The 101,548-nt window shown below is 60.5% G+C and carries 96 protein-coding genes, 2 tRNA genes and 1 pseudogene; 46 read left to right on the forward strand and 53 right to left on the reverse strand.

All coding sequences use genetic code 11. The features are described 5' to 3' along the window. The 5 genes from BN32_RS25750 to BN32_RS23050 form a co-directional block, all read right to left on the reverse strand. A partial coding sequence (locus tag BN32_RS25750; RefSeq protein ID WP_156947016.1) for a putative bifunctional diguanylate cyclase/phosphodiesterase occupies positions 1 to 1,729 on the reverse strand: 1,729 nt, incomplete at its 3' end. Between the two features lie 784 nt (positions 1,730 to 2,513). Beyond that, on the reverse strand, positions 2,514 to 3,377 hold the full coding sequence (speE, locus tag BN32_RS23035) for a polyamine aminopropyltransferase (RefSeq protein ID WP_019200111.1): 864 nt from the start codon (positions 3,375 to 3,377) through the stop codon (positions 2,514 to 2,516). Continuing rightward, complete coding sequence (gene speD, locus BN32_RS23040) at positions 3,374 to 3,832, reverse strand: adenosylmethionine decarboxylase (protein ID WP_051488587.1); 459 nt, start codon at positions 3,830 to 3,832, stop codon at positions 3,374 to 3,376. Before speD ends, speE begins: the two co-directional genes overlap by 4 nt. Positions 3,833 to 3,928: 96 nt before the next feature. Then, positions 3,929 to 4,135 carry a hypothetical protein gene (locus tag BN32_RS23045; protein ID WP_019200109.1) on the reverse strand — a complete coding sequence of 69 codons (207 nt, stop codon included), beginning with the start codon at positions 4,133 to 4,135 and terminating at the stop codon, positions 3,929 to 3,931. 44 nt (positions 4,136 to 4,179) lie between these two features. After that, entirely contained in the window at positions 4,180 to 4,875 is a 696-nt protein-coding gene (locus BN32_RS23050; RefSeq protein WP_019200108.1) for an MgtC/SapB family protein, read from the reverse strand. Positions 4,876 to 5,599: 724 nt separating this feature from the next. Here BN32_RS23050 and BN32_RS23060 point away from each other — a divergent pair. The 9 genes from BN32_RS23060 (at position 5,600) to BN32_RS23100 (ending at position 13,910) form a co-directional block, all read left to right on the forward strand. Beyond that, positions 5,600 to 5,791, forward strand: coding sequence for a hypothetical protein (locus BN32_RS23060; protein WP_019200106.1), 192 nt, complete (start codon positions 5,600 to 5,602; stop codon positions 5,789 to 5,791). 479 nt (positions 5,792 to 6,270) lie between these two features. After that, positions 6,271 to 6,450 (forward strand): hypothetical protein, encoded by a 180-nt coding sequence (locus BN32_RS27040; protein WP_152343752.1) that lies wholly within the window; start codon positions 6,271 to 6,273, stop codon positions 6,448 to 6,450. Positions 6,451 to 7,249: 799 nt separating this feature from the next. Then, on the forward strand, positions 7,250 to 7,735 hold the full coding sequence (locus BN32_RS25755) for a GreA/GreB family elongation factor (RefSeq protein WP_019200104.1): 486 nt from the start codon (positions 7,250 to 7,252) through the stop codon (positions 7,733 to 7,735). 153 nt (positions 7,736 to 7,888) lie between these two features. Then, positions 7,889 to 8,401, forward strand: coding sequence for a PTS sugar transporter subunit IIA (locus tag BN32_RS23075; protein ID WP_162161335.1), 513 nt, complete (start codon positions 7,889 to 7,891; stop codon positions 8,399 to 8,401). A 1,160-nt stretch (positions 8,402 to 9,561) separates the two neighbouring features. After that, a complete protein-coding gene (locus tag BN32_RS23085) occupies positions 9,562 to 9,987 on the forward strand; it encodes a GreA/GreB family elongation factor (RefSeq protein ID WP_162161336.1) in 426 nt (141 codons plus the stop codon). 496 nt (positions 9,988 to 10,483) lie between these two features. Further along, on the forward strand, positions 10,484 to 10,678 hold the full coding sequence (locus BN32_RS26525) for a helix-turn-helix transcriptional regulator (protein WP_082773487.1): 195 nt from the start codon (positions 10,484 to 10,486) through the stop codon (positions 10,676 to 10,678). A gap of 1,190 nt (positions 10,679 to 11,868) precedes the next feature. Further along, the gene (locus BN32_RS23090) at positions 11,869 to 12,138 is read left to right on the forward strand and encodes a hypothetical protein (RefSeq protein WP_040427525.1); all 270 of its coding nucleotides are present in this window, start codon (positions 11,869 to 11,871) and stop codon (positions 12,136 to 12,138) included. A 135-nt stretch (positions 12,139 to 12,273) separates the two neighbouring features. Then, positions 12,274 to 13,224 (forward strand): DUF4357 domain-containing protein, encoded by a 951-nt coding sequence (locus BN32_RS23095; RefSeq protein ID WP_019200096.1) that lies wholly within the window; start codon positions 12,274 to 12,276, stop codon positions 13,222 to 13,224. A 362-nt stretch (positions 13,225 to 13,586) separates the two neighbouring features. Continuing rightward, positions 13,587 to 13,910 (forward strand): hypothetical protein, encoded by a 324-nt coding sequence (locus BN32_RS23100; RefSeq protein ID WP_019200095.1) that lies wholly within the window; start codon positions 13,587 to 13,589, stop codon positions 13,908 to 13,910. A gap of 9 nt (positions 13,911 to 13,919) precedes the next feature. On the opposite strand, the gene BN32_RS23105 is transcribed toward BN32_RS23100, so the two are convergent. Continuing rightward, positions 13,920 to 14,144: a hypothetical protein gene (locus BN32_RS23105; RefSeq protein WP_019200094.1), complete on the reverse strand. Its 225-nt coding sequence runs from the start codon at positions 14,142 to 14,144 to the stop codon at positions 13,920 to 13,922. A gap of 471 nt (positions 14,145 to 14,615) precedes the next feature. Continuing rightward, positions 14,616 to 15,221 carry a hypothetical protein gene (locus tag BN32_RS23110; RefSeq protein ID WP_019200093.1) on the reverse strand — a complete coding sequence of 202 codons (606 nt, stop codon included), beginning with the start codon at positions 15,219 to 15,221 and terminating at the stop codon, positions 14,616 to 14,618. Between the two features lie 144 nt (positions 15,222 to 15,365). Between BN32_RS23110 and BN32_RS23115 the strand changes: the two genes are divergently transcribed. Further along, on the forward strand, positions 15,366 to 16,976 hold the full coding sequence (locus BN32_RS23115) for a hypothetical protein (protein ID WP_019200092.1): 1,611 nt from the start codon (positions 15,366 to 15,368) through the stop codon (positions 16,974 to 16,976). Positions 16,977 to 16,993: 17 nt separating this feature from the next. Continuing rightward, complete coding sequence (locus BN32_RS23120; RefSeq protein ID WP_019200091.1) at positions 16,994 to 18,220, forward strand: hypothetical protein; 1,227 nt, start codon at positions 16,994 to 16,996, stop codon at positions 18,218 to 18,220. 519 nt (positions 18,221 to 18,739) lie between these two features. Here the strand turns inward: BN32_RS23120 and BN32_RS23125 are convergent. The 3 genes from BN32_RS23125 to BN32_RS23135 are packed head-to-tail and all read right to left on the reverse strand — an operon-like array spanning position 18,740 to position 24,658. Continuing rightward, positions 18,740 to 20,980 (reverse strand): DEAD/DEAH box helicase, encoded by a 2,241-nt coding sequence (locus BN32_RS23125; protein ID WP_019200090.1) that lies wholly within the window; start codon positions 20,978 to 20,980, stop codon positions 18,740 to 18,742. Then, complete coding sequence (locus BN32_RS23130; protein WP_019200089.1) at positions 20,949 to 22,280, reverse strand: ATP-binding protein; 1,332 nt, start codon at positions 22,278 to 22,280, stop codon at positions 20,949 to 20,951. Before BN32_RS23130 ends, BN32_RS23125 begins: the two co-directional genes overlap by 32 nt. After that, the gene (locus tag BN32_RS23135; RefSeq protein WP_019200088.1) at positions 22,277 to 24,658 is read right to left on the reverse strand and encodes a tellurite resistance TerB family protein; all 2,382 of its coding nucleotides are present in this window, start codon (positions 24,656 to 24,658) and stop codon (positions 22,277 to 22,279) included. Before BN32_RS23135 ends, BN32_RS23130 begins: the two co-directional genes overlap by 4 nt. A 316-nt stretch (positions 24,659 to 24,974) precedes the next feature. On the opposite strand from BN32_RS23135, the gene BN32_RS23140 reads away from it, so the two are divergent. Both BN32_RS23140 and BN32_RS23145 read left to right on the forward strand, forming a co-directional pair. Beyond that, positions 24,975 to 27,659 carry a PD-(D/E)XK nuclease family protein gene (locus BN32_RS23140; RefSeq protein WP_019200087.1) on the forward strand — a complete coding sequence of 895 codons (2,685 nt, stop codon included), beginning with the start codon at positions 24,975 to 24,977 and terminating at the stop codon, positions 27,657 to 27,659. Further along, positions 27,659 to 30,805, forward strand: coding sequence for a UvrD-helicase domain-containing protein (locus tag BN32_RS23145; protein WP_019200086.1), 3,147 nt, complete (start codon positions 27,659 to 27,661; stop codon positions 30,803 to 30,805). The genes BN32_RS23140 and BN32_RS23145 overlap by 1 nt, the downstream gene beginning before the upstream one ends. 377 nt (positions 30,806 to 31,182) lie before the next feature. Here the strand turns inward: BN32_RS23145 and BN32_RS25760 are convergent, their stop codons facing one another. The 6 genes from BN32_RS25760 to BN32_RS27045 all read right to left on the reverse strand — a co-directional run bounded on the left by BN32_RS25760 (position 31,183) and on the right by BN32_RS27045 (position 35,342). After that, the gene (locus BN32_RS25760; protein WP_019200085.1) at positions 31,183 to 31,542 is read right to left on the reverse strand and encodes a helix-turn-helix domain-containing protein; all 360 of its coding nucleotides are present in this window, start codon (positions 31,540 to 31,542) and stop codon (positions 31,183 to 31,185) included. An 893-nt stretch (positions 31,543 to 32,435) separates the two neighbouring features. After that, a tRNA-Met gene (locus tag BN32_RS23160) sits at positions 32,436 to 32,512 on the reverse strand. Between the two features lie 147 nt (positions 32,513 to 32,659). Then, positions 32,660 to 33,028 (reverse strand): hypothetical protein, encoded by a 369-nt coding sequence (locus tag BN32_RS23165; RefSeq protein ID WP_040427617.1) that lies wholly within the window; start codon positions 33,026 to 33,028, stop codon positions 32,660 to 32,662. A 125-nt stretch (positions 33,029 to 33,153) separates the two neighbouring features. Beyond that, complete coding sequence (locus tag BN32_RS23170) at positions 33,154 to 33,792, reverse strand: class I SAM-dependent methyltransferase (protein ID WP_019200082.1); 639 nt, start codon at positions 33,790 to 33,792, stop codon at positions 33,154 to 33,156. 81 nt (positions 33,793 to 33,873) lie between these two features. Next, complete coding sequence (gene mnmA / locus BN32_RS23175; protein ID WP_019200081.1) at positions 33,874 to 35,052, reverse strand: tRNA 2-thiouridine(34) synthase MnmA; 1,179 nt, start codon at positions 35,050 to 35,052, stop codon at positions 33,874 to 33,876. A 116-nt stretch (positions 35,053 to 35,168) separates the two neighbouring features. Then, a complete protein-coding gene (locus BN32_RS27045) occupies positions 35,169 to 35,342 on the reverse strand; it encodes a hypothetical protein (RefSeq protein ID WP_156947018.1) in 174 nt (57 codons plus the stop codon). 13 nt (positions 35,343 to 35,355) lie between these two features. On the opposite strand from BN32_RS27045, the gene BN32_RS23180 reads away from it, so the two are divergent. The 8 genes from BN32_RS23180 (at position 35,356) to flbD (ending at position 43,503) form a co-directional block, all read left to right on the forward strand. After that, on the forward strand, positions 35,356 to 36,885 hold the full coding sequence (locus BN32_RS23180) for a flagellar hook-length control protein FliK (protein ID WP_019200080.1): 1,530 nt from the start codon (positions 35,356 to 35,358) through the stop codon (positions 36,883 to 36,885). 12 nt (positions 36,886 to 36,897) lie between these two features. Further along, positions 36,898 to 37,602 (forward strand): flagellar hook assembly protein FlgD, encoded by a 705-nt coding sequence (locus BN32_RS23185; protein ID WP_019200079.1) that lies wholly within the window; start codon positions 36,898 to 36,900, stop codon positions 37,600 to 37,602. A 272-nt stretch (positions 37,603 to 37,874) separates the two neighbouring features. Beyond that, positions 37,875 to 38,150 (forward strand): CtrA inhibitor SciP, encoded by a 276-nt coding sequence (gene sciP / locus BN32_RS23190; protein ID WP_002714638.1) that lies wholly within the window; start codon positions 37,875 to 37,877, stop codon positions 38,148 to 38,150. Between the two features lie 196 nt (positions 38,151 to 38,346). After that, complete coding sequence (gene fliF, locus BN32_RS23195; protein ID WP_019200078.1) at positions 38,347 to 39,951, forward strand: flagellar basal-body MS-ring/collar protein FliF; 1,605 nt, start codon at positions 38,347 to 38,349, stop codon at positions 39,949 to 39,951. A gap of 6 nt (positions 39,952 to 39,957) precedes the next feature. Beyond that, complete coding sequence (fliG, locus tag BN32_RS23200; protein ID WP_019200077.1) at positions 39,958 to 41,061, forward strand: flagellar motor switch protein FliG; 1,104 nt, start codon at positions 39,958 to 39,960, stop codon at positions 41,059 to 41,061. Next, on the forward strand, positions 41,061 to 41,708 hold the full coding sequence (locus tag BN32_RS23205) for a FliH/SctL family protein (RefSeq protein WP_019200076.1): 648 nt from the start codon (positions 41,061 to 41,063) through the stop codon (positions 41,706 to 41,708). Before fliG ends, BN32_RS23205 begins: the two co-directional genes overlap by 1 nt. Continuing rightward, the gene (gene fliN / locus BN32_RS23210; RefSeq protein WP_019200075.1) at positions 41,705 to 42,058 is read left to right on the forward strand and encodes a flagellar motor switch protein FliN; all 354 of its coding nucleotides are present in this window, start codon (positions 41,705 to 41,707) and stop codon (positions 42,056 to 42,058) included. Before BN32_RS23205 ends, fliN begins: the two co-directional genes overlap by 4 nt. A 68-nt stretch (positions 42,059 to 42,126) precedes the next feature. Beyond that, on the forward strand, positions 42,127 to 43,503 hold the full coding sequence (gene flbD / locus BN32_RS23215) for a sigma-54-dependent transcriptional regulator FlbD (RefSeq protein WP_019200074.1): 1,377 nt from the start codon (positions 42,127 to 42,129) through the stop codon (positions 43,501 to 43,503). A 35-nt stretch (positions 43,504 to 43,538) separates the two neighbouring features. On the opposite strand, the gene BN32_RS23220 is transcribed toward flbD, so the two are convergent. The 4 genes from BN32_RS23220 to BN32_RS23230 all read right to left on the reverse strand — a co-directional run bounded on the left by BN32_RS23220 (position 43,539) and on the right by BN32_RS23230 (position 46,185). Continuing rightward, positions 43,539 to 44,090 (reverse strand): SRPBCC family protein, encoded by a 552-nt coding sequence (locus tag BN32_RS23220; protein ID WP_019200073.1) that lies wholly within the window; start codon positions 44,088 to 44,090, stop codon positions 43,539 to 43,541. Between the two features lie 162 nt (positions 44,091 to 44,252). Next, positions 44,253 to 45,500, reverse strand: a complete 1,248-nt coding sequence (locus BN32_RS23225) for an aminotransferase-like domain-containing protein (protein ID WP_040427619.1) — start codon at positions 45,498 to 45,500, stop codon at positions 44,253 to 44,255. A gap of 127 nt (positions 45,501 to 45,627) precedes the next feature. Next, positions 45,628 to 45,786 carry a hypothetical protein gene (locus tag BN32_RS27300; protein WP_019200071.1) on the reverse strand — a complete coding sequence of 53 codons (159 nt, stop codon included), beginning with the start codon at positions 45,784 to 45,786 and terminating at the stop codon, positions 45,628 to 45,630. A 6-nt stretch (positions 45,787 to 45,792) separates the two neighbouring features. Next, positions 45,793 to 46,185, reverse strand: a complete 393-nt coding sequence (locus tag BN32_RS23230) for a DUF4345 domain-containing protein (protein ID WP_019200070.1) — start codon at positions 46,183 to 46,185, stop codon at positions 45,793 to 45,795. Positions 46,186 to 46,363: 178 nt separating this feature from the next. On the opposite strand from BN32_RS23230, the gene BN32_RS23235 reads away from it, so the two are divergent. From BN32_RS23235 to BN32_RS23250, 4 genes are all read left to right on the forward strand, one after another. After that, positions 46,364 to 47,473, forward strand: a complete 1,110-nt coding sequence (locus BN32_RS23235; RefSeq protein WP_019200069.1) for an ATP-dependent DNA helicase — start codon at positions 46,364 to 46,366, stop codon at positions 47,471 to 47,473. Positions 47,474 to 47,654: 181 nt separating this feature from the next. Further along, complete coding sequence (locus BN32_RS23240; RefSeq protein WP_019200068.1) at positions 47,655 to 49,340, forward strand: glycosyltransferase family protein; 1,686 nt, start codon at positions 47,655 to 47,657, stop codon at positions 49,338 to 49,340. Between the two features lie 166 nt (positions 49,341 to 49,506). Continuing rightward, positions 49,507 to 49,914 (forward strand): BA14K family protein, encoded by a 408-nt coding sequence (locus BN32_RS23245; protein ID WP_019200067.1) that lies wholly within the window; start codon positions 49,507 to 49,509, stop codon positions 49,912 to 49,914. A 162-nt stretch (positions 49,915 to 50,076) separates the two neighbouring features. Beyond that, on the forward strand, positions 50,077 to 51,414 hold the full coding sequence (locus BN32_RS23250; protein ID WP_019200066.1) for a serine hydrolase domain-containing protein: 1,338 nt from the start codon (positions 50,077 to 50,079) through the stop codon (positions 51,412 to 51,414). A 107-nt stretch (positions 51,415 to 51,521) separates the two neighbouring features. Here BN32_RS23250 and BN32_RS23255 read toward each other — a convergent pair whose 3' ends face one another. The 5 genes from BN32_RS23255 to BN32_RS23280 form a co-directional block, all read right to left on the reverse strand. Continuing rightward, on the reverse strand, positions 51,522 to 51,800 hold the full coding sequence (locus tag BN32_RS23255; RefSeq protein ID WP_019200065.1) for a hypothetical protein: 279 nt from the start codon (positions 51,798 to 51,800) through the stop codon (positions 51,522 to 51,524). A 124-nt stretch (positions 51,801 to 51,924) separates the two neighbouring features. Next, a complete protein-coding gene (locus BN32_RS23260; protein WP_040427625.1) occupies positions 51,925 to 52,404 on the reverse strand; it encodes an SRPBCC domain-containing protein in 480 nt (159 codons plus the stop codon). A gap of 51 nt (positions 52,405 to 52,455) precedes the next feature. Continuing rightward, positions 52,456 to 52,803 carry an ArsR/SmtB family transcription factor gene (locus BN32_RS23265; protein WP_019200063.1) on the reverse strand — a complete coding sequence of 116 codons (348 nt, stop codon included), beginning with the start codon at positions 52,801 to 52,803 and terminating at the stop codon, positions 52,456 to 52,458. 576 nt (positions 52,804 to 53,379) lie between these two features. Beyond that, the gene (locus tag BN32_RS23275; protein WP_019200062.1) at positions 53,380 to 54,876 is read right to left on the reverse strand and encodes a sensor domain-containing diguanylate cyclase; all 1,497 of its coding nucleotides are present in this window, start codon (positions 54,874 to 54,876) and stop codon (positions 53,380 to 53,382) included. 144 nt (positions 54,877 to 55,020) lie between these two features. Continuing rightward, positions 55,021 to 56,673 (reverse strand): outer membrane beta-barrel protein, encoded by a 1,653-nt coding sequence (locus BN32_RS23280; RefSeq protein ID WP_152343792.1) that lies wholly within the window; start codon positions 56,671 to 56,673, stop codon positions 55,021 to 55,023. Between the two features lie 246 nt (positions 56,674 to 56,919). On the opposite strand from BN32_RS23280, the gene BN32_RS23285 reads away from it, so the two are divergent. Continuing rightward, positions 56,920 to 57,933 (forward strand): KpsF/GutQ family sugar-phosphate isomerase, encoded by a 1,014-nt coding sequence (locus tag BN32_RS23285; RefSeq protein WP_040427627.1) that lies wholly within the window; start codon positions 56,920 to 56,922, stop codon positions 57,931 to 57,933. Between the two features lie 9 nt (positions 57,934 to 57,942). On the opposite strand, the gene BN32_RS23290 is transcribed toward BN32_RS23285, so the two are convergent. Further along, a complete protein-coding gene (locus BN32_RS23290) occupies positions 57,943 to 58,488 on the reverse strand; it encodes a carboxymuconolactone decarboxylase family protein (protein ID WP_019200059.1) in 546 nt (181 codons plus the stop codon). A 140-nt stretch (positions 58,489 to 58,628) separates the two neighbouring features. Between BN32_RS23290 and BN32_RS23295 the strand changes: the two genes are divergently transcribed. Continuing rightward, positions 58,629 to 58,907 (forward strand): winged helix-turn-helix transcriptional regulator, encoded by a 279-nt coding sequence (locus BN32_RS23295; RefSeq protein ID WP_019200058.1) that lies wholly within the window; start codon positions 58,629 to 58,631, stop codon positions 58,905 to 58,907. A 5-nt stretch (positions 58,908 to 58,912) separates the two neighbouring features. Here BN32_RS23295 and BN32_RS23300 read toward each other — a convergent pair whose 3' ends face one another. From BN32_RS23300 to BN32_RS23325, 6 genes are all read right to left on the reverse strand, one after another. Beyond that, positions 58,913 to 59,356, reverse strand: coding sequence for an NfeD family protein (locus BN32_RS23300; protein WP_019200057.1), 444 nt, complete (start codon positions 59,354 to 59,356; stop codon positions 58,913 to 58,915). A gap of 13 nt (positions 59,357 to 59,369) precedes the next feature. Continuing rightward, positions 59,370 to 60,353, reverse strand: coding sequence for an SPFH domain-containing protein (locus BN32_RS23305; RefSeq protein WP_019200056.1), 984 nt, complete (start codon positions 60,351 to 60,353; stop codon positions 59,370 to 59,372). A 138-nt stretch (positions 60,354 to 60,491) separates the two neighbouring features. Then, on the reverse strand, positions 60,492 to 61,529 hold the full coding sequence (hemH, locus tag BN32_RS23310) for a ferrochelatase (RefSeq protein ID WP_019200055.1): 1,038 nt from the start codon (positions 61,527 to 61,529) through the stop codon (positions 60,492 to 60,494). 49 nt (positions 61,530 to 61,578) lie between these two features. Beyond that, the gene (locus BN32_RS23315) at positions 61,579 to 62,715 is read right to left on the reverse strand and encodes a nickel/cobalt transporter (protein ID WP_019200054.1); all 1,137 of its coding nucleotides are present in this window, start codon (positions 62,713 to 62,715) and stop codon (positions 61,579 to 61,581) included. After that, entirely contained in the window at positions 62,715 to 63,368 is a 654-nt protein-coding gene (locus BN32_RS23320) for a DUF1007 family protein (protein WP_019200053.1), read from the reverse strand. The genes BN32_RS23315 and BN32_RS23320 overlap by 1 nt, the downstream gene beginning before the upstream one ends. 14 nt (positions 63,369 to 63,382) lie before the next feature. Continuing rightward, positions 63,383 to 65,485: a M3 family metallopeptidase gene (locus BN32_RS23325; RefSeq protein ID WP_019200052.1), complete on the reverse strand. Its 2,103-nt coding sequence runs from the start codon at positions 65,483 to 65,485 to the stop codon at positions 63,383 to 63,385. A gap of 128 nt (positions 65,486 to 65,613) precedes the next feature. On the opposite strand from BN32_RS23325, the gene BN32_RS23330 reads away from it, so the two are divergent. The 7 genes from BN32_RS23330 (at position 65,614) to BN32_RS23360 (ending at position 71,603) form a co-directional block, all read left to right on the forward strand. Continuing rightward, on the forward strand, positions 65,614 to 65,874 hold the full coding sequence (locus BN32_RS23330; RefSeq protein WP_019200051.1) for a hypothetical protein: 261 nt from the start codon (positions 65,614 to 65,616) through the stop codon (positions 65,872 to 65,874). Positions 65,875 to 66,506: 632 nt separating this feature from the next. Beyond that, positions 66,507 to 67,649 carry a type III PLP-dependent enzyme gene (locus tag BN32_RS23335; protein ID WP_019200050.1) on the forward strand — a complete coding sequence of 381 codons (1,143 nt, stop codon included), beginning with the start codon at positions 66,507 to 66,509 and terminating at the stop codon, positions 67,647 to 67,649. Positions 67,650 to 67,766: 117 nt separating this feature from the next. Further along, a complete protein-coding gene (locus tag BN32_RS23340) occupies positions 67,767 to 68,363 on the forward strand; it encodes a GNAT family N-acetyltransferase (protein WP_019200049.1) in 597 nt (198 codons plus the stop codon). Between the two features lie 73 nt (positions 68,364 to 68,436). Then, entirely contained in the window at positions 68,437 to 68,826 is a 390-nt protein-coding gene (locus tag BN32_RS23345) for a RidA family protein (protein WP_019200048.1), read from the forward strand. Positions 68,827 to 69,117: 291 nt separating this feature from the next. Next, the gene (locus tag BN32_RS23350; RefSeq protein WP_040427633.1) at positions 69,118 to 69,603 is read left to right on the forward strand and encodes a GreA/GreB family elongation factor; all 486 of its coding nucleotides are present in this window, start codon (positions 69,118 to 69,120) and stop codon (positions 69,601 to 69,603) included. Between the two features lie 11 nt (positions 69,604 to 69,614). Further along, a complete protein-coding gene (rnk, locus tag BN32_RS23355; RefSeq protein ID WP_040427635.1) occupies positions 69,615 to 70,010 on the forward strand; it encodes a nucleoside diphosphate kinase regulator in 396 nt (131 codons plus the stop codon). A 156-nt stretch (positions 70,011 to 70,166) separates the two neighbouring features. Beyond that, entirely contained in the window at positions 70,167 to 71,603 is a 1,437-nt protein-coding gene (locus BN32_RS23360; protein ID WP_019200045.1) for a homospermidine synthase, read from the forward strand. A 50-nt stretch (positions 71,604 to 71,653) separates the two neighbouring features. On the opposite strand, the gene BN32_RS23365 is transcribed toward BN32_RS23360, so the two are convergent. The 13 genes from BN32_RS23365 to BN32_RS23420 all read right to left on the reverse strand — a co-directional run bounded on the left by BN32_RS23365 (position 71,654) and on the right by BN32_RS23420 (position 81,387). Then, complete coding sequence (locus tag BN32_RS23365; RefSeq protein WP_019200044.1) at positions 71,654 to 71,986, reverse strand: hypothetical protein; 333 nt, start codon at positions 71,984 to 71,986, stop codon at positions 71,654 to 71,656. Positions 71,987 to 72,128: 142 nt separating this feature from the next. Then, positions 72,129 to 72,845 carry an MgtC/SapB family protein gene (locus BN32_RS23370; protein ID WP_019200043.1) on the reverse strand — a complete coding sequence of 239 codons (717 nt, stop codon included), beginning with the start codon at positions 72,843 to 72,845 and terminating at the stop codon, positions 72,129 to 72,131. Between the two features lie 16 nt (positions 72,846 to 72,861). Further along, entirely contained in the window at positions 72,862 to 73,878 is a 1,017-nt protein-coding gene (locus tag BN32_RS23375) for a WD40 repeat domain-containing protein (RefSeq protein WP_019200042.1), read from the reverse strand. Continuing rightward, a complete protein-coding gene (locus tag BN32_RS23380) occupies positions 73,878 to 74,933 on the reverse strand; it encodes a CobW family GTP-binding protein (protein WP_019200041.1) in 1,056 nt (351 codons plus the stop codon). The genes BN32_RS23375 and BN32_RS23380 overlap by 1 nt, the downstream gene beginning before the upstream one ends. 51 nt (positions 74,934 to 74,984) lie before the next feature. Continuing rightward, positions 74,985 to 75,872 carry a metal ABC transporter substrate-binding protein gene (locus tag BN32_RS23385; protein ID WP_019200040.1) on the reverse strand — a complete coding sequence of 296 codons (888 nt, stop codon included), beginning with the start codon at positions 75,870 to 75,872 and terminating at the stop codon, positions 74,985 to 74,987. Between the two features lie 27 nt (positions 75,873 to 75,899). Then, entirely contained in the window at positions 75,900 to 76,769 is an 870-nt protein-coding gene (locus BN32_RS23390; RefSeq protein ID WP_040427637.1) for a metal ABC transporter permease, read from the reverse strand. A 4-nt stretch (positions 76,770 to 76,773) separates the two neighbouring features. Beyond that, positions 76,774 to 77,529, reverse strand: a complete 756-nt coding sequence (locus BN32_RS23395) for a metal ABC transporter ATP-binding protein (protein WP_019200038.1) — start codon at positions 77,527 to 77,529, stop codon at positions 76,774 to 76,776. A 2-nt stretch (positions 77,530 to 77,531) separates the two neighbouring features. Continuing rightward, a complete protein-coding gene (locus BN32_RS26535; RefSeq protein WP_173405805.1) occupies positions 77,532 to 77,732 on the reverse strand; it encodes a hypothetical protein in 201 nt (66 codons plus the stop codon). 111 nt (positions 77,733 to 77,843) lie between these two features. Then, positions 77,844 to 78,341, reverse strand: a complete 498-nt coding sequence (locus tag BN32_RS23400) for a hypothetical protein (protein WP_019200036.1) — start codon at positions 78,339 to 78,341, stop codon at positions 77,844 to 77,846. Next, on the reverse strand, positions 78,338 to 78,919 hold the full coding sequence (locus tag BN32_RS23405; RefSeq protein ID WP_019200035.1) for a permease: 582 nt from the start codon (positions 78,917 to 78,919) through the stop codon (positions 78,338 to 78,340). Before BN32_RS23405 ends, BN32_RS23400 begins: the two co-directional genes overlap by 4 nt. Positions 78,920 to 78,950: 31 nt before the next feature. Then, the gene (gene crcB / locus BN32_RS23410; RefSeq protein WP_019200034.1) at positions 78,951 to 79,325 is read right to left on the reverse strand and encodes a fluoride efflux transporter CrcB; all 375 of its coding nucleotides are present in this window, start codon (positions 79,323 to 79,325) and stop codon (positions 78,951 to 78,953) included. A 76-nt stretch (positions 79,326 to 79,401) separates the two neighbouring features. After that, a complete protein-coding gene (locus tag BN32_RS23415; protein WP_019200033.1) occupies positions 79,402 to 80,001 on the reverse strand; it encodes a superoxide dismutase in 600 nt (199 codons plus the stop codon). A gap of 144 nt (positions 80,002 to 80,145) precedes the next feature. Beyond that, the gene (locus BN32_RS23420; RefSeq protein WP_019200032.1) at positions 80,146 to 81,387 is read right to left on the reverse strand and encodes an MFS transporter; all 1,242 of its coding nucleotides are present in this window, start codon (positions 81,385 to 81,387) and stop codon (positions 80,146 to 80,148) included. Between the two features lie 107 nt (positions 81,388 to 81,494). On the opposite strand from BN32_RS23420, the gene BN32_RS23425 reads away from it, so the two are divergent. Beyond that, positions 81,495 to 82,019, forward strand: a complete 525-nt coding sequence (locus BN32_RS23425; RefSeq protein WP_019200031.1) for a GNAT family N-acetyltransferase — start codon at positions 81,495 to 81,497, stop codon at positions 82,017 to 82,019. A 99-nt stretch (positions 82,020 to 82,118) separates the two neighbouring features. After that, positions 82,119 to 82,262, forward strand: a complete 144-nt coding sequence (locus BN32_RS27055) for a cupin domain-containing protein (protein ID WP_019200030.1) — start codon at positions 82,119 to 82,121, stop codon at positions 82,260 to 82,262. A 457-nt stretch (positions 82,263 to 82,719) separates the two neighbouring features. Here the strand turns inward: BN32_RS27055 and BN32_RS23430 are convergent, their stop codons facing one another. After that, positions 82,720 to 83,439: a Crp/Fnr family transcriptional regulator gene (locus tag BN32_RS23430; protein WP_019200029.1), complete on the reverse strand. Its 720-nt coding sequence runs from the start codon at positions 83,437 to 83,439 to the stop codon at positions 82,720 to 82,722. A gap of 256 nt (positions 83,440 to 83,695) precedes the next feature. Here BN32_RS23430 and BN32_RS23435 point away from each other — a divergent pair, with 256 nt between their 5' ends. Continuing rightward, entirely contained in the window at positions 83,696 to 86,917 is a 3,222-nt protein-coding gene (locus tag BN32_RS23435; protein WP_244438266.1) for an ATP-binding protein, read from the forward strand. Positions 86,918 to 86,960: 43 nt separating this feature from the next. Here the strand turns inward: BN32_RS23435 and BN32_RS23440 are convergent, their stop codons facing one another. From BN32_RS23440 to BN32_RS23455, 4 genes are all read right to left on the reverse strand, one after another. Further along, the gene (locus BN32_RS23440; RefSeq protein WP_244438267.1) at positions 86,961 to 88,328 is read right to left on the reverse strand and encodes a Dyp-type peroxidase; all 1,368 of its coding nucleotides are present in this window, start codon (positions 88,326 to 88,328) and stop codon (positions 86,961 to 86,963) included. Between the two features lie 104 nt (positions 88,329 to 88,432). Then, complete coding sequence (locus BN32_RS23445; RefSeq protein ID WP_019200026.1) at positions 88,433 to 88,927, reverse strand: hypothetical protein; 495 nt, start codon at positions 88,925 to 88,927, stop codon at positions 88,433 to 88,435. Between the two features lie 49 nt (positions 88,928 to 88,976). After that, positions 88,977 to 90,500 carry a hypothetical protein gene (locus BN32_RS23450; protein WP_019200025.1) on the reverse strand — a complete coding sequence of 508 codons (1,524 nt, stop codon included), beginning with the start codon at positions 90,498 to 90,500 and terminating at the stop codon, positions 88,977 to 88,979. Continuing rightward, positions 90,497 to 91,996, reverse strand: coding sequence for a cytochrome P450 (locus tag BN32_RS23455; protein WP_244438268.1), 1,500 nt, complete (start codon positions 91,994 to 91,996; stop codon positions 90,497 to 90,499). The genes BN32_RS23450 and BN32_RS23455 overlap by 4 nt, the downstream gene beginning before the upstream one ends. Before the next feature lie 410 nt (positions 91,997 to 92,406). Here BN32_RS23455 and BN32_RS23460 point away from each other — a divergent pair, with 410 nt between their 5' ends. After that, positions 92,407 to 92,694 (forward strand): hypothetical protein, encoded by a 288-nt coding sequence (locus BN32_RS23460; RefSeq protein WP_019200023.1) that lies wholly within the window; start codon positions 92,407 to 92,409, stop codon positions 92,692 to 92,694. Between the two features lie 73 nt (positions 92,695 to 92,767). On the opposite strand, the gene BN32_RS27060 is transcribed toward BN32_RS23460, so the two are convergent. After that, positions 92,768 to 92,908, reverse strand: coding sequence for a hypothetical protein (locus BN32_RS27060; protein WP_019200022.1), 141 nt, complete (start codon positions 92,906 to 92,908; stop codon positions 92,768 to 92,770). Continuing rightward, positions 92,890 to 93,120, reverse strand: a complete 231-nt coding sequence (locus BN32_RS25765; protein ID WP_244438275.1) for a flavin reductase family protein — start codon at positions 93,118 to 93,120, stop codon at positions 92,890 to 92,892. The genes BN32_RS27060 and BN32_RS25765 overlap by 19 nt, the downstream gene beginning before the upstream one ends. Positions 93,121 to 93,161: 41 nt before the next feature. On the opposite strand from BN32_RS25765, the gene BN32_RS23470 reads away from it, so the two are divergent. Both BN32_RS23470 and BN32_RS23475 read left to right on the forward strand, forming a co-directional pair. Beyond that, the gene (locus BN32_RS23470) at positions 93,162 to 93,761 is read left to right on the forward strand and encodes an FAD/NAD(P)-binding protein (RefSeq protein WP_019200020.1); all 600 of its coding nucleotides are present in this window, start codon (positions 93,162 to 93,164) and stop codon (positions 93,759 to 93,761) included. 198 nt (positions 93,762 to 93,959) lie between these two features. Then, positions 93,960 to 95,021 (forward strand): ketopantoate reductase family protein, encoded by a 1,062-nt coding sequence (locus tag BN32_RS23475; protein ID WP_019200019.1) that lies wholly within the window; start codon positions 93,960 to 93,962, stop codon positions 95,019 to 95,021. Positions 95,022 to 95,093: 72 nt separating this feature from the next. On the opposite strand, the gene BN32_RS23480 is transcribed toward BN32_RS23475, so the two are convergent. Continuing rightward, a tRNA-Met gene (locus BN32_RS23480) sits at positions 95,094 to 95,170 on the reverse strand. A 320-nt stretch (positions 95,171 to 95,490) separates the two neighbouring features. Here BN32_RS23480 and BN32_RS23485 point away from each other — a divergent pair. The 6 genes and pseudogenes from BN32_RS23485 to BN32_RS27065 form a co-directional block, all read left to right on the forward strand. Continuing rightward, entirely contained in the window at positions 95,491 to 96,921 is a 1,431-nt protein-coding gene (locus BN32_RS23485) for a coniferyl aldehyde dehydrogenase (RefSeq protein WP_019200018.1), read from the forward strand. A gap of 65 nt (positions 96,922 to 96,986) precedes the next feature. Continuing rightward, positions 96,987 to 98,594, forward strand: coding sequence for a GMC family oxidoreductase (locus BN32_RS23490; RefSeq protein ID WP_019200017.1), 1,608 nt, complete (start codon positions 96,987 to 96,989; stop codon positions 98,592 to 98,594). A gap of 111 nt (positions 98,595 to 98,705) precedes the next feature. Further along, positions 98,706 to 99,491, forward strand: a complete 786-nt coding sequence (locus BN32_RS23495) for an SDR family oxidoreductase (RefSeq protein ID WP_040427533.1) — start codon at positions 98,706 to 98,708, stop codon at positions 99,489 to 99,491. A 93-nt stretch (positions 99,492 to 99,584) separates the two neighbouring features. Next, positions 99,585 to 100,442, forward strand: a complete 858-nt coding sequence (locus BN32_RS23500; RefSeq protein ID WP_019200015.1) for an MBL fold metallo-hydrolase — start codon at positions 99,585 to 99,587, stop codon at positions 100,440 to 100,442. Between the two features lie 126 nt (positions 100,443 to 100,568). Then, entirely contained in the window at positions 100,569 to 101,411 is an 843-nt protein-coding gene (locus BN32_RS23505; RefSeq protein WP_040427641.1) for a fumarylacetoacetate hydrolase family protein, read from the forward strand. Between the two features lie 68 nt (positions 101,412 to 101,479). Next, a pseudogene (locus BN32_RS27065) lies at positions 101,480 to 101,548 on the forward strand (glutathione S-transferase); the annotation flags it as partial.

Raw genomic sequence — 101,548 nt, forward strand, 5'->3', positions numbered from 1 at the left:
CGCTCCTGAATTGCGCGGCCGACAGATTGACCGCTACTTTAATATTCTGCGGCCATGACGCAGCGTCCTGGCACGCCCTTTCCAGAATCCATTGTCCAAGCGGCTCCATGAAGCCAGTTTCCTCGGCAAGCCAGATAAATCGATCCGGCGCCATGAGGCCCGCAACCGGATGGCGCCATCGAACCAGAGCTTCCGCACCGCAGGGCCGCGATGTCTTGGCATCGAACACCGGCTGATAGTGGAGTTCGAATTCATTTCTGGACAGTGCAGCTCGCATGTCGTTGGCAAGCTGGAGACGCGAGGTAGCGTCCTTGCTCAACTCCTTGTCGAAGAAGCTGAAACTGTTGCGGCCTTCGGATTTCACCCGGTACAGCGCGAGATCGGCCTTCTTCAACAATTCTCCTGTATCGGCCCCATTCTCCGGAGCGAGCGCGATACCGATACTTGTTCCTATCGCCGTATTGTGACCGTCCAGATCGAAGGGTCTGGAAATGACTTCAAGCAACCTGATCGCCAGAGCGATCGCTGCCTCGCGCTGATTCGTCTCGGCACACTGGACAATCGCAAACTCGTCGCCGCCGAGCCGCGCCAGGATTTCGTTTCCACGCAACGAGTTCTTCAGGCGAAGCGCCAACTCGACGAGCAGCCGGTCTCCCGCGGCATGCCCAAGCGTATCGTTGATATACTTGAAGCCGTCGAGATCCAGCATGAAAACCGTGAAGGCCTCGCCTTTCTGGCGCAGCCGCCCCGCGGCTTCATCCATCTTCTCCTTCAACACCGCGCGATTGGCGATCCCGGTCAAAGAGTCGTGGCGAGCCGCGTAAGAAATCCGAGCCTCTGCCAGCTTTCGCGCCGTGATATCGACGCGGATCGCGATATAGGCGATCGGTTTGCCATTCGGCCCGAGTTGCGCGGTGATGACTGTATCGACCCAGTAAAGCGAGCCATCCTTTGCCTTATTGCACAGCTCGGCGCGCCAAACCTCGCCTTTTCCGATCCGGCGGTACATCTCACGAAAGACGGCCGCGGAATGATAGCCTGAGTTCAGGATACGATGGTTCTGTCCCAGCAGTTCTTCGCGGCCGTATCCGCTGATCTGACAGAAATTGTCGTTCGCATAGGTGATGCGCCCCTTCAGATCGACAACCGCGACAATGACCGCCTGATCCATGGCGAACTGCATCTCGAGCAGTTCCTGCCGCGCCGCATCGGCCCACGCTTCCGTCAGGTGGATGTTGGTGATGTCTTGGTGTATCTCGATCAATCCGCCGTCTGGCAAGGGCTGCCTGTTGATCGCAAATACGCTGCCGTTACTCAGTTCATTGACGACATAGCTTGGCTCCGGCAAGCCCGCCCCAGCGAGGTGATCCGCCACGTATGCCTTGACATCATACGCACAATGATGCGCCGCAACATGCGCATCCAGAATATCAGACAGCTTCGCTCCCGATTTCGTCCGTTCAGGAGCGAGGCCATACATCTCGCCATAGTGCTTGTTGCTGACGATCACGTTTCTGTTCGAGTCGAACATGCACACCCCATGCGGCATGTTTTCGAGAACAGTCTCGAGCAGCTTCTTCGATCGCGCGAGCGACGATGCGCTCAATGCAAGCTTCCGGGTTTCAACAATACGAATGGCGATAGCGGCCAGCGACAGAATCGCCAGCGGGATACCGATCCAGGTCAGAGCGAATGCCGCTGCGTTGAGAAATGTACTGAATGGAGACAAATCTTTCGACCTCGCGTTTGCAGAGGAAGGCGCCCACTTGATCTTGCGTTGTTTCGGACGGTTTGGAAAATTCGATTACAATTCGGAGAAACTGACGATTTAACGATACCGAAAACCTGAAATCTGCCTGCACAGATCCGGGGGCATAGCATTGCTGCCGCGAACTGATATTGATTTTGATTTAAGGTTCCGTACTGACGAACTGATGTAGATTGTTAATCTAGATCAATCTTTCGGCCTTGATGAGGAGCGCACCGGTTCGTGGCGGCTGCGCCTCCAGAGTACCACCCGCGGGGGCCTGTCATCAGCCTGTTGCTGGTAGAGCCAATCGTGGTGGCGTTACCGAGCGGGCATATCCTGGCTCGGAGCAATGGCAACCTTGGTTCGACGGACAGTCCTCTATCGACATCAAGGCGCAACAGCAATATTGGCTGCTCCCCAAAAAAGGGGCTTCAAACCTTCGCAATCAATGTTGCGATCGTCAGGCCGCGCGAACCGCACCTACGAACTTGGCGACCTCTTGCTTGAGGCGATTGTGATCTGCGACAGTAACTGCGCCAATGCCAGCACCTGTGATGATATCCGCAGGACAACATCACCTTCGAGGACGCTCGCCCGAGCGGTCGTTGGGTCCGCAGTTTTGTTCTGAATGGTGGCAATTTGGCGCGCCATTCAGAATAAAACTGCGAACTCATACATGATTCAAATTGTCCTGGTCACCCCCGACGCGGGCTTGAATCGCAAACTGACCGCCGTTGCTATCACTCCCCGAAACACCTGAGCATCAGAACGAGGCCTGCTGGCCGACGGTAACCATGTCGCGGCCTCCCCGCAACAATTCAAACGCCGCCCGGTGCGTCCCCGGCTCATAATACCTGGTCGTGATTGCCTGCTTTTCGACACGCGCACGGATCGTCTCAATACATGGCGATAGCGAATCACCTGCCAGCGACGCGCCCCTGAGGGCAATCATCCCCATCGGATAGCTGGGCACCGGAGCAATGTAATCCTGCAACTGCCTGAACACTGACATGAACGGCCGTGCGTCAGCCTCCGTCGATTCAGTCCGAAACGGAGGTGAACCGCTCTGGATCACGATCATTCCCGAGCTGCGAAGCCGTAGGAAACACCTCTGATAGAATTCTTGGGTAAACAGTTTCGCTGCGGCCCCAATGGGATCGGTCGAGTCAATCAGGATGAGATCGAAGCGCCGCTTTTCCTCGGCCAAATATCTGTAGGCATCATCAATCAGAATATCCGCGCGATCGTCCAGGAATGCACCGCCGGATACCTCGGGGAAGAAACGCCGCGACAGTTCGACGACCTCGCTATCGATCTCAACCATTGTGACTGAATCAACCGGATGCTTGAGCGCTTCTCGCAGGCAGCCGCCATCCCCGCCTCCCACGATGAGAACGTCTTTGACGTCGCCGTGAGCGAACATCGGAACATGCACAAGCATCTCATGATAAATGTGATTGTCCCGCTCGGTGACCTGGATTGCGTTGTCGAGCGCCAGCACCTTTCCGAACACGGGTGTTTCGAAAATCTGGATCTTCTGAAATTGCGTCTGCCTTTCAAGCAGGCAATCCGTGACGGCGATACACTGGGAGAATCCTGGATAGAGCTGTTCCTGAAACCACTTCATTGCTGAATCCCCCGCCGGTGCTCACTGATCGAAATGAACTCGGGCCGCAGCGCGTCCCTCAACACTTGAGCCGCCTGATAGGGATGGGCGCCACCACACATGAATATGTCGGCGGCCGCGAATGAATGCTCGGGCCAGGTATGAATCGAGATATGGCTCTCCGCCAGCAAGGCCAGACCGGACAGCCCTCCGCCACACGTGAAACGATGGAAATGAAGATTGAGAAGGGTGGCGCCGGCGGCATCCACCGCCGAGCGGAATGCCTGCTCCATGGCCTCAACATCATCCAGCGACCGGGCGTTCCACAGATCGAGCAAAAGATGCGTGCCCGCAAAACGGAAACCGTCGCGCACAACCGGCGCGCCCGCATCGAACGGAGGTATTGCACCTTTTGCCCGTAGGGTCTCCCGGTCATCAAACCCAATGCGTTCGGTAAAGTTCAACGTATCCTGCACATTTCTCTCCTGTGATAATCCCGGATTTTGTTGCGACCTGCGCTGCAGGCGGGTCAGGGAAGCCCGCTTCATCCAGCATTCGCGCAAGCTGCTTGCTCACGTCTTTGCTTTTTGTGATTTGCGTCGCATGGCGAGCGAGCGACGGATCGAAGCGCGGCGAGGCTTCCGCATCTGCATCTTTGTGGGCGGTGCGCCCGAAATCGCAGCCCCTGCCATGTATGATGGAGGATCGCTGGCTGGGAATGACGACATCGCACCCTCTATGAAAGAATCCTCGGTGGTGACAATCAGATCATTCTTCATAGACGAACCTCCACGATTGATGACGTTGGAACGCACGCGCGCCTCTACTCGTTGACGGGCACAATCCTGAACTCCAGGATTTCCCTCACCCCTCTCAAATGCCGCGACAGCTTCTCGGTATTGCGAAGATTCTTGCCCTTGATGATCATGCGGTACTCGAACGTCTGACCATCGTTCATGAGATGCTGCGAAAGATTCGCGATCTTGAAGCCGTGGGCTCCAATCAACTCATGCACCGAGGCTTCCGTGATCACATTTTCACGTTTGAACTTGATCTTGTGATCGACATAGAATTCGCGCGGCAGATATTTTTCGAGCGCACGGAATCCAGAGAGTACGATCAGCGTGACAACGGCTCCAGCAATTGCTGGAACGTAGAATCCGATTCCTACAAGAATGCCGATCGCTGCGGTGACCCAGATCGATGCCGCCGTCGTCAGGCCACGCACCGTGGGGCTTTCCTTGAAAATGACGCCCGCGCCGAGGAATCCGATCCCGGTCATGATGCCCTGCGCCATGCGCGTCGGGTCCGTGCGAATTGCACCGGCGGGGACATTCGTAACCCACCCGGTCTGGAATACGGTAACAAGCATCAGAAGCGCGGACGCGACGCAGACGAGCGTGTGGGTCCGGAAGCCGGCAGGGCGACCGTGAAAACTCCGCTCGAAGCCAATTGCCGCGCCGATCGCAGACGCGACCAGAATCCTCGTCAAAATGATCACCGTTTCGTCGAACATCATGCCTCATGTCTTACCGCAACAGCGCCGCTCAACGGCACAAGCGCCGTCAACTGGAATGCAGATGCGATGCCAGTTGTCGGCGTCTTGATGTCATCAACGATTGCAAACAACGGCGGCAGTGCGGCTGTCAGTCCAGAAGTCGCGGCGTTGCCGGATCGGCAACTTGGCTTCCGACCCGAAGGCGGACCGCGATCAGTTGAAGGCTCCCGACGCCGCCAGATACAGAAGCGTGACGCCACAGATGGCGAGCGCCGACAGAACCATTAACAGGGTGTCGAAATTCTTCCGACGCGGAGTCGCTACATGCGCCGACGTGTGCGTGCTACGCATAGTCGTGATCCTTTGCATGAAATAGCGATGCCAAACGCTCTGGAATTCCAGAGGTTCGGTTGTCATGGATGCGGATGCAGAAGCACTGACGTGCCGATCCGCTCAACGAACGCTGTATTGGGAATGGAACTCTCGACCCCGGGCGGCTTAAAGCCTGCCCGGGTCACCTGCCAATTTGCAGGCAGCCCGCGCGATAAATACGCTTTTGATGATGGGCCAGAATGCTCATAGCGTTAAGGTGGTGGGATTCAGAATTAAATCAAGTCAGCCGGCGAGCACCGCGCCGTTTTGCCGCTGCACGTTGCTTCAGGCCTGGTCCCAACGACCGCCATTCGCAAATTCATCCCAGCCAGAAACGCAGCATCGAGATTTTCCGTTCGCGGCAGGTATCTAGGTGGCAGCATCGGCGATCAAGATCGCGATGATTGAAAACCTGCTGTCAGAACATGACATCGCGCTAAACGTCATTGCCAAAGGCAAGCAACTGGCCCTGACGAAAATTTCAGTTGTTTGGCGCAACGTGCCGGCATCACCGAAAGGACAATTCTTTCCTCGCGAGAAAATGGGATCAATACATCTCGTCTGATCGACGCACGCAGCGGACACCCGCCCCGTTTCGATCATGCGATCGAGTAACGGTATTGGTCACGTCATCCGACTAAACTGTTTCGTTAGTCGCCGCTGCGGCCGAATGGCACAAAGTGCATGGGAACAAATAGAGATGGAACGAAGCGGAAACGGTGCTATGAACAAACGTTTTTGCTCGACCGACGCAGTAAGGCCGTCTCAGTTGGCCGGCCACCGCCGGGTACGGTCCTCATGCCAGAAACTACTTTCCCACGGCCAAGGCTCGCCATCGGCTTAAACACGAAACCAGGACGACCAGAACGAAACGAAGTGCCCAGTCATTTCGCCAGCCCACGTTTCCTGCACGTCAACGCGAACGCCATTTTAGGTTCTCACAGGTTTGACGTTGCGTTCCATGACCTGAAGAATAAGCTTAATCCTTCCACGCTGTAGTCCATTCACAATTGGAATTCGCTCAGATTTTTGTCGGAGGAGAAAATGACCCGAATTTGTAGCCTGCCGTTTAACGAAGAACCGCGTGAACCTGCCACAGCAGAAGAGGGTCTTCGCATGATTAAAACCTTTGAAAGCATCCCTCGCAAAAGTGATCGTGATGCTGTCCTTTCCTTCGCTGAAAGATTGGCGCAGTTTAGTTTCAAACTCGATCATATCCATTGATCGGCCGGCGTAACTTATTTGCGGTTCCCAATGGAGGGCTGTGTCTAACGAAACCCTGGCGGCCTCAAACCTTCTGCGCGTTATGGGCCGGCGCATTCGAAGAAGGCCAAGCCGCCCCGTGCCGCATTGTGACCGGCTCCGAAACCAAGACCTTAGGACCACGACAGGTTGAAATCTGCAACTAGGTCTCATCCGACGACCTAGTCTTTTGACAAAATTCTTCAGGTATCAAGGTGCTTCGTAATCGCCTCGCGATCTCCACACGCGGCAGGTATCTAGGTGGCGATTTCCAATAGTTGCATCGACGGTCAAGATTGACTTTTCTTCATCAGACCATAGGTTTTGCGAATGGTCCGCGATTCACATTGTTGGCAATCACATTTGCGCGCTGGTCAGTTCCTGTCAGGACGCTGACCCGGCAGCGCGCACGTTCGCGCTGTCCGGGATAGACTAAGAACCCAACTCCAAACTCTTGATCCAATCACGCATGTGGCTTCAGCCACAAGGCATTGGCGTGCGAGAATCCGGCGGCATCGTCATTCAATCGATGTTGACGCCTCAAGCATTCTCGCCTGCTGGAGCCAGCAACCGGCGAAGGGAGGAAAACACCATGAGCGTCATGATCTGCGCGGCACTGCTGCTCACAGCCTGGGTCGCATTTGTTTTCAGCAGGTACAACCTGGACCGAAGAATCCCGTCAGGCAGCGCACGTCCCCCCCGCCCGAAGCGAGCGCCGCATCGCTGGTACCGATAGCTATGTCGAGAGTTTCAAAGATCGCACCGACGCGAGGAGAGTAAGATGAACGTCGTCCACTGGGCCCCGCCTCCCCTGCATATCTGGGTACCCGACTTGCAGCGTCTTCAGCGGCTTGCCGATTCAGCAGAAAGCGCCGGTCATCCCGCCGCATATTTCCTGCTTTCGGAGCTGAACCGCGCCAATCCCTATGATGACAGTGAGCCGCCTGCATTCGCAGTCTCCGTCAACAGCTGGGTGACATTCTACGTCGACGATTCGAACACCGTCCAGCGGCGGCTTCTGGTTCTGCCGGAAGATTGCGTCGATGCCGGCACCCAATTGTCTGTGTTGTCGCCAATCGGAGCGGCCCTCGTCGGACTGCCTGAGGGTTCGCGCATGCCGTATGTCGATTTTGACGGTGAAATAAAAGTTGTGACCGTCAAAACTGTTCGTGCCAATAGAAAATCAAGACAACGAGAAATCACGGCCGCAATATGCACCGCGCTTCTCTTGATTGTTTGGATCGCGCTGGCAAGCATTTACAAATGACCTGCGAACTTGATTCTCGTGTGGGTGGCATTTGTGTTTCGCAAGTGCATCCAGATCGGAAGATTGCACGTGCAAAGCGCGTGCACCGTCCAAAAATGGGGCATGTCACCCCAGCCTCTGACGAGCGCTGGGGACGTCCGCATGGAGACCGCTATGATTGAAAACCTGCTGTCGGAACATGATATCGCGCTGAACATTATTGCCAAAGGCAAGCGACCGGCCCTGACGAAAATTTCAGTTGGTTTGGCGCAACGTGCCGGCATCACGGAAAAGACAATTCTTTCCGGCCTTCTCGCTCGCGAAAAAGTGGGATCAACCGCCTTGGGTAAGGGTATCGCCGTCCCTCACGTCCTGCTCAATAATCTCTCACATCCGGTCGCTTCATTGACGCGGTTGTCCGCGCCGATTGACTTTGACGCGCCGGACGACAGTCAGGTCGATCTGCTTTTCGCGCTGCTCTGGCCTCGGCGCGACACCCAGCAGTTCCTGCCAACCCTGGCCAGCGTCTCCAGAATGTTTCGCAGCAAGTTCTTGCGCGAGGCGCTGCGTGAGGCGCGCTCACCTGCGGAAGCCTATGCAATCATGTGTCTTGAGCCGATGCGTTTCACGATGGCCGCTCACTCCAAAATACCGCGCAATACTCGCGCCGCTATTCCGACGCAATAGACCACATCCAACGCAGCCACGGCGATGCTCACAAGACGTCTTGTCTTGATCGACGCGCGCAGCAGACATCCGACCCATTTCGATCATGCGATCGAGAAACGGTCGGCAACGTCATCCGGCTCAATTCATCCGATCTCAGAAAGGCATCGCCTCCAAGTACAAATCTGTCTCATTTGCAGAGACTAAAGCGAGAGCGACAAATTGGACGCTTGTCGCACTGTTTCTCTACTGCGTGCTACTTAGTGCATTCGCTGCTGTGTTCGCAGCTACTGTTGCAATGACACCATACTGGCTCTGACCTGAATGGTGAAATCGTTCGTTTTCTGACGCCAACCTCGCAGGCCCAATGACACTGGCGCACGCTATCTGACTCCGTCCGCAAGCTTTCGCGAGAATTGATGTAGGCTCTAGTTGCAGTGGGCTGATGAATCACCAAACCAGCAAAACAATCACGACATCTCCAACATCGATAACGTCATCACAGCTACAGTGACAAAAGGGTGCGCTTTCCAGCGCAAGGCTTGATTATTCACGCGGCTTCGCCAAATGTTGCTCATGGTCACCTTTCTGCTTCACCGAATAATTTGTTGTCGAGCGGACCAACTGCAAACGGTCCCCACGCCCCGGCCGGCCTGAGGTCATCCGGGGCGAGACTACCTATCTACTACATACGAAACCGCATCATCCGCCCGCTCTGCGTGCCGGAGAGCAGCTCGTTGCTTCAGAATCAGTAATCGGTCCGACGCCGCTTCTGCGGATGCCGAACTTTCTTCTATCTGGGTAGCGAGGAGACAAACAGTGATCGAACCCATACTCCTCACGCCGGACATGTCGTCAAAATCTGACGCCTTCGCGCGTGATTTCTCCGGTCTATTTCTTGCTTACGGCCTTCGTCATATGAACTTGGCGACCAGTAACACGTTGCAGTCTTTTGAACATGTAACTCGTCTCCTGCATGCGAACACACATTCCGAAGTCATAGAACTATCCCATGACTACTGTCAGACGCAGATGGACATCCTGAATCGCCATGCGAGCTGCACCACCGACTTTATCTGCGAGATCACCCTTCAGACTGCGGAGCCATTCAGATTAAAGGCGATTCTCCCGTGTAGCGTCGTTCTTTGACATACCTCACAAGACAGATGCAGGAGCCACTCATGCGCGAAATCCTCCCTCCGATCATCCTGCCGTTACAGGATCACCTGTGTCTTGAAGCACTCGTCGCCGACGCTTTGAGAGATCGGCATCCTGTGAGTTCGTTCTTGATGTCTGAGGTCGATCGCGCCCACGTGTGCGATGACAGGGACGTGCCGTCTGATGTTGTCCGACTCAACAACTGGGTGACATATCGCCCAAGCAACCATCCGAGGAGCGAAAGCAAGGTACTGGTGTTGCCGCAAGACTTTAGCAACGAGCGGATTCATCTATCAGTGTTGTCGCTGCTGGGCGCCGCCGTTCTTGGGCTGCGCACAGGCGATCGGCTTCAGTTTCTCGACTTCAAGGGTGACTCCACCCTTGTCGCCATTGAAAGCATAGGGGTGCAGCCTGATGCGTCCGCAATATTGTCGATGCGCCAGGGGTAGGTACCGATATTCGGGGGCGTTTCAGGGAGCGCGTCACGGGCCAGTTTGGTGGCTCAGGATCATGTTTACCCAGCTCTTTAGAAAGAACCCGGAATCGATCCCGGCCTCGATCAGCCGTTCAGGCAAGCCTTCCGATTTAAGACTTTCAGTTAGGTTTTCCTGCATCAAACCTCCCTTTGAGCCGACCGGTTGTACCTAAACTCACACTTGCTGGCTGGGTGACGTTGTATGGACTAAGCTAAACCAACAAAAATCTAGGCGCGCTTGAGCAGCCATTTGGCGGTGTAGAGTTTTTGTCATGCCGCAGCCAATCGACTGCGAATCCTTGATCCTGAATGAACATGCTGTAGTCGGAGGATCTGAAACGTAGCAGGTTAGCTGTGGTGTCGATCCCATCACACCATCTTTCGAGAAGACGGTTCAAGGATTCCGGAGGAGCCGCTATAGAATCTGAGTCCTTCAATCCGAAAAGCGCTCGCAATACTATCAAGATAATCTGGGCCGGAAGGTCGAGGAATTGAGGCTTTCCTCGAAATTGTCCCAGACGGATTTAGCGGACGAAGCCGAAACCCGTCGGGCCCTGATCAGCGAGATCGAGCGAGGAGAAGCGAACCCGACGCGCGACACGATCGTAAGCATCGCAATGGCGTTGGGCGTCAACCCAGCCGAACTCTTTGACCAACCGCGATGAGAAATTCGCCTGACTAAGCGAGGCAATCCGTCTCCACGTTCCGGTGGAGACGCCGCAAGCTTTCCATGCATGCCGCCATAGCTTTGACGCACTTTTGTGTACATTAAAAACCTACATTCGTATTTCTATTGGTCACAGCAATCGTGAGCGTGAGCGATGCGGCTTTCCCGCTAAAATATCCAAACATCATCGTTATCGCATTGCCGAGCAGCGCACAGCGTGAATGGCTGCTCAATCGGGCCCGTCATCATTGCGACGGACCGTAGCCGAATCTTGCTTACGAGCGAAGTTGGCTCATGAGCTTTCGATCCTGGGAGGATTACGCCAATCCTGCTCGTCGCAGGCAACTGTAGGAGCAGGCGCTGGGGGCATAGCGATTTTTCGCGAGCTACCACTGCGGCGATCGACCTAGAGCTATGTTTTGGCTTCGGAGCGATTGGCGTGGCACGGTTTTCAGATCGTGCCACAGAGATATTATTGCAGAGCCCCTCTATCGTTGGCCTGATCACGAAACGCATAGCTCGTTGCCATACGCAGGCACGCGAACTCATCGCTGCGAACCAACAGACAGTCGAAGCTGTGACACTTCGATTGGAACAGACAGGGTATCTGGATCGTGCTGCGATCGACGAGCTTCCGAAAACGTATCCCGTGCGCAGCTCGAAAGCTGATCCGTCCGATAAGAGCGATGGAGGCTGCCGATGATAAGTATAACTGTGGCGATTCTTCCGGGAGGATATGCCGAGATTCGGCGCACCATCGGCCTCGTGCATCTTGCCAATCTGTCCGATCTGGCCCGCCGAAACGACCGCTGGATGAGATCGTCGATCAGCAAGTCCGCTTGCCGGAAGGGAGGCGTCGGCTCGCACCGTTTACCTGCGCGGCCATGACCGCTCTACTAGGCGACGTCCTTTGCGGCGGGTGGTCAGTTTCTGTTCCGCTTTCCAAGCCCGAACCATAGGGGCCAAGTCCCAGTTCACTAGATTCGTCGCGACGCAGCGCGCTTCCAAGGGCCTCGACACGCGACGTACACCCTCTCTTACCAGGCGGCACTGGTCGCGGTGCGGACCGACGGAGAACGTGGCGCTCGCGCTGCGCAACAAGAGCCCTCTCTCCGGAGACGCCGTACGCGCAATGTTCGAAGCCACCTCGTCAGGAAAGTGCGGTCCGAAACATGAGGAGAAGGTTACATGCTGAAGGTGACGATCGATTTGATACCAGGAGGATGCTCTGCGCCACGCCGGACGATCGCCACAATGTGTATCGCGAACGAAAGCGACTTGGCGGATCTTTCGGACTATAGCGTCGAGGCGATGGAGGGGCCCAACCATCTCACCGGCGATCCCGCGCGCAACAGAGCATGCATGGTGCTTGCGCACGATCGTCGGCAGAGCGTCTGGATCCTGCTGGAGAAGGCCTGCGCAGAAATCGCAGAAGCGGATTTCGTTGAACTCTCGTAGAAATCGGCCAGCCATCCGATCGAGCGCCCCAAGTGGCTTCCAGCTTCGCCACTTAGTTAGACCCGTCCGCGACCGAAAGGACTGGGACGGGAGTGATCCACGGCGGCCTCCCAAACTCCCGGAGACTGAGCACCGATGTCCATCGCAACCAATGCCAACGCTTCCGACACTCCCTCGACGAGCATCCTGCATCGTCCCTTCGGAGGCATCACCGGGTATCGTAAGATTTCCGATCGCGCCAGCCGCGTGGGCGTCCAAGCGTTCCCCATCTCGATGGTCCAGCAGTTATCCGCGGCAGGGCTGCTCGCCACGCCCGGTGCTTATGTGCTCACGGACAATCGCACCGCTTATGTCGGCGAGAGCATTCGGCCTGCCCGTCGCCTCGCCGACCATGCCGCGGACCCGCAGAAGCGGGCATTCGCGCGCGACGTCTTCGTCATCGCGGGCTGCGACGGATGTGCATTCGACAAGGCGATCGTGATGGATCTTCAGTTTCGTCTCACCAATCTTGCCGTCGATGCCGGGATTGTCACGGTAATGAAGGGGACGAACCCGACGGACTTGGATCTTCCGGACGCCGATCGCTCGACGCACGACCGCATCTTCGGGGACGCTCTCCGCCTACTCTACGACGCAGGTTGCCGTTTCTTCCACCCCACAGAGGATACCGTTGTCGGGCTCAAGGCGGAATCGTTCTCTGCAGACGACATGACGGATATCGCCGATGCCGGCCCGATGGAGATCGGCGTGACGACAACGCCCCTCGGCGCCGAGGAGTTTGAGTTGAACTATGACGATGTCTGGGCTCGAGGCTACTGGTCGGCTGGCCACTTCATCGTAGCGGCGGGCTCCGAGGTTCGCACCCAAACGAACGGCTCCGTCAACGGCGTCACTAGGGCTCGCAGGGACGAACTATTCCGAGCCGGCGTTCTGTCCAGTATTCCAGGTGTCGCTGATCGACGCCGCCTGATCGCGGCTCTTGCATTCCCGTCGATCTCGATCGCGGCGAAAGTCATCTGCGGCGCGCACACGGCGGGTCGCTGGACGCCGCTGACCCGTTCGCGCGCTGCGATCCTGGCGGCGTGAGGGAGGGCATCATGGTTCACATCGGCAGCATATCATCACCGTGCCTGCGCTTGCGGGACAGCATGCTTGAACCGCCGGACATCGTCGAGTTTTATGTCGCTGCTAAGTTAATAGGTGTTTTGGCGACTGGCGGGACCTACCTAGTGGAGGTGATCAAATATCGGTTCGGCAGGGCGTGGCCCCGGCGAGGCTTGGCACCATCAGGCGTGGCAAAGGCGGGAGAGCCCGTAACAGGGGCTGCTCCATTTGAAATCAACCGACTGAACAGCTCCGGAAGGACCAATGCTGAGACGATCAACAGTGACGTCCGGGCGACGACGGAAAGATTGTGTCGCCCTACTTGCATGAGGAGGGCTTGCGAAATGACCGACAAGCGGCGCGACCGCGTCGCCCAGCGGCCGGACCCTGCCGCTTGGGGTGAAGACGAACTCATGAGTCTTGGCGAAGCTGCCCGTCTGCATTGGCCGGACGGGCCGATAAGGGAACGCACACTTCGCACCGCCGTCCGCGACGGACGGCTTCCGATTTCCATACTGGCCGGCAAATTTTTCGTTACTAGGCGGGCATTGGCGGCATTGTCGAATTGCGAGCCGGCGCCGACGTCGCGCCCTGCGCGGGATGCCGAAGCCACGACGGGCCGCTTCGCGGACGACCTCGCAGCGGTCCGAAGCATGCGCGGCCGCTAGGCGACACCGCTACGGGTTGCGGGCGACGGCATCGAAGGTATCGATCGTGACGATCCTGATCCGGACCAGACCCGAAGCAGAACCGCGCGGTTGCATGGCGAAGCCCGCTTTCCCAATGGGCTTCCGCCAGTCCGGCGGATCGAAGCTGATGGCTGCCTTCATTTCGCGGCCCGCCTCCGGGATCGCGAAGCGCGGATGCCGCTCCTTATCGTTGCACGCGGCCGAAATGAGCATGAAGCGATGTTTGTCACCTCCAGCAGCTCGCGTTCTCCGCCGCCATGGGATGCGGCGACGATTCCCGGGAGCCCGGTCAGTGATCGAGAAGAATCACCTGCGGAGGCGGACGATCGAAGGCGCGTAGCGAAGATCACGGACGAGAGGCTCGCCGACAAGAACCCTACTGACGATCGAAACGGGGCACCTCGCTCGGGCACGGTTTCAATCCGGACTAATGATAACGTTCCAATTTCTGATCCCTTGCCGTTCGCGAGCTATCGAATCGACCACCGTCGGAAGAGGACCTCTGGCGTTTACCGCGCCGAGGTCGGCAGCACCCGGCACACCGTCGGTTATCGGCGATGTCGCAAGGCCGCCGTCGCCTCGGAAAGATATATGGGTGGTCCTGCGATGAAGGATTCGCCGCTGCCGGGATCGCCTTCAAACGGAGCCTGCCTCGAAGGCATGATCCGGTGTCGGTTCCGAGGATCACAACGATGCGGCGACCTGCTCGAGCGCGCGCAAGGAGATCGCGCGCGTCGTGGTCATTCGCACACCCCGATATTCCTGCATGAGACGGGCCTCGTCGTAATAGCCCTTGGCCAAGGATTCGGAGGCGAAGGTCCGTTGCGTGTGTCCGCCGCCCGGGAGGAAATGACGCACCGTGGCGATCCGCGGGCGTTCCTCCCCGGTCGCCCCGTCCACCCAAGTAAGTTTGAGGCAGGCTTCCGCCAGCACGTTCCGGTGGCCGGGGAACTCCGGTGCGCCGGAAGGGGGCCGGAAGCTGTCGCCGACACGCAAACGCTCGATCAGCCACTCGAGGTGCCGGTCGAGGGTAACCGCCGCTCCGGAAAGCATCTTCAACCCGGCGAAGTCCCGGTAGGTCGTGGCCGCGTTCGCGGCGTAGGCGCTCCCGGCGACAGCGATCACCAGACCGGCGGCGTCCCGCGCAGTCATGGCCGCGGCCCCCTTGCCATGGCCCTTGAAGGTGATCGCGCCAGCCGGCCTCACGTGCTTCAGATGCAGAAGGACCGTCTTCTCCGCCAGTCCGAACGCCGCGGCGACCGCGCGCGCCAATTCGACCGATGTCGCCATGCTCGCCCCAGGTTCGCGACTCCGCCTCTAGCATTAACCACTTTCCCGGGACGGTTCAACGGACAAATTGCGCTTTTAACGGGTGGACGCCATATAGCGCCTACAAAGGCAGATTTTATCCGTTGATGGAAAGCGCGAGGAACCGTGAGCAAGGGACCGTACAAGAGAGAAAAGGATACGCATCTTCCGTGGCCCCAGGACGCCTGGGGTTCGAGAAAGCTCGACAGGCTGTTCCTTAACGAGACCGGCCTCGATCCGATCAGCCTCCTGCAGAAGCTCGACAAGGAATTCGATATCGGAGGGGCCGTCCCCTACCTGACAATCCGCGGTGTCGAACCCGGAAGGTCGGCGATGATCGTTGTCCGGAATACGTGGGACGGGAGCGAGAAGTCGACCGGCGTTGCGGCCGACGGCATGACGGAAGCGCAGGCCAGATTGCATCCCACCGCGCGAGCCGAACTCGTCAAGCATGCGGCAGAAAAAGTGCTTCGTCTGCAGGCCCGTCACGCGCCCACCACGATCCGGTACTCGCGCATCTTACGCTGGTGGCTCGATAAACGACTAAAGCGTCGTGGCGCCGCAAGGGACAAGCCCGAAGCGATCCTCGATCGAAAGCGCGGAAACTTCGCCACCCAGGATACGGACAACCGGGACGGCCATCGGGTCGAGACCTGGATGGAATTCCTCGAGGAGCGGACCCTCGCTTCGCACACCGCCAACGTCGGCGACAATTTCAACGATTGGTTCCGCAAACACCTGGTGGAGGCCGGAGCACCGATCGTCGGCGATCAAGTCAAGGGAGGGCAGGACGGCACGGTCGCGAACTATCACTCCTGCCTGTCTCAGGCACTCGGCGAGTTCGCCGAGGAGTACCGGCTGGCGGTCCGGCTCAGCTTCAATAAGACGCGTGGCGAACAGGACTACCAGCAGAAGCTCGCGGCCGGCATCACTTGGACTGACATCGTCAAGGTGGTCTTCTTCTGCCTTGGCTACCATTGGAACGGCGATGGATTCGCCTGGGAATGGGTGGAACGCAACGGAAAGATGCGTCAATGGCCATTGCGGCTGTCGGGCAAGCAACTGGCCGAACACCTCGCGTTCTACATGCCGGTGATCCGTCTCGTGATGGTCTACGTCATCACTGGGACGCGATTGCAGCGCATCGCGCTGCTCGGCTGGGAGAAGCACGATACCCGAGGGTGGATCGATCTCGCCCGACGGATGATCATCCGCAACGGCCGCCTCGGGCCCGACTACGAGCACAAGCCGCGTCGCCCATCGCGGCTGCTGCGGCCGGCGGTGCGCCTGTTCGCCCGCTGGTTCAGAGACGACCAGGCGCGGCAGCGCGCCGAAGCGTGGGACGACGTGGAGGACGGCGGTTTCTATGTCGTCCACGACGGCTGCGGCAGCCGGGTCGACAACATCGCATATCGCGCCAAGAAGGCGTTCGTCGCGGTGGGTATCCCGAATCGACGACACGACCTCAAGGCCTCCGCCGTCGGCATCTTCTGGGAGGCGGGTTTCGGCCTCAGCCGCATCGGACACCTGACCGGCAACGACCCGGTGGTGATTAAGCAGCATTATCTGTTCCTCGAAGCGGATAGCGAAGGCATGACCCGGCCTAAACCCGACGAGAGCAAGCTGACGTTCCTTGGCTTCATGGATCCGAAAAAGCTCTGCCGGCGGCTTCCGCGCGCCTCGCGGCCCGGACCACCCCCGCCGAACCCTCGCCGCCAAAAAAGCGTTTGGAAATGAGTAGCGGACGGCCAAGGATGACGATGCCCCGCCTGGCGCCGTCGGTGCATACGCCGCGCTTCACGCGCGGCGACGTGCTCGCGACGATCGATCCCGACACCTGGATCAATTCAGGATACCGGACGCTCTTCTATCGACGGATGTGGGCGGCGTTCGCGGCCTTGGCGGCCTGCGCACGGATCACGCCGAGCCGGGCCACAACCTTCACGCTCGCCCAATACGACACGGACCAATTGAGGGCGGCCACGACGTGCGGACATTCCTATCCGGTCTTGCTCCTCCCCGTCGTCGTGGCTGCGATCGAGCGCTACCTGAAGCTGCGCCGCAAGCTCGGCGGCACGGCGCTGTTCGTTTCGGAGGACGGGTCGCCGCTCGACAATTCGACCGGCAGGTACGCATTCCAGCATCTCGCCGCCCAGTACGGTCTGCACGGCGGCCAAATCCTCGCACGACTGTACGGGTTCTTCGACCGCTGCTTCGTCGAGGAAACCGATCGGGCCGCCATCATGGCGCTGCGCCACCGCCGCACCGCGAACGACCTGGACGTGCCGATGTCCGAAATCGTCGCCGCGAGGGACGACCACGAGCGCCTTTGGAAGGTGCTGAATCGCCGCCACAAGCTCGCGGGCGAGGCCGGAAGATGGATCGGTGGCCACGGCAAGGCCAAGATCGCGCGCGAGATGCGCCTCTTTAAACCCGTGCGCTCGAAGACGCCGATCACGAACTTCATGCGCACCGATCCGGTGTGCGCCTCGCTTCTGCGCCAGGCCTGGACCGGACGAAAACTGAACGCACAGCGCGCCATGCTGATCGAGAAACACCTCCCGTACCTGTCGTTGCTGCGGGACCGCGGGCTCCTGACGACCCGGCAGATCGCCTATCTGCTGAACTGCACAGCCGACAGCATCCGCCTCCGCCTGTTCGCACGCCGGCGCGCCGCCGAAACGCCCGCGGAGCGGGAAGAGCGCGAACGGCTCGAGCGGTTCTGGGACGTGCGGATCCTGGAGCTTTACCGGGAGCGAACCGACGGCGAGACGCCCGGCGCCTTCTTCGAACGGGTGAGGAAGCCCGACCCCAGCTACCCGTTCGACCGGCTCCGGCTGCTCCGAACCCTGCAGAAGGGCGGTGTTGCGCCGGCGCAGCTCGCCGCCAAGTCCGGGAAGAGGCCGCGAGCAAAGACTGCGAAAAGTCGAAAAAACGAGTCCGATGGTGGAGGAAAGCGAACGGTATCGGCCGCCACGTGATCGCTCAGGAGGGCAAAAAGTGGCGCAAAACGGTATCGGAATGCATCAAAGCGTGCCGAAGAACGGCTTTCGACGATCCCTTGGTGCCCGGAAAGAGACGTGGATTCCACTTTGTTCTCAACTGCTTGACAACAATGGGCTGCGCTACGGTGGAGGGGAAACCTCGAAATCCGCCGGCAAGCAGATGCATGAGAACACATGGGACCGAGCGTAACGCGCTTGATCGAAAAGCACGTGCGTTCAATCTCGAAGAGCAGATGCGTTGGCGTAAACAAAAGGCCGTCGCGGAATTGGAAGCCCTCGCAGGGACCAGGTACTACGATCCCGAACTAGCAAGCTTGTGGATGAGAAGTTCGAGGCGTGAACTTGGGGGAATGTCGCCGGCGGAGTTCACCCACGACGACGCGACGCGCGACAAATGCGCCAGTTATCTGCCAGTAAAACGATCGCGCCGATGAACATGCCCGGCCCGATCAAAATCCGCGGGCTTTGGTCCCGTCCCAAACCGATAGACCCGGCTTAAGAAAGAGCTTGAGCTGCCGTCGCTGGCATTGACGCTATCAAGGAAGCATTCTGGACTGCCCATTGGATTCGAGCGAGCCCGTCAGGAACATAATCGCGGAATTTTCCTCCGCTGATATTCTCGACAAATGCGGCGACGTCTGCCGGGTCTATCGCCGGCATGTTAGCGAGCTTCTGCAAAATCGGCATTGCTTCGTCAGCGGTCGTCTTATCAAGCGTCACTCCGAAATCATGAACCTCGGCGGCTAAGCCAGCCATGGCGAGCGCCGCGCTGAAGACCGCCGTTGCCTGCGACCCCCGCCACAGAAAAACATGAAGATCTCGGTCCTCACTGACGAGCGACCTCCGATCAAGCTCAAGAGCCCGGAAGGTTTCCCTGCCCTCGGCCAGCAACTCCCTGGCTTTCTGATCCAGATATGGTGGCACGTCGGACGAAAGGTAAACTTCTCGCATCTCGGCACCCAAGCGATCAGCAGCCGGTTCGATATTGACTCGTTCGAACCGCGGGACAACCCCGCCCGGATGTGGCGAAACGACTAACGTCTTCGTCGGTTCATCGAGATCTTTGACGATCCATCGTTGACCGGCAAAAACAACCAAGCTGTCCTTGTGAACCGGAAATGAGATCGGCAAGGTTCCCAACGTGCGTCCGCCAACAGTCAGTCTCCACTCATCGGCCGCCTCGAAAACCGCGAAGAAGCTCCTCGACTGAACAATCTTTTCGCCCTCTTGAGCAAGCATCAGGATGCCATCCGGCGCTTGCTCTATGAGTTTGACGGTTGGACTACCGATGTGACGGAGCAGATCCGAGAAATCCGTTGCTGTGATCGACAAAAACGGCCCGGGTCCGCAAAGTAAGTCGAACAATGGTTTTGGACGAATCCCGCCCCGTTCCGTGATCACGGAAAGTATCTGATGAATGAGAGTGGAGGCGACCTCCGGTATCGGACCCGACGACTCGACAAATGCCGCAAGCAACAGCCTAACAACGGCAACCGCTCTGATCGTACCTGGATGAAGCCGATCGAGCATTCCTGACTTGATCCCGATGTAGGGCTCACGCACGTAAATTCGCAACACTGATGGTGTTCCTCTACGCCTGCCCGTCCTTCCTAGACGCTGACGAAGAGAAGAAAGCGAGCGAGGTGCACCAATCTGCGCGACAGATTTTACCGACCCGATATCCACACCCAACTCCAAGGTCGATGTGCAGATCGCCGTCGTCGGCAACTTCCCATCTTTCAGGCGATCCTCGAGCTCTTCGCGAAGCACTTTCGACAGACTGCCATGATGCGGGTAAAACTCATTAGGGACGCTCGCCTTTTCGGAGCGTCTGCGCAGACGGTCTGCCGCCGATTCAACCGTCCGGCGTGATCCGCCGAATACGAGATTATTTGAGCCTCTTAAATTTTGAAACAGGTGGTCCGCTATGACATCCAATGCGATGCGTTGCGCGGTCTCACCGTCCTCACCGGCTCCTTCGGCGTGGTCCGGATCGTCGAGGTCGGGAGGCTCCACATAACCGCGCACTTGGAGCCGCAATTCCGGCGCATCGGATTTTGCCTCAAGAATTTCAACGGTGGATGGACTAGCGGGCCGCAGCCACGCCGCCGCCTGCCCAAGATCACCAATCGTCGCTGAGAGCCCAATACGTCGGGCCGGCACTTCCGCCATCGCATCGATACGCCGCAAAAGACTGGCAACGTGGAGGCCCCTCGGCCCCTGCAGAAAAGCATGTAGTTCGTCGATGACAATAAAATCAGCTGACGAAAGAAGTCGGCGGGCGTCGGCGGGCCGTCTCGTGAACATTGCCTCGATCGACTCAGGCGTAATCAACGCAACGCCGTCGGGCTTCGCCAGTGCTTTCTTCTTTCCCGCCTGTGAGGCGTCCCCGTGCCACTTAACGACGGGAATCTCCATGCTTTCGCAGAGCTCGTCCAGGCGTCTGAACTGATCATTGATCAGCGCTTTCAACGGACTGACGTAGAGGACCGAAAATCCAGGTTTGATCCGCGCAGCTATCGAGGTGAGCACAGGTAGAAATGCTGCCTCAGTTTTTCCCGCGGCAGTGGTCGCCGCAATAATGATGTCCTGTTTGCGGTCCAGAACAGAAATAATAGTACGGGCCTGGATCTCACGCAGTTCCTCCCAACCCTGGTCGCGAATCCAGCGCCGGATCTTGGGATCAAGGCGATCATAAACGCCTTCAAGATCCGATGCGGAGATTGCTGAGCTCATCACCACTGCCGTTCTGCCCGCTGCTTGGTTCGTCTTCTGTGGCGAGATCTGGAGCGTCTTCGGCAATCTGAACTGCGCCGAGCAACTCCCGCCAACTCGAGCCCGGGTTCTGCTCCAAAACCGAAAGCAGTTGCACAAAGGCTTTGACCGTCGTGCGCGGTGTTCGAAAGTAGGCTTCGCCGATCCGTTTGTTGCAATGATCCATGAACGCCGTCAGAGCTTCGTCAGGAACTAGATTCTTGGACGGATCGCCGGACGCGAAGACCGACCGGATATTTGACAGTAGAACAATGAGATCCTCCGGCGTAAGGCTCTTCAGCTTCATGACCGGGCCGGAAAGATCGACAAGGCCTGCGGTCGCAAACTGGTTCTCCGCTAATCGCGACTGGAGCGCTTCGTAGCTATACAAACCACGCCTGGTATCCAATAGAAATTCCGGCGTACCGCACATCACGAAGCCGATACCGACGGTGTTGCCCTGAAGCCCATCGTTCACGATTCGGAGAAGCTGTTCATAGTTCTGATTTCTGGCCTGAGAATTCTGCAGCTTGTAGATGTTGACCATCTCGTCGAACATTACCAACATCCCCGCATATCCGGCGACACGAACCAAGCAAGCCATCGATTTCAGGGAATCGTACACGCTGTCGTCGTCAATGATGGTTCGGACTCCGAGTTCTTTTCGGGCTTCGGTTTTGGTAGAGAACTCACCACGAAGCCACCGTAGTGCGGAAGTCTTCAGCACCTCATTCGAGGTCTCACTGCCCCGCCAATACGCTTTTAGCACAGTGGCAAAATCGTATCCTCCCACGAAATCCTGAATTGGCGCGAGCTTTTCGTCGATCACAGTCTCCACGCCAATTTTGCGATCAGAGCCTTCTTTTACCGCATCCGTCACGAGTCGCTCAACGATACTTGCAAGGGCGTTGCCTTCGGGCTTATTTCTCGTCGCCATGTTTCGGATGGCCTCGGAATAGAGCCCCCGGGCCTGCCCTCCACTTGCGTGTACACGCCGATCCGGAGCTAAATCCGCGTGAACCGTGACGCACTTTCTTTCCAAAGCAATCAACCGAACGAGGTTCGCGAAGAAAGTCTTTCCAGCGCCGTACTCGCCGATAACAAACCGAATGGCAGAACCTGCATCCGCGATCCTATCAATGTCGCGCAGTAGCGCCGATATCTCAGCCGCGCGTCCAACTTGAATATGCGGCAGTCCTATACGCGGCACGACACCCGCGGAAAGCGCCTGAATGATGGTATCGCGATCACGCGCTTTGATCGTCTTGGCAGGTTTACTCATGTCGCTGCTTCTCTCAATTCCGCGAGCCGACTACGCAGTCGTGCATCCATTATAACTTGTTCACCATCCTCGAGGAGTGGCTCATCAAACCTGTCGAACGCCCAATCGTTGATCTTTTCAATGGCTCCATCCGGCAGAAGTTTTAGATATCGCGCGCGCTCTTCAAACTCCTGTCGGGTAATTTGAACTTTTATTTCCAAATACTCCACTAGTTCTGCATGCGCTTCGTCCAACCCCCAGAACGCCGATGCACTATCTACAGCGAGGTCTGCTGGGCTGGAATTGGTCGCCGTTTCAGCATCCTCGACAAAGATCTGGGTAAGCAGATCGGAAACAGCTTGTGTCTCCTTCTGAACTTGGGCCAAACGGCCAGCGTCTATACGGACACTAGCGGCGGCAATTGCCGCAGTTTCCGTTTGTTTGGGAATCGGGATTCCGCTAACCCGCTTTTCTACCGTAATTGGCACCGGCTCGTCGGGCGCCTTTGTCGTGCGATGCAGCCCCGAATACACACCATCGGATGGCAAGCCCAAAGATTTATGCAGCCGCTCGAGAAACCGGACTTCATCCTGTTTGACATTCTCGCCCGCGCCGACCGCGGCAATCGCGGCATTTGCAATCGCTTGCTTCTCCTCGACCGTTCGGTCGGTCAAACGGCGCAGTACGCGAGCCTGTTTCGGCGGGCTTTCAAAAATCGTAACCGCGAAAGCAATAAGCCGTGCCTGCTCAACGCCGGTGAGGGCGACACCGGCTCGGATCACGGCGATTACTTCTCTAAGCTCGTCACTCGAAGCTTCTCCATCCGCGGCGGCAGCCAAAACCGAGACTTCCACTTGAGCTTTCATCGATCTGTACGGCGGACGATCCTGGTCAACAGGCCCCCCACCAGCAGCTTTGAAAAGAAAAACCTTGTCGTCTAATTGCGGAGTGCCGCTGCCGTACCGTCGGTCGGGCTCGATCGCAACATCGATCCGATCAAGTATATTTCCCAACTGGTCGCCAAGTGCTGACGTCACCTTTCCGTCTGCGGGAACGTCAAAGCCGACCATTTTAATGACTTCGCGCATTGTTGTACTGGCGCGACCATGAGTACCAATGACGGCATCTATGCGCTCGCCGAAGCTGCGAAACGCTCCCACTGATTTGTCCTGCAGAAGATCGTTGGGCAACAGAATAGCAGCCTGCATCGTTGCGCGAGCCTCCGGCTTTCGCCCGACGAACCGACTGAAGGGTTCGAGTTCCTCTGTGCATGATTGGACAAGTGTCACCAAAACATTCGTCGAGGTTTTGACTGCCGCTATATCCGGGTATTGCTCATGCTCTCCGGGCACCTCAACTTCAAATGCGCCGCTTGCAGCCCGATACCGAAAGTCGATCGTCTTCGTCGGCACCTTGACCGCGAAGCCCTTTGGATATTTCTGATTAAACCGCAACGCCCACAGAAGGGCGAACTCATCGAAACATCTAACCGCCGGAGTGCGGAGATAGACGTCTGGCAGCGCGAGAACCCAGAGGAGGGCATCTTCTGCGGCGAATGTGTTCGTTATCGCGAGACGCCGTCCGAGATAGATGCGGGTCTCCGCGTCAATTCCGTTTGAACCTGATCCCTCAACAGCGAACCGTGGCGGCCCCAGTGATACGCCGGCGGCCAGTTTTGCGAAGGTCAGGAATGAATTCGCATATCCATTAAAGGAATTGTTGCTTCCATAGATCAAAAGAAGCCGCTCGACTTCAGCCACCAACGGCTCCACGCCTTGGAAATCCCGATCGATGAATAGTCGATGCTCGATTCCATAGAAAAACAGGAAAACGTATCCAATTCCATATGATGGATTGGAACGCCCACCCGCCATCCATTCAAGAAATGCGCGCCGCGCTTGCGGGGTGATGCTGGCATATGATGGCCAATAGGACATCGAGGCCCCAGCGGTGTCCGATTGTCCCCGTGCAACGGGCAGTTTGCCATTTATCGCGTATTGGCCGGACGCATTAGACCGATCCAAAGCAACGGACTCGCCAAAATAGAAAAGACCGTCAGAAATCTGAAAGTTCTGGATCGAGATTTGCTGCCCTGGAAGGATCCAAGTTGCCTTTGCTTTTCGAGTTGTCGAAGAGAAACTTGCGAACCGCTCAATTGATATTGGCGTCGCACTGGGTTCAGACGTGAATTGAGATTGGAGTTGTTGCCCTTTTGACTTTCTGCTGAAAATTAGAAAGCCCAAAAGAGCGACGATGCTCCCAACAGCGAGAAATGCGATGATCGCAGCGGAGTTCTCGACAGCGAAGCGGTATGCCGCACCGAACAGAGCGAGAATTCCGCCCAGCAGTATCAGAACTCCAAATCCTGCCGACGACCCGCCAGACTTTCGTCGCCCCATCAATATACCCCGGACCCACTCCGATCATTCAAACATTGAACATCTGAGCCTGCCTGCGCCTGCTACTCATATTTAGCATTATCGTCCGTTCCGAGTCGATACGACGCGGCGGGCTTCCTTGAGAGGTCAGCGAGACGATCCCTTCGGGCCAATACTACCTCGCCGACTGCGCGTCTGGTGTTGTGGGGAAGCGATCGCTATCGTGCAAAGCGATTGCCTTCCATAGCGTTCGCGGGGGTGCTCCGCGGACCGAATTCAATTCATCGAGAAGCATATCGGCGACTAGCGCCGAATACAGCCTTTAGGGAGGCCGATCATGGAGCTCTTCTTCGGGATCGCAGCGGACGGACGAACCTACCCCGATGCACCTGCACCGGGCGGTGCCGTGGACATCGCGATCGTCGGTCCTGCGGGACTGACGGAGGCGTTAGAGGTGCAACTCGGGCTTGCCGGCCCAGCCGCATCACCCGCGGTTCGGATAGCGGCCTATGTCGCAAAGATCCGGGCCGCCGGTGCCGCACCGCGCTTCTGGTCGGATTCCTTTTCTAAGGATCCCTGGTCGACTGCGATCGAAGTTCTCTCTCTGCGCGACGTCCTCGTCGCCGGCGGCTGGGCGCGCGTTCCCGTGGGTGTCCAACGGATCGACGATCTCGTCGAGGTCGAGAACAATGGAGCTACGCTACCTTGGGGACTCGCCGATCGTGCGGCGGCCCTGCTACCTGCATTGTCGTCACGGCCGGGGCTGCGGCTCGTCAAACTCTCTCTTCTCGAGTCCAGAGCCGCACTCCCACCGTTATGGCATCGAGTGATGGACGCTCTCGAAGCTGCAGGCGTAACGATCGTCGAGCACGCTGGCCGTATGCCCGCCATAGACGGCACGGATCTTCGGCGGCTGCAGACGGCTTTGGACGGCAATATGCCCGAGCCCCTCGTCGGCGATGGTACCGTGGTGCTCGTAGAAGCCGACACCGCACTAATGGCGGCCGAAGCTGTGGCAGATTGGCTGGCCGCCGGGCCGACAGCATCGTTGGAGGGAACGGTCGTGTTGGCCCCTGATGGTGACACCGCTCTTCTGGATGGAGTGCTGCACTCAAGGGCGCTACCCGCCCTCGGCCTTTCCAGTCGTTCTCCTTGGCGTGGAGCACTGCAGGTCCTGCCGCTGGCGTTTGCCGTGGCTTGGCGACCGTTCGATCCCAAAGCCCTCCTAAACCTGCTGATGCTGCCACGGCCTCCCATGCCTCGTTTTGCGTCCGGACGCCTCGCGCGTGCACTTACCACCGAGCCGGGCCTCGACGGCCGCGCCTGGACTTCAGCTTGGGAGGATATTCGGGCGCGGGCGCTGGAGATGAACATCGATGCTGGCGACAAGGCTGCGGCAAAAGCCGATGCTCAAGTGGCCAGATGGCGCAGCTGGACGGCTGGCGCACAATTCGATCGTAAGACCGGCATGCCGGTGACGGAAGCACGCCAGATCGCGGGACGCGTGGCGGCCTGGGCCATGGAGGCCGACGCCGGCACCGGAGATCCGCTGTTGCTGGCAGTGGCCGGCGCGGCTCGCGCCCTTTCAGAAGCGCTTGACCACCTTGAACAGGAGACGCTGCCCGCTTTGCTGTTAGAGCGAATTCTCGGACAAGTTCTCGCCGACGGGGTCCAAAATCCCTCGCACTGGCCGGAAGAAGGCGGGTTGAGGGCGATTCGCGCTCCCGGTGCATTGTGGAATGGAGCTCCAAGGGTCATCTGGTGGAGCTTCGTGGGCCCTGGCGAGAGGGTATCGCACCATCCTTGGAGCGCTGCGGAGCTGGCGGCTTTGGAAGTCGCGGGCGTTCGATTGGAAACCTCAGCCGCCGCTTCCAGTCGCATCGCGACGAGTTACGCAGAAGTTCTACAGCGAACATCGGAGCAAGTGCTGCTCGTGCGTCCAGCGCTTTCCCGGACAGATCGAACGGTGGCTCATCCACTGGCCCACCAGCTTCGCCCGATACTCAAGGATGCTGCCCAGGGTGTGTTCTTCCGCGCGGAGCGATTGCTGCACGAAGGTGACGTGAAGCTTGCGAACCGCATCTTGGTCCGTCAGCCTCAGGAGACGCTATATCCTCCAATCGGGCGCGCAGCGTGGAACGTGCCGGCGTCGGCCGTGACCCGCCTCAAGGGTCGCCGCGAAAGCGCCACCTCCTTGGGGCGATTGGTCAAGTGCCAGCTTGCTTGGTTGGTCCAGGACGTTCTCTCACTCCGATCAGGCGCCTTCGCCGAGATACCCGGGCCGGACCAACTCTTCGGCAATCTGGCGCATGAGATCGCCCGAAGGCTCCTACTGCCCGGCGCCCCGCCGCCCCTCGACGGACTGCGCGGCGCTGCTGCCGAATTGTTCGAAAGGTTATTGCCGCAGATGGCTGCGCTCCTGCAGCAGCCAGAGTATGCAGGCGAACTGGCAGCCGCGCGCGTGCTCGTGCCCTCTGCCTTGGAATCACTTGTCGGGCTACTTCACGATCGTGGGCTAGAAGTGGTCGGTACCGAGGTCGATCGCGAAGCGGACGTTGGCGACCTCGCATTGCGTGGACGTCTCGACATTCTAGTGCGTCGGGAAACCCTGTCCGCTGTCCTCGATCTCAAATGGACGCGCTCTGAACGTCGATACCGCGAGGAGATCGTCGAGGGGAGAGCGTTACAGCTCGCTGTCTACCGCGGCATCGCGGGCACCGAGGGCAAGGTAAGCGATGGCGGCTATTTCCTGCTCCGCCAGCGGCGCATTCTCGCTCCTGTCGGCTCGATACTGGCAGACGACGCGTTGGAAGCCAGCAGAACCGAGACCGAAACGTTGCATCTGCTAGGCTCCGACTGGGCGATATGGCGCGATCTCGCGAGTAAAGGAATTGTTCTGGCGGCTGGCGTGGAGGGTGCCGCCGATCGCCGGCCCGTTGAACTCGGGTTCGAGCCCGCTACCGAACCCTGTCGCTTTTGCGACCTGACCAACCTTTGCCGCGTAAACGTGGAGACGCTCTGATGCCCATCAAGCTCCAGGCCATCACAGCCTCTGCGGGTGCTGGCAAGACTACGCGGATCGTGCGCGATATCGCCGAGGAGGTGGCTTCCCGTCCCCCCGAGGAGGTCCTCGCGACCACGTTTACGATCAAAGCAGCCGACGAACTGGTAGAGCGCGCCCGCGCTGAACTCTTTCTTCGTGGGCAGGCATCATCCGCCGCCCGCTTGCTCGGCGCGCGTTTCGGAACAGTCAATGCTGTATGCGGTCAGATCGTGGCTGAGTTCGCACTCGACCTCGGCCGCTCCCCATCCACCGCGGTAATCGGACAGGCCAACGAATCCCTTACATTCTCGATATCGGCCGATGCAGCGATCGCTGAACACGCACCTACGCTCAATCGGCTCGCGGATCTCTTCGGACACAACGATCCTCAGCCTCCAGGCACCGAAGGGCCCGATTGGCGGCGCACGGTGCGCACGATCCTTACCTTGGCTCGAGCGAATGGCATCGCCGCAAGCGATCTAGCCGACTCCGCGGAGCGATCCGCAACGACTTTTCTCGAGCTTATGCCGCCTTCTTCGGGTGCTGCAGACAAGCTCGACAATGAACTGCTTACGGCTCTTGCAGACGCAGTGGCCGCCCGTCCCGCGATTGCGAGCGCCACCGCAGCCAAGGATTTACAGACGATCCGATCTGCCCACCAACGCGCGAGCAGAGGTGAGCAGCTTCCGTGGTCGCTTTGGGCCAGGCTGACGAAAGTGTCGTGTGCGCCAACGAAGGATGGCCGCGCCTACCGCGATGCATTGGCTGCTCTCGTGGCGGCCGCAGGGCGGCATGCAGGTCACCCCACGCTACGCGACGACGCGGAGAAATTCATCCGTACCATCTTCGCGTGCGCCGCCGATGCTTTGGAGGCTTACCAAAGCTGGAAGGCTGAGCGCGGCCTCGTCGATTTCACTGACCAAGAAGCCCTTGCCTTGCAAGTCCTGAAGAATCCCTCTTTGGCGGGTCGTCTGCGCGAACGTGTGGGACGGGTATTCGTCGACGAATTCCAGGACTCCAGTCCCCTTCAGGTGGCTGTTTTCAAGGCTTTGAGCGACATAGTCGAGGCAAGCACGTGGGTCGGCGATCCAAAGCAGGCGATCTACGGCTTCCGCGGTTCGGATACTAATCTCACCCAAGCTGCCTTCGTGGGCGCAGGTGACGATGCCGATAACGTCCTTTCCATATCGTGGCGCAGTCGGCCGGGAATCGTCGATTTCGCAAACGCAATGTTCGGCCCAGCTTTCGAACGAATGGGGTTGCCGGCAGCGCAGCACGCGTTCTCAGGTGCCGCCCGCTCGGACGTTGGCTTCGACCGCCACCCGCTGGCTTGGTGGCCTCTGGCGGGCAAGGCATCGGAACAGGCCGATGCATTGACGGTCGGACTGCGATCGGCGCTCGAGGCCGGCGGTGATTGGCTCGTGGGGGAGAATGGCGGGGACCACCGGCCACTGCTGGCGGGCGATATCGCCGTCCTCTGCCGAAGCAACCCCGACGTGACGCGCTTCGCCGCAGCTCTCGGTCGAGCAGGTTTGCCGGTCGCAGTGGAGCGCTCCGGACTGGCGCGAACACCGCACATCGAATTGGTGTTGGCAGCTTGTCGTTGGATCGCGGACACAAGCGACCGGCTTGCACTCGCCGAGATGGCTCGCTTCTTTTCGAATGATCCGGAATCAGAGGCTTGGCTTATGGCCGCGGCAGATGACGAGCCCGACGCAGCGTTGCGTACCCACGTCCCCGTTGCGGATTCACTGGTGCAACTCAGAGCGCAGCTTCTGAATCTCACGCCCGCCGAAGTGGTAGACGCAGTGCTGGCATTACCTCCTGTAATTAGTCGTATCGAGGCTTGGGGCGACCACCCGATTCGCCTGGACGATCTTGAGGCACTGCGAGGCTTCGCGGGCGCTTACGAGGAGGAGTGTGCAGCTTCGGGCATGCCGGCCACGCTTCAAGGTCTGCTCACGGCCATTTCGGATGCCGATCCGAAGCGACCGCCAAGCCTCGCGGCAAACGCTATCCAAGTGATGACCTATCATGGCGCCAAGGGACTAGAATGGCCGATGACGGTCATGACGGGTCTGACCTGGGAGCCGCGGGCGCGTCTGTACGAGCCGGTTGCCGAGACCGAAGCTGCTCTGGATTGGACCAATCCGCTCAAGGGACGCTGGATACGCTATTGGCCGTGGCCGTATGGCTTGTCCGGTAAGGACGGCGCTCTCGGCGCCGCGGCTGCCGCCTCACCGTTGGGCCAGGCTGCATGGGAGAAGGCGGTACATGAAGACACCCGACTTCTCTACGTTGGCGTGACCCGCGCTCGCGACTACCTGGTTTTCGCTCCGCCGGCGAAAGGATCGCTGAACTGGCTCAAGGTGCTCGACGCTCCCGATGCGGACGCTCACGTGCTTCCTCCCGCCGAGGACGAAAACTTGATTGGCGTCGGGAGCGAAACATTCCTTGCGGATGTTCGCCTTCTCGCTGCGGATGCCTCGCCTGAGGAGCGATATCCAGATCCGACCTTCGTCCGGTCAAAAGTCGGGGACACGCCGCTGCCGCGCAAACCGCTATTCATCCGCCCTTCCGCCGCCGAAGGTAGCGATTGGTTTGTGTCCGAAAGGACAACACTCGGAGACCGACTCCCCATCGACGGCATTGCCGACTTCGCAACGCTCGGCGAAGCCCTGCATGCCATTCTAGCCTACGATGATCCGGCACGTCCGACCGAAACGCGGATTACGGATGCAAAGGCCACCCTTGATCGCTGGCGAGTGACGGGCTTCAGCGCTAAGGATGCGCTGACAGCTTCAGATCGCCTTCACACCAAACTTGCTGTTCTTTGGCCCGGTGCAAAGTTACGGCGGGAGGCCCCCGTCACTGCGCGGATAGGTCGGCAACTAATTCAGGGTCGGATAGATCTCCTAGTGGAAACGAACGAGACAACGGCAATCATCGATCACAAGAGTTTCCCGGGACGATTCGAGCAATGGGAGGCTAAGGCGCTTCAATATGCGCCACAAGTCGCGCTCTACGGAGAGGCAGTGAAAGCCGCCTCAGGGCGCTCCTGCGACCACCTCTTCGTCCATATGCCCGTTGTCGGAGCCTTGCTCCGGCTTGCCCGATCCATGTGAAGAGTTGCGAAGGAAGGCGATGGTTCGGGCAACGCCCTGCTCAGATGAACTTGGACCGGCGCAACTAAGCCGACGACATTCGCACAAAATTTCCGTGCAATGTGCTCAGTCGTGATCATCGTTCTCATCTCTCAGCGATACGGCCAAGCGCCGGTATGTTTTGCCGAGGGCTTCAGGCTACGCTGAGCAGCAAGCCGCTTTCGCAGCCCTAAGAAATTTGCAGGATTTCTCGAAGACCGAAATGCTCGGCGAAGAGGCAGCATTTGGAGCCGCATTGGCTTCTCTCGCGCGGGCTCGCCGAAGCTCGCGATGTCCGTCTACCGTCGTATAAATCTACGGTTCGAACTTCCGGTCGAATTTTTGCTTCGGAAGCGTCCTCAATAAGTAAGCTGCTTTGAAGTCTCAGGCTCCTCTTGAGCCTCACTGGCCACTTCGGGCGATCGTGCGATAACCCTAAGATAAGCCTGAACGGCACTATCAGGCTTACGCCGCTTTCGCTCCCAATTCTGCAACGTGTCCAAGTCAATCGCGAACCGGAGCGCGAATTGCTCCTGAGTCAACTTAAGCCTGTCGCGAAGAGCACGGATATCGATTTCATAGCTCGCAACAGCTCTCGCTTCGATGCCGAACTCGGCAAGTTCAGCCAATAACTGATTCCGACTCTCCACCTTCGGAAGTTCAAGGACGGTCCGACCGGTAGCAATCATTTCTTCAACCGTCCTCTTGGCGCGGAGCATCGGTACGCCCCGGCGAGCCAGAGACACGGTTGCCGATATCGCGTTAATCCTACGGCCGGTGGTCGGACGCAGGGATATGACTGCGGGAGAACCTGAGCTTACCGGGGACACGACCCGGACCGGCCCCAGACGTTCGAGACGTTCCTTGAACGACGAGTTCATCGTAATCCATCCTTTCCATCACGAACTGGGCCAACATCTTTAGATTGGCACGACCGATTACTCCCGCACCGGCATCAGAATGAATGTTGAAGCCATCGAGAATTAGCGTTCGTCCTTCTTCTCTGGGCTCCGCCATAACGAAAATTCGACCCTGCGGAGTTCCTATGACGACCGTGATAACCTGTTCGAAGGTGGCGTCGGCGTCGATTTCAAACGTAACGTCGACAGCATTCCAAGTCATTTATATACGCCATTGACCGGGTGATTTCAATGATCCGTACAGGCAAATTGCGCAAGTTCGAAGCACTAGGTGCCCACGTATCTTTGCCGACACCGGAATCGCCAAGAGCCCGCGCCCAACTGCTAAGACAGCACGACCAGTACATTGAACAATCCGAACTCCAGAGCGAGGTAAAGAGAACAAAGGAGCAGGCTGGCGTATCAGGCCCCACTCTTTCTCCCGCTCCCCTTGCGCAAGCGAATCCTTCAATCCGCGCTCTCAAGCAAGTCGGCTTCTTGGCCTCAGCGTCCTCGCACCCGCGACCCTCACGTCCTCATTCGCCCAAGTATCCGCTACTCAGCCGAAGCTAGGAAAACGGCACCTCGTGTAAGGCCTTGGAATATCTAAGGATCGTATTGGAATCCTTCGGCGCAGACGGCCAGCAACGTGGTACGAAGCGTGGTACGGAAGGAAAGAAAAAAGCGGAAGGCGCAAAAACACGCTATTTTATTGGTAGCGAGAGAGGGACTCGAACCCCCGACCCCAGGATTATGATTCCCGTGCTCTAACCAGCTGAGCTACCTCGCCGCACGCTCGAACCGCCTTCGCGGTCGCGAACGGCGGCATATAAGAAGTCACCCAAATGCCTGTCAAGCAATGACGGCACCTGGCCCGATCTGATTGGTTTTTCAGGCGCAATAGCCCGCAAAGAACCGCCCCGGGGCGGGGAAAACCTTATTTTGGCCGCACCGAGGGATCGCCGCCGGGGCTGCCGGGGGGCGGAATCACCTTCATCGCGCCACCTTGCGGGGTCGGCGCATGCATTTCGGGATCGACACCGGGCGGCGGACACAGCACGCCATCGGATTTCGCCAACCGGTCGCCCAGCGATTCCGGCGCGCGGCCGGTGGTGGTGCCGCGCGGAGCGACCGTCCCTTCATGCGGAACCGCCTCGGTCGGCACACAGTTTGTTGTCGCACGATCCGGACTCGGCGGAGCGGTTTGGGCTTGCGGTGTCGAAGGCGCAGGCGGCGCCTGCGCAAAACTCACCGCAGGCAACAGCACCAACGCGGCACTCATCGCTATCGGGATTTTCTTTGTCATGCTGGGAAAACGGCGCAGCAGCGCGGATGTTCCCTGCGGCATGATCCCTAGAGGGGAACCGGTTTCGGATCAGATCACGCCGGGCAAAACAACCGGCAACGCACCTGATGAAGCCAGCCTGGCTTTCAGCTTTTCCGGTATCGGATCAGCGAGAAATGTCCCATCGGCGCCATCGGGCGGCGCTCCACCAGTGTCACGCCGCCATGTTTGGCCGCCCAGTTCACCAGCCGCGCCCATGGAAATTCCGGCCGCCAGCCGAGCCTGCGCGCCAGTGGCGCAAAGCACATCTCGAAGACTTTGCGTGGACCGCTTTCCGCGCCGATGTGGTTGACCAGAATGAGTTCACCGCCCGGCTTCAGCACACGCATGAAATCATCGAGCGTCGCTTCGGGATCGGGCACCGCGGTAATGACGTACTGCGCCACCACCGCATCGAACGCACCGTCCGGAAACGCGAGATTCTTCGCATCCATCACCGACAGCGTTTCGACATTGGTGAGGTTCTGCGCACGCACCCGCTCCTGCGCCTTGCGCAGCATCGGCTCGGAAATGTCGACGCCATGCAGCTTCGTGCTGCGCGAATAATCCGACAGCGACAGTCCGGTGCCGACGCCGACATCGAGCACACGCCCGCCGATTGCGTCGGCAACCGCGATGGTGGATTTGCGGCCTTCGTCAAAAACCTTGCCGAACACCATGTCGTAGACCGGCGCCCACGCGGCATAGGCTTTCGCCACTCCGGCCCGATCGATGTCGTTGGTCATGTCCCGCCCTGTTACGCAATACTTGTTATTGTTCCGGCACGATCCGCGCCGGAAGTCTTTCCATTCTTGGAGGATTAGGAGTTATCCGGCAAGGGCTTCGCGCAAACCAGGCGTGGGGCGCGTCGTCATGCGCGGTGCAGCACTGATAAAGCCGCCGCCGAGAACGCGGGCCTGTCCCGCAGGCGCATCGTAGAACACGCAGGCCTGTCCCGGCGAGACACCTTCCTCGCCGTCGACGAGTTCGACCTCGTAAGTCCCGCCAATGCGGCGCAGCCAGGCCGGCTGCGGCGGACGGGTGGAGCGCACCTTGACGAACAGTTCAAGACCGTCGCCGATCGCGCGGTCGAGTTCGCCATCGCCGATCCAGTTGACGTCGCGCAGCATGATCTTGCGCACGTTCAGCGCCTCGCGCGGTCCAACCACCACGCGGCGAGTCTCCGCATCGAGATGCAACACATACAGCGGCGCGCTTGCAGCGATGCCGAGACCGCGGCGCTGGCCGATGGTGAAACCGACAATGCCCTGATGGCGGCCGAGCACACGGCCGTTGAGATCGACAATGTCGCCGGGCTCCATCGCCTTCGGCTTCAGCCGCTCGATCACATCGGTGTAGCGGCCGGTCGGCACGAAACAGATGTCCTGGCTGTCGTGCTTGTCCGCAACCGACAGTCCGAACCGGCGCGCCAGTTCGCGGGTCTGCGCCTTGGTCATGTCGCCGAGCGGGAAGCGGACATCGGCCAATTGATCCTGCGTGGTCGCGAACAGGAAGTAGCTCTGGTCGCGGTCGGCGTCCGCGGCGCAAACCAGCGCGCGCGATCCGTCTGCCAGCCGCCGTGACGCGACGTAGTGCCCGGTGGCGAGCGCCTTCGCGCCGAGGTCGCGCGCGGTCGCCAGCAGATCGCGAAACTTGATCGAGCGGTTGCACTCGATGCACGGCACCGGCGTCTCGCCGTGCACGTAGCTCTCGGCGAAACTCTCGATCACCGACTCGCGAAAGCGGCTTTCGTAATCGAGCACGTAATGCGGGATGCCGAGACGCGCCGCGACATCGCGCGCGTCGTGAATGTCCTGACCGGCGCAACAGGCGCCCTTGCGATGGGTCGCGGCGCCATGGTCGTAAAGCTGCAGCGTGATGCCGACGACGTCATAGCCTTCGGCCTTCAGCAGCGCAGCCGTCGCCGAGGAATCGACGCCGCCGGACATGGCGACGACGACCCGGGTGTCTTCCGGGCGACCTTCGAGGTCGAGGCTGTTGAGCATGAGTGAGGCCGATCTTGCTGTTGCCGGGGCGGGCTTGGGCCGTCGGCAACCATCGTTTCAGGGAGCTCTTTATCTATAGTCCGACCGTAGCTGAGGCAATCGCGGCCCGCGTTGATCTATTCCAATGAAACCCGCCCCTCTTTCAGGGGGAAATTCTTGCCGCCGGGCAGAAAAACCCCGGCGACGCAACCCGCGCGGGCTGCTGTCGCCTTCTGTAAGACATTGAAATAATTAGATTTTACAATTTTTTCGCGATGGCCCGGTCCTTGCTGAACAGAAGAAGCAATCACTGTGAGGCCGCCCGTGTTCAGCGTTACCCCGGAACCAGCCGTATCCAAGCCCGCCTATGATCCGCCGGCCAGACAGGCGCGTGCAGATCAGCCGCCATCGGACGGCTTCGCCGCTCTGGTGGACAGCAATGCCGCGGCGGCCTCCGACACGGACCGCCCGGCTCGTCCGGCCCCCGATGCGCCGCGCCGCGACGCCCGCGGGACCGACACACCCGCGCCGAACAACGACCGGCAGGCCGATGCCTCCGCCGCGTCCTCGAAAAATGAGTCCGGCGCCACCAGGCAGGACGCCGATCAGTCCACGCCAACTGACGCGACCGCCACCGGCAACAAGCCCGGCAAGACCAAGTCCGCGTCCGGCGATACCAAGACCGAAGACAAGCCGCAGGACGGCGATGCAACCGCGGCAGCCGCGGCTGTGACGCTGGTGATTCCAGCAATCGTGACCGATCCCGTCGCGGTCGTGATCGCTGCGGCAACAGGTCCGGCCGCACCAACCGGTGACGATACGGCGTCCGCAACACCTGTTGCGGCAACAGCCGCCATCGCGAGCGCCGCCGCCGTCACCGCTCCCGCCAATACATCGGCCGTACAGGCAGCCGGCGCTGCAGAAACCGCAACCACCGGAACGGCCGTCAACGCCGGGGCAACGTCTCCAACGGTTGAGACCGCCGCGCCGGAAACCTCCGCCGCGACGATCACCGCTGCTGCGGCCGTCATCAAGTCGGACAGCGGCAAGACCGAAATTCTCACGAAGGATGGCGAGGCCGCGCCCGCCAAGGACGTCAAGGACAGCAAGCAGGCCACCGATCCATCGGCGAAGCCTGTGTCAGATCAGGCCATCACGCCGGAAACCGGCACGGCGAACACGGACGACAAGCCGGCGCAGTATGACAAGGCGGCTGCGGAAGCCGGCACGGCCGATACCGAGTCGTCGAAGAATGCCGGCAAGGCAACGCCGCAAGCCGAACCCCGCGCCACCGCTCCCGCGCCGCAAGTGTTGACCGATCCGGGATTACAGCCTCCCGCCGGAATCCAGCCGCAACCGATCCAGACTCTTGCCGCCAATCTGACCGCAGTCCCGGTGCCGACCGCGAATTCAGCGTTTGCGGACAGCGCGCCGGTGCCGCTCAACGGCCTTGCGGCGGACATCGCGCTGCGCGCGGCGGGCGGCAACAGCCGCTTCGAGATCCGCCTCGATCCGGCCGAGCTTGGCCGCATTGATGTGCGCCTCGACGTCGACAAGCACGGCAACGTCACCTCACATCTGACGGTGGAACGGCCGGCGACGCTCGACATGCTGCGTAACGATGCGCCAAAACTTCAGCAGGCGCTGGAAGACGCCGGCCTGAAGACCGGGGACTCCGGATTGCAGTTCAGCCTGCGCGATCAGTCATCATCCGGCCGCGACAGCGACAACGGCTCCGGCCGCAATTCGCAGCGCGTCGTCATTACCGAAGAAGACACCGTTCCCGCGCAGGTCGCGGGACGAACCTACGGCCGCATGCTCGGGGCGAGCAGCGGCGTCGATATCAGGATCTGAGGAGAGATCATCATGGCGGTTGATGCTGCAGCGATGCCGACGGTGCCGACGTCGGCGCCAGCGACGAACTCTTCCGGCAGCTCGAATTCGAGCACCTCCGGCAGCAGCAACACCGGCATTGCGGATAACTTTCAGTCCTTTCTGATGCTGCTGACCACGCAGTTGCAGAACCAGAATCCGCTCTCTCCGCTGGATACCAACCAGTTCACCCAGCAGCTCGTGCAGTTCGCGCAGGTCGAACAACAGCTCAAATCCAACGATCAACTGGCATCGCTGGTGAAAATCGAAAAAAGTTCGCAGTCGACGCAGGCGCTCGTGTTCGTCGGCCAGACCGTGGCCGTCGACGGCAGCACAGCACGTTTCGACGGCAACGCGACCTGGAATTTCAGCGCGCCGCAGGACTCGAGCGCGACCATCACCATCACCAATTCGGCGGGCCAGACCGCTTACACGGGCGGCTTCGCCATCGGCTCCGGAAATTCCAGCTTCGTCTGGGACGGCAAGGGCAAGGACGGCACCAAGTGGCCGGTCGGAGACTACAAAATGACAGTCACCGCGAAGGACACCAACGGCAAGGACGTCGCGATCTCCACTGAAGTCCAGGGCATGGTCGACTCCGTCGATCTCACCGCAAGCCCGGCGCTGCTGTCGATCGGCGGCAAGAACTATACGGTCGATCAGATCAAGCGCGTCGTGCGGCCTTCCGCATCGAGCTGACGCGAAATCAGTCGAGCATAATTCGCTCCTACGTCATTGCGAGCGAAGCGAAGCAATCCAGCCTTGAAGAACTGGATTGCTTCGTCGCAAGCGCGCAGCCATCCGCAGGACAGAATTCACACATCCCTCAGGCCGGTTCTCTTGGAACCGGCCTGTCCGTTTTGGGCATATCCAAGGAGATTCGTATTGGAGGCTTGGGTTTAGGTAAATTTTAAGCCGCCGGGGGTAGGTTGTTCCCACGAGTTCAGTTGTTTCGAGTTTGTGAGTACACCATGACAGAACCCCACCGCCCGAGGGTGAAGTACGTCATCGGGCCAGATGGCAGTCCGCTGACGATCGCGGATCTACCTGCGCCCGGTACCAAACGGTGGGTGATCCGCCGTAAGGCCGAGGTTGTGGCCGCCGTCCGCGGTGGTCTCCTCTCCCTTGAGGAAGCCTGCAGCCGTTACACCCTGACAGTGGACGAGTTCCTGTCCTGGCAGTTCTCCATCGACCAGCACGGTCTGGCCGGATTGCGCACCACCCGCATCCAGCAATACCGCCAGTAAGCGTTTCCGGCGCGAATAAGCGTCAGCCACTCCATTTCATTGCAATTTTCCGAAAACCAGCTCCGTCGCGGGAAGCTGGTTTTCGGCATTTCCTCTTTTTCTCCCCAGCCGTTAACCCGCGTTAACCATATGGAAACCATAGATAGGCAAATTCTGCCCAGTCGGTGCGTGGCACCGAATCTGTGGGGCTGGTTCGTTGCAGGGTCTGGTTTCCTTCCTGAAAGGTCTGGGCGCGGCGCGGATGGCGGCTATGGCCGCCGTAACGCTGGCGCTGGTCGGTTTCTTCGGCTTCGTCATCATGCGCGTCACCACGCCGCCGATGGCCACCCTCTTCACCGACCTCAGCTATGAAGACTCCTCGGCGATCATCAAGGATCTGGAACGCCAAGGCATTCCCTACGAGATGAAGAATGACGGCGCCGTGATCCAGGTGCCGAAGGACAAGATCACCCGGCTGCGCATGAAACTCGCCGAAGGCGGCCTGCCCAAGGGCGGCGGCATCGGTTACGAGATTTTCGACAAGTCCGACGCCCTTGGCTCCACCAGCTTCGTCCAGAACATCAATCATCTGCGCGCCCTCGAAGGCGAACTGGCCCGCACCATCAAGGCCATCGATCGCATCCAGGCGGCCCGGGTGCATCTGGTATTGCCGGAACGGCCGCTGTTCTCCCGGGAAACCCCGGAGCCTTCAGCCTCCATCGTGCTGCGCGTGCGCGGCGCGCTCGAACCCCAGCAGGTCCGCGCCATCCGCCATATCGTTGCCTCCGCCGTCAACGGCATGAAGGCGCAGCGGGTTTCGATCGTCGACGAAACCGGCCAATTGCTGGCCAACGGCGCGGCCGGAGACGGCGCGGCCGACGGCGGCAGCGGCGACGAGCGCCGCGCCTCGTTCGAAAAGCGCATGCGCGATCAGGTCGAGACCATCGTGTCCTCGGTGGTCGGCTCGGGCCGGGCCCGCGTCCAGCTCTCGGCGGACTTCGACTACAACAAGATCACCCAGACCTCGGACAAGTTCGACCCCGAGGGCCGCGTGCTGCGCTCCAGCCAGTCCCGTGAAGAATCCGCGGCAACCGCCAATGCCAATGACGGTCAGGTCACCGTCAACAACGAGTTGCCCGGCGCGCAGGGACAGGGCGGCGGCGCCACCGCCAAGGACCAGAGCAAGAAAAGCGAGGAAATCAACAATTACGAGATTTCCCGCGTCACCAAGACCGAAGTGACCGAAGCCGGCCGCGTCAACCGCATCTCGGTCGCCGTGCTGGTGGACGGCAGCTACAGCAAGAACGACAAGGGCGAGGTCGTCTACGCAGCGCGCTCGAAGGAAGAGCTCGACCGCATCGCCACGCTGGTGCGTTCCGCCATCGGCTTCGACCAGAAGCGCGGCGATCAGGTCGAGATCGTGAATCTGCGCTTCGCGGATGTGCCGTCGGTGATCCCAACCGACACTCCGAAGGGCTTCCTCGGCATGTTCCAGTTCACCAAGGACGACATCATGTACTTCGTCGAGCTCGGCGTGATGCTGATCCTCGGCATTATCGTGGTGTTCATGGTGGTCCGCCCGCTGCTCAAGCGCGTGCTGGCGGCCGATCCGGCCGCCGCCGCCCGCGCGCCGCTCCCGGCGCCGCTTGAAGCTCCGCCGGCGCCGGTCCAGCCGCAGATCGCCGCAACCTCGATGATCGACGTCGCGCAGGTGCAGGGCCAGGTCCACGCCCAGTCCGTGCATCGCGTCGGCGAGCTCGCCGACCGCAATCCGAACGAGACTGCATCCATCATTCGTCAGTGGCTTTCAGAACCGGCTTGATCCGACATGGCAAACGCACCCGCGCTCACGAACAACAATAACAACCAGAACACCAACGACATCGCGGGTGTCGTCGCGACGCTGGCCAGCCGCCAGAGCGGCCGCGCCAGGACCAAGCCGATGTCAGGCCCCAAGCGCGCCGCCATCATGATGCTGGCGCTGGGCGAACAGTATGGCGGCAAGGTCTGGTCCATGCTGGACGATGACGAGGTGCGCGAACTGTCGGTGGTGATGTCATCGCTCGGCACCGTCGAGGCCGACGTTGTCGAAGACCTGATGCTCGAATTCGTGTCGCGGATGTCGGCGTCCGGCGCGCTGATGGGCACGTTCGACGCCACCGAACGGTTGCTGCAGCAGTATCTGCCCTCCGATCGCGTCAACGGGATCATGGACGAAATCCGCGGCCCTGCCGGCCGCAACATGTGGGAAAAGCTCTCCAACGTGCAGGAAGAGGTTCTCGCCAACTATCTCAAGAACGAATATCCGCAGACCATCGCGGTGGTGCTGTCGAAGCTGAAACCTGAACATGCCGCGCGCGTGCTGGCGATCCTGCCCGAGGACATGGCGCTCGACGTCGTCAACCGCATGCTGAAGATGGAAGCGGTGCAGAAGGAAGTCATCGAACGCGTCGAGCAGACCCTGCGCGTCGAATTCATGTCGAACCTGTCGCAGACCCGCCGCCGCGACGCCCATGAGGTGATGGCTGAAATCTTCAACAATTTCGACCGCCAGACCGAAACCCGCTTCATCACCTCGCTCGAAGAGGACAACCGCGAGGCGGCCGAGCGCATCAAGGCGCTGATGTTCACCTTCGACGATCTGGTCAAGCTCGATGCCGGTTCGGCGCAGACGCTGATGCGTCATGTCGACAAGGACAAGCTGGGCATCGCGCTGAAGGGCGCCAACGAGACCGTGCGCGACTTCTTCATGGGCAACATGTCGAGCCGCGCGGCCAAGATGCTGCTGGACGACATGGCCGCGGCTGGTCCGGTGCGGCTGCGCGACGTCGACGAGGCGCAGGCACTGCTGGTCAATCTCGCCAAGGATCTCGCGGCCAAGGGCGAAATCATGCTGCAGAAAAACCGCGCTGACGACGAACTGGTGTACTGATGGGCGCACCCGCAAAATTCCTGTTCGATCACGACTTCGCGGCGCCGGACGTCGCCAAGGAGCGCGCCGCATCCGCCATCGAAGTCGCGCAGCAGATCGCGGAAGCCGAAGCACGTGCCTATCGCGCCGGCTTCGATGCCGCGCGGAATGAAGCCAAGGCCGAGAGCGACCGGCGCGCCGCGCTGGCGCTGGAGGAAATCGGAATTTCGATCAGGGCCATCGCCGGCCGCTTCTCGACCGTCGAGGAACGGATGGAGACGGAGGCGGTGGACGTGGCGCTTGCGGTCGCCCGCAAGCTCTGCACAGAACTGGTCGCCGCCGAGCCGCTCACCGAGATGATGGCGCTGGTCAGCGATTGCTTCCGGCACCTGACCTCGACCCCGCACATCGTGGTGCGCATTAACGACGCCCTGTACGACGCCGCGCGCGAACAGATCGAGCAACTCGCCAAACGCAGCGGCTTCGAGGGCAAACTCGTGATCCTGGCCGAGCCGGAGATCCCTAGCGGCGACTGCAAGATCGAATGGGCCGACGGCGGCGTCACGCTCGACCGCGGCACCATCGAAGCGAAGATCAACGAACTCGTGGGGCGCTATCTGGCGTCCCGCAATCAGGCCGGGATTCCCGGCCATGAGGACCGACCATGAGCGACACAGACACCAACGTCCCGCTTCCCGATCTCAACGCCGCCGACGCGCCGATGCCGGACGATCCGTCCCTGTTCGACGACAACGACTACGTCGGACGTATCGCGTCGGACCTCGAGGCCGTCTTCGACGTTCCGGTTCAGGTCTCGGCCGTGCTCGGCCGCTCCAAGATGGACGTCTCCGAACTGCTGAAGCTCGGACCCGGCACCGTGCTCGAACTGGACCGCCGCGTCGGCGAGGCGATCGACATCTACGTCAACAACCGGCTGGTCGCACGCGGCGAAGTCGTCCTCGTCGAGGACAAGCTCGGCGTCACCATGACGGAAATCATCAAGGCGGAACGTTCTTAACCCAACGCGACAACCCGGGGCCGGAAATGGCCCGGGCATCTAACAAGACAGAATAACAGGAGACCACCATGCGGCTTCTCATCGTTGGCACCCTCAAGGGCCAGCTCACCACGGCCACCAAGATCGCCATGGACAATGGCGCGACGGTGACCCACGCCGAGGACTCAGAACAGGCGATGCGCGTGGTGCGCGGCGGCAAGGGCGCCGACCTGCTGCTGGTCGATGTCGCTCTCGACATCCGCGATCTGGTGATCCGGCTGGAAGCCGAACACATCCACGTTCCCATCGTCGCCTGCGGCATCACCACCGATGCGCGCGCCGCGGTCGCCGCCATTCATGCCGGCGCGAAGGAATACATCCCGCTGCCGCCCGATCCGGAACTGATCGCCGCGGTGCTCGCCGCCGTCGCCAACGACTCGCGCGACCTGATCTACCGCGACGACGCCATGGCCAAGGTTGTGAAGCTGGCCCAGCAGATCGCGGGCTCCGACGCCTCGGTGATGATCACCGGCGAATCCGGCACCGGCAAGGAAGTGCTGGCGCGCTATGTCCATACCCGTTCAAACCGCGCGCGGAAGCCGTTCATCTCGATCAACTGCGCCGCGATCCCGGAACATCTTTTGGAGTCCGAACTGTTCGGCCACGAGAAGGGCTCGTTCACCGGCGCCATCGCGCGCCGCATCGGCAAGTTCGAGGAAGCCACCGGCGGCACGCTGCTGCTGGACGAAGTTTCCGAAATGGACGTGCGCCTGCAATCGAAGCTGTTGCGCGCGATTCAGGAGCGCGTGATCGACCGCGTCGGCGGCACCCGTCCGGTGCCGGTAGACATCCGCATCATCGCGACCTCGAACCGCAACCTCGCCGACGCCGTCAAGGAAGGAAAATTCCGCGAAGACCTGCTGTTCCGCCTGAACGTCGTGAACCTGAAGATCCCCGCGCTACGCGACCGCCCCGCCGACATTCTCGAACTGGCACAGCATTTCGCCAAGAAGTATGCCGACGCCAACGGCGTGCCGCTGCGGCCGATTTCCGCGGACGCACGGCGCGTGCTCACCACCAACCGCTGGCAGGGCAACGTCCGCGAGCTTGAAAACACCATGCACCGTGCGGTGCTGATGGCGAGCGGCGATGAAATCGGCGCCGATGCCATTCTCTCGCCCGACGGCGACCGGCTCGATCTGACCAAGACGCCGCCCGCGGTGGCGCATGCGACCTTCGCCGCCGAGCAGGTGACGCGTGCACTGGTCGGCCGCACCGTGGCCGACGTCGAACGCGATCTGATCCTCGAGACGCTGAAGCATTGCCTCGGCAACCGCACCCATGCCGCCAACATTCTCGGCATCTCGATCCGCACGCTGCGCAATAAGCTCAACGAATATGCTGACGACGGCCAGCCGATCCCACCGCCGGGTTCAGGCGAACTGCGCGGCGTTGCGGCGGCCTGATACAAACCACTGACGACAACGAGCCGGCGCAAAATTTAGTTTTTCGCCGGCTTTTTTGTGTCCGCTTCCACCAGCTGCTTGATGCCGGCGAGACCCTTTTCCATCTCGCCGCCCAGAACCTTGTCCATGCTGACGAAAAGGCAAATCGCCTTGGCGATGAAATCGTTCTGGCCGGAAATCGTCCAGGACACGGAGGTGCCGCTGCCGTCGGGCTTCAATGAAAAATCCGAATAGCTGGTGCCGACGAACGGCTTCACGAAATCGGTCTTGATTGTCACGCTCTCGCCGGGACGGCTTTCCGTCAGCGTCATGCGCCCCTCGCCCACCTCGTTATTGCCCGACCACGCGAACACCGCGCCCTTGCCGCTTGCGGGTCCATCGAACGAGGCCTTCGCCGCCGGATCGCGCTTCGCCCACGGCGACCATGCCTGCCAACGATGGAAATTATCGATCTGCGCGAAAATATCCGGCGCAGGCGCGGACATAACCATGGTTCGCGAGACGCGATAGTCGGACGGCTGCAGCAGGATCAACGCGACGAACGAACCAATCGTGGCGATCAAGCCAACCAGAATCTTCTGCATCATGACACTAGTGCCCCGTATCCGACGTTCGCTTCACTCGCAGCGCCTTCCCGAGCGAACGTCGGATACGAAAGGACACTGGTAAATTATAATTTCTGGTGATCCTTCGGTTCTGACATTCGTAAAAGTGCCCGCGAAAAGCGTGGTACGAATGTCAGAACCGGATCACCAGCTCTTGCTCCGTTCCACATTCGCGCTGCGGCTGGGCACGCCGAATTCCTTGCGGCAGACCTCGGCCAGCGCGGCAACGCCGTCGCGGATTTCCTGCACCGACGGACTGGCGAAACACAGCCGCAAGCGGCTCTTGCTGTGCACGGCGTTGACCGACCATTCGGTGCCCGGATTGATCGCAATGCCGGACGCCAGCGCCGCCTGATAGAGCTTCAGCGTATCGACATTGTCCGGCAGTTTGACCCAGAGAAAAATGCCGCCCGGCGGATCGTCGAATTCCGCCGCCGTGCCGAACTGTTCGGCCAACGCCTCCATCATCGCCTCCAGCTTCAGGCGGAGACCGCGCGCCAGCTTGGGCACATGATCGCTGAAATGCGCGGCGCAGAACTCCGCCAGCACCATCTGCTCCAGCGCGCCAGAGCCGGCATCGGTCTTGATCGGCAGGATGCGCGACAGCACCTCCCACGGCGCGACGATGTAACCGACGCGCAACGCCGGCGCGACCGACTTGGAGAACGAACCGATATGGATCACGCCGCCCGCCTTGTTCATCGCATAGAGCGCGGGCGGGCGCTGTCCGTTCCAGATCAGGTCCGCGTAGCAATCGTCCTCGAAAATTGGCACGCCATACGCTTCCGACAGCTTCAGCAGTTCGGCGCGGCGCTGTTCGCTCATAATGGTGCCGGTGGGATTCTGCACCGTCGGGATGGTGTAGATGTATTTCGGCCGGATACCTTTGCTCTTGAGGTCTGCGAGCGCGGACGCCACCGCATCGACGCGCATCCCGTCGCCATCGAGCGGAATGCCGACGATATTGACGCCACGCCGCACCAGCCGCGTGATCGATCCCTGATAGCACTCCTGCTCGATCAGCACGGTGTCGCCCGGCGACGTGAGGAGACCGTTGACCAGATCGAGGCCCTGCAGCGAACCCGACGTAATCAGGATTTCATCCGCGGTGCAGGTGATGCCGGCATCGCGCTTCAGCTTGCCGACCAGAAATTCGCGCAGCGGGCGATAGCCGAGCGGCCCGCTGTTCAGGCCATAGGTCGCAAGCGTCGCGCCTTCCCGCGTCAGCACCGCCGTCGACGCCGCCAGCAGCCGATCCACCGGAACCTGATCGGCGTCGTTGTTGCCGCCGACGAAATTGTACTTGGGAAAGCCGTTCCATCTCGCGGCCGCAGGCGGCAGGCCCGTGGCCAGCAGCGGCGTGAAATCGAACGTACCTGAAGCAGAAGTCATGACGGCGTCTCCCCGTTTATTGTTGTTTTGCATGAGGGACACCCTCATCGCCGGCATTGCGCAGGCTGTCGCGGCGTCAACTTACAGAAACGGACTGCCGTGACGCAACCCGCGTCGCGCCGCACGCTCAGGCGCGGGATGGCCGGTCGGAGCGTTCATAGATCACCGGCGGCGCGGGATCGTCACCCGCGGTGAAACGCAGATAGAAATTGTAGGCGAACAGACCGAACACCACCGCAATGAAGGCGATGACGAGAGTGATGACAATGCGTTTGAGGACAATCATCGTGCATCAATGCGGATGCAGTGCCGCGCGTCTGGCGACATGACGTTGCAGCAGCCAGAGCAGCGGCGCGTAGATCAATGTCATGAACATGCCGAACATGCTCCCGACGCTCGGAATGCCATGCAGCGTCACCGAATAGAGTTCCGCCAGACCGCCCAGAACGATCATGAACGTCAAAATCCCGAACCGCTCGCGGTAACGTTCGACGTGGAGGATCGAGAGCAGAAGAACGACGCCCATTCCCGCCATCATGCCCGACAGAAGCCGGAAGTAGTTGTCGACCGTGATCGTGCCGACACCGTGCATGAACTGCACGCCGAGGACCACACCGGACAGGCCCAGCCCAAGCAGCACCAGCGCGCTGAACGCCGTGGCGATCTGCAGAAAAAAACGTTCCATGAGCCCACCGGTTGATTTGGACCTTGCAGGCCGAACCATATATGAGAAGCGGCGGCGATTGCGACGGATGTTTCACCGTGAATCGCCGCATTATTTGCCATCGCACCAGCTGCGAGTCAGCTATGCACATGTGCCCGCGCTTGCGGCTCACTTCATATAAAGTATTCACCACATCACGATGACCACCTTTACGCCGCATCAGGATCAGGCGCTCCGCGCCGTCGCCGACTGGCTCAAGGCCAAGCCAGGCAGGAATGGCACGCCGCCGGTATTCCGGCTGTTCGGCTATGCCGGAACCGGCAAGACCACGCTGGCGCGGCATATCGCGGACGGCGTCAACGGCAACGTGAAGTTCGCCGCTTTCACGGGCAAGGCGGCGCTGGTCATGCGCAACAAGGGCTGCGACAACGCTTCCACGATTCATTCGCTGATCTACCGCACCCGCGAATCCGGCGAAGAGCAGCCGAGCTTTGAGCTGTGGGACGACGCGCCCGCCTCCAAGGCCAAGCTGATCGTCATCGACGAATGTTCGATGGTGGACGCGGAATTGGGCCGTGACCTGATGTCGTTCGATTGCCCGCTGCTGGTGCTGGGCGATCCGGCGCAGTTGCCGCCGATCCAGGGCGGCGGCTTTTTCACCGATGCCGAACCGGACGCGATGCTCACCGAGGTTCACCGTCAGGCGCAGGACGATCCGATCGTGCGAATGTCGATGGCGGTGCGCGAAGGCCGGTCGCTCGATCTCGGCACCTTCGGTGAGTCTGAAGTGGTGCGGCGTGATGCGCTCGATCCGGATCGGGTGATGGCGGCGGATCAGGTTCTGGTCGGCCGGAACAACACCCGCCGCGCCTACAACATGCGGGTGCGGCAGAAACAGAACATCGAGGATCCGTTGCCGGTGGCGGGCGACAAGCTGGTCTGCCTGCGCAACAACCGCAAGAAGGCGCTGTTCAACGGCGGCCTGTGGCGCGTGAAATCGCGCACGCCGTCGAAATCGAAAATTCTCACCATGCGGCTTTCGCCTGACGAGGAATTCGGCGCGAAGGTCACCAAGGTTTCGGTGCGGCAGGATTGCTTCAGCGGCGGCATCGAGGACATTCCGTGGGAGCAGCGCCGCCCCTACGACGAGTTCGATTACGGCTACGTGCTGACGGTGCACAAGTCACAAGGCTCGCAGTGGAACGACGTCGTGCTGTTCGACGAGAGCTTCGCCTTTCAGGACAGCCGCGCCCGCTGGCTCTACACCGGCATTACCCGCGCGGCGAAACGGTTAACGGTGGTGGTCTAATACTTTTTGCTGGTGCCCTCTTTCGCATCGCAAAATGCAATTTCCTTGAGCAGGTGCCTTTTCAACACCTATGGTCGTTCCCAAGCAGGCCGAAAGGGCTGGCTTCGCCGTGGGGGCATGGCGAGCGGAGAGCTGCAACAGCGGACGCGCGCCAGATAGGTGGGCTGAGGAACGCCGGGGGATGACCGATTCCACAAGTGGCGGGCTGGATCTTTCCGGCCGCGATCTCGCTGGCGCCGGTCTCGGCGAGCGGCTGAAGCGCTATGCGCAGTGGCTCAGCCGGCGCAACGCATTTGACCTGGCTTCCTGCGCCGCGCTGGCCGCGCTTGTCGTTGTCGCGCTGTGGACCTTCCAGAACTACGCGATCTCCAACGACGAGGGCGTGCAGCATCGCTACGGCGAGCTGATCATCGCCTACTACAAGAGCGGCTTCACCGACCAGTCGCTGTTCAAGCTCGACAACCTCTATCTCTACGGCGGACTGTTCGACATCGCCGCGCTCGGTCTGGCGCAGATCCTGCCCGTCGATCAGTACGAACTGCGCCATCTGCTGTGCGCACTGATCGGCATCGGCGGCATCGGCGCTGCGGCCGCCACGGCGCGGCTGATCGCAAACCCGCGCGCCGCCTTCTTCACCATCGTGGCGCTGGTGCTGTGTGGCTCGTGGTACGGCGGCATGTTCAACCACACCAAGGGCATTCCGCTGGCCGCCTTCATGGCCGGCGCGATGTATTTCCTGATCCGCGCCACCCGCGATCTGCCGGTGCCGCGGATGCGCGACGTGATCGGATTCGGCGTCATGACCGGCGCCGCGCTCGGCATCAGGTCGCTCAGCCTGCTGCTGATCGGATATGCCGGTCTCGCCATTCTGCTGAGTGTGCCCCGCCCGGTGATCGGCCACTGGCAGGAGCGCACGCGGTTCGTGATGCGATCGGCCCTGTGGTTCCTGCCCGCGCTGCTGATCGCCTATGTCATCATGATCGCGGCGTGGCCATGGGCGGCGCTGTCGCCGCTCAATCCGATCCGCGGTCTGCTGTCGTTCAACGACTTCCACTATCACATCCGCACGATCCTGTTCGGCAAGGTCTACGAGATGGCCGACGTGCCGCGTTACTACGTGCCCACCTACATCGCGATCCGGCTGCCGCTGCTGACGCTCGGCGGAACGCTGCTTGCGCTCGCACTGCTCCTGCTGCCGGAACGCATCGGCGGCATCAGCGGTGCGCGCCGCCGCGAACTCGGGCTGATTGCGTTCGCCGCGATTTTCCCGGTGGCGTGTCAGGTCATCACCGAGGGACCGGCGCTCGACGGCTGGCGCCATTTCCTGTTCGTGTTTCCGCCGATTGCAATTCTCGCCGGCGTCGGCCTCAGCGCCTCGATCAGCGCGCTGGCGCGGCTGCATCGCGGCACCATGATCGTCTGGCTCGCCATCGTCTCCACGGGATACACCTGGACGGCTGGCAAACTGTATCACCTGCATCCCTATGAGTATCTCTACTACAATCAGCTCGTCGGCGGACTGGAAGGCGCGTCGCGGCGCTTCGTCACCGATTACTGGGTCAACATCATGCCCGAGGCGGTGGAGGAGCTGCACGATTTCCTCGACCGCACCGAGCCCGCCACAGCGAAGACCAACACCTATCGTGTCGCCGTTTGCGGCGAGCGCGTCTCTTATGAAGAGTATGCACGTCCGAACCTGCAATGGCTCAGGATGCATGACTGGCGTCTCGCCGATTTCTACATCGCGCCGACACACATGAACTGCGACCGTATCCTTGCCGGAAAGGTCATCGGCAAAATCGAGCGCCTGGGCGTGACGATCGGCGTGATCAAGGATCGCCGCGCCGTGCGGGAGCGTGAAGAATGACTCGCAGCACGAACGGCTGCAACAATTCCCCACCAAGATACCGGCGCTCGCCAAGATACCGACATTAATACTTCGGAAAGTGTAAGCGATCGTGGGAAACTTTCCGCACCGCGATGAGTTATGATCAATCCACCCGAAATTCTCGATCCAAACTAAAGGAATAGATATGCGAACTGGAAAACTTCTCGCAGCCGCGCTGCTTGCCGGCTCGACAGCCCTTGCCGTCTCGCAGCCCGCAGCCGCGGCGCCGCTGATGAGCAACACGCTGCTGTCTGGCGTGGCTTCAACCTCAAGCAACGTCGAGAGCGTGCAGTATTATCCCGTTCGCCGCCATGGTCATGGCCATGGTCACCATGGATACGGCCACCATCATCGCCACGGATACGGCTATGGCGGCACTGCTGCGGGCGTCGGCCTCGGTCTCGCCGCGGGTGCAGTGATCGGCGGCGCGATTGCCGCTTCGCAGGCACAGGCGCAACAGAACCACGCTTACTGTTCGCAGCGCTATCGCTCCTACGATCCGGCGTCGGGCACCTACCTGAACAACAACGGCAACCGCTATCCTTGCCCGTAAGTTGGCCCGCAAGTCCTGAACGATCACCAAAACCGCGAGACGAATGTCTCGCGGTTTTTTGTTGATGCAATACTGCAATACCTATGGTTTGCGATGGGGCGCTCGGCTAGGCTCCGCGCATCGCCGCAAGGCGAAACAAAAAACGACCACCGGGGAAATGCCATGATGAGTGCCACCATCCGCACGCATGCCGCACGATATGCTGTCGCCCTGCTCACGCTCACGGGGGTGAACATGATTCCTTCCACCGGAGTGGATGCGCAAACCGCCCAGCCGCTTCCGACAGCAGCGCAGACCGATCCGAAGACGCTCGGCATGATGCAGGGCTTTCCGCCGCCCCCGGACAAGACCATCCGCTTTATCGACGGCTCGTCGTCACGTTTTCCGAACACCCGCTGGTCGTTCAGCCACTTCCGCGAACTGGTGCCGACCGCGGCGGTGTCGCGCGGCGAAGCACCGGTGGTGCCGCTGCCGCGCGCCGAACGCGATCTCGGCGGCGTCGCCATCACCACCATGGACGGCAAGCCGATCACCTTCAACGACGCGATGCAGCTGACCTATACCGACGGCATCGTCGTGCTGCACAAGGGCAAGATCGTCTTCGAAAAGTATTTCGGCGAAGGCAGCCCGCAGCTGCCGCACATCGCATTCTCGGTGACGAAGTCCTTCGTCGGCACGCTGGCGGCGGTGCTCGCGGCCAACGGCAAACTCGATCCCGCAGCGCCCGTCACCAAGTACGTGCCCGAACTGAAAGACACGGCCTATGGCGACGCCACCGTGCGCCAGGTGATGGATATGACCATCGGCGTGAAGTTCTCGGAAAACTATTCCGATCCGAATGCCGAAGTGTTCGACTACGCCCGCGCCGGCGGCATGATGCCGATCGCCCCCGGCTATCAGGGGCCGCGCAGCTTTTACGACTTCCTCGTCAAGCTGAACAAGGAAGGCGAGCACGGCCAGGCCTTTGCCTACAAGACGGCGAACGCCGAAGTGCTGGCCTGGATCGTCAAGCGCGCCTCAGGCCAGTCGCTGGCGGACCTGCTGTCGTCGGAAATCTGGTCGAAGCTCGGCGCGGAGCATGACGGTTACTTCATGGTCGACAGCGTCGGAACGGAATCCGGCGGCGGCGGCCTCAACACCGGGCTGCGCGATCTCGCACGCTTCGGCGAAATGATGCGCAACAAGGGCAAGTTCAACGGCCAGCAGGTGATTCCTGAAGCCGCCGTCGCCGACGTGGCGCAAGGCGGCAAGAAGGAGGACTTCGCCAAGGCCGGTTACGCACTGCTGAAGGGCTGGTCCTATCGCGACATGTGGTGGATCACCCACAACGAGCATAACGCCTACATGGCGCGCGGCATCTACGGCCAGAGCGTGTATGTCGATCCGACCGCAGAGATGGTGATCGCCCGCTACGCCTCGCATCCGATGGCGGCCAACGCCGCCAACGATCCGGTCTCGCTGCCGATGTACATGGCGCTGGCGAAGGAACTGATGAAGTAGGCGCGCTTTCGCGCATGCTGCACGAGCCTTGATGTGACAACAGCGTCGTCCCCGCTTTCGCGGGGACGACGTGCGGTGAAATCGCCCCCGATCGCTTCTTGCCGATGCTAGGCCACATCCCGCCGCGGCATCGCGATCACAGCATGCGCGGACACATCGTCCAGCACCTGCCGCAATTCCTCCTCCAGATATTCGTTGGCGATGATCAGCGCCTTGAGCGCGCCGCGAAGATCGCCGCCACAGGTGGCGATCGCGCTGTCGACAGCGCGGTCGTAACGGTCGATGTCTTTCTGCGTGGCCGGTGTAAACATGATGGCATCCCCGATGCTGGCAGAGAACCCGCCCGGCCGGGACATATGGTCCGGCAGTCGCGGCGTGATTTTCATGTTCTTTATTTGTTCTTTGCGGGATCGCGCTGTCAAGAGGCCCACCCGGTTTACCCACATTCAGCACCGGCGCGAAAACGCCGGCGGCAACGCACCTCCGGACGCCTTCGGCCGAAGCTAACGCTCAAAGCGTTTGCAGATGAGCGGCGAGACGATCGGTGCTGACGCTGATCATGTCGCTGAAGCCCATCTGGGCGGCGAAATCGCGCTCGGCGATCGAATTGAACCGCGCCACCAGTTTCCACTTGGTCTGCTGGCCGTGATCCTCGAACGTCACGATGTTGACGCAGGTCGGCGGGCCGCCTTGTGCCTTGCCGTGATTGACGTCCTGCCAGACCAGCCGCTCCGGCCGGACCACTTCCACAAAGATGAAGTTGAAGGTGAACTGCTGACCGTCCGGGGTACGCATGACGTGATGCCATTTGCCGCCGGGGCGAACGTCCATCTCGCAGACCGGATTGGTGAAGCCCGGCCCACCCCACCATTGCGACACGTGTTTCGGATCGGTCATGGTCTCCCAGACAAGATCCCGTGGCGCATCGAACATGCGGCTCATCAGGATCACCGCTTCCGTAACGGAGTTAGCTTCTACGCTTGCACTCATGGGGTTTCCTTTCATGACCTTCGTGACGATTTGAGGCGGGTTCGCAAACACTCAGACGCCGGAGGAATCGGAGCCGGGCTTCTTCATGGTCTTCAGGTAGTCGGCGAGGTGATCGAGGCTGCGGTCCCAGAACCGCCGATAGCCTTCCACCCACTCGGAAATGTCCGCGAGCGGCGCCGCCTCGAGATGGCAGGGCCGCCATTGGGCCTCGCGCCCGCGCGAGATCAGCCCGGCCGTTTCCAGCACCTTCAGATGCTTGGACACCGCCGCCAGACTCATGTCGTAAGGCTCGGCCAGTTCAGTCACCGTGGCATCGCCGGTCGCCAGCCGCGCCAGGATGCCCCGCCGGGTTGGGTCCGCGAGGGCAAAGAGTGTCGAGGAAAGCCGGTCTTGAGCCATCGGAGGCCTATATTCAACCTATCAGTTAACAACCTTTTGGTTGAATACAGGCGAACCAGCCAGGCGTCAAGCATGTTGGTGCCCAGCGGTCTTGACATTTCCCGATATTGTGATTATATTCCTACAGTCCCGTTCGTGAGGGGCGCTTCTCGAGGGCGCTTTTGAAGCGGAGCAGGATGCGGCGCCCGCGCGCATGGTTCGCAGCCATGTCGTCCGGGAGGCTGGGGTCAGCGTCCGGGCCAACTATGTGGCTCTGCTCATCGAGAGCTGGACGCGGACAGGATGAAGGCCGGCGAAAGCCAGCCGGATCGAGGCGCGTGTCGCGCCTGTCCTGTCCCGGAAGCACGCTCCCCTCGCCCAAAATCGCCGCGAATGGAGCGCCGTGAGGCGACGCGCTTCCCTTCGCACGGGAAGCGAAACAACACATTTGCGCCTCGCGGCGCTCCATGCCCCTCATGCTTTAGGGGCAGAACCAAAAGCTCACCTCGCGCGATGCGCGAGAACGAGCGCGCGTGGCTTTCGTTCGCGCGAACGGGGCAAGCCCCACACGCGCATGCTGTTTGAAAATTGAATCCGTTACGCGACGCGCGACAGATTCTCTCTCTGCGTTGCCACCGATTGATTGCGCCCGCGCGATTTGGCCTCATACAGCGCCTTGTCGGCCGCTTCGACCAGGTCTGTCGGCTGCAGCGATGCATTCGGCACGATGCTCGCCACACCGATGCTGACGGTGGTGGCCCATTTGTCCGCGGACAGCATTTCCACGTTTGTTCGGATGTTTTCCCCGACAGCCAATGCCGCATCCACCGAAAGACCGGACAGCAGCACGGCGAATTCCTCGCCGCCGTATCGCGCGGCGCAATCGCCCGAGCGCTGCGCTGCTCCCGCAATGCTGCCTGCGATCCGCACCAGCAACTGATCGCCGGCCTGATGCCCGAACATATCGTTGTAGGTCTTGAAGTGGTCGGCATCGATCATCAACAGCGCAAGCGGCTCCTGACAGCGGTGCGCACGCAGCCATTCCTGCACAATGACCTGATCGAACTTGCGGCGGTTCCTGAGACCGGTCAGGGCATCTGTCGTCGCAAGCCCCTCGAGCTTGTCTTCGGCGCGTTCGCGCCGCTTGATTTCCCGCACAATGATCATTGTCGCGCCGGTGACAAACGCGATCAGCGCCAGCATGATCCCGCCGACCCGAAACGCCTGCCTGCGCCAGATCGCGAAAATATCGGTCCAGGACTTCCCCACGACCACAACGAGCGGGCGGCTGCTGTCGCGCCACGTGTAAAGCCGATCGATCGGATCCACCGCGCCAGATCCGGAAAACGATCCGCTCTGCTCAACGAACAGGCGCTGCACACCGTGGCCTTGACCCAGGTCCTTGCCGATCACGTCGAGATCGAAGGGCGTGCGCATGATGACCACGCCGTCGTGACGCAGCACGGCGATGACGTCCTGCGGTGCAAGAGTGAGGCGCCCGAACAGATCGTGGAAATAGCTGAACCGCAAGGAACCGACGACCGCCCCGAGAAATGCCCCGTCCTTGCCCGTAATCCGGCGGCTCAGCACCACCGAATAGGCTCCGCGATACTGGCCCGGACGATCGATGAACAGGCCGGCATCAGAATTGTCACGATGGACGCGGAAGTAATCCTCGTCGGCGCGGTTCTCCGGCGTCGCATCGAACGTCCCGGAATCGTGAAGGAGATTGCCCGCGGCGTCGAACACCTGGATCGTCCCGAAGTGCTTCGCGGTGGCCGCATGATCAAACAGGATGAGATGGAGCAGCCGCTTGCTGATGCCAGCCAGTTCGGGTTCGACCATGTTGCTTGCGACATTGCGCAGCGACAGATCGTAAAGCTCGACGTTGCGGCTGATGTCGGAATCGATGGTGGTGGCGAGGTTCTCCATGGTCTGAAGCGCCAGTGCCTGTTCGCCGCGGCGCATGTCGAACATCACGCTGCCGCAGACGGCTGAAAAGCCGACAATCGTCGCGATCGAACACCATATCAGCAGCTTTGCCGATATCCGCCCCGGTCGGGCTGCCTGATCCTTTGGCCGTCGAAACCACATCGCACACTGTTCCCCAAGTGTGCCTAGATGCGCCGTAATTCGTTGCGGTGGTCTTTAGATGATCCGCTTCATATGGTTCGGAGTTAAAGAAATATTTCCGGATTAAATACGATTGGACCAAGCCTGCAATCCGACGGCATGCTGCTACCGCTGTACGCGAATGCCGAGCATCACCACCGTGGCGGCGGAGTTGGCGCCGACCGAACTGTCCAGCCAGTCGTGGCGCACCTGCGCCTTGATCTGGAACGTGCGCGACAGCTTGTAGACCAGATCGCCTTCCACGAAGTAGCGCCTGTCGAACCGCGTGCCGTCGTAGTCCGATGTGCCGGTGCCGACCTTCGCGGTGCCGATCAGCCAGCGGCGAAATGCATGATCAACCTGCAACGCGTAATCGCGGGAAATCACGCCGGAGACGCCGGGCAGCGTGGTCTCACCGATGGATGAGGTTGCGTCGAACCGCACCGTGGTCAGCCCGGATGCGGTCCAGATCAGCGATGCGCTGGTCAAGAGGCCCTTCATGTCGGAGAGACGCGGGTCCTGATAGGTGCGCAGCGAATAGCCGACCGCCGCCTCGCCGGTCAGCAGCCGCGAGAATTCGAACGAGGAGCCGGCCTTCACATAGCCACCGTTGGAATCGCGCTGATAGCCGGCCCGGTCAAACTTCACATCGTGAAGGCGGGTGTCGGCCCCCACCTCGCCGAACGGCTTGAGGCCGGGCATCAGGTCGTAGCTGACGCGCGTGAGCCCACCGAACTGGTTGTAGTTGCGGTCGTCGTTGGTTGTGCTCGAACCGTCGGTGAGCATCGACTGCTGATACGTCGTGCGATCGGCGAGGCCCGCGACCGAAACCTGCAGGCGGTTGAAATCGTGCTCGATGCCCGCGGTGCCGCCAATCGCTGTCGCCAGCGGGTATTTCGCGAGGCCCATCTGGATGTTCGGCGAACCCGGATTGTCGGTAAAGACCCGCATGCGCAGTTCGGTGTTGATGCGGGTGTCGCGCGTGACGTCGATACGGCCGTTGATCCTGCCGTTGAAGGCCGGCGCGTTGATGTTGGTCGGCACCGGCGAAGGCCCGACGATGCCAGGCGGAAAGGTCGTGGCGTAGCCGGTGAAGGAGCCGCGCAGATCGGCGATCAGCGAATGGCGCTCCCAGTCCGACGCGATCAGCAACTCCGGCGCGATCGTGTAGAACCCCGAGCCTTTCGGCTGGCTGATACGGCCGGGATTGGTGCTGTAGCCACCCCAGAGTTCGACCGCAGCCTTGGTGAGAAATACGCCGGTGTGGAAGCCGACATTGGCGAACGGATCGTCGTCGGGCCTCAGGCGGCGGCGCGGCGGCTGGCCGGGAAACGTCCCGGCCACTGACGGCGACACCTGCGCGGCGACTCGTGCGCGTGGTGTGGACGGCGACGGGTTGCCTGGACCGACGAACTTCGGCTTCGGTGCGCCGGGATAAAGCTTCGGCTTCTTCCGCACGCGATTGAGCGAATCGAAGCCGCTGTCCGATGCGCCGGACGCAGGCGGAATGCCATAGGTCGGGATCGCGCCGATCCGCGACGGCGCCCGCGCATCGCGCCGGAGCGAGTCATCGTCCGCCTGCGCAGTCCGGCGCAGCAGCGACTGGTCACGCGGAGCGAACCCGCCCTGCGTGGGGCTCAGCATGTCAGGAGTCAGCGTCTGTGCGACCGCCGCTGCCGGGTGCCACACGGCCAGCAGAACGCACACCGGCAGCGCACGCCATTGGGGCGCACGCCAGCGATGGTTCCACAACCGGACAGGTTGCTGCGAGCCTTGCACTTCCACTCATCTCCCGGCCCCAGAAAGCCACTCGGGGCCGCGCCGAAAAACCAACAACTTCAGTTAATTGCGGACGAAACGCCGCCGGCGGCGCTGGAAAAACGCCGTTAACAGAGTTAAAACAATTATGGTTAACGGGCCGTTGCGAGGGCCGGACCGCGTCGCATCATCGGCTTCGATGTGCTAGGTAAACTCCCCGGATCGAAGCGCGCACGGCGCTCCCTCCCCGCTCAATTGGAACCTGTGATGGCCAGCTCAAAATCGCGGACAGCGACCCCTTCCGCGACTCGCGCCGTTTCGGCTGCGATCGAATCCGCGTTGCGCACGCTCGACGCCGAGGCAAGCGGCGTCACCGCGCTGGCGACCGCCCTGCAATCCGATCTCGGACCCGCATTCGATGCCGCCGTCGCGCGGGTTCGCGAGGCCAAGGGCCGCCTGATCGTGACGGGGCTCGGCAAGTCCGGCCACATCGGCAAGAAAATGGCGGCGACCTTCGCCTCCACCGGCACCCCCGCCTTCTTCGTTCACGCAGCCGAAGCCAGCCACGGCGACCTCGGCATGATCACCGCCGACGACGTTATCCTCGCGCTGTCGTGGTCCGGCGAGACCGCCGAACTGAAGAACCTCATCAATTACTCGCGCCGCTTCCGCATCGGGCTGATCGCGGTGACGTCCGAGGCGGACTCAACGCTGGGCGCTGCCGCCGACATCGTGCTGACGCTGCCGAAGGCCCGCGAGGCCTGCCCGCACAATCTCGCGCCGACGACGTCGTCGCTGATGCAGCTCGCGCTCGGCGACGCACTCGCCGTCGCGCTGCTGGAGAGCCGCGGGTTCACCGCGCTCGATTTCAGCGCGCTGCATCCTTCGGGCAAACTGGGCGCGATGCTGAAATTCGTGCGCGACCTGATGCACAAGGACAGCGCGGTCCCGGTGAAGCCGCTCGGCACCAAGATGTCCGACGCGCTGGTTGAGATGACGTCGAAGGGCTTCGGCTGTGTGGGCATCATCGATGCGCGCGGCGAGATCGCCGGCATCGTCACCGACGGTGATTTGCGCCGTCACATGCGGCCCGACCTGATGACTGCCATTGTCGACGACGTCATGACAAAAAATCCGAAGACCATCAGCCCCGACCTGCTCGCCAGCGAGGCGCTGGAGATCCTCAACGCGTCGAAAATCACCGCGCTGATCGTCACTGACGGAAAGAAGCCGGTCGGCATCGTGCACCTGCACGATATTCTGCGTGCAGGTGTCGCGTAACGCCGCAGTCTATTTCTGCGGGAATCGCGCCACGCTGGGCTCGAGGGGCAGATCCAGCGCGTTGGCAAAATACGAAACCGTCCGATAGAAACCGCAGAGCTGGATGATCTCCAGGATCTGAACTTCGCTGTAGTGTGCCTTGAGCCCCTCGAACTCGTTGCCGCTCCACGTTGCGTTGGAGTGCAGGGCATCGACGGCTGCGATCAGTGCCTGTTCGGCCTCCGTCCAGCATGCGGCATCGGCGGGTTCGAGCACCGTAGCGCGGACCTGCTCATCGGTCAGATGCGCCGGGCCTGCAAAAATCGTGACATGAACACCCCATTCGTATTCGCAGCGTGTCAGCGCGCAGGTGCGATCAATGACGATCTCCCGCTCCCGGAGCGTCAGTGGGCCTCGATCCAGCAGGCTGCCATTGCGAAACTTCTTGTAGGCGCGCTCGCTGGTCGCGACGGTGCGAAACAGCACCAACGGCGGGATACCCGGCGGCATGATCGCGTCGAACTGGCTCTGAATCTCCGGTGCGTAAGGCGGCTCCAGCGGCGCGATCCGTGACATCTCCAACTCCTATGCTACAATAATGATAGCGATATGCTACATTTTTAATAGCGCGAGGCAAGAGGCCATTCGTGACCCGAAAACCGATTCCAGCGGACCGAATCAAGCCAGCGCGCGGCTCCAAATCAGGCCGCCCGATCATGGTATTGCTCGATCTTCTGGGCCGGCGCTGGACACTGAGAATTGTCTGGGAGATGCGCGATCAGGCGCTGACCTCGCGCGAGTTGCGCGCAGCGTGTGACGACGCGTCACCCACAGTGATTCAGGCCCGGCTGGCCGAACTGCGCGAAGCCGGTTTCGTCGAGAAGCTCGACGCCGGCGGCTATCGCCTGACAACGCTGGGCAAAGAACTGCTGGGCACGTTCATGCCGCTGCACCATTTCGCGGACAAATGGAGCAAAGCCGGAAAGCCGAAATGACGCGTCTAGGCCGGCTCCACACGCAGGCTCGCCCCATCGGCTTGCACGATCCTGACGCGGCTGCCGGACGCGGCGTCCGGCCCCGAGACACGCCAGACCGTATCGTCGATCCGCACCGTGCCGATGCCATCGACAATCGGCTTCTCGAGCGTGAAGACGCGTCCGATCAGGCCTTCTGCGCGCTTGTTGAGGAACGGTTTGTCAGTCGTACCTGCATTCCGCCCGGAGTAATATCGCCATAACGGCACCATCGCGATCGACAATGCCGCGAAAATGATGATTTGCGCCTGCCACGACCATGCGACGCCGAACGACAGCAGCCCGACGATCAACGCGGCGAGCCCAAGCCACAGCATGAACACACCGGGCGCGAACGTCTCGATCGCCATCAGCACGACGCTGAGGATCAGCCAGTTCCAAATCCCGAGTTTCGACAGAAGGTCTACCATCCGATGCAACCCTTCACGTTGTAGACTTCGGTGAATTGGTGTTCGGCACGGTCGGCGGTCGGCGCGGTGCGGAAGCCGATCCGCCATCGCCGAAGGTCGCCTTGGCGATCTCGCCAATTCCCGCGAGAGAACTCAGCATCCCGGTCGCTTCCATCGGCAGCATGATGATCTTCTGGTTTGGAGATTCGGCGAGTTGGCCGAACGCCTTGATATATTTGTCGGCGATGAAGTAGTTCAGCGCGGCCACGTCGCCGCTGGCAATGGCATTGCTGACCATTTGCGTGGCTTTCGCCTCGGCTTCAGCCGCACGCTCACGCGCCTCGGCGTCGCGGAAAGCCGCTTCGCGGCGTCCTTCAGCCTGAAGGATTTGCGACTGCTTGGCGCCCTCGGCGCGCAGGATTTCGGATTGGCGCTGGCCTTCCGCCTGAAGGATGTCCGCGCGCTTGACACGTTCCGCTTTCATCTGACGGCCCATCGCTTCGACGAGATCGTGCGGAGGCACGATGTCCTTGATCTCAATACGGTTGACCTTGACGCCCCAGGGCGAGACCGCAGCGTCGACCACGCGCAGCAGCCGCTCGTTGATCTCATCGCGATGCGAGAGCACCTGATCAAGATCCATCGAGCCCATCACCGAGCGGATGTTGGTCATGGTTAGCGTCACGATGGCCTGATTGAGATTGGAGACCTCGTAACTTGCCTTGGCCGCATCAAACACCTGGTAGAAGGTGACGCCGTCCACGGTGACGGTGGCGTTGTCCTTGGTGATGACCTCCTGCTGCGGAATTTCAATCACCTGCTCCATCATGTTCACCTTGCGGCCGACGCGATCGAAATAGGGAATGATGATATTGAGGCCCGGTCCCAGCGTGCGGGTATATTTGCCGAACCGCTCGATCGTCCAGTCGTAGCCTTGCGACACCGTTTTGACACCGGCAAAGAGCGTAAGAACGACAAGCAGAACAAACGCAATCGCGAAAATATCGAAACCGGACATTGAAAACTCCCTGCGGATGAATCGGAACGCGAGCCTCGGCGTAAGACTAGCACGACTGCACCACAGCCGCTCTGCCCCGGGTCGATTCTTGGTCGATCAAACGGAGAATACGGTTCGAACAAACCGCTCGCCGGCCTGTCAGATCCAGCCTTGCAGTTCGCGCAGGACGATCTGGCGGATCACATCCATGCCCTCGTCGCTGTCGTTGAGACACGGGATGGCCGAGAATTCCTGACCGCCCGCCTTGTGGAATATCTCGGCATTTTCGAGCGCAATCTCTTCAAGCGTTTCAATGCAGTCGGCCGAGAAGCCCGGCGTCACAACGGCAATTCGCCGCACACCGTCCTTCGCGAGCTGCTCGACGGTTTGGGCGGTGTAGGGCTGAAGCCATTCCTGATAACCGAAGCGCGACTGGAACGTCAGCATCAGGCCCTTTTCGTCCAGCCCCATGCGCGCACGCAGCGCTTCGATCGTGGCCACACACTGCGCCTGATAGGGATCGCCCTTGTCGATGTAGGATTGCGGCATGCCGTGGAACGACGCGATGATGCGCTCGGGCTTGAACGACAGCGTTGCAAGATGCCGCTCGATCGAGACCGCGAGGGCGTCGATGTACCCCGGATCGTCATAGTACGGCGGCGTGAAGCGAACCGTCGGCTGCGCACGCATGTCCTTCAGGGCGGCAGCGACCTTGTCGACCACCGTGGCCGAGGTCGAGGCCGAATATTGCGGGTAGAGCGGCATCACCAGAATTCGGTCGCAACCTTGGGCTGTCAGCGCGTCGATCCGCGATTTGAGCGACGGGTTGCCGTAGCGCATGCCCCAATCGACGATGACGTGTTTCTGATCGGCAATCGACGCTGCCAGCTTCTCAGCCTGCGCGCGCGTAATCGTTTTCAGCGGCGACTCGTTCCGCTCGGTATTCCATATCTTGACATAATCCTTCGCCTTGCGGCTTGGGCGGATCACAAGGACGATCCCGTTGAGGATCAGTTGCCAGATCAGCCCCTGATTTTCGATCACCCGCGGATCGGACAGGAACTCCCGAAGGTAAATCCGGACACCGCGCGCGTCGGCGGTATCGGGCGTGCCGAGATTAACCAGCACCACACCGACGCGTGAAGGCGCCGCCTGTGCGGCCGGCCGATGTGCATCGAGGGGAGTAACTGCCATCATGATGCATCTGGCATCGCGCGTTGCCCAAATGTTGTCAAGGCAACGGCGATCAGAAGCAGGTGACGCGTTCCGCCGCAATGTATCCCAGCAGCAGACCGATGCCGAACAGCATCACCAGAGCGGCCGCGCCGAACTCGATGCCGCGCAGCAGGACCGCGCCACCGCCGTCGCGGCCGGCGGCCATGCGGCTCGCAAGCCCCTTTGCCGATACCGCGACGATCGCAATAGCTGAAACAGTGATCGCAGTGCCAAGCCCCATCAACAGTGTCGCGGCAACACCGGCCCAGAACAGACCTTGCGCCAATGCGAACACCAGCACCAGAATGGCCCCGGAGCACGGCCGGATACCGACCGTCAGGATGGCGCTCAAGCCGCGCGACCAGCCCCCGGGACCGGCAAGCTGGCTGGGTTCTGGACCATGTGAATGGCGGCAATGTTCGTCGTGAACATGGCCGGTGTGATCGTGCGCATGATGATCATGTCCGTGATGGTCATGAACGTTACGTGCATGAGCCGCACCATGCGAATGATCGTGCGTGTGATCATGGTGGTTGTGATCATGAGTGTGCGCATGCGCCACGGCCGGAGCCAATTGCGCCGTCGGCACGGCGCGCAGCGTGCGCAAAGCGCGGACAAACCCGCCGCCTTTGCTCCAGACCAGCCGCGCGCCGAGCGCCGCGATCAGGCCGTAGCTCGCAATTTCGATGACACGCTCCGCGCTGCACATGGTCTTCGCGGTGGCATTCAGCAGCAGCGCTCCGACGCCCACGATTGCAATCGCGACCAATGCCTGCATCAGGGCCGATGCGAACGACAGCACGATGCCACGCTTTGCCGTTTCCTCGTTGGCGACGAGATAGGACGAGATCACCGCCTTGCCGTGACCGGGACCCGCTGCGTGAAATACGCCGTAAGCAAACGAAATACCGAGCAGCGCCCACACCGCACTGCCGTCAGTCCTGGCCGCACGGATCGTCGCCGACATCTGGCGGTAGAACTCGGACTGTTTGGCAAGCAGCCAGCCGATGATGCCACCAACCTGCGGGTCCGGCACAGCCCCCTTGGGCGCGCCGAACGGATTCTGCGCCCAGGCACCATGGAGCAGGCTATCGGCGAGGCCGGCAGCAGCGAGCACAACAAAAACGGAAATCGCAATCCGCGTATGCACCGGACGGGATGTGTACATCAAGGACAATCCACCGTGATCTTGTTCGCAAACATCGCGCCGTAATTCGAATTGTCGCCGTTCAGGAAGGACTGCTCGTTCATGGTCTGCGCCTGCGCGCTGCCGTCGCTCGGGCGCTGGAACGCCAGTTTGCAGTTCGCGGGCGCCCCGACCAGCGCAACCGGGTCTTTCTCATCCAGCTTGAAGTCGATGAAGTAGGACGGATCGAACACCTCCAGCGCCAGCGCCTGTGTCTTGACTGGCGTTTTGAACGGCAGCGTGAAGTGCAGCGTCAGCGCCGCATCCTTGTACTCGAGGTAGTAGTCGATCGGATCGTTGAACTTTTCCTTCTTTTGGCTGCCCGCAGCGCCCGCCTTGGCGAAGGTGAAGAAGGCGTAATCCTTGAGAGACTCAACGTTGGTCTGCGCGAGCGGCTTCAGTTCATCGCGGGTGTAGACGCCTTTCGTCTTGGTCTCGATGCCTTGCAGGGCATAGGTCGAGAACATGTCATCGAAGGTCCAGGCGTGACGCACACCGGTGATCGCCCCGTCGGGCGCATAGACCAATTGGCTCTTGGCCACGATCCAGACATGTGGATGCGCCTGCGCGCTGCTCGCCGCCAATGCAAACGTAATCGCGACGCACAGATATTGAATGAAACGATACAGCTTCATGTGAAAGACTCGCCCTATGCCGCTTCGGGTTCATTCAACAATCCGCGCCGGCGCAACAGCGCGTCAGGCTCGGGCTTGCGGCCCCGGAACGCAATGTAGGCATCTTCAGGATCGCGTGATCCGCCGGATGAGTAGATATCATCGTGCAGACGCTTCGCCACCGCCGGATCGAAAATGTCATGCGCTTCCTCGAACGCGCCAAACGCATCCGCATCCATCACCTCGGACCACATGTAGCTGTAATAGCCCGACGCATAGTGATCGCCGGAGAAGATATGGCCGAATTGCTGCGGCCGGTGGCGCAGCGCGATTTCTGCAGGCATGCCGATTTTGTCCAATTCCTGCTTCTCGAAGGCGCGGACGTCGGTGATCGAGGCCGCCGGCTGGGTATGGAATTCAAGGTCCATCAACGCGGAGGAGACGAATTCCACCGTGGCGAAGCCCTGATTGAACTTGCGCGCGGCGATGAAGCGCTTGAGCAGATCCGCCGGCAGCGGTTCGCCGGTCTGGTAGTGCCGCGCGAACTTCTGCAGCACTTCCGGCCGCTCCTGCCAGTGCTCGTAAAGCTGCGACGGCAGCTCGACGAAATCCGTGAACACGCTGGTCCCGGACAGCGACGGGTACATCACGTTCGATAACATGCCGTGCAGCCCGTGGCCGAATTCGTGAAACAGGGTGCGGGCATCGTCCGGCGACAACAGCGACGGCTGGCCGTCCGTTCCCTTGGAGAAATTGCAGACATTGATGATCAGCGGCGCAACATCGCCGTCAAGCTTCTGCTGATCGCGCAGCGACGTCATCCACGCGCCCGAGCGCTTGGAGGGACGCGCGAAGTAATCGCCATAGAACAGCGCCTTGTGGTTACCCTTGGCATCCTTGACCTCCCAGACCCGTACGTCCGGATGCCAGACAGGGACGTCCTTGCGCTCGTTGAAGGTGAGGCCGAACAGCCGATGCGCCACGTCGAAGGCGGCGTCGATCATGTTGTCGAGCGCCAGATAGGGCTTGATGGCGGCATCGTCGAAGTTGGCGCGGCGCTGGCGCAATTTCTCGGCGTAATGGCGCCAGTCCCAGGCGGCGAGCTTGAAGTTGCCACCCTCCTCGGCGATCAGTGCCTGCAACGCGTCACGATCGGCCATGGCGCGCGTGCGGGCCGGTTTCCAGACCCGCTCCAGTAGGCCGCGCACAGCCTGCGGCGTCTTGGCCATGGAGTCTTCAAGACGGTAGGCGGCGAAACTCGGATAGCCGAGCAGCTTCGCCCGTTCCTCGCGCAGCCTCAAAACCTCGAGAATGATGGCGCTGTTGTCGTTGTCGTTCTGGTTGTCGCCGCGGGCGGTGAAGGCCTTGAATACCTTCTCGCGCAGGTCTCGGCGGCTTGAGTCCTTCAGGAAGGGCTCGACGAAGGAGCGCGACAGCGTCACCACCATCTTGCCCGGCACCCCGCGCTCCTCGGCTGCGGCCTTGGCGGCGGCGACGAAGCTGTCGGGCAGCCCCGCAAGATCGCCTTCGCCAAGCTCCATGGTCCAGTCCTGCTCATCACCCAGCAGGTGGTGGCTGAACGAGGTGGCAAGATAGGCCAGCCGCTCGTTGATCTCGGCGGTGCGCGCCTTGGCGGCCTCGCTGAGGCCGGCGCCTGAGCGGTGGAAGCTGGTCCAGGTCCGCTCCAGCAGCCGCGCCTGCTCCGGCGTCAGCTTGAGCGAAGCGGCATTGTCGCGCAGCGTGGCGACCCGGGCAAACAGCGCGGCGTCCATGGAGATCGGATTCCAGTGCCGCGCCTGCTTCAACGCGACCTCGGATTCGATCTTGAGCAAATCGGGGTTCGAATGCGCGCCGACGAGGTCATAGAACACCGCCGACACCTTGGAGAGCAGCTTGCCCGCCCGCTCCAGCGCTGTGACGGTATTCTCGAACGTCGGCTCGGCCGGGTTGGCCTTGATCGCCTCGATCTCCGCAGTGTGGTCCGCAAAGGCCTTGTCGAAGGCCGGCAGGAAGTGCTCCGGGCGAATCTCGGCGAAAGGCGGCGTCTCGAAGGGCGTCTGCCAGGCCTGCAAGAGCGGATTGGCTCCCGGCACTTGGGAAGAGGAGGCGACGGCAGCCGTTGAGGACGCTTCTGACATGGTGAGGCCTTATTTCCAGCGATTTCCAGAGCCTCTCTATATCATCCGGTGGGGCTTTTTTGCGCCCTTAACGCTTGATTGGAGCCGCGATTTCGCAGAGATTGCGGCCCGAAACAGGATCAGAAGCCATGAACGCCAAGAAGCTTGAAGCCAACGCCCGCGAAATCGCGTGGCCCAGCGTCATCACCGTCGTCAGCGCCGCCATCCTGATCGGCGCCGAGGTGTTCGGCGCGGCTTTCGCCGGCGGCTGGGCGCTAGCGATCCTGTTCGGTCTCAGCGACACCAGCGCTCACATCGTCCAGATCGTGCTCTTCCTGATCGGCGTCGCCATCATGATCGCCTTCTTACGCGGCGCGCAGCGCGTCGAGCCGTTCACCCGCAAGGTTTGAGGCTTCGCCTCGGCGCTCCGCGCGCTCAAAACTTAACGCGCGTTCATCTTTCTCAACGCCTGTTCACAGCAAGCGCGACATTTCGATCACGCCATGGGGAAACTTGCCCCGTGGTGTAAAAAATACTTGCGAAGCCGAGTCAAAACTCATATTTCCAGCCTTGCCCAATTTCGCACGTGCCTGTGGTCGTGTGTCAGTCGGTAGGTATCCGGACAAGAGGCCGGACAGCCGCCAAGGGGATGAAGAACCGAGGGTCGCTCAAGTCGCAAGACTTTAGAGGCCAGCATCTCTCTCAAGGGATGCCGTTGAAGGTGACTTCTCTCCTTGCAACCGTGACTGGCAGCCGGAGGCGAACCGGCGCACCCCGCTCTCAACGGGGGACGCGACTTAAAGCAACGACGGATCGGGCTTTTTTGGTCTCTGTTGGCTTTCCACCAGCCAGCGCGAATACCGAAGAGGCTTGTCCTTCATTGCCAGGTGTGCGGGCGGGAGCTTTCCCAACCAATCCACGGCAGCACAGTCTGGTCTGAGTGTCGGCTATTGTCGCGTCTCCATCGTGCGACATGGCCTGAGCGCTCATACCCGGCATCATTTTTTGGACGGTCCGTCGCAGGGCCGTTTGGGAGAGTGCTATGACCGAACGCATCCAGGAATTCCTGCGCAACCGCCGCAGCGAGGGCCTCGACACCGAGCCGTGCCTCGTCGTCGACCTCGAAGTCGTGCGCGACAACTACCAGACTTTTGCGAAGGCGCTCCCTGACTCGCGCGTATTCTATGCGGTCAAGGCAAACCCGTCGCCTGAGGTGCTGTCGCTGCTGGCCTCGATGGGCTCGTGCTTCGACACCGCGACCGTCGCCGAGATCGAAATGGCGCTGGCTGCCGGTGCGACGCCGGACCGTGTCTCTTTCGGCAACACGATCAAGAAGGAGCGTGATATCGCGCGCGCCTACGCGCTCGGCATCCGCATGTTCGCGGTCGATTGCTCCGCCGAAGTCGAGAAGATCGCCCGTGCCGCTCCCGGCGCGAAGGTGTTCTGCCGCATTCTTTACGATTGCGCAGGCGCCGAGTGGCCGCTGTCGCGCAAGTTCGGTTGTGATCCGGAGATGGCTGTCGACGTGCTCGATCTCGCCAAGCGTCTGGGCCTGGAGCCTTATGGAATCTCGTTCCATGTCGGTTCGCAGCAGCGCAAGGTGAAGGCGTGGGACCGTGCGCTGGCGATGGCCTCGACGGTGTTCCGTGACTGTGCCGAGCGTGGGATCAACCTGTCCATGGTCAACATGGGCGGCGGATTCCCGACGAAGTACCTCAAGGACGTTCCTCCGGTCGTGCAGTACGGCCGGTCGATCTTCCGTGCGCTTCGCAAGCACTTCGGCAACCAGATCCCGGAGACCATCATCGAGCCGGGCCGCGGCATGGTCGGCAACGCGGGCATCATCGAGACGGAAGTCGTTCTGATCTCGAAGAAGAGCGACGACGATGAGAACCGTTGGGTCTACCTCGACATCGGCAAGTTCGGCGGTCTCGCCGAGACGATGGACGAGTCGATCCGTTACGCGATCCGCACGCCACACGACGGCGCGGATATGGCTCCGTGCATTCTCGCCGGCCCGACCTGCGACTCCGCAGACGTGCTGTACGAGAAGGTGCCGTACCCCCTGCCCGTCACGCTCGAGATCGGCGACAAGCTGCTGATCGAAGGCACGGGTGCGTATACGTCGACGTACTCGTCGGTGGCCTTCAACGGCATCCCGCCGCTGAAGACCTACCACATCTGAGCTTCGCTCAGACCTGAATAACCGGGAGCCGGTCCGCCGGCTCCCATCCCGTCACATCGCTATTTTGCTGACAACGCTCCGCGGCTGCTTGCCGTTTGGAGTGGGGACTGACGTGCCATGACTGCTGTTTGGAAAGAGACTGCTACCCTCACCCTTGAGGCCGCTCCGTTCGCGATCCGCGCGGAGCGAGCTTCGGACATCGCCGCGCGTGAAGCGCTGCTGGACGCGAGCTTCGGCGAAGGCCGTCACGCGCGCACCTGTCAGCGTCTGCGCGACGGACGTGCGCCCGCCGAAGGCCTCGCCTTCTCCGCGGTGCATGAAGGGCGCGTGGTCGGCACCGTACGGTTGTGGCACGTCAGCGCCGGCGGCATCCCGGCACTGGTGCTCGGCCCGCTCGCGGTCGACGCCTCCTGCCGCAAGCTCGGCGTCGGCGCGGCGCTGATGAATCACGCGCTGGCGGCGGCGAAAGCACGCGGCCATGGCGCAGTCATTCTGCGCGGTGACGCGGCCTATTACAGCCGCTTCGGCTTCTCTCCCGAGAAGACCGGCGAGCTGGCGCTGCCCGGTCCGTTCGAACGCGATCGGCTGCTGGCAGTCGAACTGCGCGACGGCGCGCTGAATGAGGCCTGGGGCATGATTGTCGCGACCGGCATGAAGGCCCGGCGTGCGCGCGTGGCAGGAAAAGCCCGGAAATTGGTCGTCCAGGCCGCTTGATTTGAGCGCAAAGACCCGGCATTGCGGGGCCTGAAATGAGCCCCGTAATTCTGCTGTCACAAGGAAAAGACCGATGTCCCGCCGCCTGATTTCATCCGGATCGCCGTTCGAGAAGATCGCCGGCTACAGCCGCGCCGTTGTCGATGGTGACTTCTGTTTCGTCGCCGGCACCACGGGCTATGATCCCGTTACCAAGGTCCTGCCCGAAGACGTCGCCGAACAGACGCGCAACTGCTTCAAGACCATCGGCATCGCGCTGAAGGAAGGCGGCTTCGAGATGGCCGACCTCGTGCGCGCGACCTATTACGTCACCGACGCCAAGGACTTCGATGCAGTGTTTGCCGTGTGCGGAGAAACACTCGGCGACATCCGGCCAGCGGCGACGATTCTTGCGGTCTCCGGCCTCTACAAGCCCGAGATGAAAGTCGAGATCGAAGTCACCGCCAAGCGTCGCGGCGCCTGATCCTCTTTTGCGCACCTTCTCTTCAAGATGGCCCGGAACAGCCGGGCCATCTTGTCGCAGCCTATCCGTTGACTTTCTGGCCGCCGACCCTACCTTAAGCTGATCATGTCGAACGTCTGCACCAACCACTCGCTGTTTCGCGCAGGTCGCCTCCAAACTGGACGGTGACCCGGGCGGACGCGCGTTTGCGCCGTTCCGGGTAATTTGCAGTTCGTTTTATCCCCGCAAAAATTGAATCACGAAAGTCGCGCGGCACGGTTTGTGCCGATGCGTTCCGTTGTGAGGCACGTCATGATGTCAGAGCCCATTCCACCGGTCAGCATCGCATCCGGCGATCTCAACCGCCTGAAAAGATTGGCGGTAGAAGCCGTCAGCAAGCGCCATCCGATCGGCCGCTTCCTGCTCACCGAAATCGAGCGGGCGACAGTGTATGAACCAGCCTTCGCGCCGGAACGCTGCGTCCGGCTCGATGACTGGGTGACATTTCGCGCGGACGAAAATGAGCCGCTGGAGAGCCGCATCCTGGTTCTTCCGGACAATTTCCGCAACAGCACGCTTCATCTGTCCGTACTCTCGCCGTTGGGGGCGGCGCTGATCGGCCTGCATGCCGGTTCGCGCATCCGTTACGTCGGCTTTGATGGCGTTCCGCATATCGCCATGGTGGAGAATCTCGATCCGCCAGCCGGCGTGATTTCTCTTTTGCAGCGGCGGTCCATGAGGTCCTCGCAACGAGCCGACAACAACAACCCCGACCGTCCAGGTCCCACAGCTGCTTGATGGTGATGAACATGATCAACTACCTGCACCCGGAACTGCCTCCGATCTCCCTGCGCATGTGCGATGTCGATCGGCTGCGCAACATCGCTGAAGCCGCATCCGAAAAATATCCGCAGACGTGCGATTTTCTCGCGCGCGAAATCGAGCGTGCAGAGATTTTGCCGGATGCACGATTGCTGCCGGGCCTCGTCGCAATGGAATCCGAGGTCACCTTCCGCGACGACATCAGCGGCCAGGAACGGACGGTGACGCTGGTTTATCCGGAAGCTGCGAACGTCGATGCCGGAAAGATTTCCATTCTGACGCCGATCGGTGCGGCGCTGATCGGCCTGTCGGTCGGACAGACCATCGAGTTCCAGACCCCGGCTGGGGGCTGGCGGGCCCTGACTGTGCTGCAAGTCAAATAATCGCGGTCGCGACGCGATCCCCTCCGGATCGCGTCCGCACGACGATTGTATGAAAACCCTTTGTGAAAGTCTCGGCGGCAAGCCACCGTTGCCGTCATCCCCCAGTTGCCGTAAGTCCTGCGCGGCAGCCCTTCCCCGCTATCCGGAGTTTCAGTGATGACATCCCCCATTCACGCACGCATCAGCGGCCCGATCGTCATGGTCGGCTTCGGCTCCATTGGCAAAGGCACGCTGCCGATGATCGAGCGGCATCTCGATTACGACAAGTCGCGCATCACGGTGATCGATCCCAAGGACGAAGGCCGCAAGGCACATTGCGAGAAGCACAACGTGCGCTTCATCCAGCAGGGCCTGACCAAGGACAATTACCGCGAACTGCTGACACCGCTGCTCACCGAAGGCGGCGGCCAGGGTTTCTGCGTCAACCTTTCAGTCGACACCGGCTCAACCGACATCATGGAGCTCTGCAACGAACTCGGCGCGCTCTATATCGACACGGTCAATGAGCCTTGGCTCGGCTTCTATTTCGATGCGTCGAAGGGCCCGGAAGCGCGTTCCAACTACGCCCTGCGCGAGAACACGCTGGCCGCCAAGAGAGCTCGTCCCGCAGGCTCGACGACGGCCGTCTCCTGCTGTGGCGCCAATCCCGGCATGGTCTCGTTCTTCGTCAAGCAGGCCTTGCTGAATGTGGCCACTGACCTCAAGCTCAATGCCCCGAAGCCGAAGACCAAGGGCGAATGGGCGGACCTGATGCGCCAGGCCGGCATCAAAGGCATCCACATCGCCGAACGCGACACCCAGCGCTCGAAGAAGCCGAAAGAGCCGGACGTATTCGTCAACACGTGGTCGGTGGAAGGCTTCCTGTCGGAAGGCGTGCAGCCGTCCGAACTCGGCTGGGGCACCCATGAAAAATGGATGCCCGAGAATGCACACACCCACGAAGCCGGCTGCGGCGCGGCGATCTATCTGATGCAGCCCGGCGCCGACACGCGTGTGCGCACCTGGTGTCCGACCCGCGGGGCGCAATACGGGTTCCTTGTCACCCACAACGAGTCGATCTCGATCTCCGACTATTTCACGGTGCGCGACGCATCCGGCGCGGTCGTCTACCGGCCGACTTGCCATTATGCCTATCACCCTGCGGATGATGCAGTGCTCTCGCTGCACGAAATGTTCGGCCGCGCAGCCAAGGCGCAGGAGAAGCATCACATTCTCGACGAGACCGAGATTGTCGACGGCATCGACGAGCTCGGCGTGCTGCTGTTCGGCCACGACAACAACGCCTATTGGTACGGCTCGCAGCTCTCCATTGAGGAAACGCGGAAACTCGCGCCCTATCAGAACGCCACTGGCCTGCAGGTGACCTCCGCCGTACTCGGCGGCATGGTGTGGGCATTGGAAAACCCGAACGAAGGCATCGTCGAAACCGACGAGATGGATTTCGATCGCCTGCTGGAAATCCAGAAGCCATATCTCGGGCCGGTGAAGGGCTACTACACCGACTGGACACCGCTGACCGATCGTCCCGGGCTGTTCCCGGAAGACATCGACACCAGCGATCCATGGCAGTTCCGGAATATTCTGGTGCGCTGATTGGATCGATAGATGATGTAGGGCCAGACCGGCGTCTGGCCTTTATCTTTTTAGTTCCTGATCGGCTCGCCCGTTTTTTCAGCCGGTGCGGGCGGCAACGCAGGCTTCGCACCGGCCTTCTGTGCGCCAGCGTCAGGCCGCGCCGGTTCGGGCGCAGGAGTAGTCGGCCTCGTGCCGCCCGGCGTGGATTCCGCCGGCCCATCACTCTTGCCGGCCGGAACAGACGGCTGCGACTCCGGTGGTTGCGTCGTTTGCGCCAAATGAATCTGGCCGCGTGACGCGAGTTGCATCAGCGAAATCCCGGACAGCGTCAGACCGCCCGCGATCAGGATCGCGGACAGCATGAGATCGGTTCGATTCGTTCGCTTTTCATTCGGAGTCATCTCGGCACCCGTCGATCGCCCATTGGAGAAAGACAACGGATGGTCACATCAATGGTTCCGGGAGTAACCCGCGCGTGCGATGTCGCACTCAATGAATTGTGAATGAAAACACGGAACCCGACTGCGCACTACGCTCGCTGGATCAGTCCTTGGTGCTGACGTCCCATGTCGCGTGACGAACACCCGGCCGCCGTGCAAGATCGGCAGTGACTGCATCGAGTTCTTTCGCGTCCACAGCGGTGCTGACCAGCGTGGCCACGATCTCCACGACATCTTCCGCGCGTTCGATCACATTGACGTCGCTGACCGGGTATTTCGCCACTTCCAGTTTCTCGACCAGAAGATCGCGCACGGCATCGATCGAGGCCGCATCCACCGTGAGTCTGATTTCGTAAGTCGCTTCTGAGGCACGCTCATCCAGCGGGCTGCGGTTGATGGCGTTGACCAGTGGCCGGAGCAGCGTATTCCCAGCCAGCACGAATGCTGTGAGCGTAACAGCCTGCGCCAGCATATCGGCTCCCGCGCAGCACCCGACCGCCGCAGAGCCCCACAATGTCGCGGCCGTATTCAGGCCACGGACATTCATGCCTTCCTTCATGATCACGCCGGCGCCGAGAAACCCGATTCCCGACACCACATACGCGATCACCCGCACCGCCCCGTCGGCACCGGCAAGCTGCATCGCAAGGTCGACGAAGGCGGCCGCGCTCACCGCGACCAGCACGTTGGTCCGCAGTCCCGCCGTACGCAGGCGGTACTGGCGCTCGGCGCCGATCAGGGTGCCGAGCACAAACGCCGCCGTCAGGCTCACGAGGGTGTCGAGGAAATCATAAAACTGAAAGGTCGTCAGGAAGCGCATGCCACCTGATTACTCACTACAGAGTAAGCAGTCCAGCATCGCCGTCCTCTGCTGCGAAAGCGAGCAGCGAACCTCTGGCATTCCACGCAAGCGCGGCCACCGGCTCGCCTGCATTCCTGCGCACAAGGATTTCCGCGCCATCCTCGATGCGTACCATCAGGATGGTACCGTCGCTGTAACCCACCGCGAAGACCTCTTCCCTGGGATTGCACGCCACCACTGTCGCCTTCGCCTGAAGCGGCGCCAGCATCAGCGGCTCTTTGCCCATGGGGCCATCCTTGCTCGCAAACGGCCAGAGGATGACGCTATCCGACCCCGAGGTCGCGAGGAATTTTCCGCCCGCGCTCCAGGACATCGAACGCACCCGCGCCGGATATCCAGTCATCCGCATGTGACGTGAATCGGCGAGCCGCCAGCCGTGCAGCGCCGATTCATGCATCGTCGTGACAAGGAAGCGGTTGTCGGCGCTAAAGGTGACGCCGAGATGCGAGCCCTTCCATTCCAGAAACTCGGGCTTCGCACCCATGTTCGGAAACCACAGCGTCACGCCATTGTAGTGGGCGACCGCAAGTCGCACGCCCTTCGGCGCGAACGCCAAACCGCCCACAGTCGACGGGACGTCGAGCGATTTTTCCTCGCCCTTCGGCGCGCGGACAAAGGCCGTCTTTCCGGCAGACCACGCGACCGCACCATCCGCATGCAACGCGACGTTATCGATCCAGCGGCGCTTGGCGTCGGTGGCGAGCGTCTCGACGGAGGCCCTGGCATCGATCGACGTCAGCTTGCCGTCATCGCCACCCACAACAACGCGTTTGCCGTCTGACGCCGAACACAGGATTCCGCCGGCATGCACGGCGGCGACATTCGTTTCGCCGCCGGTCGCAAGCGTCACGCTTTCTTCCGCGCCGATGAATGCCGCAACGTCGCCGAGAAAGTGCACGGCGGTTGCAGGCGCACCCAGCGCGACCTTCGTGACGCGATCAGTAACGGAAACGATGGAGGCTGTTTCCGGGGCCGGATTGAAGTCTTTCATCACGCAATGGTTTTCGCGAAGCCGTCGCGGATCGCCTGCTCGGGCAATTCGCGGCCGATGAACACCAGACGGCTCTCTCGCGCCTCGTCCTTCTTCCATTTCCGCTGGTGGTCGCCCTCCAGCATCATGTGGACGCCCTGAAAGACATAGCGGTCGTCGTCGCCTTTGAACGACAGAATGCCCTTGGAGCGCAGAATCTTCTCGCCGTCCTTGGCGACTAGTTCCTGCAGCCACGGCATGAACTTGGTCGGATCGATCGGCTTATCGGTGCGCAGCGACAGCGACTGCATGTCCTCGTCGTGATAGTGCTTCATGCCGCCGTGAGAATGACCGTGATCGTGATGGTGGTCATGGCCATGGTGATCATGATCATCATCATGATCGTGGTCATGGCCACCATCTTCCAGAAACTCAGGTTCGATTTCGAGAATCCGATCGAGATCGAACGCGCCGCGCTCCAGCACATCTGACAGTTTCACCTGCGCGCGTTCGGTCCGATGCAGCGTCGCGTAGGGATTGATCGCACGGATGCGGGCCTCGACCTCGGCCAGTTCTGGCTTGGTCACAAGATCGGTCTTGTTCAGCACGATGACATCGGCGAAGGCGATCTGGTTCTTGGCTTCTGGCGCATCCTTGAGGCGGTCGCTCAGCCATTTGGCATCGGCCACTGTCACCACCGCATCGAGCGCGGTCTTCTCGCGCACGTCCTCGTCAACGAAGAAGGTCTGCGCTACGGGGGCTGGGTCCGCGAGACCTGTCGTTTCCAGAATGATCGCGTCGAACTTGCCCTTGCGCTTCATCAGGCCATCGATGATGCGCACGAGGTCGCCGCGCACCGTGCAGCAGACGCAGCCATTGTTCATTTCGAACACTTCCTCGTCCGCGCCGACGATCAGATCGTTGTCGATCCCGATCTCGCCGAATTCATTGACGATCACGGCGTATTTCTTGCCGTGGTTCTCGGACAGGATGCGGTTCAGCAGCGTGGTTTTTCCGGCACCGAGGTAGCCGGTCAGAACGGTCACGGGGATCTTGTTGGCAGCGGCTTCAGACATGGAATCTCCAGACGGATCAGGAACGCGCCCGGCGGCGGGGTGGCCCCTGCCCTAGCTCGAAAGCGCGCTCGTCAGGGCCTTTATATTGTGCCGGACCATATCAATGTAAGTGGGGGCAGGCCCCTTTTCGTCGGTCAGGCTGTCCGAATAGAGCGTTCCGCCGATATTCGCCCCGGTCTCGGCGGCGATCCGCCGCATCAGCCGTGGATCGCTGACATTTTCGAGAAAAACCGCCGGAATTTTCTGCCTTTTGATCTGGGTGATAATGGCAGCAATGTCCCGCGCGCTGGGCTCGGACTCCGTCGAGACGCCTTGCGGTGCGATGAATTTGATCCCGTAGGCGGCTGCGAAATAGCCGAAGGCATCGTGGGTGGAGATCACGCTGCGGCGCTCGGGCGGAATTTTCGCTAGGGCTTCGCGAATCTCCCGATCCAACGCATCGAGCCTTGCGAGGTAAGCGGCAGCATTGGCTCTGTACGCGTCCGCGCCGGCCGGATCGACCGCGGTTAGGGCATCGCGGATGTTGGCGACGTAAGTCTTCGCATTGAGCACCGACTGCCAGGCATGCGGGTCGGCGTCACCCGGACCGTGGTCGTGGCCGTTCTCAATCTTGCGCGTGGCAATGCCCCTCGTGGCGACAACCGTCGCCGCCTTGCTGCCCGACGATTTGATCAGACGCGGCAGCCAGCCCTCAAGGCCGAGGCCGTTGACGATGACCAATTTGGCGTCCGTGATCTCTTTCGCGTCGGAGGGCGTCGGCGTGTAGACGTGGGTGTCGCTGTTGGGTCCGACCAGCATCGTCACGCTGACGCGATCGCCGCCGACGTTCCTGGCAAAGTCACCGAGAATCGAGAACGTAGCGACGACGCTGAGGGGGCCGCCGTTCGCTTGTTGTGCGGAGACGGGAGCGACGGACAGGGCCAGCGCTGCAATGATCATACTTGCAAATCGAAGCACAGCCTCTCCTCACGCTTCGAGATGACGGCCCGGAAAGAGCTGACGGACCAGACCGCTGACGCTTCCGAACAGGACCGACACGACATACAGCGTCGCGCAGACCAGGATGATCGCAGGCCCCGAGGGGATCTTGGTGTGGAACGACAGCAGCAAGCCGGCAAAACCCGACAGCGCCGCGCTTGCGACCGCAATCCCGATCATGCCGGTGATGTCGCGCGACCAGAACCGCGCGATGCCTGCGGGCAGGATCATCAACCCCACCGCAAGCAGCGTGCCGAGGGCGTGAAAACCGTTGACCAGATTGATGACCACCAGCGCCAGAAACGCCAGATGCGCGGGCGCGCCTGCGCGGCTTACGGTGCGCAGGAACACCGGATCGACGCACTCGATCACCAGCGGGCGATAGATCACCGCCAGCACCAGCAGCGTGATGGTGGCGTTGAACGCGATCACCAGCAGCGTCTGGTCATCCATCGCCAGAATATTGCCGAACAGCACATGCAGCAGGTCGATATTGGTGCCCTTGATAGACACGATGGCGACGCCGAGCGCGAGCGACACCAGATAGAACGCCGCCAATGAAGCGTCTTCCTTGAGCTCCGTGGCGCGGGCCACCAGACCCGACAGAATCGCAACCGTGAAACCCGCGACCAGTCCACCGAACGTCATCGCAAACAGGTTGAGGCCAGACAGCAGAAAGCCGATCGCCGCGCCCGGCAGGATGGCATGCGCCATGGCGTCGCCGACGAGGCTCATCCGCCGCAGCATCAGGAACACACCGATCGGCGCGCCGCCCAATGCCAGCGCGATGACGCCGGCCAACGCGCGCCGCATGAATTCGAATTCGGTGAAAGGCGCAATCACTGCGTCGTAGATCATGAGATCATGCCGCCCGTGACGGCGCGTGCTCGACACACGGCGCAGCCGCATCGTCGAACGCCTCGCACATATGACGCGCGGCAAGCAGATTTTCCGCCGTCAGCACTTCCGAGGTCGCGCCCCATGCGACCGGCGAGCGCGCCAGCAATAGTGTCTCCGGGAAGTTCGCGCGAACCAATTCCATGTCGTGCAGCGCCGCCAGTACCGTGCGCTTCTCCGCGTGCCAGCGCCGCACCAGCGCGACGAGATCAGCGGACGTTTTCGCATCGATGGCGTTGAAAGGCTCATCCAGCACGATGACGCGCGCATCCTGCAGCAGCACGCGGGTGAACAGCATGCGCTGCATCTGGCCGCCGGACAGCGTCCCGATCGGGCGGTTCTCAAACCCGCTCAGCCCAACAGCGCCTAGTGCTTCAGTGATCCGCACCTGTTCATTCTTGCCGAGTCCGCCGAAAATGCCCCTGCGACGCCACAGGCCCGTGCCGACAAAATCGTAAACCGAGATCGGAAAGCTGCGATCGATGTCGGCGGTCTGCGGCAGATAGGCGATGTCGCGCGGATTGAGATCACCAAGTCCGATCACACCCGCCAACGGCTTGAGGATGCCGACGATACCGCGAAACAACGTGGACTTGCCGGCACCATTGGGCCCGACCACCGCAACCAGCGCACCGGCAGCGACCTCGCCGCTCAGGTGATGCACGGCAGGATGGCGATCGTAGCCCAGCGTCACATCGCGGAATTTCAGTTGCGCCGACATGCTCACCTCATGGCCGTCAGCACGACGACCCATAACGCCGCGCTGATCGCCGCAGCAGCCGCCAGCCGCGCTGCCAGCGTCATCCGCAGGATCGACCAGTGGACCGGTTGCGCCGGATGCGGCGATGCTGGACCATGGCTGTGCGAATGAGGGCCGTGAGAATGATGGTCGTGAGCGTGGGTATGCCCGTGAGCGTGGGCCATGATCAGCTTTCCAAAACCGGAGACGTCGAGCGGTCGGGAAACCCCTCAATCCACTCCATATGTTATATTATAACATAACGCGCGTCCATGGTTCCGCAAGTCCTCTGGAACCTATGGTTTCCCGATGACCATCACGATGGCGGCTGCCAGAAATGGGAATGGGAGGGAGACCATGGCCCGGAACCAGACGAACCGGGCCGGCATGAAGGGAATTTCCCAAAGAATCAGCCGCTGGAACGCGAACAGCGCCCAAGCGACGACGTAGGCGACCACCTGGGGCATTCCGCCGCCGCTTTTGAGCGCAACCGCCCCGATGGAAAAGCCGATCACCGGCCCGCCCGGCGTTGCCGCGCCGGCAACCACCGCCGTCGCGACCCCGAGCCATCCGGTATCCGGCCCCAGCCCGCCGACGATCATCTCTGAGGGAATAATCGCGGCAATGAAGCCCGACCCGATCACGCCGAGCGCGATACGTGGCACGATGTTGATGAAATCCATCCCACCTTTGCGCAGTGCCACGGTAAGCACAGCCTTGTCCTGCCGCCAGGCGATGATGCTCACGCCGATCAGCGAGCCCCACAGCAATACGTCGATGATGAGCGCGGTCACAGCTTGAACCTGTGCCGGACGCGGACATAGACGAAGCGCCCGAGCGCGCCGGCGAGGATCGGCATCGGCAGCGAAATCACGATGCGCCAGAGTGTGAAGTCCGCGCCCATGATCGGCATTTCCCATGCTACTGCGCGGCCGTAGCCGATCAGCGTCCAGCTCACTACCATGGCGATGGTAGCGCCGAAGTCCGCGCCGACCGCGAGCAAAGCGCTGGCGACCGGATAAGCGGTGAACGGGCCGCCCGGCAGGATCGCGCCGAACGCCGTGCCGATGAGCAAGCCCTTGAGGCCCGATTCCGGACCGAGCGATTTCGATACCTTGTCGTGCGGCAGCACCGCGGCGATCAAGCCGCCAAGCAGACAGCCCGCGAGAACACGCGGCATGATTTCGCCGAACAGCGAGATGTCATGAAACAGGATGGTCCAGACGCCATCAATGCCGTCGCGCCGCCACACGAGAGCGGCGCTGACCACAACAAGCACGGCGATCACGAATGTCGACCAGCCGAAAGGCTTGCCCTTGCGGGCCGGGCTCGTCTCGGCGCCCTCGCCGTTATCAGCGGGTTCGGTTTTCAACGGGGATTCGGACAAAACCGCGCTCTTGCTCTCACGCGAAATACCGGACCAGCGCGAGACCCGCTAGCAACCCCGCGATCGACAGCACCACAGATCCCACGACGTAAAATGCGGCAACGCCTAGCTCGCCGCGCTCATAGAGCAGCACTGCATCGAGCGAGAATGCCGAAAACGTGGTGTAGCCGCCGAGGATGCCGGTCATGACGAACAACCGCCACGGCTGCGACGCTTCGCCCTTGAAAGCGAGGTAGCCGGCAATGAGGCCCATCACCAGCGACCCTGTGATGTTGATCACGAACGTCCCGTAGGGAAAATTGAGACCGCATGCACGGGCGCAGCCGACATTGACCGCGTGGCGAAGCGACGCGCCCAGACCACCACCGATAAAGACAAGAAGATAGCTCATGAAAATTCAGGTTGGTTGGGACATCGTCTCAAAAAAAGGGGCCGCAAAATGCGGCCCCTCGATTTGCGTGCAGTTATCAGACTGCCTTCGTGAACAGGGACTCGACGTATTCCCAGTTCACCAGATGATCGACGAACGCCTTCAAATAGTCAGGGCGGCGATTGCGGTAATCGATGTAGTAGGAGTGCTCCCACACGTCGACGCCAAGAATCGGTGTTGCGCCATGGACCAGCGGGCTTTCGCCGTTCGGGGTCTTGGAGATCTCGAGCTTGCCGTTCTTGACGGAGAGCCAGGCCCAGCCGGAGCCGAATTGACCGACACCGGCCGCGGCGAAATCGGTCTTGAATTTTTCGAGACCGCCGAGATCCTCATCGATCTTCTTGGCGAGCTTGCCGGGGAGCTTGTCGCCGCCGCCGTTAGGCTTCATCCAGTTCCAGAAATGCAGGTGGTTGTAATGCTGACCGGCATTGTTGAAGAGCGGAGCGTTCTTGCCGAACGAGCCCTTCACGATGTCTTCAAGGGACTTGCCCTCGAACTCGGTGCCTTTCAGCAGGTTGTTGCCGTTGGTCACGTAAGCTTGGTGATGCTTGTCGTGATGATACTCGAGCGTCTCCTTCGACATGTAAGGCTGGAGCGCATCGTGGGCATAAGGCAGATTCGGGAGCGTGAAGGTCATGGGTCTACTTCCGGAAATTGTGGGTGACGAGGTGTCAACGCGGCGCACTATAGAAGGTTTCCCGGGGAGGGAAACAGATATGCCGCGCGGAATGTATAGCCCAACACCGCCTCTCGCGGGGCAACATTTTTGGCTGGCGGACCTCTAAGCCGCTTTGGGAAGCGCGCCGACCATGTCGTCCTTGGCTTTCGGCGGACGCACATTCATCAGCATCTGGAATGACCCAGCGACCAATCCGATAATGACCGCGCCCTTCCAGGCCATGTCATAGCTGCCGAGGTGATCGAAAATCAATCCGCTGCCCCATGCGCCGATGAAGGATCCCACCTGGTGGCTAAAGAACGCGATGCCGGTCAAGGTCGCCATGTAGCGAAGCCCGAACAACTGCGCGACAAGGCCATTCACCAGCGGAATGACCCCGAGCCAGAGCGATCCCATGACCGCGGCGAATATCAGCGTTGAAGCAGGTGTGGCGGGCAGGATGAAATACACCGCAATCGCCAGCGACCGCGCGATGTAAATGCCGCCCAGCAGCAACTGCTTGGGATAACGTCCTCCGAGCCAGCCGAAAACATACGACCCGAACACGTTGAAGAGTCCGATCAGCGCCAGCGCCGATGCGCCGAGCGAAGGATCGAGACCGCAAATGGCAAGATAATTCGGCAGGTGTGTCGTGATAAAGACAAGCTGAAGTCCGCACACAAAGAAGGCCAGAGCCATAATCACGTAGCCGGAATGTCCAAGGGCAGACTGGACCACCGCGCCGAGCGACTGATTTAGTTCGTCTGCCTTGTCCAACTCGATCTTGTCGGCGCCGCCCGCGCCGAACGCCGAGGGCAGCATCACGCAAGCGAGACCAACGAAACCGACCAGCGCGATCTGCCAGCCTGCGGTCGAAATCAGGGCTTGCGCCAACGGCGAAGCGATCACGAGGCCGATGGAGCCAGCGGCGGAGATCGCGCCCATGGTGACGCTGCGCTTGGCGGCGGAGACTGCCCGCGCCGCGACCGTCATGCTCATGCTCGCGGCGGTGCAGGACAGCGCGATGCCCACGCAAATTCCGGCGCCGAAAGTAAACGCCAGCGCCGTGGTCGAGAAAATCATGGTGACGAGGCCGAGTACATACACCAACACACCCGCGAGCATCACATAACGTGATCCATATCTGTCGGCGAGGATGCCGACGAAGGGCTGCGTCACGCCCCAAACGATATTCTGGATCGCGGTGGCCAAGGAGAAATCGGCACTGGTAATCTGGGTATCATGCAGGATCGAGGGCTGGAAAAGCCCGAAGCTCTGCCGCATACCCATCGACAGGCTCAACATGACGGACGCGCCGATCAAAATCGACCACTTCTGATAAGAACTGAGCTGAGCGGCCTGCATTGCAGAAAATTCTCCCGATATGACGTTTATCATCGCATCGGAATCGGCGTTTTACCATCTGCGCAGAGAACAATGCTGATGTGCACGGCGGAAAGACAGGCGATCGAATGAGCATCGAAATCGATATCACGACCGGTGACGCGGCTTGGCCGGCAGTTAAGCCACTATTGTCGGCCGTTTGGCCGCCGGAGGTCGTGAAAGCAGCGCCATGGGGCCATATCGTCTTCGCCCACGCCGACCTCCGGGTCATGATCGAGGCGGACGGTGAAATCGTCTGCCATGTCGGGATTTACCGCCGCACTGGCACCTGGAACGGCCGCAAGGTGGTGATCGGAGGGATCGGCGGCGTGGCAACGCGTGAGGATTGCCGCGGCCGTGGCTATGCGACATTGGCGATCAACGCAGCAATCCATACCCTGACCGAGGAACGCGCCACCGATTTCGGAATGCTGTTCTGCGAACCGCACAACAATGCTTTTTATGAAAAACTTGGCTGGCAGACATTCAACGGCCCCGTCTACGCCGAACAACCCAGCGGACGCGCACAGTTCACGGCGATGGCGCCCTATGTTTTCAAGATCAAGCGCCTACTGCGCGAAGGCACCATCGATCTCTGCGGCCTGCCATGGTGACGGCAGGCATTGAATAGCCTGACACCTTGAGGGACGCGCCATGAACGATCCCAAACCGATCCGCGAAAGCAGCCAAGGGACGCACATCCTGCGGTCGTTTTGGAAGGTCGCGCTAGCCCGAACGGCAAGGTCCATTGGGACGGCACGCGCGAGGAAGGCGCGGTCATCCAGATCACGGGATATGGACCGAGCGGAAATACATTCAGCAAACCGGACGAGCCGCAGTTCGGCAAGACCAACTGAGGCCCGACGCAAGCCCCAACGGAAGGCCGCCCCTAAGGGCGCCCTTCTAATTATGCAAATAAATCAAGATCTTGGATAGGACGACATGCCCGGCCGCCAACAGCCATGTCGGTCTGTGACTTGGTTCACATACGCCTGTCGCAATCTGGGATATGGAAGCGCCTTCCTTCGAAGGAGGCTCTCATGCAGGCCCCAGAAGAATTTGCCCATCCAGACATAGGCAGTCGACGAAACTGGACGGTGTGTTGGAGATGGTCGGTGTCGGTACTGGCTGTGGAATTTGCTCTTGTCATGGTCTTGATCGGATTCGCGGTAAGCTCCCGGTCAGACTCACGCGTGAAGCCGCCCTCGCAGTTCGAACAGGCGCAGCAGCAAGGCCCAGGTCACAGCCGCAAAGCGTGTCCGCTGGTTAGCCTCCGCAAAACACAAGAGCTCTGATGGCCGACCGGCCATGCGATCAATCCTGCGAACGCTCCGCCAGAGCCTTCAACGAATCCACATCGATGATAGTAATCGATCCACGTTGAAGACGGACCAGCTTCCGGGCAGCCCACTCATGCAGTTGCTTGTTGACGCTTTCTCTCGACATCCCGAGCATCTCGCCAATTTCCTGCTGCGTGATGGTGATTTTCCTATCGGAGGATGCACCCGGTCTGTCAATCAGACGGATGAGTACCTTGGCCAGCTTGCCCGACAATTCGGGAAATATGACCTGCTCCACATGATCGCTGATCCAGCGCAACCGGACGCAAAGCAGCTCTATCAGCTTTGTTGCCAGTACCGGTTGGCCGGCCAACAAGGATAGAAAATCTCTCCGATCAACGACAAACAACTCGCAGTTCGAATTTGCAATAGCGTCAGCAGTTCTGGCGAGACCATCGAGAACTGCGATCTCGCCAAACATCTCTCCGGCATCAACCATGTTGAAGATGGCGCCTCGACCATCCGCGGATGAGACACCAATTTTGACCGTACCGGAAATGATGAAGAAGAGGCTTTGGCCAGGGTCTCCTTTCGCGAAAATCGTTGCCCCGCGTTTAAAAGTTCTCTTTTTGGCGTAACGGCACAATTGATCCAACGCATCAGCACCAAGGTCGCGAAACAGAGGATGGCTGCGCAAGACGCTCGTCTTGTCGCTAATGGCGCGGGCAGCACTTGGTCTGTCGTCCTGAAGCATCAGCTTATGATCCAGTAGCAAGACAACTAAACTTCTTCCTGTTCGGCGGACTCGTCACCGGGGGAACGGGGTCATATAAATCGGTTGAATTTCAATCGATTGCAGCTGCCGGGCGGCAATGCCTAATACATTTGAGCTATCCCCTCGGCCCGCGTCTATTTTTTAAGCTTCCGACCTCCGCCCTAGCGGGTAGTCCGTCTTGCTATTGCCAAAGGAACCCTTAAACCTAGCTTGGGCCCAAAATTGCGGGGCTGCCATGAGCATAGGGCAGCGTAGCTTGGTTGGCAGCACAAATCATCGCTGTAACTACTGCGGTTTCCTTATGGAACCGACAGCCCGATTTTGCGGTGGCTGTGGACGTCCAAGGCCCCCCTCCAACGACATGGGTCCGCACGAGCTCTCCTTTCTGCAATCAAATATCCCCGCTGACCTCGCCGACCGCATCTTGCGCTCGGGCGGAGCGATGCTCGGCGAACGCAAACACGTCACGATTGTCTTTGCCGATGTCCGCGATTCGACAGCACTAATCGATCAACTCGATCCGGAGGAAGTGCTTCAGGTTCTCGGTCCCGTTCTCAAGAGTTTGATGGATGCGGTCCATCACCACGAAGGCTTCGTGAACCAGACACTTGGCGACGGGATCATGGCGCTGTTCGGGGCTCCTATCGCGAGGGAAGATCATGCTGTTCAAGCGTGCAGCGCGGCACTTGCGATGCGGACCGCCGTGGGAGAGCTCAATCAAAGGACCGGCAGGGACATCGCTATCCGCATCGGCATAAATTCCGGTGAGGTCGTCATCCATTCGATCGGCAACAACCTCGCGATGAACTACGACGCGGTTGGGAAGAGCGTCCATTTGGCCGCGCGAATGGAAGAACTCGCCGCACCAGGCAAGATTTTGCTGACCGCGGCAACGCATGATCTTGCGAAAGGTTTTGTGACGGTCAAGCCGCAGGGATTTGTAAATGTAAAAGGCGTCTCGGAAGCGGTAGAAGCTTTCGAGCTAACAGCAATACGGATCAGAACGCGATGGCAGGTTCGGTCCGCGCGCGGCCTCAGCGTCCTCGTTGGCCGCCAGAACGAATTGCGCAGCCTGAGAAGCGCGCTTGAGGATGCCGCTGCAGGACATGGACAATCGCTGTGTATCGTCGGTGAGGCAGGATTGGGAAAATCCCGGCTGATACACGATTTCATCCGGAACCTGTCTGACGAGTGGACCGTGCTCGAAACCGCCTGTCCTTCGCAACGCACGAGTTCGAGTTACTATCCCATCAGCATTCTGATCAGGGCCATGTTTGGGATTGGCATTGATGACAACCCCGAAGCTGTCATTGGTCGCGTCAAGGAAGGGATCGATCGGCTGGACAGCAGTCTGTCGGCTTTCCTGCCGCCAATTCTTTCGCTGCTGGATCTCAACGCGGACGATCAAGAGTGGAGAAAACTGGAGCCGTCGGAGCGGCGGCTTAAAACCTTAGAAGCCGTAAAGTCGCTGGCCTTTCATTACACGCGGTCGAACCCGTCGGTGATCCTGGTCGAGGACCTTCACTGGGCCGACGCAGAGACGAAGCTCATTCTGCAAAATCTGGTTGGCGCTCTGGAAGGGACGCGGACCGTTCTTATCGGAACGCAACGCCCTGAGGGTGGGCCGCCGGATTGGGGCACAACCTGTCTCGATCTGTCACCTCTTGACGATACGACGTCTCACCAATTGATGAACTGGCTGATGGGAGATGACAACAGCCTCGCCCCGTTAAAACGGCGAATATTGGCTCAGTCTCAAGGCAACCCCTTGTTTATGGAAGAATTGGTCCAGGCCCTCAAGGAAACCGGATTTCTTGAGGGACAACCTGGCGGCTATCGGGTCGTCAAGCGAACCGGACGGGTTGAAATTCCGCAGACCATTCATTCGGTGCTCGCCGCTCGCATCGATCTGTTAGACGGATTTCCAAAATCCCTGCTGCAGACGTCGGCCGTCATCGGTATGGAAATTTCCGTCGCACTGCTCTCGGAAATGCTGGATGTAACTCCGGCAGAAATTTCGGGCGAACTTCGAACGCTCGAGGCCGCTGATTTTCTTCGGAAGATCAGAAGCGCCACGTCGGCCGATTATTCCTTCAAGCATGAGCTCACGCGTGAAGTTGTCTACGGCACGATGCTGCTGGGACTTCGGCGCTCTCTTCATGCCAAAGCTGTCGAAATCATCGAATCGCGTTTTCCCGATCGCCTTGACGAGTACATTGACCGGCTCGCCGACCACGCGTTCAAAGCCGAGCTATGGGAAAAAGCCGTCCCCTACCAGTTGCGCAGCTGCCGGCGCGCCGTGAAACGCGGAGCCAATCAGGACGCAATCAGCATCTTCGAGCGCGGCCTGGAGACCCTGTCACACTTGCCCCCCTCTCCTGCCAAGATCAAGGCCGAGATAGATTTCCGCCTGACGCTGGTCATTGCACTGGAGCCGCTCGGCAAACATCGTCGAATAGCGGACGTCTTGCGCGAGGCAAGCCGTCTGGCCGACGCCTCCGGAGATCCCGTGCGCACAGCTGCTGTCAATTGTCAGCTCGCAGTGGCCCTTTGGAGACTTGGAGAACATCAGGCCGCGATGGCAGCTGCCGAAACCGCAAGCGGCATCGCAAATCAAATCGGCGATTCATCGCTTCAGTTCGCTTCGCTTCTCATCGTCGGCATTGTTCACCACGAGCTTGGCAATTTCGCAACCTCGATCGATATGCACGAAAAGTGCATTTCGCTCGAAACACCGGAGCTTGATCAAAGGCGTGCTGGCTGGGCCGCCTATCCCAGCGTTCTTTTGCGAACCTTCATGGCTGATTCACTGATTGAACTCGGTGAGCTTGATCGAGCGGAAACTGTCGCCGAGGACGCCAGCAGACGCGCCGAAATCCTGGATCACGCTTACTCGCGCGCAAATATCAATCATGTGCTCGGGCGCCTGCGGACGGCCCAGGCGCGGCATGCCGAGGCGATTCCCCTTCTGCGCGAAAGTTGGCAGACCTGCCTGGATCTCGAAATGGTCCAGATGTATCCCGTCTTCGCGGCCCGCATGGGTGAAGCATATCTCGCAACGGGCGACATCGAGACTGCCCTCGATATCCTGTCAGTGCCTGAGCGGCTCGACGTGCCGCTGGCGGAGCATGCGTTCGGCTGGCGCTATCTTTTCGTTGCCCAGGGCCGGGCATTGCTCGCTGCCGGCCGTCTCGCGGAAGCGCAAGCCGCGGGTGAACGCGCCTTGGCGCTTGCTGAACAGCGAGGGGAACCGCCGCAGCAAGCATATGCAACGCATCTGCTTGGTGAGATCGCGCGCGCCGGAAATTCGCAAGACACCACCATAACAGAAGCACATTTCAAGCGTGCGCTTGGGCTTGCGGAAAAATGCGGCATGCAAGCTTTGATGGCGAGCTGTCGTCTCGCGTCGAACAATGCCGCAAATCGAAACAAAGAGCCTAGTACCGCCGACAAATAAGCTGCTCCAGCCCCTCGACTATCCAGTCAGCAGCCATCGCGCCTCACGTCGTCAACGCCCGGACCGCCTCAATGCCGGGCAAAAAGAAGTAGCCCCCCCCGCGGACACGGACAAACGGGCGCGGGCGATCGATATAATGGTTGGTGGGCCGGTCCTGAATAGTGGCCACATCTCTGGCACAACTGAAATGCCCGAGCGGATCCGTACCGGCGTAAAGACCGCCGAAGTGAGTGTTGTTAAGCCATGAATGCTGGATCATCTCGAATTGCCCGGCGATGTCCGCATTGAGGGCAATGAACGAGATTCCCCGCGTCGCCTGTTTGCCGGCCGTCCTTCCTTCGGCGGTATCGAGTCTTTCTCCATATGGCCTGCCACGCCTGATGATGCGATGCATTTTTGAAAGCCGCAGAGCCGTATCGGCATCCGGTCCGATGGTGTCCCGTGGATTCGCGCGGCGGATGTGTGCACCAATCGGGCAAGCCATGCCGAAGCGATCCTCGAAATAGTAGAGAAAGTCGTTGCGCGGATCTGCCTCTGGCGGCCTCTCGATGGGAACCAGAGGGTGGCCTTCGCGCGTCCGCCCAACGAGCAGTGACGCAACTTTTTCCCGTGCGGATTCATCCGCCAGCCCATAGATGCGCTCAGCCGTCTTCGCAACGAATTCGTTGAAGGCGGGCACATCCTGTTCCAGTTGCCGGAAAACGAGGTACGTCCCGTTGCGACGAATGTCTCGCGTTGCGCTGTCCTTCGTAACGGAAACATCTGAGATGCTGGCACGACGCTCATTCTTGTAACCGAGGATGAACTCACCCGCCTTGACGAGGAGAATTCTCTTTTCCTCTTGGGTCAGCTTTTTGCCGTGATCAGCATCATCGGAATTCCTCCCGCGCTTCCTGCCGTTTGCCTTGGGCGATCCTTCGATCACCGGCTGGGAAATGCCGTCCTTGAATCCAAAGTGTTCTTTGCGATCGTCATAAATCCGGCCGTCGATAATAAGCGGATCGCCATTCTGTCGCGCTGTCGGCTCAGTACCGGCCATTGCATTGATCTCCGCCTCGACCAGAGACAGAAGCTCCGATTCGCCGGCAGCATAGAGCAACAGCATTCCGTCGATGTCGCGCCTCTGCGTCCAGCCGCCCCACTCCCAGAATTCCGGCGAGCTGTCACCCAGGTCTCCAAGAATGTTCGACCGGCGTGGAAACTTCGTTTCCGCCGTCGGCTTCGGCGCCATTCCTTCGAGAAATTCGAGAGAGAAACTGTGCAGCACGCTGTCACTGACGCGGAGATGCTCCAGACCATGCGCCGTCAGCGCCAGGTTTACCGCCTGTTTGCTGCCGCGATCCGTCGCGCGTGTCAGGCGATCGGCCAGCAGACCGAGCCATCGCTTGGCGGCATCGACCTCGCCGGGCACAAAGTGCCAGAAGAGGTAAGCGGAAAATGGCAATCCTGCATATCCGCTCAGCACGAGCCTCTGAACGTCATCCCACTCGATCTTCTCCATGGCACGTACCCGTATCAGAGGCTTCGAAAGATCGTGTCGATCTCACCATAGTTCAGGGGTCTGAACAGCGATTGTCTCAGCTCCGTATTTGCGTTGATGTTGACAACGCTGAGCATGGGGTATGCGCCATACCAGACGATCGTCTCGACCTGGCTCTGACGCACATAGGCCTTGAAAGGCTGTTCGGCCTGCGCGCCCTTCCAGAACAGGAATTTCGACGCGGGAAAGCCGTACGATTTGCCCCCGGCTGTGACGAATGTATTCGACCAGATGGCGTTCAGACCCTTCACTGCCGCCAGATCGATGAATTCGTTGAGATAGCTTTCCCAGGCACCGCCATAGTTATCGAGAAACAGGAGCCGCTTGCCGCCGTCGATCATCACCCAGCGGGCCGACAGGATCGTCGGTATCCCGCCAAGCTCACCGCGGTTGAACCAGAAGCGGGACAGCAGGTTGATAACAAACAGTGCAATGCGCAGCAGCCAGCACCGGATGAAGCCCGGCTTCACGGACGTTATGCTCGCGAGATGATTTTGATACCTGTTGATCCCACCTTCTTCACGCGCGTACTTTCGGGCGTTCTCCCGAGCCCGTGCGATGAGTTCGGCGGGCTCCGAAAGATTTCGCGTGTCCCTGATCTCCAGCGTTCGTATGATCCCAAAAAGGATGAGCCCGAGGGCATAAAAGGTCAGAATGCCAATGAGTTCCGTATGTCACAATTACGAAGACAGCAAATACGGCTGAGCGCGCAATCGCCTCGATCTGGCTGCTGACGGTAAACGGCATATGACGCACGATGAGCAGAACGCCGATGGCTGCCACAACGACCATTGCGAACCTGTCGATGTCCAGCAACAACCGGCGCACATTCTCGCGAACGGTATCGTACGGCCGAAGCTGGACAGCAAGCTTCAGTGACGTTGCCCAATAATTCAGGACCACCAGGCAAAGGCAGACCAGGATCAGACGCCAGATGGTCGAAGCGGCCATTGCCAGTGAAGCGCCAATGCCCGGTTGATTTGCCTCAACTCCTGCCGAGCGAGCCGCGGTCATTCCTGAAATGACCGCCAGCGCAACGGAGCCGATAAGAAACACAATCAGCACATACCTGACGATGACTGCGATCTGCAGCGGGAACCGATTGATAAAGAGCTGATCGTGAGGATTCTTCGTCCAGCCGGTCAGGAAGAGTTCAAAGATACGAACGATCAACCACACACCAGTCAATGCAATCAGAATATGGAGGATCGCAGGCTCAACTGTGATGTGACTTGCAATCCAGGGAAACCAGGAAGCCAGAGAACTGCTGACACCGGCCCCGATGCGGCTGACATGCGCGAATGCCCCAACAATATGACCGTGTAGATTGAGCGGCCCCGAACCGAACAGTGTATTAACAAGCGCACCTACGGCTATGCCGGTACCGCAGACCACGACGAATGCCGCGATAGCGGCAGCGGCGACAATCGCCGAACGCTGCCGTACCTCCCAGGGAATCGGCGCGACCTGCTCGGCCCAGCGGCTGTCGTCCTGGCCGCGGACAGCATGCCGCCGCACCTCGTCCAAGAATCCGGCTGATCGCGCGGGAATGGCGTCGCCTGGCTGCCATCGATTTGAAAGAAATGTCAGGATCTCGTCACGGACAAGATTTTCACCACGGATTTGCGCAACGGAACGGCCGGGACTACCGCAGAAAAATGTGTTCGCGCCGACGTCATGGCGGACCAGGTACTCTTTGACCAGTTGAGGAGCGGCGCGGCCGGAAAACGGATAGTCTGCGCAATGCCGATAGACCTCATGCATGCCCTCTGATGCAACATCCAGCAGTTCGCCGAGAAAATCCTCTCGGGGCCCGTCGAATGTCGCCTCGAATACGAGACTTGGGGTAAACTCTCCGTCCGCATCGAGGATGACAAAGCTGCAGAAATGCAGGCTTGCGATCTTGTCGAACCGGAACAGGGGGCGGCATTCAATCAAGTCGCCTACCGGACGCGGTTCGGCGTTGTCGCGCAGATATTGCCGGCATGCGTCAACTCGGCCGGGATCGAGCGGCGTGATAATCGTCGTGTAGTTCGGGTTCACCGTTCCTGAGCCCCAACGGTTTGCTTATTGAACGTGAGCACAAGTGAATAAGGCGCCGGTCCCTGATAGCGGATGCGACCATCGGCTCCGGGTGCACGCGCCAAACCAGGCAGACGCAGCAACGCCCGCACCATTTCCAAGAGGGCGCTCTCGGCAACGTATCTTCCGAAGCAGCGGCGCTCTCCATCGCCAAAATGAATGTAGTTCTTCAGCGGTCGCTGCGAATCGAAGCGCCACGGCTGTGGAAATACTTCCGGGTCAAACATGGCAGCCAACGGTGCGGCCAAAATCCGCGCGCCCGAAGGCATTACGCGAACGCGCCTGGTGCCGTTCGCGATGATTGTTTCGCGCGGACAGTCGCGAACGAGCAGAGGAAGCATCGGCCTGAACCGAAGGGCCTCATAGATGTAATGTGACAGCGCATCACGCGATCTCGCCACACGCTCCGCGGCAGACCGCCGCTCGATGTCCGACGCTCCGCCGGGGAGATTTTTCTCATATGCTTCCGCATGATCGAGAGCTGCCGCCAACAGCTGCGCTTCTTTCAAGGCATCCGGGCGCGCCACGAGTTGGTCGACCGTCTGCGCCGTCCCGCGAACAACCGTCGCGAGACCCGTCGCAACCAGACCGGTCAGGTATCGTCGTATCCAGTCCTCATCAAACCATTTGGGTGTGTTTCCTGCCTGCAGCAACACACTCAACCGCGTCAGCAAACTGTCGGGAAGCAGGGTCTGAGGCGACGCATGGATCGCAGATCTTGCAGCTGCGATCTGTTCCAGCAGCTGTTGCGTGAGAGCTACCATATCATCACGCGAGTCGATCCATGGCTTTGAACCGACCGGAGGATTGACCATGATGATGCCGGCAAGGTTCCGCGTGGCCCGTGCCATGCGACGTTTGTCGTTCTTCAGGGGAGAAACGCCGAAATAGTCACTGGCAATGCGGATGACGACCGGCTCCGCAAGCTCGGCAACCATATCGATCCGGCCGTTGGCAGCGGTTATTCGCTCGCGGCATTCTTCAGCGACAACTTTCTTGATAATCTGCTGATCGATGTCTCGCTTGACGACACTTTGCAGAAGCTCCCGCTCGCGCGCATGTTGCTCGTTCCAGTCGACCGTCATCAGGAACGCGCCCCACGGCATCCCCGGTTCGATCACCTCGCCGAGCGTAAAATCATCGAAACGCCCGAGGACCTCACGGACATCTTTCATTTTGGTGAGGATCACAAGCTTGCCGAAGATCGCTATGGGGCGCGCTGGGCGAAGCAGTGTGAAAACGAGCTTGAGGAACCAGAGATGGCAAAAGATGTAGGAACTAAATCGGTAGCGCACCATTTTTAGGGCCAGCGAGATCTTGTCCAGAAACCGGGTCAGCGCGCCGCCGTCAGTCGCCCGCCACCCGCGACGCGTGGACGTCGCAGTTGCCGAAGAGCCGCGATGGGGACCTTCGACTATTGATTCAGGAACGTTCGTGCTCATGACGACATCCCGCAATTATCGCTGGCAACGTGCGCGCCAAAAACTTGGATCGGCAATGAACTGAGATGCACGGCAGATCGCAAGATATCATCTCCACGGACGGGCGGCCAATACTTAGAAATTCATCAGCTGAAAAGCGGACGGCAAGGTTTTCGGTGGGCAAAAACGTCAACGAGCGGCTCGCAAATCCGCAATAGCAACAACAGTTTGGGGTCGCGCACCGAGACGTTTGCGACATCGGCCCGGATGGCTCGATTGCCTCTCGTCCATGAGCATAGATGTCGAGACCGCTATCCAATGTGAGCTTGTTCACACTCCGCGCGGCTTCTGGCCATGAGATCGTGAAATCTTGCGTTCTGTGGATCGGGCCACAGACAGACATCTTCCTCTGCTGGACACTCATAGCCGCCAAATAGGAGGCTCCTATGAAAAGCCAGATCAGATTCAGCAACCGGAATTCTCGCCAGTTCTTTCTCATCGTTGGCGCATTCTGCGCCTACGGACTATTGATCGGCAGCCTGATCGTCCTTAGTGCGAGCAATCCACTCGCCAGAGGGGAGACAACATTCGACATTGCGACCATTGATTTTCCGGCGTCGAACGCCGAACCAGCTGCAAAGGCAGTTGCACCTCGTACAGCCGCACTTCCCATTCAAGAGCTTCAACGCAAGGCGAGAGACCTTCCGGTTGAAATCTTTCCTGACCTGAATTGACGCCGCGCCATGACACGGCCATTTGTCGAGTTATGTTGAACGGCGGGTCGTGTTCGACTGATCAAAGTTGCGATCAGACCTGCCAGAGCGCGCGCATCGTCGGCAGGCCCAGGTCTGCAGGATGAGAAATGTCCTCGTTGTCATCAAGCGGGATGTACTGTCCCTGCCAGTATGTCAACGCAGGCTTGCCCGGCGTCACCTGAAGATCGAGCACGCGCCGATCACGATGGCATGGGAATGCCGCTCGACCACGTGCTCGACCTCGCAGTCGAACGCCGCCAGCGCGCCCGCCAGCAGCGGCACGCCGGACGCAAGGCTGATCCATTCGGAACCGGCGAACCTCTCAGCGCCCTTCAATCCACCGATACCGGAAAATCGCTCGGCCACGCCCACGTGATCCGAGCTCAGAATGTTGACGCCAAACACACCGTGCTTCTGCAACAGCGGCCACGACGACGTTTGACGATTTGCGCCTGCAAGGCACAGAGATCTGGCGCCCGCTGCCGCTGCAAGAACGCGCCAAGCTGCTTCATCATCTGCGACCGTTCTGGGACACCTATCGCTTTCGCATCGCGCCGCAAATCGATGATGTCATCAAACGCAGGATCGCGGAGGGTACGTTTGCGATCCGAGCCGGATCGATCCGCGCGAGCGCAACGCAGGAAACCGGTATTGCCGTCGATCTGCGTCCACGCCGGAGTCAAACGTGGGAGCGGCAAATCTTTGATACAATCGTCATCGCGACCGGTCCCGCGCACGGCACCGTGTTCGAAACCAACCCGCTTCTTAGGCAGATCAGCGACAGTGGCCTCGCGCGCTCCGATCCGCTCGGCCTTGGCATTGATGTCGACCTGCAGGGCCGCGCCAAAGACCGCGATGGGCATGTGTCCGAGGCGCTGTACGTGGCCGGCCCGCTGGCGCGCGGCACCTTCGGCGAACTAATGGGGGCACCGGATTTGGCGCGCCACGCCCGAAACATCGCCCAATGCATCAAGAGGCAATTTGAGGCGACCAGTTCAGCGAGCCGCATTGAAAGCGCCGCGCATAATGGCTCGCCGGGTGGATGAAAACGGGAGCTGGTATACGATTGTTATGTATACCAACATGCGCTAGACACGAACGCCCCTTCCCCGAAGGGGCAATTTCCCCTGTGATGTTAAGGGTCTGGCTTCGCCGTTCCTTTGCCCGGGCAGGATTTCTGCTGTGATGGACATTTCCGGCCCGGCTGGCTGGAGCGTTGGAACATAATTTTTGGACGAGAGAACATGGCGCGCAATATTCTGATTCTTGGAGCCTCGTATGGCTCACTGCTGGCAACAAAGCTGCTGATGGCCGGCCACAACGTGACCCTGGTTTGCCGAACGAAGACTGCAGAACTCATCAACCGCGAGGGTACCGAGGTTCGCATCAAGCTGCGTGATGAGCCGGCGCACCGGTCCATCTTTTCGCGCGATCTGCCCGGGAAACTGGATGCGACCTCGCCCGACAAGGTTGATCTGTCCCGCTATGATCTGGTTGCGCTTGCCATGCAGGAGCCGCAATACACCAACCATACGATCCGGGTTCTGATGATCAAGATCGCCGAGGCGAAGCTGCCTTGCCTTTCGATCATGAACATGCCGCCCTTGCCCTATCTCAAGCGGATTCAGGGGCTGGCAGGCATGGATCTCGAAGAGGCCTATACCAATGCGCAGGTCTGGGAGCGGTTCAAGCCGGGACTGGTGACGCTCTGCTCGCCTGATCCTCAGGCCTTCCGTCCGCCGGAAGAAGCGGCAAATGTGCTTCACGTGGGCCTGCCGACAAACTTCAAGGCCGCGACGTTTGAAGATGAAGCTCACAACAAGCTGCTGCGCGAACTGGAAGCGGATATCGACGCGGTGAAGCTGGACGGCCAGGACGTTCCCGTGAAGCTCAAGGTGTTCGATTCCTTGTTCGTGCCGCTGGCGAAATGGTCGATGCTGCTGACCGGAAACTACCGCTGCATCACGCCGAACGATCCTCAGCCGATCCGCGACGCGGTGCACGGCGACCTGAAGCTCTCAAAGTCGATCTACATGCATGTCGATGCAATCGCCCAGCGTCTGGGGGCCGATCCGCAGGATGCGGTGCCTTTCGAGAAGTACGCCAAGGCGGCGGAAAGCCTTCTCAAGCCGTCGTCAGCGGCCCGCGCGGTGGCCAGTGGAGCGCCCTTCATTGAGCGCGTCGATCTACTGGTGAAGTTGATTTCGCATCAGCTGGGCATGCCCAACGCTGAAATCGACCGCACGGTCCAGGTGGTCGATCAAAAGCTCAGCGAGAAGATCGTGGCCGGTGGATCCGGCGGCTAGTGACCCACTCCCCGCGCCACATCTGCCAAAGAAAAACCCTTCCAGATCATTGATCTGGAAGGGTTTTTTGTTTGGTTGCGGGGATAGGATTTGAACCTATGACCTTCAGGTTATGAGCCTGACGAGCTACCGGGCTGCTCCACCCCGCGATAAACCGGTGCACACCTTCAAAGGCAGACGGACGACTGTTCAACGCCAAAGGCGTCGTTCCAACCCGTCCGGAGGCGAGAGAAGGCTACCAAGGCAAGAGCCCATGGTGCGAGGGGTATGTACCAACGCCGCTCCGCTTTGGAAAGGCCTGCGGACGATCTTTTTCACGATTTTATGACGGCAATTGCCGCCGCGATTCCGGACATTTTTGGCCTCCGGGCACGCCCAAGCAGGCTTGCCAATAGAACCGTGAAGGACCAGCCTTGGAACAAGGCAAACAAGGTCCGGTGCGAAAAAAGCCGGCCGCGAGGAAACCGCGATGAACCAGGCCGTCAGAAATCCCGCCGCAGGCGGCATTGAGGATGTTTTCCGCCGCGCCGTGGCACTTTCTCGCGCCGCTCCCCCCACCCTCGACGAGCGGCGCGACCGGCTTGCGCGGCTGCGCGCGCTGGTGGTGGAGAATGAAACCCGGTTCGGCGAAGTGATCTCCGCCGATTTCGGCAACCGTTCCTCCACCGAGACCCTGATCGCCGAAACGCTGTTCCTGCTCGCTGAAATCAAACACGCCACGAAAAATCTCAGCCGCTGGATGGCGCCGAAACACGTCGCGACCGAGCTGCAATACTTCCCTGCGAAAAACAAACTGCTGCCCCAGCCGCTGGGTGTGGTCGGCATCATCGCGCCGTGGAATTATCCGTTGCAGCTTACGCTTGCCCCTGCAATCGCAGCGATCGCCGCCGGCAACCGCGTGATGATCAAGCCGAGCGAGCTGGTACCTCAATTTTCCGCACTGCTGCAGAAGCTGATTGCGGACAAATTTGACGACACCGAGCTGATGGTCACCGGCATCGACGGCGATATTTCAGAACGCTTTGCGGCGCTGCCGTTCGATCATCTGATCTTCACCGGCTCGACCCGCGTCGGACGGCTGGTCGCAGAAGCCGCAGGCCGCAACCTGACGCCGGTCACACTCGAACTCGGCGGCAAATCGCCGGCCATCATCGACCGCTCCGCTGATATTGCCGAAGCCGCCGAGCGCATCGTTTACGGCAAGCTGATGAATGCCGGACAAACCTGCATCGCGCCGGATTACGTCCTGATCGCACGCGACAGCGCGGATGAGTTCGTGGCCAAGGCCAATGACGCGGTCACGCGTATGTTCGGCACCGGCCCGGATAACAAGGATTACACATCGATCGTATCCGACAAGCACTATGCCCGGCTGGAAAGCCTGGTGCAGGACGCGACCGCGCGCGGCGCAAGGATCGTGCAGCCAGCGAAGGCGGACGATCCTGCATGGAAAGCCAAGCGCAAATTCCCCCCGACCTTCGTCAACGGCGCGACCACCGACATGAAGGTGATGCAGGAGGAAATCTTCGGGCCGATTCTGCCGGTGTTCGCCTGCGACACCACAGATGCAGCCATCGCGCATATCAACACTAACGATCGTCCGCTGGCACTGTACTGGTTCGGCAAGGATGATGCCGCGCGCGATCAGGTGCTGGCGCGCACCGTCTCCGGCGGCGTCACTGTGAACGATTGCCTGTTTCACTTCGTGCAGGCCAATCAGCCGATGGGCGGCGTCGGCGCGTCGGGCATCGGTGCCTATCACGGCGAATGGGGTTTCCGAGGCTTGAGCAAGATGAAGCCTGTTTTCTATCGCTCTCCATTCAACCGGCTGGCCGATCTCTATCCGCCCTACGGCACCAAGATCGCGCGCCTGATCAAGCTGCTGCGCTTCATGTCGTAAATTTTTCGAGGATCAAGACGACCGGCACCAAAGCCGGCGCAACAATGCTGTCTGGGGGAATGTCGATGGCGGACACGTTCGATTACGTGGTTGTGGGTGCAGGCTCAGGCGGCTGCGCCGTCGCAAGCCGCCTTTCCGAGGATCCCAATGTCTCTGTCGCGCTGCTGGAAGCCGGCGGCCGCGACGACAACTGGGTCGTTACCACGCCCGGCGCGCTGATTCTGATGGTCTCAGGCCCGGTGAACAACTGGGCGTTCAACACCGTGCCGCAGCCCGGCCTCAACGGCCGCATCGGTTATCAACCGCGCGGCAAGGGCCTCGGCGGATCTTCGTCCATCAACGCGATGTGCTACATCCGCGGCCACAGGGCGGACTACGATCGCTGGGCTTCGCTCGGCAACACCGGCTGGTCCTATGCGGACGTGCTGCCCTACTTCAAGCGCTCCGAAGACAACAGCGAACTCGACGGCTTCTATCACGGCCAAGGCGGCCCGCTCAGCGTCACCAAGCTGCAAACCGACAACCCGGTTCAGGACATCTACCTGCAGGCCGCGCGCGAAGCGCAGTTCCGGATCAATGAGGATTTCAACGGCGAGGAACAGGAAGGCCTCGGCGTCTATCAGGTCACGCAGAAGAACGGCGAACGCTGGAGCGCCGCGCGCGGCTACATCCATCCCTTCATGGAGACGCGCAAGAACCTGCACGTGATCACCGGCGCCCACGCCACGCGCATCCTGTTCGAGGGCAAGCGCGCAGTTGGCATCGAGTATCGTCAGGGCAAGGACACGAAGCAGGTCCGCGCACGGCATGAAGTCATCCTCGGCCTCGGCGCATTTCAGACCCCGCATCTGCTGATGCTGTCCGGTGTCGGAGATCAATCCGAACTCGCCAGGCATGGCATCGCACCGGTCCATCATCTGCCGGGGGTCGGCAAGAACCTGCACGATCACCCCGATTTCGTGTTCGGCTTCCGCTCCGACAATCCGAACTTCACCGGCCTGACATTTCAAGGCATCAAGCGGATCATCAAATCGATCTTCCAGTATCGTCGCGAACGCCGCGGCCCGATGACCTCGAACATCGCCGAATGCGGCGGGTTTCTCAAAACCCGCCCCGATCTGGATTTGCCGGACATTCAACTGCACTTCTGCATGGCGGTAGTAAACAACCACGGCCGCACGCCATTTTTCGGAAGCGGCTTTTCGTGCCACGTCTGCCTGCTGCGGCCGAAAAGCCGCGGCAGCGTCTGGTTGCAGAGCGCCGATCCGATGCAGCCGCCCGCCATTGATCCAAATTTCTTCGGCGATCCGGCCGATCTCGAGGCCATGGTCGCCGGCTTCAAGACAACAAAGCGCCTGCTCGATGCACCCGCGCTGAAGGCTATTCAAACGTCCGACGCATTCACCGCCGGCGTGGAATCCGACGACGACATCCGCAATGCTTTGCGCGCGCGGACCGACACGGTCTATCACCCGGTCGGCACCTGCAAGATGGGCGTCAACGACCCGATGGCCGTGGTCGATCCCACGCTCAAGGTGTACGGCATCGAGGGCCTGCGGATCGCGGATGCATCGATCATGCCCGAGGTGATCGGCGGCAATACCAACGCACCGACCATCATGATCGGCGAGAAGGCTGCCGACATGATCAAGGCAGAGATGCGCCTGCATTGATTGCACACCCCGCACAGATCAGGCATGACGGCGCATGCTATCCGACGCCGCCGAAGGCCGTATGATCGGTCCTCGACGGAACAAAAAACCAGCAAGAACGGGAGTAACGCAGTGGATCTCGGAATTTCAGGACGGCGCGCGATTGTATGCGCAGCAAGCAAGGGATTGGGCCGCGCCTGCGCGATTGCGCTGGCCAATGAAGGCGTCCATGTCACGATCACGGCACGCGGCGCGGAAGCGCTTGCCAAGACCGCGGCTGACATTCGCAAGGCCAGCCCTAAGGTGACGGTGACGGAAGTCGTCGGCGACATCACTACACCGGCCGGCCGTGAAGCCGCACTGAAGGCCTGTCCCGATCCGGATATCCTGATCAACAATGCCGGCGGCCCGCCGCCCGGCGACTTCCGCAACTGGACCCGTGACGACTGGATCAAGGCGATCGACGCCAACATGCTGACGCCGATCGAACTGATCAAGGCGACAGTCGATGGCATGATGGCGCGCAAGTTCGGCCGCATCGTCAACATCACGTCCGCCGCGGTGAAGGCGCCGATCGATATTCTGGGCTTGTCGAACGGCGCACGCAGCGGCCTGACCGGATTCGTCGCCGGTCTGTCGCGCAAGACCGTGATCGCCAACGTCACCATCAACGGCCTGCTACCGGGTCCGTTCGATACCGACCGCGTTCGCGGACCGATGCTCGAAGCGGCTGCAAAGGCCCAAGGTATCTCGCCTGACGAAGTGCTCAAACAGCGCATGAAAGCGAATCCTGCAGGACGCTTCGGCGATCCGGAAGAATTCGGCCTCGCCTGCGCGTTCCTTTGCGGCGCCAAGTCCGGCTTCATCACCGGACAGAACCTGCTGATGGACGGCGGCGCGTTCCCCGGCACGATGTAAGCGCACGCGTCGCACGCGCGATCCCCGCAACGCATACCCTCGGGTTTAAACCCGAGGGTCACAAACACGTCAAAGCGACCGGGAGCTGGCTTGATGCAATGGACCGTGGGCCGCGTAAAAATCACCAACATCGCGGAAATCGAAGCCACGGGCGGCACGCGATTCATTCTTCCGCAGGCAACGCCGGAAGAAGCCCAGAAACTGCCGTGGCTGGTGCCGCACTACGCCAACGCCGAAGGCCGCCTCAGACTCAACGTGCAGTCGTGGATCGTCGAGACGCCGACAAACAAAATCATCGTCGATACCTGCATCGGAAACGGCAAGACGAACCGGTCCGTCCCGGTCTGGAATGGGCTGGACAAGCCCTTCCTCGACGATCTGGCCGCGGCAGGTTATCCGGCAGACACGATCGATACCGTTCTCTGCACTCACCTTCACGTCGATCACGTCGGCTGGAATACGAAGCTCGACGATGGCAAGTGGGTGCCGACTTTCACCAACGCCCGCTACCTGTTCGGCAAGACCGAATACGACTACTGGGCTGCACACAGTCCTGCTGGCGAACACAGAGCGGTGTTCGAGGATTCGGTTCAGCCGATCGTCGATGCCGGGCGCGCCGATCTCATCGGCAGCGATCATCGGATTGGCGATGAGGTGTTCCTGATTGCGACGCCCGGGCACAGCCCGGGCCATATGAGTGTTCTGATCCAGTCCGACGGCAAGCAAGCGCTGCTCACCGGCGATGTCGCACACCACCCCTGCCAGATGGCACATCTCGACTGGTCATCGACAGCGGATTCCGATCCCGTCCAGTCCATCGAGGCCCGAAAGATGCTGTTTTCGCGCTTCGCGGATACGCCCACGCTGGTATTTGGCGGTCACTACGATCCCGGCCACCTCGTCCGCGACGGCGACGCCTTTAAATTGATCGCGGATCGCAATTACGCCTGAAAATGAGCGCGCTGCAAAATAAAGCGAACTTCGGATTCAGGACACTAGAGGTTGAATTTCACCGCGCCCTGTCGCATGAAACATCCGACCAATGAAACATCGGACAAGAACGAAAAGGAACTGACTATGAAACTGGTTCGTTATGGCGCCATGGGCCAGGAGAAGCCCGGATTGCTCGACCGTTCGGGCCGCATTCGCGACCTGTCGGCCCTGGTCAAGGATATCAACGGCGAAGCACTGTCGCCCGCCGGTCTGGCCAAAATCGCCGCGATCGATCCGGCCTCTCTGCCGCTGGTTGACGGCAATCCGCGCCTCGGCGCACCAGTCGACAACATCACCAAATTCGTCGCCATCGGCCTGAACTACGCCGACCACGCCGCCGAAGCCGGCATGGCGATTCCGTCCGAGCCGATCGTTTTCCTCAAGGCCAATACCAGCCTGTGCGGACCGAACGACGCTGTCGAAAAGCCGCGTGAATCCACCAAGCTGGACTGGGAAGTCGAGCTCGCAATCATCATCGGCACCAAGGCCAAGTACGTCACCGAAGCCGACGCGCTGAAGCATGTCGCAGGCTACGCGGTCTGCAACGACGTCTCGGAGCGCAACTTCCAGATCGAGCGCGGCGGACAATGGACCAAGGGCAAGTCCCACGACACCTTCGGTCCCGTTGGTCCATGGCTCGTCACGGCCGATGAAATTCCGGACGTGCACAAGCTCGGCATGTGGCTCGACGTCAACGGCACCCGCTGCCAGACCGGCTCAACCGCGACCATGATCTTCAACGTTCCGAAGATCATTTCCTATGTTTCGGGATTGATGACGCTGCATCCCGGCGACATCATCACCACCGGCACACCACCCGGCGTCGGCATGGGCATGAAGCCGCAGAAATTCCTCAACGCCGGCGATGTCGTCACCCTCGGCATCGACGGTCTCGGCGCGCAGCGTCAGGAAATCGTCGCGGCGTAAGTTCATTGCATTGAAGGCTCCGGCAGTCGCGCCGGAGCCCTTTCATTTCATCCGCTCAGGATTGCCTCATGAAGCTTGCCTACTCACCGGCGTCCCCGTTCGCGCGGAAGGTTCGCATCGCGGCGATCGAACTCGGC

Source organism: Afipia birgiae 34632 (assembly GCF_000308295.2).
GTDB classification, from domain to species: domain Bacteria; phylum Pseudomonadota; class Alphaproteobacteria; order Rhizobiales; family Xanthobacteraceae; genus Afipia; species Afipia birgiae.

Coding starts and splice junctions, on each gene's coding strand:
- speE (WP_019200111.1), bottom strand. CDS start 3,377: ATGAAGTGGTTTCAGGAACAGCTCTATCCAGGATTCTCCCAGTGTATC.
- BN32_RS23045 (WP_019200109.1), bottom strand. CDS start 4,135: ATGAAGAATGATCTGATTGTCACCACCGAGGATTCTTTCATAGAGGGT.
- BN32_RS23050 (WP_019200108.1), bottom strand. CDS start 4,875: ATGATGTTCGACGAAACGGTGATCATTTTGACGAGGATTCTGGTCGCG.
- BN32_RS27040 (WP_152343752.1), top strand. CDS start 6,271: ATGACCCGAATTTGTAGCCTGCCGTTTAACGAAGAACCGCGTGAACCT.
- BN32_RS25755 (WP_019200104.1), top strand. CDS start 7,250: ATGAACGTCGTCCACTGGGCCCCGCCTCCCCTGCATATCTGGGTACCC.
- BN32_RS23075 (WP_162161335.1), top strand. CDS start 7,889: ATGATTGAAAACCTGCTGTCGGAACATGATATCGCGCTGAACATTATT.
- BN32_RS23085 (WP_162161336.1), top strand. CDS start 9,562: ATGCGCGAAATCCTCCCTCCGATCATCCTGCCGTTACAGGATCACCTG.
- BN32_RS23090 (WP_040427525.1), top strand. CDS start 11,869: ATGCTGAAGGTGACGATCGATTTGATACCAGGAGGATGCTCTGCGCCA.
- BN32_RS23095 (WP_019200096.1), top strand. CDS start 12,274: ATGTCCATCGCAACCAATGCCAACGCTTCCGACACTCCCTCGACGAGC.
- BN32_RS23100 (WP_019200095.1), top strand. CDS start 13,587: ATGACCGACAAGCGGCGCGACCGCGTCGCCCAGCGGCCGGACCCTGCC.
- BN32_RS23105 (WP_019200094.1), bottom strand. CDS start 14,144: ATGCTCATTTCGGCCGCGTGCAACGATAAGGAGCGGCATCCGCGCTTC.
- BN32_RS23110 (WP_019200093.1), bottom strand. CDS start 15,221: ATGGCGACATCGGTCGAATTGGCGCGCGCGGTCGCCGCGGCGTTCGGA.
- BN32_RS23120 (WP_019200091.1), top strand. CDS start 16,994: ATGACGATGCCCCGCCTGGCGCCGTCGGTGCATACGCCGCGCTTCACG.
- BN32_RS23125 (WP_019200090.1), bottom strand. CDS start 20,980: ATGAGCTCAGCAATCTCCGCATCGGATCTTGAAGGCGTTTATGATCGC.
- BN32_RS23130 (WP_019200089.1), bottom strand. CDS start 22,280: ATGAGTAAACCTGCCAAGACGATCAAAGCGCGTGATCGCGATACCATC.
- BN32_RS23135 (WP_019200088.1), bottom strand. CDS start 24,658: ATGGGGCGACGAAAGTCTGGCGGGTCGTCGGCAGGATTTGGAGTTCTG.
- BN32_RS23140 (WP_019200087.1), top strand. CDS start 24,975: ATGGAGCTCTTCTTCGGGATCGCAGCGGACGGACGAACCTACCCCGAT.
- BN32_RS23145 (WP_019200086.1), top strand. CDS start 27,659: ATGCCCATCAAGCTCCAGGCCATCACAGCCTCTGCGGGTGCTGGCAAG.
- BN32_RS25760 (WP_019200085.1), bottom strand. CDS start 31,542: ATGCTCCGCGCCAAGAGGACGGTTGAAGAAATGATTGCTACCGGTCGG.
- BN32_RS23165 (WP_040427617.1), bottom strand. CDS start 33,028: ATGACAAAGAAAATCCCGATAGCGATGAGTGCCGCGTTGGTGCTGTTG.
- BN32_RS23170 (WP_019200082.1), bottom strand. CDS start 33,792: ATGACCAACGACATCGATCGGGCCGGAGTGGCGAAAGCCTATGCCGCG.
- mnmA (WP_019200081.1), bottom strand. CDS start 35,052: ATGCTCAACAGCCTCGACCTCGAAGGTCGCCCGGAAGACACCCGGGTC.
- BN32_RS23185 (WP_019200079.1), top strand. CDS start 36,898: ATGGCGGTTGATGCTGCAGCGATGCCGACGGTGCCGACGTCGGCGCCA.
- sciP (WP_002714638.1), top strand. CDS start 37,875: ATGACAGAACCCCACCGCCCGAGGGTGAAGTACGTCATCGGGCCAGAT.
- fliG (WP_019200077.1), top strand. CDS start 39,958: ATGGCAAACGCACCCGCGCTCACGAACAACAATAACAACCAGAACACC.
- BN32_RS23205 (WP_019200076.1), top strand. CDS start 41,061: ATGGGCGCACCCGCAAAATTCCTGTTCGATCACGACTTCGCGGCGCCG.
- fliN (WP_019200075.1), top strand. CDS start 41,705: ATGAGCGACACAGACACCAACGTCCCGCTTCCCGATCTCAACGCCGCC.
- flbD (WP_019200074.1), top strand. CDS start 42,127: ATGCGGCTTCTCATCGTTGGCACCCTCAAGGGCCAGCTCACCACGGCC.
- BN32_RS23220 (WP_019200073.1), bottom strand. CDS start 44,090: ATGATGCAGAAGATTCTGGTTGGCTTGATCGCCACGATTGGTTCGTTC.
- BN32_RS23225 (WP_040427619.1), bottom strand. CDS start 45,500: ATGACTTCTGCTTCAGGTACGTTCGATTTCACGCCGCTGCTGGCCACG.
- BN32_RS27300 (WP_019200071.1), bottom strand. CDS start 45,786: ATGATTGTCCTCAAACGCATTGTCATCACTCTCGTCATCGCCTTCATT.
- BN32_RS23230 (WP_019200070.1), bottom strand. CDS start 46,185: ATGGAACGTTTTTTTCTGCAGATCGCCACGGCGTTCAGCGCGCTGGTG.
- BN32_RS23235 (WP_019200069.1), top strand. CDS start 46,364: ATGACCACCTTTACGCCGCATCAGGATCAGGCGCTCCGCGCCGTCGCC.
- BN32_RS23240 (WP_019200068.1), top strand. CDS start 47,655: ATGACCGATTCCACAAGTGGCGGGCTGGATCTTTCCGGCCGCGATCTC.
- BN32_RS23245 (WP_019200067.1), top strand. CDS start 49,507: ATGCGAACTGGAAAACTTCTCGCAGCCGCGCTGCTTGCCGGCTCGACA.
- BN32_RS23250 (WP_019200066.1), top strand. CDS start 50,077: ATGATGAGTGCCACCATCCGCACGCATGCCGCACGATATGCTGTCGCC.
- BN32_RS23255 (WP_019200065.1), bottom strand. CDS start 51,800: ATGAAAATCACGCCGCGACTGCCGGACCATATGTCCCGGCCGGGCGGG.
- BN32_RS23260 (WP_040427625.1), bottom strand. CDS start 52,404: ATGAGTGCAAGCGTAGAAGCTAACTCCGTTACGGAAGCGGTGATCCTG.
- BN32_RS23265 (WP_019200063.1), bottom strand. CDS start 52,803: ATGGCTCAAGACCGGCTTTCCTCGACACTCTTTGCCCTCGCGGACCCA.
- BN32_RS23275 (WP_019200062.1), bottom strand. CDS start 54,876: ATGTGGTTTCGACGGCCAAAGGATCAGGCAGCCCGACCGGGGCGGATA.
- BN32_RS23285 (WP_040427627.1), top strand. CDS start 56,920: ATGGCCAGCTCAAAATCGCGGACAGCGACCCCTTCCGCGACTCGCGCC.
- BN32_RS23290 (WP_019200059.1), bottom strand. CDS start 58,488: ATGTCACGGATCGCGCCGCTGGAGCCGCCTTACGCACCGGAGATTCAG.
- BN32_RS23295 (WP_019200058.1), top strand. CDS start 58,629: ATGGTATTGCTCGATCTTCTGGGCCGGCGCTGGACACTGAGAATTGTC.
- BN32_RS23300 (WP_019200057.1), bottom strand. CDS start 59,356: ATGGTAGACCTTCTGTCGAAACTCGGGATTTGGAACTGGCTGATCCTC.
- BN32_RS23305 (WP_019200056.1), bottom strand. CDS start 60,353: ATGTCCGGTTTCGATATTTTCGCGATTGCGTTTGTTCTGCTTGTCGTT.
- hemH (WP_019200055.1), bottom strand. CDS start 61,529: ATGATGGCAGTTACTCCCCTCGATGCACATCGGCCGGCCGCACAGGCG.
- BN32_RS23315 (WP_019200054.1), bottom strand. CDS start 62,715: ATGTACACATCCCGTCCGGTGCATACGCGGATTGCGATTTCCGTTTTT.
- BN32_RS23320 (WP_019200053.1), bottom strand. CDS start 63,368: ATGAAGCTGTATCGTTTCATTCAATATCTGTGCGTCGCGATTACGTTT.
- BN32_RS23325 (WP_019200052.1), bottom strand. CDS start 65,485: ATGTCAGAAGCGTCCTCAACGGCTGCCGTCGCCTCCTCTTCCCAAGTG.
- BN32_RS23330 (WP_019200051.1), top strand. CDS start 65,614: ATGAACGCCAAGAAGCTTGAAGCCAACGCCCGCGAAATCGCGTGGCCC.
- BN32_RS23335 (WP_019200050.1), top strand. CDS start 66,507: ATGACCGAACGCATCCAGGAATTCCTGCGCAACCGCCGCAGCGAGGGC.
- BN32_RS23340 (WP_019200049.1), top strand. CDS start 67,767: ATGACTGCTGTTTGGAAAGAGACTGCTACCCTCACCCTTGAGGCCGCT.
- BN32_RS23345 (WP_019200048.1), top strand. CDS start 68,437: ATGTCCCGCCGCCTGATTTCATCCGGATCGCCGTTCGAGAAGATCGCC.
- BN32_RS23350 (WP_040427633.1), top strand. CDS start 69,118: ATGATGTCAGAGCCCATTCCACCGGTCAGCATCGCATCCGGCGATCTC.
- rnk (WP_040427635.1), top strand. CDS start 69,615: ATGATCAACTACCTGCACCCGGAACTGCCTCCGATCTCCCTGCGCATG.
- BN32_RS23360 (WP_019200045.1), top strand. CDS start 70,167: ATGACATCCCCCATTCACGCACGCATCAGCGGCCCGATCGTCATGGTC.
- BN32_RS23365 (WP_019200044.1), bottom strand. CDS start 71,986: ATGACTCCGAATGAAAAGCGAACGAATCGAACCGATCTCATGCTGTCC.
- BN32_RS23370 (WP_019200043.1), bottom strand. CDS start 72,845: ATGCGCTTCCTGACGACCTTTCAGTTTTATGATTTCCTCGACACCCTC.
- BN32_RS23375 (WP_019200042.1), bottom strand. CDS start 73,878: ATGAAAGACTTCAATCCGGCCCCGGAAACAGCCTCCATCGTTTCCGTT.
- BN32_RS23380 (WP_019200041.1), bottom strand. CDS start 74,933: ATGTCTGAAGCCGCTGCCAACAAGATCCCCGTGACCGTTCTGACCGGC.
- BN32_RS23385 (WP_019200040.1), bottom strand. CDS start 75,872: ATGATCATTGCAGCGCTGGCCCTGTCCGTCGCTCCCGTCTCCGCACAA.
- BN32_RS23390 (WP_040427637.1), bottom strand. CDS start 76,769: ATGATCTACGACGCAGTGATTGCGCCTTTCACCGAATTCGAATTCATG.
- BN32_RS23395 (WP_019200038.1), bottom strand. CDS start 77,529: ATGTCGGCGCAACTGAAATTCCGCGATGTGACGCTGGGCTACGATCGC.
- BN32_RS26535 (WP_173405805.1), bottom strand. CDS start 77,732: ATGGCCCACGCTCACGGGCATACCCACGCTCACGACCATCATTCTCAC.
- crcB (WP_019200034.1), bottom strand. CDS start 79,325: ATGAGCTATCTTCTTGTCTTTATCGGTGGTGGTCTGGGCGCGTCGCTT.
- BN32_RS23415 (WP_019200033.1), bottom strand. CDS start 80,001: ATGACCTTCACGCTCCCGAATCTGCCTTATGCCCACGATGCGCTCCAG.
- BN32_RS23420 (WP_019200032.1), bottom strand. CDS start 81,387: ATGCAGGCCGCTCAGCTCAGTTCTTATCAGAAGTGGTCGATTTTGATC.
- BN32_RS23425 (WP_019200031.1), top strand. CDS start 81,495: ATGAGCATCGAAATCGATATCACGACCGGTGACGCGGCTTGGCCGGCA.
- BN32_RS23430 (WP_019200029.1), bottom strand. CDS start 83,439: ATGCTTCAGGACGACAGACCAAGTGCTGCCCGCGCCATTAGCGACAAG.
- BN32_RS23435 (WP_244438266.1), top strand. CDS start 83,696: ATGAGCATAGGGCAGCGTAGCTTGGTTGGCAGCACAAATCATCGCTGT.
- BN32_RS23460 (WP_019200023.1), top strand. CDS start 92,407: ATGAAAAGCCAGATCAGATTCAGCAACCGGAATTCTCGCCAGTTCTTT.
- BN32_RS23475 (WP_019200019.1), top strand. CDS start 93,960: ATGGCGCGCAATATTCTGATTCTTGGAGCCTCGTATGGCTCACTGCTG.
- BN32_RS23485 (WP_019200018.1), top strand. CDS start 95,491: ATGAACCAGGCCGTCAGAAATCCCGCCGCAGGCGGCATTGAGGATGTT.
- BN32_RS23490 (WP_019200017.1), top strand. CDS start 96,987: ATGGCGGACACGTTCGATTACGTGGTTGTGGGTGCAGGCTCAGGCGGC.
- BN32_RS23500 (WP_019200015.1), top strand. CDS start 99,585: ATGCAATGGACCGTGGGCCGCGTAAAAATCACCAACATCGCGGAAATC.
- BN32_RS23505 (WP_040427641.1), top strand. CDS start 100,569: ATGAAACTGGTTCGTTATGGCGCCATGGGCCAGGAGAAGCCCGGATTG.